Genomic DNA, 115343 nt, shown 5'->3' with positions numbered 1-115343 from the left:
AATTTTCAAAAGCGGGGTTTGATGCTTCTTACGGAGGAAGACTAGCTTCAATAACAGATATTAAAACATTAAAAATACCAGATTCAACTAATTACAATGGTAGTTTAGGGTTATTGTCTTCAAAATTAACAGGCAATATAAAGCTTAATGAAAATAATGGTTTATTACTTTCGGGAAGAAGAACTTATTTAGAAATTTTTAAACCTTTTTTTAGTAATAACAATACTATTTTAGGAAATGATAAAAATTATTTTTTATATGATTTTTTAGGAAAACATACGGCTAAACTTTCAGATAAAGACCATTTAGAGACTACTTTTTATACAACAAAAGATAATTTTAAAGATCAAACTAAAGGGAGAAACAGAAATTTAAACTGGGGTAATGTTTTATTTGGTAGCACTTATACACATAAGTTTTCTAGTGTTTTAAGTTCAAAAACAACTATATCAAACAGTTATTATAGTTTTATGTTTTCAGATGACGAGTTTCCTTTTAATTATAGTGCCAAAAGTACATTTAATGTATTAGGTGTAAATCATTATTTTTTATGGAAAAAACTAAATTACCTTTTTAAAATAGGAACTGCGTATAACAATACAAATATTTTACCAAAAAAAGTTAACGCTTTAGTTGATGAATTTCCTGTAAGTATTCAAAATCAAGAAACTTATAATTACGACACATTTAGTGTGTTTACAGATTTAGAAACACAGTTGTCAAAAAGAATAGAAGCAAAAATAGGTTTAAGGCTTTCTTCTTTTTTTGCTAAGCAAAATAGTTTAATAAGTGCATATCACTTTTATAGTGCAGAACCACGGGTTAGTATAAAATATCAATCTAAAAAAAATCAAGCTTTTAAGTTAAGTTACCAAAGGTTAAATCAATTTGTACATCAAGCTTCAATAAGTTCGTTTAGTTTACCTGCAGATTTTTTCATTATTAGTACTGATAAAATTAAACCTCAGTTGTCAAATCAATATAGTTTGGGGTATAGCTATGAAACTAACGGTTTACAACTAAATAGTGCGGTATATTATAAGCATGTTACAAATTATACAGAGTTTGAAAATGGTTCTGTTAACAATTTATTTTCAAATAATATATATGATGATGTTTTAGTAGGTAAATTTAAATCATGCGGTTTAGAGTTGAGTGTAAACCAAAAAGTAAACAAGTTAACTTTACAAGGGGCTTTGACGCTATCAAAAACAGTAGCTAAGTTTAATGAAATAAATGAAGGGAAGTATTTTGCAGCAACTTTTGATAGACCTATAAACATTAATAGTATTGCTCATTACAAATTAAATAACCGGATAGAGTTTGGTGCATTGTTTATATTTACTAGTGGGCAAAACTACACAAAACCTGCAGATATTAGGGTTGTAAACCAACGACCTATAATTAATTTTGAAGCTAAAAATGCCTCCAGATTTCCAAGTTATCATAGGTTGGATGTGTCCTGTACTTATTCTTTTAAGAAAAAAGGAAGATGGAATTCTAAAATAAATTTAACCCTTTATAATATTTACAATAATAATAATCCGTTTCAAATTTCTTATAGTACCGATGATGATGTTAAAGATGCTTTTATAGAAATTAAAGAGGAAAAAGATGGCTTATTTCCATTTTTGCCAACGGTTAATTGGTTGTTTTCATTTTAATTAATTTTATGAAAAAATTACTGCTTTTAAGTTTTGTGTTTTGTACAATGTCTTGCGTTACAGATACTGATATCTTACAAGATAAATTAACCATTGAAGGACAAATTAATGAAGGTGAATTTGCTAAGGTTTATTTAACTAATAGTCTACCTTTTAAAGGGATTATAGATTCTTTAGAGGTAGCAAAATCAATAGAATCAAAAGCAAAAGTAGAACTTTTTGATGGTGAAACATCAGAAATTTTAACTTTAAAGAGAGATAATAGTTATTTTCCGTTTTTATATTACCGAAGCAATCAAATTAAAGGTGAGTTAGGTAAAAATTACAAGTTAAAAGTAACCATTAGAGGAGATGAGTTTAATGCTCAAACAAGTTTGCCTGAGTTACCAAATGTTTTAAATATTGAATTTTTAGATGCTATAAGAGATGGTGAGTTAGTGTCTGGGTTTAAGGATTTAAGATTAGTGCTAAAGAACACCAACCCACAAATACCTAAGTACTTTAAGTTGCTAATAAAGAACGAAGAAGACACTATGTTTGAGTATGCCGATCCATTTATTTTTAATACCGAAAATATTTTTACAGATACATTTCCTATTATCATGCACCATAAGACTTATATGAATAACGAACGTGATGATATATTAAAATCAGGTGTTGTAACAGATTTAGAAGTGGTTGCTATAACAAAAGAACAGTATGATTTCTGGTTATCAGTTAAGGGTGATGTTACTATGCCCATTGAAAATGCTTCATTCTCTACAGTTGTTAAAAGCAATATTAGTAATGGGGCTTTTGGGTATTGGTCAGGTGAAAACAAAGCTGTTTTTAGGTTTCAAGTACCAGAGTAAAAAGAGATTATCTAAAAAGTAATTTTTAGGTGATTTTTTTCAGAATAGATTTTGTTTAGTTTTTGATTTAAGAAAAGGCTTGTTCTGTTTTCTTGAGGAATAAATATTGTGTAAATAGCTATAAATAAATGTCTTGAGTGAATTTGTAGATGATAACTAAAGGTGCCACCGTCTTTGTAGCTTGCTTCTAAAGCGTAATATCTAAAATGGTCAATAATTGTATTTACCATTTGAACAGGGTGATGCTTTAGGACTAAATCATCATAGCTTGGGGACAACAAACAAAACTGGTCTTAGTTATAGGGCTTGAAAACTACTTTTTTACGCATTCTTAAAGTTAAAAAAAATAGCTAAAAAAAATGTAAAAATAAAGGCTGCCTTTTCAGACAGCCTTTTTTATGTTTGTTTATTTCTATTAGATTTCTACGTCTTCAAAAAGTGTTTCGTAGGCTTCAAAAACGGCTTCAAACTTTTCTTCTAATTCAGTAAATGAACCCTCAAAATACGTTTCAAAATCACTTGAAGTGCCATCATCAAATAAGAATTTAACATTTATTATATCCTCAGTTACTTCATCCCATTCGTAAGACTCAGTGGTTTCGTTATAGATATAATCTGTATAGGTATCTTGGTCTTTATAAAAAAGGCTTTCAGCAATTAGTTTGTTGTTTATGCTTAATATAGCATTAACATTTTTGTTTAATAAATCAATTTGCTCATCAATAGTTAATTCTTCGTCTAAGTCAAAGTCATTGTCATTTGCGCTTACATTTAGTTTAGCATCAAGAAAGTTAAATGAAAAGTCAACACTGTCAAAAATATCAGTGACCTCACTATCAGTATTGTTAAAGTTTCCTTTTGCAGTATAGTTGTAACCAATGATAACCTCACTATCAATTTTGAAAGTAAATGATTGATCTATTTTAGCGTTGTTGCTATTGTTATAATTGGTTTCAAAAACAAAACCACCAATAGTAGTTTTGTTATTTATTTTAGTAGGTATTAAATTGTTATCTTGTAAAGTTGCAGTATAATCTTGAGAAAATACTGTAATGTCATCAATTTTTAAGTTAGCTTTAGCTAAAGTTGGTAGCTCTTCTCCTTCAACAGTTTTTGAAGCAAAATCAGTAAAGCTATAAATAGCATTTTTGTTTTCGTTGTATGATATTTTATAAATAATATCATCACTTTCACCAATTTTTTCAAAATCTTCAATATCTGCGTTCCATTCATAAACACCAGATTCAGCTTCAAAATCAAATATTAAATTATTTTTTGAGGCTAGCGCTAATGATTGTTTAGCATTAAATTCAATTAAACTATTTTTAGATTGAATGCTACTTGCATTTTCAATAGAGTTTAATGCTGTTGATTTAAAACCACTAAATTTAGTTGTGTTTGAAGAACTCAAATACTCAGCCAGTTCAATAATTTCATTTAAAGCATCGTCGTTTTTAAATTCTTCAATTTTGTTTAAAAGTTTAATACTGTTGTCTTCAAGTTGTTGTTTACCTTCTTCAACAGTTAAAGATCCGTCTAATTTGTTTGAATCTCCATCATCATTGTTGCTACAAGATGTGTTAAATAACATAGTAGAGATAAGGGCTAATGCAAAAATTTTTTTCATGTTTAATTTCTTGTTAAATTTTGCTCAAAAATATAGCTATTTACATTTTCTAACAAGAAAAAAATGATTTTTTTTGTGATTTAAATCTTACATTTTATCAATGCGTTTGTGGGTTAATAATGTGTTGTTTTTTTAAAAACAAGGGTAAGTGTGAAATATAATTTCTAGTATGTTGTGCATTAGAATCTTAATGAATGTGTTTGTAATCTTCAAGTTCTCTTAAATTATTTATCTGTTTTGTACATCCATTTTTAATAAGGTAAAGATTGTTGCACACGTCAATAACTTCAGAATATCTATGGTCAGTCAAAATGATGCACTTTTGGTTTTTTTCTAATTTAATTAAACTTTTAATTTTTTCAATATATAATGGAGCTACACCATTAAATGGTTCATCTAGTAAAATAATTTGCCTTGGTGTTTTTAGTGTTAAGTATATCTCAATAATTCTTTGTTCACCTCCAGAAAGTAACCCAAATTTCGTGTTTTTAAATATTGAAAGCGTTTCAAAATGTTCTATAAACACTTTCCAATCAACCTTATAAAGTTTAAAAGCTGTTTTTAGCTTAATATATTTGGGTATAAAATTATACTGTGGTAAATAAGAAACCAATTTGGTTTTGTATAGTGGTTTTAAAATAGGTGTAGAATTAATTCTAACAAGTTTATATTTTGGTTTTAAATTGCCAAAAATTATATTGAGTAAGCAACTTTTTCCGCAACCATTACTCCCTAAAATACCAGTAATTTCACCAGTTTCAGCTTTTAAATAAATACCATTTAATATTGGTTTCTTTTTAAAGTAAAGTTCAATACTATCAATTTCTAAAATCATATAAACTCTCTAAGAATTAAAAGAAAAGGAATGCTCAGAAATAAGTCTATAAGATACAGTATTGAAAATAGTTTAAAGGTAGAAATACCCAAGTTTTTGTAAAAAGTAAGTTTACGTTTTGCAGTTGTTTCATTAGTTATGTACCACAAAAAAAATACTAAAAAAACTTTAACTATTAGGATAATTACAGGCTCAATTTTAAAAAATAAAAGCGTAGTATTTATTCCTAAAGACCATAAAACTAGTGGTCTGTAAAAAAATAATATAGATAATAATTGCTGCATGGTAATCACAGAAACGTAAAATAGTTTAAAATATTCTGCTATATTAAGAATAGGCTTAATGAGAATAACCTAAAATTGATAAATTATCGTATTTTTGGAGACCAATTAAAAGAGGCAGATGTTAGAGAAATTACAAATAGTAAAACAGCGTTTTGATGAGGTGAGTGATTTAATCATTCAACCCGATATAATATCAGATCAGAAACGGTATGTTGAGCTAAACAGAGAATACAAAGATTTAAGAATTTTAATGGATAAGCGTGAAGCTTACATTGAATTAACTAATAATTTGGCTGAAGCCGAAGAAATTATTGCAGATGGTAGCGATCCTGAAATGGTAGAAATGGCCAAAATGCAATATGATGAAGCCAAAGAAGGTATTCCTAAATTAGAAGAAGAAATAAGAGTACTCTTAATACCAAAAGACCCTGAAGATGCCAAAAATGCGGTGGTAGAATTGCGTGCAGGAACAGGTGGAGATGAAGCTAGTATTTTTGCAGGCGACTTATATAGAATGTACACCAAATATTGCGAAAGCAAAGGTTGGAAAGTAAGTACGGTAGATTTTAGCGAAGGTACCAATGGTGGTTTTAAAGAAATTCAATTTGAAGTTACAGGTGAAGATGTTTATGGTACTTTAAAATTTGAAGCTGGCGTACACCGTGTACAACGTGTGCCACAAACAGAAACACAAGGGCGTGTACACACCAGTGCAGCTACGGTGATGGTATTTCCAGAGGCTGAAGAATTTGATGTAGAAATAGACCCAAAAGATGTTAGAATAGATTATTTCTGTTCTTCTGGTCCAGGAGGGCAATCTGTTAACACAACTTATTCTGCAGTGCGTTTAACGCATGAGCCAACGGGGTTAGTAGCACAATGTCAAGATCAAAAATCGCAACACAAAAACAAAGAAAAAGCCTTCAAGGTATTACGCTCGCGTTTATACGATTTAGAGTTAGCCAAAAAACAAGAAGAAGATGCAGCTAAACGTGGTAGTATGGTAAGTTCTGGTGATAGAAGTGCTAAAATTAGAACCTATAACTACCCACAAGGGCGTGTAACAGATCATAGAATTGGTTTAACCCTGTATGATTTGCAAAATATTGTAAATGGCGATATTCAAAAAATAATTGATGAACTTATGTTAGCTGAAAATACTGAAAAGCTTAAGGCTAACGACGAAACAATTTAATTTAAAAGGTGACAACAAGCCAACTCGTTTCAGAAATTAAAAAAAAGCAATCCTTTTTATGTATAGGGTTAGATGTAGATTTAGATAAAATTCCGCAACATCTTTTAAAAGAAGAAGATCCTATTTTTGCTTTCAATAAAGCTATAATTGATGCAACACATCACTTATGTGTGGCATATAAACCAAACACAGCATTTTATGAGGCTTATGGCTTAAAAGGCTGGAAGGCTTTAGAAAAAACCATTAATTATTTAAATGAAAAGCATCCTGAAATATTTACTATTGCAGATGCTAAACGAGGCGATATTGGTAACACAAGTACCATGTACGCTAAAGCTTTTTTTGAAGATTTAGCTTTTGATTCTGTTACCGTAGCACCCTATATGGGTAAAGATTCTGTAGAGCCCTTTTTAGCTTTTAAAACCAAACACACTATTTTGTTAGCGTTAACATCTAATCAAGGGGCATTTGATTTTCAAACAAAGGCTGTTAATGATAAAGAGTTATACAAACAGGTTTTAGAGACTTCTAAAACATGGAATAATTCTGAAAACTTAATGTATGTTGTTGGGGCTACCAAAGCTGAATATTTAGCTGATATTAGAAAAATAATACCCCATAGTTTTTTGTTAGTACCAGGTGTGGGTGCTCAAGGCGGAAACTTGCAAGATGTTTGTAAATATGGTATGAGTGATAATGTGGGCTTACTTATAAATTCATCAAGAGGTATTATTTACGCTTCAAATAATATCGATTTTGCTCAGGCTGCTGCTCTTAAAGCCGAAGAACTCCAACAGCAAATGAAAGTTGAATTGACGCATCATTTCTAGGGGTAACGGTGATGTAAGAATTTCTTTTTTAATAAATAGATTGCCACTATAAAACTTTAAATTTTCTTCGTAATGACACAATTAAAAGATCAAATTAATAGAGTCATTTCGTTTGAAAAAGCACCAAAACGAATTGTTTCATTAGTGCCAAGTCAAACAGAATTGTTGTGTGATTTGGGGTTAGAATCTTCAATAGTTGGGCTCACAAAATTTTGTGTACATCCCGTTAAAATTAAATCAAAAGCTACCGTTGTTGGTGGTACAAAACAACTAGATGTTGAAAAAATAAAAGCTTTAAACCCAGATGTTATTCTGTGTAATAAAGAAGAAAATACCAAAGAAATTGTTGAGGCTTGTGAGTCTGTTTGTATGGTGCATGTTTCTGATATTTTTACACTTAATGATAGTTTGCAACTTATAAAACAATACGGGTATTTATTTAATGTAGAAGAAAAAGCATTGCAAATTTGTAATGAGATAGAATGGCAATATAAAGATTTTGAGTGTTTTGTTCAGAATAAAAAACAGCTTAAAGTAGTCTATTTTATTTGGAAAAATCCTTGGATGGTGGCAGCCAACAATACATTTATAAATTATTTGCTAACGCTTAATAATTTTGATAATTATTACAAAAGCCAACATAGGTATCCTGAAATAAATTTAGAGGTTAAACCAGAAATAGATTTAGTAATGCTATCTAGTGAGCCTTACCCGTTTAAAGAAAAGCATAAAAAAGACTTAGAAGCATTTTACCCCAACGCAGAAATAGTTTTGGTTGATGGCGAAATGTTTTCTTGGTATGGTTCTAGATTAACAAAAGCATTTGCTTATTTTAAAGCGCTTCGTTTAAATCTTTGTTGAATTCTACCTTGCTAATATCATCAACAAAATTAGCAATAGTTCTTTCAATTTCTTTTAGACTAATAGCCTTGTTTAAATTTGGTTTAATCTTGCCAACTCTACAAAAATGGGTATTCATAACATTTCTTTTTTATACTATAAAGTACGAGAAAAGATGTGATTTGGATGTAAGAAAAAAGTTAAAAAATTGCTAACGTTAAGATACTAATTGAACAGAATCTCTAGATAAATAATTTAGTTTATTTATTTTATGAAGAAGTTTAATTGCTCTATACTCAGAAATATCACTTAAAGCAGAGTCTGTCTGCCTAAAATTATAGGCTTGCTCTATAAGTTCTTTGTAACGCCTTTTTAAAGCATTTTTTTGATGTTTTATGAGTATTGATTTTTCCATAAAAAACTTAATATCAAGAACTTAAATATACGTTTTTTATTTTGTTATTCAAATTTTTTTTCTGCTTAGTTTGTATGCTAGTAATTATTTTTATTATAAATGAAAAAGCCGAATAGTTTGAGTATTCGGCTTTATTTTTAATAGAATATATGTGTTGTATACTAGTCTTGTAGAGCAAATACTTTTTTAAGTAAATCTGTAGTTCTAGATGAAACTTTATTTCTAATTTCTTGTTCTTCTATAGCAATCATTGTATAAACACCTTTAAGTGCTTCTTTGGTAACATAATCTGTTAAGTCTGGGTTTACATCATTTGTAAGTGGTATACTATTGTACTTTGTTATTAAGTTATTCCAAATAGTGTCTGCACCAACTTTAGAAAATGAGTTTTTAATTACAGGATTAAATTTAGCATATAAAGCGGTTTCAGTTTTAGTTGTTAAATACTGTGTAGCTGCATCATCATTTCCTAATAAAATATTTTTAGCATCGGCAAATGTTATTTCTTTTACGGCATCAACAAAAATTGGGGTAGCTTCTTTAACAGCATCTTCGGCAGCTCTATTTAATACTTTTAACCCTTCGTCAGCTAATTTACTTAAGCCAATATCACGTAGCGTTTTATCAACCTTTTGAAGTTCTTCTGGTAATAAAATTTTCACCAATTCGTTTTTATAAAAACCATCTTCTTGGGTAAGTTTGGTTACTTGCTTTTCAATTCCTAAGTCTAGAGCTTGTCTTAATCCAGAAGCAATTTCAGTATTACCAATGGTATTGCTTTGAGGTAATTCGTTTATTACTTGTTGTAACTCTGCACATGCAGTAAGATTGAAAATTAACAATAAGGTTAAGAGTTTTCGGGTCATAATATTTTTTGGTTAAATATATAAATTAAAAAGTGATTTATAGATAAAAATAAAGATGTGTTAAGTTGTTATTTGACTGTGTTTTAGTAATTGTTTTTTATTTGTTTTTATGACACAAAATAACAATTAAAGTCACTTTATAATTAAATTACCTATGGTTTATTAATGTGAATAATTTTTTAGCATAATATTTGTTATACTTGTATTAAATGTAAAAAAGTGAAGTTTAAAATAGTTGTTTTAATATTATTTAGTATTAATGTTTCAATGGGGCAAGTGCATGTTTCAGAATTTATTCGAGATTCTAACATAGCAAAAAATGATTACAACAAGCTCTATTTTATAGATTTTTGGGCTACTTGGTGTGCGCCTTGTATTCATGTTTCAAAATATTTAGAAACACTTCAAAATCAATATTCTGAAGATTTTTATATAGTTTCTTTAAGTCAAGAAAACCCAGATTTAGTAAAACAATTTATAAAACGACATAAGGTGAATCTTGCTGTTGCTATAGATTTTGAAGGGGAAACATTTCAAAAAAATAAAATTAATAGTCTGCCCTATGGTATTTTATATAACGCTTCAGGAAAAAAACTATGGGAAGGTCATCCAGCAGAACTAAAAGATTATCATGTAGCTAAATTTTTAAAACAGAATACTAAAAAAGCTAGTGTTAGCAATATGTTTATTGTTAATAACGTGAATTATACTCAAACCAATAACGTTTATAAACCTATTAATGATTTTGAATATTTAGAATTAGAAAGTGTTGCTGTTGATGGTTTACAAATAAAATATAAACAAGATTATATAGAGCTATCAGGAAGTTTGAAAGATATCTTAGCCTATTCAAATAAAGTGAATAAGAATCAAATTAAGATAGGGTTTGATTTAAATAAGAAGTATAAAATGTACTTTAAGTATCATTCTAATGCTTTTAAAAATATGGAAAAAACCATTTTAAAAAGCTTGAATTTGACTAAAGAAGAAGCTATGGGAAATGGTTATGTTTTGGTGTTTAGTTTTAACAATGCAATGCTGTGGGATAAACATCAAATTAATTGGGGTATAAATAATGAAAAATATCTTATTGGAGATACTCAGATAAAAGCAGATAATGTTTCATTAGAAGACATGATGTATAAGCTATCTAGTATTTTAGAAACCCCTATTGTTTACAATAAAAGCGGTTTAAGCCAAGAGCTACATGATTGGCAAATACACTATAAATACTATGATTTAATGGTTTCAAACCTATATGATACTTATGGTATAAAAGTAGAAAAACAAATAAGTAGTTATCCAGAATACATAATAAAAAAGGCACTCTAAGACGCCTTTTAACACTTTACACACTTGGTGAGATACCCTACCTTGCCTACTATCAGATACTACCTATTTATTTAAAATTGATTGAATATTGGGTTTAAAATAATTAGGCCCTTTAAGTACTTTTCCATCTTCTCTATAAATAGGTTCACCATCTGCTCCTAACTTACTCATATTACTACGCTGAATTTCTTCAAACACTTCTTCTATTTTATATTGTAAACCATGTTCTATTATGGTACCACACAAAATATAAAGCATATCTCCTAAGGCATCGGCCACTTCTACTAAATCACCATTATTAGCAGCGTCTAAATACTCTTCATTTTCTTCTCTCATCAACTTATACCGTAACACATTTTTTTCTATACCTAAGTTTGCTTTAGGGGTTTCTCTGTGGCCTATTTTAAATGCTGTATGAAATGCCTTAACGGCGTTTATTTTGTCTTGCATAAATTGGTTTTCTTTAATCTAAATTTATTTAATTTGCATAAAAGTAGTTATATGTTCAGTAAAGGTCAAATCATTTTTGGAGTTTTATTTTTTATAGCCTTCGCCATTATTATTGGTTTTACTTACCGTAAGGATTTAAAACTTCATAAACGGTTTTATGCTGGTAGTATATGGGTGTTAATTGCCTTTATTGCTTTTATCCTTTTTATTGCTGCTATTAAATTCTTTTTTAAATAAATTACTTTAACTTACTAGGAAATATTTAGTTAAAACTGTTATATAAATAAATTGTGTTAATTAACGCAACCTTTTTTAACCCCAAGCATCTATTTAATAACTAAATAAAACTGAATATAATGAAGACACTATTAATTATATCTATTCTACTCGTAATTAATATTTTACTTTTAATTTTTAGTGTAAACAAAAAAACAGAACCTTGAAAACAAGATTCTGTTTTAACTTAAAAAAAGGTTTTTAGTGTTAATTTACCTCTGGTAAAAAATTATAGTTTTTACTGTAATACAGCATTTGTTCTGCAAATGTTTTTGGCTGTGTTACTTTAATAGTTGTAATCTCGCCAGCTTCATTAGTTTCTGGTACTAAAACAGGGTTAACAAAACCTGAGTATGGAGCTGACTTAAATTGCTTATTACGTTCTAAAACTTCGGCATGAATAGCTTGGTCTACTTTTACGCCGTAACCTTCTACCAAAGCTTCTACAGCTTCGTAATCACCTTCAGATTTTATACGCTGTGTTTCACGTAATAAATCGCCAAAAAGTTCACGTAGTTTTTCATAATTGGTTATGTTAAAATAGGTTTTACCATTGCGTGTTACTTTTTCAATAACGTTGTCTGCTTTTCCTTTTTCATAAACCCATGCACTTACCCACTGTCTGTTACGCATATGTGCTTCTTCAACATCATCGCCTAAATTTAAACGAATTAATTGCATCATTAAGCCATTTCTTATGTAACCATCGTAAGCTGCTTTTCCTACAGATTTCCAATCATCAACAAGTCCTAGCTCTTGTAATTTGCTATCATATAAATAATATAATGCTACTAAATCTGCTCTACCTTCCTCTAAAGTAGATCTATAATTTTTAAGTGTTTCATTTACAGTGCCAACACCTGGGTTTATTTTTCCTGAAGCATGACCTATTACTTCATGCAATGCTGTGTGAAGTTTATCAGCTAATTGCCCATACTTTTCTTCTAACTGCAATTCTTCTTCATCATGAACAAATTCTTTTAAACGTCCTGTACTTCCTGCGTTGTTATAAGCATGGACAATGTTTCCTAAAGAAACAGATTTACTACCTACATTTGCACGAATCCAGTTGGCATTAGGTAAATTAACACCTATTGGTGTACTTGGAGATGCATCTCCAGCTTCACCAGCAACATTAACAACTTTATAAGTTACCCCTACAACATTTTCTTTTTTATGTTTATCCATTATAGAAGAATTATCTTCAAACCATTGTGCGTTATCTGATAATACTTTCATTTTTTGAGACATATCAAAATCATTTATTTGCACTATAGTTTCATAAGAACCTCTGTAGCCTAGTGGGTCGTTATAAACTTCAATAAAACTGTTTATATAGTCAATATTGCCTTCTGTGGCTTTTGTCCAAGCTACATTATAGTCATCCCAAGTTTGTAAATCTCCAGTTTTATAATACTCAATTAATACCCCAAGCGCATTGGCTTGTGCTTCATTTTCGGCAACACCTTTGGCAAGTTCTAACCATTTAACTATCTCATCAATAGCACTTCCATAAAGCCCGCCAGATTTATAAACGCGTTCTTTTACCACACCATTTTCTTTTACTAACTGAGAGTTTAACCCAAAAGACAAGGGTTTATTTGGGTCTGGAGACACTTTAGTTTTATAAAAATTTTGAACATCTTTATTAGTAACATTAGGTCCGTAAAAATTAACAGCAGATTCTGCTATGTTATCAATGCCTTTTTTCTTGTTTACTTTTTTAGAATCGACATCATTAAAGATAACATCAAAAGGCTCACCTTCTAAAACCGTATTAGTTTGTGTTAATAATTCTTTTAAATAATCTGCAGAAAATTCTGGTTTAATCTTATCATTTGAATAATGATGATGAATGCCATTACTAAACCATACACGCTTTAAATATACCTCAAAAGCTTTCCAATCATCAGAAGTTTTATCGCCTTTGTAATTAGTATAAATATTTTCAAGTGCTTTTCTAATAGTTAAATTATGACGGTAGTTTTGATCCCAAATAATATCTCTACCAGATAATCCTGCTTGGGTTAAATAGTACACCAACTTTTGCTCCTTTAAAGTTAGTTTATCCCAACCCGGAATTTGATATCTTAAAATCTTTAAATCTGCAAACTGCTCAACATTATAATTGAACTTTTCAGTTTCCACAATTTCAGAGGTTTCATTGGTTTTTTCAGGTTTGCCATCAACACAACCAAATAAAACAACAGAAATTAACACTACACTTAGAAAAAATTTTAGTTTCATTTTGAAAGTTTAATTGTTTTGTAATTCTTTTAATAAACTGTCAAATACAAGATTTTGATTATTATTTAAAACGATAAATCTTAATTTAACACAAAATCCTAATTTGAAGATTAGCAAATGTAATAATTTATTAACCGAAATGAAAAATGATTATCTTTGATTCATCAAACTCACCAAAACCCTCTTACGAATGAAAGCCTTTAAATACATTTTATTCCTTTTGCTCATTATCATTATAGGTACAGCTATATATATTGCAGTACAGCCAAACTCTTTTGAAGTTAGCAGGACTAGAACTATTAAAGCTCCAGCGCCAGTTATTTACTCTAATGTAATAGACTTTAAAAATTGGGAAAAATGGTCTTCTTGGGTTGAAGAAAATCCTGAAATGAAACTTACCTATGGTGAAAAAACTAGAGGTGTAGGTGGTTCTTATTCTTGGGAAGACAAAGACGGAATTGGTACCATGACTACTATAGAAACCATACTCAACACTACTATTACACAAGAAATGCAATTTGCAGAGTTTCCAAAATCTGATGTTTCATGGGAATTTAAACGTACTGATGATGGGGCAACCGATGTAACTTGGAAAATTTCTGGAAAAGACCTCCCTTTTGGTTTTAAAGCTTTTGCTACTTTTACTGGTGGCATGGACAAACAAATAGGTCCACATTATGAGCGTAGTTTAGAAAAACTAGATAGTATAGTTCAATTACGTTTAAAAGCTTTTTCTATAAATATTGATGGTATAACAGAATATGGAGGTGGTTTTTATATGTACAAAACCACATCTGCAACTGGTACTAATATTAGCCAAATAATGGGGAAACAATATGGTGAAATTATGAGCTATATGTCAAAAAATAATATTGTTGCCAACGGTATGCCTTTCACTATTTATAATGAAATGAATACCGAAAACGGAAATATTATTATGAGTAACGCTATACCTATTATGAGCAAAGTTACTGTTGAAAATGGTAGTGAAATACTTTGTGGTTACATACCCAAAACAAAAGCTTTAAAAACTACTTTAAAAGGAAATTATACCAACCTACCAAAAGCATGGGAAGCAACTATGAAACATATCTCTGAAAATGGTTTAGAAATGTCTGACATTAAACCTTTTGAAATTTACACTAATGACCCTGGAAATTTCCCAAATCCAGCAGATTGGATTACAGAAATATACATTCCTCTTAAATAGTCTATGAAACATTTATTATTGGTTTTTGTTGGTGGTGGTTTTGGTAGTGTATTACGTTACATTATTGGCAAATATTTAAACAGCAGCCAAACAGGAATACCTTATGGTACTTTTGCTGCTAATATTTTGGGTAGTTTGCTTATTGGTATTATTTTGGGTTTAGCTGCTAAAAATAATTCATTAAACCAAAGTCAAACATTGTTATTGGCTACGGGGTTTTGTGGTGGTTTTACAACTTTTTCAACCTTTGCCTATGAAAACCATGTGTTTTTAAAATCTGGCGATTTTACAAGTTTTGCGCTTTATACAATTGTTAGCTTTGTAATAGGTTTTTTAGCAGTGTTTTTGGGAATGTTTTTGGTGAAGTAGAAAGGTAGTCTTATTCAAAAAAGCTATAACCCCTCCCTTTTAATGAGAATTATTAAAAAGCCATTTAATTAAAATTTATAAGTGCTTCTTAAAGGCCTTTACGCCAGCTTCAATTCTAACTCTTAAATAGTTTTCTCTAGGAACAACAGGGCAAGAATATTTAGTATTATAAGCACAATAAGGATTATAGGCTTCATTAAAGTCAATTATCATAGTATCACCCGTTGGTATTTTAGCATCAACATACCTACCTCCTCCGTAACTTTCCTCTCCATTTGTTTCATCTAAAAAAGGTAAAAACAAATAATCTTCGTAACCATCTTCTTCAATTAAACCTAGGTTTTGATAAACATTTAGCTTTAAATCTTTCCCTTTTAATGTAAAATAAAGTTCGCCATATTTCACATATGTAGATCTTCTATTGGTAGTAGTTTTCATTTTAAAAGGCTTTTCATTAGGCGTTCTTTTAAATTGAGCTGTTACTACATATGCAGAATCAAACTTAAAAAAATCTAAGCCTGTAAAATGCTTACGGTCTTTTTCTGTTAAAGGAGATTTTGTTGCATCTTTAAACTGTGCATTCATTTCTCTTTGAAATTCAGTTTCACCTTGTATTGGCTTTTTATCTTGAGCACAACAAACTGTATTAATTAACAGTAAAAACAGAAGTAAGTTTCTCATTAATTTATTTTTTTTTCATTTCAAAAATACAACTTACAAATATTTTATTTAGCTTTGGTGCTTCAAAAGAATTAAAAATGAGACGTATTGTCATGATTTGTAAGAAGCAGTGGATGACTTCCCTAACCGGAAGATCATGTTGGGCTTATTATATATTGTGGTGATATTGACATAAAATATTACAATATTAAAAAGTCCGACTACTCAGTCGGATTTTTTATTTTTAGTTGATAATCAACTATTTAATTAAATCTATTATTTATGACTTAGAAAATTAGAACTCATGAAAACACTAATGAACAATTACGTAAACACGTTTAAAGGACTCTCAACAGAAGTATGGTGGTTAGCACTTATTACATTAATTAATAGAGCAGGCACCATGGTTATTCCATTCTTATCATTATATCTAACCAAAAGTTTAAAATTTTCGGTTACAGATGTAGCGTGGATTATGAGTGCTTTTGGTTTAGGTTCGGTTGTGGGCTCATGGTTAGGCGGTAAGTTAACCGATAAAATTGGTTACTACAAAGTAATGTGCTACAGCTTAATTAGCACGGGTATTTTATTTGTTGCATTACAGTTTTTAAGCACCTTTTTAGCATTTTGCATTGGTATATTTTTAGTTATGTTGGTGGCAGATACTTTTAGACCTGCCATGTTTGTAGCATTAAGTGCTTATAGCAAACCAGAAAACAAAACTCGGTCTGTTACACTAATTAGGTTAGCAATAAATTTAGGGTTTTCAGCAGGTCCTGCCATTGGAGGTCTAATTATTACTAGCTTGAGTTATAAAGGATTGTTTTGGGTTGATGGCATTACATGTATAGCTGCAACTTTAGTATTAATAAATGTGCTTAATCCAAAATTAACTAAAACTTTAGATGAAGTAAAAACTAAAAACCCAAAGTCTGCATACAATGATAAAGCTTTTATTATTTTCCTAGTTGCTATGGCACTTTTTGGAGTGGTATTTTTACAATACTTCTCTACAATGCCTATTTATTACAAAGATGTACACGCTTTAAGCGAAATGGAAATTGGATTATTATTGGGTATGAATGGGTTTATCATTTTTGTATTTGAAATGCCACTAATAAAATGGTTAGAAAACACAGCTTTCAAAAAAACAAGTTTAATGCTTTTTGGAGCCATTTTAACAGGATTAAGTTTTATTATTCTTAACCTTACTAATTGGGTTGGTATATTAGTAATTGGTATGCTTTTAATGACTTTTGGTGAAATGATAGCCTTCCCTTTTTCAAATGCGTTTGCTTTAGATAGAGCAAAAAAAGGAAACCAAGGAGAATATATGGCTCTTTACGCTATAGCCTTCTCTATTGCTCATATTTTTGGACATAATTTAGGACTACAAATGATTGGAAAATTAGGGTTTGACAATACTTGGTTTATTATAACAGCCATAGCAGCATTATGCGTTTTCTTATTATTCTTTCTAAAACAATACTTAAATGCTAAAAAAAAGACACGCATAAAAGCAATTGAAACTGAAGTTGAAGAAGAAGAAATACTATGGATTTAAACCAAATCACAATACCATCAAAAGATGTTGTAAAAGCAACAGAATTTTACAAAACCTTGGGATTGCGTCTTATTGTTGATGCATGCCCAAGGTATGTAAGATTTGAATGCCCCAAAGGAAACAGCACCTTTTCTATTCATAAAGTTGAAAAATTGCCTAAAGGCGAAGGCATTAGCATTTATTTTGAAAACGAAAATTTAGATGAATTGGTTAAAAACCTTCAGCAAAAAGGTATTAATTTTGTACAATTACCCGAAACCAAATCATGGCTTTGGCGTGAAGCTCATTTAAACGATTTAGACGGCAACAAAATTATTTTATACCACGCTGGAGAAAACCGAAAAAATCCGCCGTGGCACATAAATTAATTCTAATCACATGACAAAAGAAGCATTGCAAACAGAAAAAGATATTATAATTATTGGAGGCGGCCCTATTGGTATTGCCTGCGCTTTAGAATGTAAAAAAAGAAACTGGAATTACGTGGTTATAGAAAAAGGTACTTTAACAAATTCACTGTTTAATTACCCTAAAAACATGACGTTTTTTTCAACATCTGAAAAATTAGAAATAGACAGTATTCCTTTTATTAGCAACAACCCAAAGCCTAATAGAGACGAAGCTTTAGAGTATTACAGGCGCGTTACAACATCAAATAACTTAAACATTAATTTATACGAAACTGTTGAAACCGTAACCAAAACAGCAAATGTATTTGAAGTAAAAACAACTAAGTGTAATTACACCGCTAAACATGTAATTATTAGCACTGGTTTTTATGACATCCCTAAATTACTTAATGTTCCAGGTGAAAATTTAGACAAAGTAACGCATTACTACAAAGAAGCTCACAACTACACCTTGCAAGATATTGTGGTAGTTGGCGCAAGCAATTCTGCTGTTGATGCTGCTTTAGAAATTTGGCGCAAAGGCGGACGTGTAACTATGGTTATTAGAGGAGAAAATATTGGTGAACGTGTTAAATATTGGGTGCGTCCAGATATAATTAATCGTATTGAAGAAGGTAGCATAAAAGCCTATTTTAATTCTGAAATTAAAGAAATAACACCAAATTCTGTAGTTGTAAAAACACCTAAAGGCTTGGTTACATTGCCTAATGATTATGTAATTGCTCTAACAGGATATCTTCCTAACTTTAAACTATTAAAAAACAGTGGCATTACACTTTCTAATGATGATAAAAGTATTCCAACATACAATAGTGAAACTATGGAGTCTAATATAAAAAACTTATATTTAGCCGGTGTAATTTGTGGCGGAAAAGAAACCCATAAATGGTTTATAGAAAACTCTAGAATTCATGCAAAACGTATTGCAAAACATATTGAAACCAAATTAAATTAAGCTCTTATTTAGCTTTTAAATAGGTTTTATCTCACTTTGCTTTATAACTCTAGAAAGAACAATTTGCGTTTTACTTTCTCCGTAAACAATAAGCTGATCTATAAATGTTTCAAGGTGTTTTTGGTTTTTTAAAACCACTTCCATAACAATATTTTCATCACCTGTTATACGGTAACAATTAACCACCTCATCAAAAGTTTTTACTTTTTCTAAAAACGGTTTTAATTTCCCCATAAAAGCACGTAATGTTATTATGGCTTTAAATTGATAACCTATTTCAAACGGAGAAATTAAAGCTTTATAACCTTCTATGATACCTAAATCTTCCATTTTTTTGATGCGCTCTGAAACGGCAGGAGAACTTATTCCTACCCGACGCCCAATTTCGGCATTAGAAAGTCTAGCATTATGTTGTAAACACTTCAAAATCTTCTTATTAAGCTCATCTGTTTTCATTTAAAGATAAATAGCTTTAAAAAATTAAATTTTAAAGTAAAAATACAAATTTACTTTAAATACTAAAGTTAGATATAATTTCTTGTGAGTAATTTTGATAAAATTGTAGTGAAAAAAGAAACATGTTACATAATACCCCACCAAACCTATCGGAATTACCTATTTATAAAAAGGCACTAGAAATTTTTGCGCTTTCTCAAAGTATTTCTACCTACCTTCAATATGATTTAGCATCTCTTAAAGAAGATGGCTCTGAAGACTCAAACATTTATTTTTCTGGTGATATTGTACAACAATCTGTAAACTTAGCTCCTGAAATTGCTAATGCTGAATTGCAGCGTCATTCTGAAAGAAAACATAAGCATATTGCTTCTTTAAGACGCTTAACAAACTTACTTTATAAAAATTCTTATCGTTTAGAAAAGTCTAACAGTAACGGCAAAGATTTTTTGCCTATTTTAAGGCGTGAATTGCGTAAATTTAAAAAGCTACAACGCAGTTGGATGTTGAGTCTTTAGTTATGATTGCAAATTTTACAATCTGCTTTTTCTTTTAGTTCTCCAACAAGAAAACCTTGGTCGTTTACTTTAAAATCACAACAATCTATAAAGCCTTGAGCAATTAATTTTCTGCCACGTTGTATTTGAGATTTAACCGTGGCGAGTGGCAACTGCAATTGCTCTGAAATTTGTGTTTGTTTAAGTCCTTTTATATCACTTAAAAACAACGGATCTCTATATTTTTTAGGTAAACTTTTAATAATACCACGTAAACAATCGGCTTTGGTGTGTTCTAATTTTTGGTCTTCAAAAACAAAATCTTCATCGGTAGTTTCATAAACTATTTTTTTACTTCTAAAATAATCTAAAACCGTGTATCTAGCTATAGAGAAAATCCAAGATTTTAACTTGTTTTCATTGTTTAAGGTATTGAGTTTTGTGTGTACTTTAATAAAGGTTTCTTGTAGTAAATCATCTGTAACTACTTCATCTTTAACCTTACTTAAAATAAAGTGTTTTATATCTTCGGCATAGGTATTCCAAACATCTTTAGTCTTCATAAATCACTATTGAGAAACTGCGCTAATTCTAGTATAAATTTACTAAAATTAGCGCAGCTTATTTCTATCTAAAAAATGATTAACAATTACAGTTAGAACAAGTACAGTTAGTACAGGTACAGTTTTTACAGTTTCCGCTTTTACAACCTTCACAGTTGCATGTACAATTATTATTTTTCATGATATCTATTTTTTTAAGTTCATATAATAGACGTACATGTTTATAAAAAGATGCAAAAAAAATTACATTTTTTTTAAATGAATTTATTGCAACTTAAAGACTTTATCAAATTGTCTGTTTTCGTCTCCGTAAAACGTTACGTTAAGTGTAATTTTCCATTGATCATCTGATAGTTTTTCACCAGAAATTATTCCTGTTGGAGCTACATTTTTATCAGGTGTATCTTGAAAAAAACAAAAACATGACTTTGAAAGTACAACTTTTGCTGTAGTTAATGCTTCATCTGTAATTTCAAAACTATTTAAGTTAGAATCTATTTCAAAATAGATAAATTCTGAATACTCATCATCTGCAATTTGCTCTTCATCTTTAGCCTTATAGTAATACTTAAAAACTATTTTATCGCCCTCTGAAACAACACCATATTTCATGTAAGAATTTTCAATAGTATTTATAGTTAATTCACTATCCGAAAAAAAATGGTACTCATATTTTTCGCCAGAAACACCATCATTACTACAAGAAAACATAATAATACAAACAAGTAACACACATAATTTATTAATCATAGCTATTTTTTATTCTGAAGATACCAAAAAACCGCTATGGTTGCGTTGTTTTATTGAGTTTTATCTTTTTTTAAAACAAGCAACTATTACGCCTTTTAATTATTAACTGAAAATACGCCTTATTTTTATCCCTAAACAAGTTCGGGATAAGTGATTCACACAGGTTTTCAACTATCAAAAAATGTGCAAATAGCTTACATATTACGTCTGTACTGTCCTCCAACTTCAAACAGAGCCTTTGTTATCTGTCCAAGCGAACATACTTTGCTTACCTCCATAAGCACTTCAAATATATTTTCATTGTTTATAGCTGCTTTTTTAAGTTTGTTTAATAGGTCATCTGTTTGATTATTTTTATGAAGATTTTTTAATGTTTTAATCTGAAGTTGTTTTTCTTCTTTGGTGGCTCTAATAACTTCTGTTGGTACAATTGTTGGAGAACCTTTACTACTTAAAAATGTATTTACCCCAATTATAGGAAATGTACCTTTGTGTTTCAAAGTTTCGTAGTATAAACTTTCTTCTTGAATTTTACTGCGCTGATACATAGTTTCCATAGCTCCTAAAACACCTCCACGTTCTGTAAGTCTATCAAATTCAAGTAATACGGCTTCCTCTACCAAATCTGTTAATTCTTCAATTATAAAAGCGCCTTGTGTTGGGTTTTCGTTTTTAGCTAAGCCCAACTCTTTATTAATTATAAGCTGAATAGCCATGGCACGACGCACCGATTCTTCGGTTGGTGTGGTTATGGCCTCATCATACGCGTTGGTATGAAGTGAGTTACAATTATCATAAATAGCATATAAAGCTTGCAATGTGGTTCTAATATCATTAAAATCTATTTCTTGAGCATGCAGACTTCTCCCTGATGTTTGAATATGATATTTTAGCTTTTGCGCCCGTTCATTAGCACCGTATTTATATTTCATGGCTTTAGACCAAATTCTTCTTGCCACACGACCAATAACAGCATATTCTGAATCTAAACCGTTTGAAAAGAAAAAGGATAAATTAGGTCCAAATTTATTAATGTCCATGCCTCGTGAAAGGTAATATTCTACATAGGTAAAGCCATTTGATAAAGTTAATGCCAATTGGGTGATTGGGTTGGCTCCAGCTTCGGCTATATGATAACCCGATATAGATACCGAATAAAAATTACGCACATTGTTTTGAATGAAATACTCTTGTACATCACCCATTAATCTTAGTGCAAATTCTGTTGAAAAAATACAGGTGTTTTGAGCTTGGTCTTCTTTTAAAATATCTGCTTGTACAGTGCCACGTACCTGTGCAATGGTAGCTTGCTTTATGTTTTCATAAACATCTTTTGGAAGTACTTGATTACCTGTAACTCCCAATAACATCAACCCTAAACCATCATTACCTTCAGGTAGTTCTCCGTTGTATTTTGGGCGCTCTTTATCCTTATAAATTTCAGCTATTTTGGCTTCTACTTCAGTCTCTAAATGATGGTTTTTTATATAAATCTCACACTGCTGATCTATGGCTGCATTCATAAAAAAGGCTAATAACATTGGAGCAGGTCCATTAATGGTCATACTTACCGATGTTTTGGCATCGGATAAATTGAAGCCAGAATACAATTTTTTAGCATCATCTAAACAACAAATGCTTACGCCAGCGTTACCAACTTTACCATAGATATCGGGTCTTTCATCGGGGTCATTTCCGTAAAGTGTAACACTATCAAAAGCTGTTGATAATCGTTTAGCTGGCATACCTTTACTTAGGTAATGAAATCTTCTGTTAGTGCGTTCTGGTCCACCTTCTCCAGCAAACATTCGTGCAGGATCTTCGCCTTCTCTTTTAAACGGATACAAGCCCGATGTAAAAGGAAACTCTCCCGGTACGTTTTCTTGTAAAATCCATTGTAATAAATCACCCCAAGCACTATATTTTGGCAATGCTATTTTTGGAATTTGAAGGTGCGATAAAGATTCTGTATGCGTTTCTATATTAATTTCTTTATCTCTAACTTTAAAGGAATAAAGTGACGCTTTATATTTTTTTATTTTTGAATTCCATTGAATAATATGCTCCCAATTTTGAGGAGATAAATTCATTTTAACACGGTCAAACTCCTTAAATAGTAAATTTAAAAGTGTTTGATTTTGTTTGTTGTTACCAACTTGTTTCAAAATTTCATCTACATTCAACCCTTTTTGGTTTAATAATAAAGCATCATTAGAAATATTTAACACCGAACAAATAGTTTGGTAAATACCGTATAATTTTTGAGCAATGCTTGCCTGTTCGCGTACTTTATTATCGTAATGACGATTATTTTCTGAAATTTCAGAAAGGTAACGTGTTCTTGACGGCGGAATGATAAAAATCTTTTCACTTAAATCTTGCGTTAACGTGAAAGACGACTTGAAATCTGCCTGAGTTTTTTCAGCTAAAGCACCCATAACCGCTTTGTATAATCGGTTCATTCCTGGGTCATTAAACTGTGATGCTATAGTACCGTAAACGGGCAATTCATCTTCTTTGGTGTCCCATAAATTATGGTTGCGCATGTATTGTTTTTTTACATCGCGTAAAGCATCTAAAGCACCACGTTTATCAAATTTATTTACAGCAACAATATTGGCAAAATCTAACATGTCAATTTTTTCAAGCTGTGTAGCAGCTCCAAACTCGGGCGTCATAACATAGATTGGCAAATCGCAATGCTCTACAATTTCAGAGCCCGATTGCCCAATACCAGAAGTTTCTAAAACAATTACATCAAAATTTGAAGCTTTTAAAACCTGTATAGCTTCATCAATATGTTTTGATAGTGATAAGTTAGATTGACGCGTTGCCAGACTACGCATGTAAACTCTAGAATTATTGATGGAGTTCATTCTAATTCTATCTCCTAAAAGAGCTCCACCTGTTTTTCGTTTTGAAGGATCTACAGAAATGATACCAATGGTTTTTTTAGGAAAATCTATTAAAAAACGTCTCACTAATTCATCAACTAATGATGATTTTCCGGCGCCGCCAGTTCCTGTTATTCCTAAAACAGGGGTGTTTAAATTTTCTTTATCTATAATTTGAAGCTGCTTTTTTGCAACATCAGGAAAATTTTCGATAGCCGAAATTAATCGGGCAATGGCACCATGATTTTGTTTTTTTAACAAGTCTACTTCATTAGTTAATGAATTTCCAATAGCAAAGTCTGATGCTTCAACCAAATCATTAATCATTCCTTGTAACCCCATTTCTCTGCCATCATCGGGCGAATAAATTCTGGTAATGCCGTAATTCATTAAATCTTTAATTTCATCAGGTAAAATAACACCACCGCCACCACCAAAAATTTTGATGTGGTTAGCGCCTTTTTCCTTCAGCAAATCATACATATATTTAAAATACTCATTATGCCCACCTTGATACGATGTTATGCAAATGGCATTTACATCTTCTTGAATTGCGGTATTAACCACCTCTTCAACACTTCTATCGTGTCCTAAATGAATAACCTCTACACCCGTAGCCTGAATTATTCTGCGCATAATATTTATAGAAGCATCATGACCATCAAATAAAGATGCAGCGGTTACAATTCTAATATTATGTTTAGGTTTAAAGGGTTTAATTTGTTTCATTTTTAAAAAGAATACATTTTTACATATGCAATTTACGAAATATTCAAAAAAAACCACGAATTACAGAATATTTTCAAAATTTAAACACAGACTTAGCAAAACTCCTTTTTTAGGCTAATTTTACAATCAGAAATAATGAATTCTATTATGAATAAGATTACTATTTTAATTAATTGTAACGATAAACCTAACATTATAGCCTCTGTAACAAACTTTATTGCCCAACAAAACGGGAATATTGTTTATATAGACCAACATGTTGATAGAGAACAAAATATCTTTTTTATGCGTTTGGAAAGTGAATTTACTTCAGAAATCTTTTCAACAGAAGTGTTTAAAGCAACATTTAAGGCAGTATTGGCAGATAAGTTTGAGATGAAATGGCGCATTTATTCATCTGAAGTAAAACCTAAAATGGCCTTGTTTATTTCAAAATACGACCATTGTTTATATGATCTTTTAGGACGTTACAACTCTGGAGAACTTAATTTAGAGATTCCATTCATAATAAGTAATCATAACGATTTAAAATATATAGCAGATAATTTCAATATTCCCTTCTACCATATACCCGTAACCAAAGACACTAAATCTAAGGCTGAAGACGAGCAGTTAAAATTGCTTGAAGAATATAGTATAGATTTTATTGTTTTAGCGCGTTACATGCAAATTGTGTCTCCTAAGCTTATTGATAAATTTCCAAATAAAATTATAAATATTCATCATTCTTTCTTACCTGCATTTGTGGGAGCTAAACCATACCATTCTGCATATAAACGGGGTGTAAAAATTATTGGCGCTACTAGCCATTATGTTACTGAAGAATTAGATGCTGGCCCTATTATTGAACAAGATGTTACCCGAGTAACACATGCTCATTCCATTCCTAACCTTATTGCAAAAGGTCGTGATTTAGAAAAAATAGTTTTAGCAAACGCTGTTAAATTACATGCCGAAAGAAAGGTAATGGTTTATAATAATAAGACAGTAATATTCTCTTAATTTTATAATTATAAATTATTATAATCAGCTATACCTTAAGTATTTATAAGGGGTGTCTCTTATTTTTAAGCAGTTTTTTATTTGTTTTCATATATATAAATGTGACTTATGTTTTTTTTCGGTGTCCAAAAGTCGTGGAAAATATAACCATTAACTAAATTTTAATTTTTTATGAAAACAAATTTATTTTTATGTCTAACTTTTTTATTAGGCATTGGGTACGCTCAGGCACAAAATTTACCTGAAAACCCAGAACCAGGAAAGTGTTACGTAAAATGTATCACTAAAGACGAATTTAAAGAAGTAACAGAAACTATTGAAGTATATCCTGCCTATACAAAATTAGAAGTAGTACCCGCAACTTACAAAACTGTTGAAGAACGTGTTTTAGTTAAAGAAGCTACTAAAAAACTAGTTTATGTACCTGCTGTTTATGAAACTGTAGAAGTACCTTACGTTAAAAAAGAAGGTAGAAATGATTTAACTGTAAATCCTGCAACTTTTGGTACTGACTCTAAAACTTTTGAAGTATACCCAAAAACTTCTGGTTGGGAATACAAAGAAACTGCTTGTGGGTCTCCAAACAAAGAAGATTGTGTTGTAGCTTGTTTTGTTGAGTACCCTGCTCAATACAAAGATGTAAGTTTTACAACCTTAGCAAAAGATGCTACAACTAATGATGTTCCTGTACCTGAAATTACTACTACATACAAAAAACAGGTAATTAAAACACCTGCACGTATGGAGGAAATAGAAATTCCTGCTAAATATGCTGTTATTAAAAGACAAGTTTTAGAGACTCCAGCTACAACTAAAAGCGTAACTGTACCTGCTAAAACAAAAACAATAACAAGAACTGTTTTAGCTAAAAAAGGAGGTATTACAACTTGGGAAGAGGTAGACTGTGGTTTATTAGATGCTAATGTTTTACCTATTTTTTATGAATTAGCTAGTGCACGTATTACACCAGCTTCTAAAAAAGTGATAGACGAAACATTATTACCTTTATTAAAAAGCAAACCTGTAAGTATAGAAATAATGTCTCATACTGATTCTAGAGGAAATGATGACTATAACATGTCTTTATCTCAACAACGTGCTAATTCTGTTGTAAATTATTTAGTTTCTAAAGGAATATCAAGAAGTAGATTATCTGCAAAAGGATATGGTGAAACAAGATTAGTAAACCGTTGTTCTAATGGTGTTGAATGTTCTGAAGCTGAACACCAAAAGAATAGACGTACTGAATTTAGAGTTTTAAGTAACTAATTATATAGATAAGTTTAGTTTGTTTTAAAAGGCACCTTAGGGTGCCTTTTTACATTCTTGGAGAGAACCATCAAAGCTAAACAACTTCTCTTTTATATGGTTATAATATGTTTTTACTCAACTTTAAAACGCCATCCAAAAGGATCTTCAGATTTGTTTGTTTGAATATCTGTTATTTGTTTTTTAAAGAAATCGGCATAAGACTCATCTAATTTAGGTAGATTATAATCTACATCCTTATAACCAAAGGCAGCAATAGGAGAAACAACAGCTGCTGTACCTGCACCAAACATTTCTTTTAATGTGCCATTTTTAGCGGCTTCAATTACTTCAGAAACCAGTAGGTTTCTCACTTCAACATTAATACCTTCAGCTTTAGCTAATTCTATAATACTTTTTCTAGTTATACCATCTAAAATTCTATCACTTGTTGGAGCTGTAATTAATGTGTCGTTTATTCTAACAAAAATATTCATGGCACCAGCTTCCTCAATGTACTCATGGGTATTATCATCAGTCCAAATAACTTGATGATACCCTTTTTCTTTTGCTAATTGGGTAGGGTAAAATTGTCCTGCATAATTACCACCAGCTTTTGCAAAGCCTACACCACCGTTGGCAGAACGAGAATACTTTTCTTCTATTAAAACTTTTACGTCTCCAGAAAAATAAGAACCAGAAGGCGCCGTACAAATTATAAATTTATACTCATCGGCAGGCGAAGCATGAAACCCATTTCCAGAAGCAAATATAAACGGACGAATATATAATGAACTACCGTCTTTTTTAGGAATCCAGTCTTTATCAAGCTCTAATAATGTTTTTAAACCCTCCATAAAATAAGTTTCGGGTAATTCTGGTATAGCTAATCGTTTAGATGAAATATTTAAACGTTTAAAATTATCTAAAGGACGAAACAACCAAACATTATCGTTTTCATCTTTATAAGCTTTCATACCTTCAAAAACAGATTGACCGTAATGAAAAATCTTTGCAGCAGGATCTAAAGTAATGGGTTGGTATGGTGTAATTTTTGGCTCCTGCCACTTACCATCTTTATAATCACACACTAACATGTGGTCTGAAAATACACTTCCAAATTTTAAATCATCAAAGTCTACTTCATTAATTTTAGAAGACTTTGTTTTTATAATCTCAATATTATTGATTATTGTACTCATAATCTAGTAGTTTTACTTAGCAAAGTTAAATAAAAAGGTTTTTAAAAAAGAGGTATATTTACATAAATAGTTTAAAATTGAAATTTTCAGAATATGAAACCAGTAATTATTGCACTTATTTTTGTTTTAATGTTTAATGCTTGTAAAAATAAAGCAGATGAAACCCCAAAAGAGCCTATTAAAATTGAGTATGCCTCTTTTGGTAAAGACATTGTTGCAGATGATGCTATAGCTTCATCTTCAATGTTGTCTCATTACAAAGAAATGAATGTAGGAGACAGTATAAATTCAAAAATGACTGCCAAAGTACTTAAAGTTTGTCAAGCCAAAGGATGTTGGATGACTTTAGATTTGGGGGAAGGTAATGAAGCTATGGTAAAATTTAAAGATTACGGTTTTTTTGTACCCAAAGATATAGCAGGAAAAGAAGTTATTGTAAACGGAAAAGCTTATGTAAAGGAGGTTCCTGTTGATGAATTACAGCATTATGCCGAAGACGCAGGAAAATCACCCGAAGAAATTGCAGCTATAACTGAACCCAAAAAGACCTTTTCTTTTGAAGCTGATGGTGTTTTGATTGCTCAATAAAAACAACCAATTGAAACGAGAAATCATCATTACAGCTGATGGTTCTGCAACTATTCATATACCAGAATGGAATGAGCAGTACCATTCAAAACACGGAGCCATTCAAGAGGCATACCATGTGTTTATAAAACATGGGTTACAGCATATATGTTCTAAACCTAATCAAGCTTTATCTATATTAGAGATAGGTTTTGGTACAGGGTTAAATGCTTTAATCACATTACTTGAGGCAGAAAAACTTCAAGTTAAAGTAAATTATGTTGGGGTAGAGGGGTATCCTATTAATTCACAAGAGGTTAAAAAATTAAATTATGCTTCCGAACTAAAATCTAATATTAATCTGTTTAATGAACTTCATAATATAGCTTGGGAAGAGGAGCACCAACTAACACCTTATTTTTCATTACTAAAACAGAATAAGTTTTTTAATGAAATAAAAGATAAGGATAGTTTTAATCTTATTTATTTTGATGCTTTTGGGGCACGTGTTCAACCTGAATTGTGGACAGAGTCAATCTTTAAAAAAATGTACGAAGCCTTAAAAAATGAAGGGGTTTTGGTAACCTATTCAGCAAAAGGAAGTGTACGTAGAGCTATGCAAGCAGTAGGATTTTTTGTAGAAAAATTGCCGGGGCCACCAGGTAAAAGAGAAATGCTTAGAGCCACAAAACTTTAATTGTTTTAGCAATTGTTAAAGCTAATATAAAGTTTAGTTAATAGGTGCTTGATTTTGTATCTTTAATATATGAGGATATTAATAACAGGAGCTACAGGACTTGTGGGGCAACAAATTGTAAAAAGTTGCCATAGAGACAATATTGCTGTAAATTATCTTACCACAAGTAAATTGAAAATTAAAAATGACGATAATTATAAAGGATTTTATTGGAATATTAAAACCCAAGAAATTGATAGTAATTGTTTTAAAAATGTAGATGCCATTATTCATTTAGCAGGTGCTACAGTTTCTAAACGATGGACACCAGAATATAAAGAGAAAATTATATCCAGTAGAGTAAAGGGAGCGCAGTTGCTTGTTAATGCTTTAAAAGGAGAGTCTCATAGCATTAAGCAAATAGTATCAGCAAGTGGTATTAGTATTTATCCAGATTCATTGGTTAATTATTATGACGAAAGTTTTAAAGAATTAAACAAGTCATTTTTAGGAGATGTGGTAAAAGCTTGGGAGCATTCTGTTGAAGCATTTAAAACCGTTAATATAGCTGTTTCTAAAATAAGAATTGGTTTGGTATTAGCTAAAAATGGAGGTGCATTACCGCAAATGCTTAAACCTATTAAATATGGTGTTGGTGCTGCTTTTGGTAATGGTAAACAATGGCAATCATGGATTCATATTCAAGATTTAGCAGATATGTTTTTATATGTTTTAAAAAACGGTTTAATTGGTGTGTATAATGGTGTTGCTCCCAATCCAGTTACTAATAAAGAGTTAACCAAAACCATTGCTAAGGTTGTAAAAAGACCTTTAATTTTACCAAATATTCCAAAGTTTTTGATGAAAATAATGATGGGAGAAATGCATGTTCTTTTGTTTGATAGCCAACGTGTTAGTTCAAATAAAATTGAAAAACAAGGGTTTTATTTTAAATACCATCATTTAAAACCTGCTTTAGAAGATATATTACTTATCTAATTGCTTAAGGCCATCATAAACCACAATACTTACAGCATTTGAAAGATTTAAACTTCTAACGTGTTTGTTGTAAATAGGAATTTTATAAAGTTGGTCTTGATGTTTTTCAATAATTGATTTTGATAAACCAACCGATTCTTTTCCAAAAATTAAAAATATATCATCTTCAAAAGGAATATCTCCATAAGTTTTACTGCCATGGCTAGAAAGAAAAGCCATTTTTTTGTTACTATTTTTTTTGAAAAAATCTTCTACATTATCATAATAAATAACGTTAAGGTGCTGCCAATAATCTAATCCTGCACGTTTTAATCTAGAATCATTAATCTCAAAACCAAAAGGTTTTACTAAGTGTAATTTAGAGCCCGATGCTAAAGCTAATCGTCCAATATTACCAGTGTTGTTAGGTATTTCAGGCTCTATTAAAACAATGTTTAAAGGCATTAATTTAGTATAGTATCAACAAATTTATCAATATGTTTTGTACCCTCATTAGCAATATATTTTACAAACGCACTACCAATAATAGCACCTTTAGCGTACTTAGTTGCAGCAGTAAAAGTATCGTTGTTACTAATACCAAAACCAACAATTTGAGGGTTTTTAAGGTTTAAATTGTTAATACGTTCAAAGTATTTTGTTTGTTCATCACCAAAACCAGACTTAGCACCAGTAGTACTAGCACTACTTACCATGTAAATAAAACCGTTTGAAACAGAATCTATAAACCTAATGCGCTCATCGCTGGTTTGAGGTGTAATTAAAAACACATTTATTAAACCATATTTTTCAAACGTAGCTTGGTATTCTTCATGATATACATCAACAGGTAAATCAGGAATAATCAACCCATCAATTCCAATTTCTGCACATTTTTCACAAAAAGCTTCCACACCGTATTGTAACATTGGGTTAAAGTACCCCATTATAATTAATGGAATATTTACAGATTGTCGTATATCTTTTAATTGGTTAAAAAGCACCTCGGTAGTCATCCCGTTTTTAAGTGCTTGGGTAGAACTTGCTTGTATAGTTGGGCCATCGGCAAGAGGGTCACTAAAAGGTAAACCAATTTCAATTAAATCTACACCACTTTTTTCTAAATCTTGAATAATATTTACCGTGTCATCTAAATTAGGATAACCAGCAGTAAAGTATATAGAAAGAATTTTTTTGTCCTCTTTTAATTTTTTATTTATTCTGTTCATTATTATAATTTTTGGCGTTACCCACAAGGGGTCGGGCTTTCACTACTCGCTCCTCCTTCGTCGGGAGCTCAAACATACCGTTCAATCCCTAACGCATTAGTAAGGTTATCAATTTATATTTTAAAATAATCAATATAATTCTGTAAATCTTTATCACCTCTACCCGATAAACTCATTACCACAACGTCATCTGGTTTAAACTGTTTTTGCTTAAAAATGGCAAGGGCATGAGAGCTTTCAATTGCCGGAATAATACCTTCTAATTCACATAACTCTAGACCTGCTTTCATAGCCTCATCATCAGTAATTGATAAAAATTCTGCTCTACCAGTTTTTGCTAAATGCGCATGCATGGGGCCAACACCAGGATAATCTAAACCAGCCGAAATAGAGTAAGGCTCCGTTATTTGTCCGTCTGCAGTTTGCATCAACAAGGTTTTACAACCGTGTATAATACCTTCTTTACCAAGAACCGATGTTGCAGCACTTTCACCAGAATCTACACCTAATCCGGCAGCTTCTACAGCAATAATTTTTACATCTTCTTCATGAAGATAATGGTAATATGTTCCAGCTGCGTTACTACCGCCACCAATACAAGCAGCTACGTAATCTGGGTTTTCTCTACCTTCATGCTCTTTAAGTTGCCATTTTATTTCTTCAGAAATTACAGATTGAAACCGTGTTACCATATCTGGGTATGGGTGCGGACCAATAGCAGAACCAATAATATAATGTGTGTTTACTGGGTTGTTAATCCAATCTCTAATAGCTTCATTAGTGGCATCTTTTAATGTACGGCTTCCTGATAATGCAGGAACAACTTTAGCTCCTAACATTTTTATTCTGGCCACGTTTGGTGCTTGTCTTGCAATATCAATTTCACCCATATACACAATACACTCTAATCCCATTAAAGCACAAACCGTTGCAGTGGCAACACCATGTTGTCCTGCTCCAGTTTCGGCAATAATTCTAGTTTTCCCAAGGCGTTTTGCCATTAAAATCTGGCCAATGGTATTGTTTATTTTATGCGCTCCGGTATGATTTAAATCTTCTCTTTTTAAGTAGATTTTTGTGTTGTATTTTTTAGATAGGCGTTTGGCAAAATATAAAGGCGATGGACGCCCAACATAGTCTTTTAACAGTTGGTTAAACTCCTTTTGAAAGTCTGGTTCTGCCATAACCTTCAAATAATTTTGACGTAACTCTTCTACATTAGGATATAACATTTCTGGTATAAATGCGCCACCAAAATTGCCATAATAACCTTTGTCGTCTACATTATAATTCATTGTTTTATTATCATTAAGTTTATTAATGAATTCTCTTAAGTTTGAAGTGCTTTTTAGCCCAGGTTCTAATTCAAATTTACTGTTTACATCAATGGCGTAACAATATTTAGAAACTTCACTTTCTTTAAATTTTTTAATATCGGTTACATTATTTAAACCAATGCCACCACTTAAAAAAAATGGTTTGGTAGAAGGGTAGTCTTTTAAAACATTCCAATTAAATTTGTAACCATTTCCACCTGGAAGTTTTCCTTTTGTATCAAATAAAAAGTAATCGCATACATTTTCATAGGGTTCTAAAACTTCAAAATTGAATTCATCTTTTATTGAGAATACTTTTATAATTTCAATAGGTTTAGATAACATGGTTGTAGAGCGCAATATACTGCAATAATAAGATGTTTCTTCACCGTGTAATTGTACGGCATCTAATTTAAACTCATTAACTTTTTCAATTACTTTAGTAACATCTTCATCTACAAAAACACCTACTTTTTTTATACTTTTTGGAATCTCTGGTATTTTGGTATTGAAGTGCCTAGGTGTTTCTTCATAAAAAATAAATCCAAGATAATCAGGTTGCAATGCAGCAACTTGTTCTATATTATCTTGATATTTCATTCCGCATATTTTTAATTTCATCCTTCTAATGCTTTTATAAATTGTGTTGCGCTGGCTCCAGGATTCTCAGTTTTCATAAAATTCTCACCAATTAAAAATCCTTGGTAACCATAGGGTTGAAGTTCTTTTATGGCTTCAATATTACTAATACCACTTTCTGAAACTTTTACAAAATCATTAGGTATTAAACTACTTAATGATTTGCTGGTCTCTAAACTAACGTTAAACGTTTTTAAATTTCTATTGTTAACGCCTAGCATGTCTAGACTTGGCATAATGGATTTATGTAACTCTTCTTCGTTATGAACTTCTAAAAGTACATTAAGATTTAGACTTTTTGCAAACTCTGAAAATTGTTTAATTTCCTTTTTAGTTAAAATAGCGGCAATGAGTAAAATAACATCGGCACCATAGGCTTTGGCTTCAAGTATTTGGTATTCGTCTATTATGAATTCTTTTCTTAAAAGCGGTAAATTACAACTTGCTCTAGCAGTTAATAAATCATCTAAAGAACCGCCAAAATATTTTCCATCTGTTAAAACAGACATGCCACAAACGCCAGCATTCTCATATCCTGAAGCTACATCTTGTACATTTAAATTGTTGTTAATAACAGATTTTGAAGGTGAACGACGCTTATGTTCTGCAATAATACCAGATTTACTAGCGCGTAAATTGTTTGCCAAAGAAACGGTTGCTCTTGAGAATAAAACCGACTGTTCTAGTTGAGAAGTTGGAATTAATGTTTTTCTTAGACTAACTTCTTTACGTTTATCTATTACAATTTTATCTAAAATGTTCATTTTCCTAATTCAATTAAAGCGTCTAAACTTTGTTTTGCTTTTCCTGAAAATAACGATTCTTTGGCTAGTTCAAAACCTTCCTTATGTGTTAAGTGTTTGGTAGTTGCAATAGCTAAACCTGCGTTTGCACAAACTACATTGTTTTGCGCTTGGGTTCCGTTGCCACTAATGATATCTACAAATATTTTAGCTGCATCTTCTACGGTATTGCCCCCAAAGATGTCTTCTTGATTTACAGCAGGTAGCCCTAAATCTTCTGGTGAAAATAATTTTTCAGAATAATTTGAAACAATTTTTGCTTTGCCTGTTAACGAAATTTCATCGTATCCGTCTAGTGCATAAATTATGTTATAATTTTTGTCTGTATTTTGATATAAGAAACTGTAAAGGCGTAATATTTCTAGGTTGAAAACCCCAAGTATTTGATTTTTGGGGAATGACGGATTTACCATTGGTCCTAACATATTAAAAAATGTTTTCACACCCAATTGTTTTCTAATTGGAGCCACATTTTTCATTGCAGGATGAAATAAGGGTGCATGTAAAATACAGATACCAGCTTTATCTAAACAACGTTTTAGAAAATCTTCATTGTTAGAGAATTTTACACCTAAAGACTCCATAACATTTGATGATCCTGATGTTGATGAAACACCATAATTACCATGTTTAGTAACGTGAACTCCTGCTCCTGCAGTAATAAAAGAAGATAGTGTAGAAATGTTAAAGGTATTTTTACCATCACCGCCTGTTCCAACAATATCAATGGTATTAAAATCTTTTAAATCTATAGGAATACATAGTTCTAAAAGTGCATCTCTAAAACCTTGTAATTCTTCTATGGTTATGCTGCGCATCATGTAAACCGATAAGAAACAGGCTATTTGGCTTGGGTTGTACATATCTTTAGATATGTTAACTATAACTTGTTTGGCCTCTTCTGATGAGATGGTTTCATGATTTATTAATCTATTTAAAATATCTTTCATTTTTAGTGGCTTTTGGCTGTTTGCTAATAGCTAAATGTAATGAGTACATTGCTAGTTGTTTACCCAATTTTCTAGTATTTGTTTTCCTTGAGGAGTTAAAACAGATTCTGGATGATATTGTACACCTTTTACATCATATTCTCTATGTCTTAAAGACATGACTTGTCCGTTAGCATCATAAGATGTTGCTTCTAAAGCTTCAGGTAAATTAGCGTTAACTACCCAGGAGTGGTATCTTCCAACTTCAATTTCTTTATTTAAACCTTTAAATATGGGTTCATCATTCACGCAAATTTCAACTTTAGTGGCTACACCGTGATAAACTTCATTTAAGTTTACAATAGTTCCTCCAAAAACTTCACCTATGGCTTGTTGGCCTAAGCATACGCCTAAAATACTTTTTGTTGAAGCATACTCTTTAATGATGGCTTTTAATAAACCAGCTTCATCTGGTATTCCTGGACCTGGTGATAGTAAAATTTTATCAAAAGGTTTTACGTCTTCTAATTCTAATTTATCATTTCTATAAACTGTAACATTGCAGTTTAAGTCTTCTAAATAATGAACTAGGTTATAGGTAAAACTATCGTAGTTATCTATTACTAATACTTTTTTCATTTTAAACTTTCTAACTTCTAACTTGCGTTAGGGATTGAACGATTGTTGGAGCTCCTTGTAGAGAGCGACTCGTGAAAGCCCGCCCCTTTGGGGAACGCCCAAATAATACTATATATCTTTAGCTAAGTGAATAGCTTTGTTTAACGCGCCTAATTTATTGAACACTTCTTGTTTTTCGCTCTCTGGATTTGATTTTGAAACTATGCCTGCGCCTGCTTGCCAGTTTAATTTATAATCTTTACTTAAAAATGTTCTAATCATGATGGCATGGTTAAAATTACCATCAAAATCCATAAATCCTATGGCGCCTCCATAAAACCCTCTACTTGTTTTTTCATATTTTTCAATAAGTTGCATAGCCATGTGTTTTGGCGCGCCGCTTAAGGTTCCTGCAGGAAATGTATCTGCAACTACTTGCATGGTAGAAGTGGTGTTATGTTTATGCCCTGTAACTTTGCTTACCAAATGAATGACGTGTGAAAAGAATTGAACTTCTCTGTAAGTTTCAACTTTTACATTGCTTCCGTGGCGGCTTAAATCGTTTCTAGCTAAATCTACTAGCATAACGTGTTCTGCATTTTCTTTGTCGTCTGTTTTTAATTTTTCGGCAAGAATTTCGTCTTGTTCGTCATCGCCAGTTCTTTTAAAAGTTCCTGCTATGGGGTGAATTTCTGCTAACCCATCGGTTACAATTAATTGGGCTTCTGGTGAGCTACCAAATATTTTAAAATCACCATAATCAAAATAAAATAAATAGGGTGAAGGGTTTATGCTTCTTAAAGCTCTGTATACATTAAAATCATCGCCTGTAAATTCTTGTGAAAAACTTCTAGATAATACTAATTGAAATACATCACCTCTGTGACAATGTTTTTTTGCATATTCTACATGTTGCAAAAATTCATCGTCGGTTAAATTAGATACTATATCGCCTTTTGGATTAAAGTTGAATGATGCAAAATTTTGAACGTTGATAAGTTTGTCTATAGCATCAATATTGTTTTCAACACCATCTGGACAATGTGCAAAAATATAGGCTTCGTTTTTAAAATGATTAATGGCTATAATATTTTGGTACACTGCATAATAAACATCTGGTATAGAAACAGAGTTTTCTTTTTTGCTAATTTCTATATCTTCAAAATATCTTACCGCATCATAAGCTGTGTATCCAAAAATGCCGTTGTTAATGAATTTAAAATCTTCTTTTGAAGCCACATTAAACCGTTTTGTGAAATTGTAAATTTCATCAACAACATTCACCTCATTTGTAATAGGTAAGTTTTTTGAAGTTCCATCAGGGAATGTTTCTATAACAACTTCGTTTTCAACCTTTATAGATGCAATAGGGTTAAAACAAATGTATGAGAAGTTTTTGTGGTTTCTGTGGTAATCGCCACTTTCTAACAAAATACTGTTGGGGTATTTGTCTCTAATTTTATAATAAACGGTAACAGGTGTTATAGTGTCTGTTAATATACGTTTATGATGTGTTGTTAAATTAAATGTTTTCATTTATTTGAAATTGATATCATATAAAAAAAGCCTGTCGTGAATGACAAGCCTTATTGATATTTTAATATTAAATATACTAGGTTTCTACTTCACGAACGTTGAGTTTCTGAAGCACCACCACCAAGTATTATTTAATTGTGTATTCATTTATTTTTTTTCTGTGAGTCAAATATAGAAATGAAAAAAGTATTTTACAAAAGAATAAACTTTTTTTTATTTAAAAGTTTGTTAAACTGCATATAATTTAAAGAGCCAATCTTTATTTTTACGTTTATGAAAACAAAACTATTATTTGTTGCTATTTTAATAATGGCAAGCTGTAACAATAACAATAAAGACAGTAAAACTAGTTTAACTGTAAAGGAAACTACAGAAAAAGAAGTTGTAAATAAAGGAGGAGACGATTTAGAAATTTATGATTTTAATGGTCTGCAACCGTTATTAAATAAAACAGATGATACAGTTTATGTAATAAACTTTTGGGCTACTTGGTGTGCGCCATGTGTAAAAGAGTTGCCTTATTTTGAAGACTTGTATGCAAATTATAAAGATGACAATGTAGAAGTTATATTGGTTAGTTTAGATTTTCCACATCAATTTGAAACTAAGTTAAAACCATTTATAAAAAAGAATAAGTTACAAGCCAAAGTAGTTGTTTTAGATGATGTAGATTCTAACAGCTGGATACCAAAAGTAAATAAAGATTGGTCTGGATCTATACCAGCAACTATTATTTACAAAAATGATAAGCGAAGTTTCTTTGAAAAATCGTTTACATACAATGAATTAGAAAATGAACTTAAAAAATTTTTAAACTAAAAAAAGATGAACAAAACACTTAAATTTTTCACTGTAGCCTTTGTAGCTTTAGTAGCAGTAGCTTTTACAGTACCTAATAACAATGTAGGTGATGGCTATAAAATTGGAGATATAGCCGAAGATTTTTCATTAAAAAACATTGATGGAAAAATGGTATCACTTTCAGATTACAAAGACGCTAAGGGCTTCATTATTACTTTTACTTGTAATACCTGCCCATATGCAGTTATGTACGAGGACCGTATTATTGAATTAGATAAAAAATATGCGCCAAAAGGATACCCGGTTATTGCAATTATGCCAAATAACACTTCTATTAAACCAGGTGATAATTTAGAAGCCATGAAAAAGCGAGCAGCAAGTAAAGGTTTTACATTTCCTTATTTAATAGATGCTAAACAAGAGGTTTTTCCAAAATTTGGAGCTACTAAAACACCACATATTTTTGTTTTAGATAAAAAAGAAAGTGGTTTAGTTGTTGAGTATATTGGAGCTATTGATGATAATTACAAAGATGCATCAGCAGTTAAAACTAAATATGTTGAAGATGCTGTAGATGCATTAATTAAAGGAGAAGAAGTTCCTCTAAAAGAAACCAGAGCTATTGGTTGTTCAATAAAGGTTTAAAATAAAATTCAATTCAATAAATATGAAATCTGAGGTACAATGCTTCAGATTTTTTTCGTCTATAATGATTAGAAGTACTAATTTTGCCAAATCAATAATAAAAAATAATAAATGGAAGATTTAACACAAGAAGAATGGGCAGAACAATTAGCAAATGATGATAATGCTGTTGTATTAGATGTAAGAACAAATGCCGAAGTAGCTGAAGGAATTATTCCTAATGCCATACATATAGATTTTTATTTAGGTGATGAGTTTGTAGATAAAGTTGACCAATTAGATAAAAGTAAAAACTACTATGTGTATTGTAGGTCGGGTAATAGAAGCGGACAAGCTTGTGCTATTATGGAAGAACTAGGTTTTGAGAATGCCTATAACCTTGAAGGTGGTATGTTAGAATGGGCAGGAGAAGTAGTTGATAAAGAATAAGAATGAAAAAATACATCATACTCAGTGGCGTTATTTTTTTTATGTCTTTCTTTAATTGTAAAGGTGGGACAAAAAATAGCGCCATTAATATTTCTCCCAATGATTTGTATACAGCACTTCAAACAGATAGTATTCAATTAATTGATGTTAGAACCCCTAAAGAATATCAGGCTGGTTTTATAAAAACGGCACAAAATATTGATTATAAATCATCAAATTTTAGCACTAATATAGAGGCTTTAAACAAACAAAAACCAGTATACATTTATTGTAGATCTGGTAAGAGAAGTGAAAAAAGTATTAAAATATTTCAGGAAGCTGGATTTGAAAAAATATATAACCTTGAAGGAGGAATACTTAATTGGAAACAAAAAGGATTAGACATCTTTAAGTGATAATATTATTAAGTAGATGTCTTGTAACTCATCTAGGTTTTAACTTTCATCTTTTTTTTAAGTACTTCATCTTTTTAATTTTAAAGTACTTACCTCTTTATTTATCTTTATATAAAGTTTAGCTTTTTCTTAAAATTTTAAGATTAAAGTAGGTTTAAATTTTGTTGAATTAATAGCACAAAAAAAGTTATGGATAACGGTTATATTATTTTGGGGATAATAGCCTTACTGTTTTTAAGTATGTATGGCTTTGCTTATTTTTCTGTTGCAATGGAAAAAATTAAGCAAAAGAAAGCTCAGAAAAAAGAGTTGGAGTTAGAAGAAATTAGAAGAAAACAGCGCGCTGAAAACCAAAAAATTAGAGAAGAAAAACTTCGAAAGTTTAATGAGCGAAAAGAAGAAATTCAAAGAGAACTAAGGCTTCTAGAAAAAATGAAGCTAAAACAAAAAGTTAGTTAACCAACTAATTTCTTGCTTAAAGAATATTGCCCATATAGTATTATATGGGTTTTTTGTATAAAAATATAATGATTTAAAACTCCTATTCTTTAGTATATTTTATAATTTTATTGCCCCAAAATTCTATTACATAAACTAACTAAAATACGTTTGAGATTTATCAAATGGGTTTTGTATTATGGTTAAAAATCTTTCTTTTTTTATAATTGTATTTGTTTTTTGCTCAAATCTATTTGCGCAAGAGGTAAGTATTTCTACACGCTTTTCTCAAGATGGAACTATATACAAAAACATCAATAAAAGTATAAATGAACTCATTCAGCCTCTAACAAGTTTTAAAGAAGGTCAGAAATGTATTGTTTTAGATTACCTTGGAAACGATAATTATAAGGTACAATTTAAAGATGATATTGGTCTTGTAACCATTGAAGACCTTGTTGTAAATGAAGAAATTGAAGACCTATATTTTGATTTTCAAGAAAAAGAAAGAGAGCGAAGAAAAAAAGAGGAGGAAGCAAGGAGGAAAAGAATTTATGAGATTGTAAATAAAGAAAAGATTGAAAAAGAAAAGGCAGAACAACGTCGTTTAGATTCCATAGCCAAAGCCGAAGAATCAGCCAGATTAGAAAAACAAAGGTTAGAGGCAGAAGCACGCAAACGAGCAGCCGCTATACGTGAGCAACGTCGTTTAGATTCCATAGCTAAAGCCGAAGAATCAGCCAGATTAGAAAAGCAAAGGTTAGAGGCAGAAGCTCGCAAACGAGCAGCCGCTTTACGTGAACAACGTCGTTTAGATTCTATAGCTAAAGCCGAAGAATCAGCCAGATTAGAAAAACAAAGGTTAGAAGCAGAAGCTCGCAAACGAGCAGCCGCTATACGTGAGCAACGTCGTTTAGATTCTATTGCCAAAGCCGAAGAATCAGCCAGATTAGAAAAGCAAAGGTTAGAGGCAGAAGCTCGCAAACGAGCAGCCGCTATACGTGAGCAACGTCGTTTAGATTCCATAGCTAAAGCCGAAGAATCAGCCAGATTAGAAAAACAAAGGTTAGAGGCAGAAGCACGCAAACGAGCAGCCGCTTTACGTGAACAACGTCGTTTAGATTCTATTGCCAAAGCCGAAGAAGCAGCTAGATTAGAAAAGCAAAGGTTAGAGGCAGAAGCTCGCAAACGAGCAGCCGCTATACGTGAGCAACGTCGTTTAGATTCCATAGCTAAAGCCGAAGAATCAGCCAGATTAGAAAAACAAAGGTTAGAAGAAGCTCGCAAACGAGCAGCTGCTTTACGCGAACAACGTCGTTTAGATTCTATAGCTAAAGCCGAAGAATCAGCCAGATTAGAAAAACAAAGGTTAGAAGAAGCTCGCAAACGAGCAGCTGCTTTACGCGAACAACGTCGTTTAGATTCCATTGCCAAAGCTAAAGAAGCAGAACAAAAGCGTATTGCGTTAGAAAAAAAGCAACCCAAAGAGAAAAAGAAGATTGATATTAAGGCTTTAGAAAGACAAAAATTTAGAAGAACTTGTCATTATGCAATGAATGAGTTTGATTATATATCTCAAGAAAAAATCATTTTAACTAAAAAGTATAACCTAAGTAAAAACTTATCAGTAGAGCTTTATAAAAAAGGAGGAAAGGTAGATGTTTTCTTTAACTCTAGTTTAAATTTAGGGTGTGTTAGTGGTTATTCAAGTAAAAAATCTTATGTTAAAGTACAATTAACAAACAATAAGGTTGTTACTTTTTACCATACTTATGGTACAAATTGTAGTGATTTTGAGTTTAAAGGAAGTTTGTCTAAAGAGCAAATGACAGTTTTAAAAAGTGCTCCTATTAAATCTGTTCTTTTAAAAGGTACGGAGGGCTCAAGTGAAATATCAAATATAGATTATAAAGAATTTTTTTTAGATAAATTAAAATGTGTAGAGTAAAAGATTTAAATAGAATTGTGTTTTAGATATTATTCTTTTCATAATCGGCAACAATTTCTTCAGAAGGCTCTACCCGATACAGAGATACGGCTACAGAAGCAGATATTCATGGGGCTTTATTTGGAATTTAGATTTTCAGTCGCCTTGGTATGTATGGAACGACGGCACTAACTGGAATCAGGTTTGGGCCGATAATGAGTTGAGTATATCGAAAAAGTTTGATTTGGCTATAGAAAACAACTCGGGCGGAGTAGGTATGTGGGGGTTAAATTATGATGGAGACCGTCCCGAATTATGGGAGTTGATAAACACAAAATTTGGGATAACAGCAGGGGTAGATGAGGTTGGTAACAACCTTGCTAAAATATTTACAAATCCAGCCAAAATGTAGTGACAATTTCAAGTTTAAATGATTCTAACCTAACTGTATGGTATTACAGGAAAATTAATAAAAGAAATACATTCTAGTAGTCAAAATATTAATGTAAATTACCTAGAAAAAGGTATATATTTTTTTAAAGTAGAAAATGCGCAAGGGCAAAAAGAATCATTCAAAATTTTAAAATCAAATTAAAGAAATTAACCGTTGTAATCAATGAAAAGCACTATAAAACAGTCTTTGAGCGAACTGGTCCATGTTTTAGAGGGGGAAGTTTTTCAAGACCATTTGCACAAAAGCATTTATGCAACCGATGCTTCTGTTTATAGAAAAATACCTTTGGGGGTAGCCTATCCTAAACACAGTCAAGATTTAAAAAAAATAATTCACTTTGCTTCAAAGAATAATATGACCCTTATTCCTAGAGCAGCAGGTACTTCTTTGGCAGGACAATGTGTAGGTGATGGCTTGGTGGTCGATATTTCAAAACACTTTAGAAGCATTTTAAATTTTAATGAAAAACATAAAACGGTTACGGTTCAACCGGGGGTAATCCGGGACGAATTAAATAATTATTTAAAACCTTATGGCCTTTTTTTTGCACCCAACACCTCTACAAGTAACAGGTGTACAATAGGAGGTATGGTAGGTAACAATTCTTCGGGAACAACATCGATTAAATACGGGGTTACCCGAGATAAGGTTATAGAGCTGAAAACGATTTTAAGTGATGGTTCGGAAGCTGTTTTTAAAGAATTGTCTGCAGACGATTTCCATAAAAAAAGAAAAGGAGGGTTTTTGGAAAATAAAATTTACAGCACGGTCTTTAAAGAACTGTCGGACAAAGACACCCAGCAGGAAATAAAAAAGGAATTTCCAAAAAAGAATATACACCGCAGGAACAATGGCTATCCTATTGATGAGTTATTGAAGTTTAAAGAATTTGGAGGTTCTAGAAGAACTATAAATTTAGCAAAGCTTTTAACAGGTAGTGAAGGTACACTGGCTTTTACAACCGAAATTACCTTGCAATTGGATGAGTTGCCCCCACAAAAAAATATCCTGGTGGCAGCCCATTTTAATAGCATAGAAGAAAGTATGAAAGCGGTGGTTGTGGCCATGCAACATAATTTGTACACCTGTGAGTTAATGGACAAAACTATTTTAGATTGTACCAAAAACAATAGGGAACAACTAAAAAACAGGTTTTTTGTCGAAGGCGACCCCAAGGCTATATTAATGCTTGAAATTTGTTCAGATAGCGAAGAAGAAGCCGAAGTATTGGCCAACCGGTTGATCTTAGATTTAGAAACTAATAAACTGGGCTATGCTTATCCTAAGCTAATAGGAAATCAAATAAACCAAGCAGCCGAACTAAGAAGAGCTGGTCTAGGCTTGTTGGGAAACATAGTGGGCGATAAGAAAGCGGTTGCCTGTATTGAAGATACAGCGGTCGATGTAAAGGATTTACCAGATTATATTGCCGAATTTTCCAAAATGATGGAAGATTTTGGCCAAGAAGCAGTGTACTATGCTCATGCCGGGGCGGGCGAACTGCACCTAAGGCCAATCCTAAATTTAAAAAAACAACAAGATGTTGCGTTGTTTAGGGAAATTACCACTAAAACAGCAGAACTTGTAAAAAAATACGGAGGCTCCTTTAGTGGAGAGCACGGAGATGGTATTGTTAGGGCCGAGTTTATTCCGTTAATGATCGGCGAAAAAAACTATGCGCTTATCAAACGAATTAAAAAAACATTCGATCCCAACAATATTTTTAACCAATGGAAAATTGTAAATGCCTTCCCTATGGATAAAAGTCTTAGGTATGAAGTGGATAGAAAAGAACCTGCCATTGAAACGTTCCAGGATTTTTCAGATAGTTTGGGAATTCTTAGGGCTACCGAAAAATGTAACGGTTCTGGTGATTGCAGAAAGCTTCCCAGTGCCGGAGGTACTATGTGCCCTAGCTATAGGGCAACGCTAAACGAAAAAGACACAACAAGGGCAAGAGCTAATGCTTTAAGGGAGTTCTTGACAAATTCAGAAAAGAAAAATAAATTCAATCATAAAGAATTATATGATGTTTTCGATTTGTGTTTAAGTTGTAAAGCTTGTGCTAGTGAATGTCCTAGTAATGTCGATGTTGCAACCCTAAAAGCAGAATTCTTGTACCAATATTACAAAGAAAACGGTATTCCTTTTAGAACAAGAATTTTTGCCAATAACGTTAAGCTAAACAAGTTGGGAAGTATGATGCCTTCTCTTTCTAATTGGGCGTTAAGTACTAAAATGGCTAAAAAGATCCTGGGAGTAGCCACAGAAAGAAGCATCCCTAGATTAGCTAATAAAACATTTTTTAATTGGTACGAAAAAAATAAAAACAGGTTGTCTTCTAAACCTAAATCTCAAGGGGAAATGTTTCTGTTTGTAGATGAGTTTACCAATTACTACGATGTGAATATAGGTATTGATTGTATAGAACTTTTAACAGATTTAGGGTATAAGGTCAATGTAACGCAGCACGAAGAAAGTGGAAGGGGCTTTATGTCAAAGGGAATCCTGGATAAAGCTAAAAAAGTAGCAGATTTTAACATAGGCTTTTTTAAAGGCAAAATTTCAGAAGAAAGCCCGTTGGTAGGTATAGAACCATCAGCTATTTTAACGTTTAGGGACGAATATCCTAGGTTGGCAGATAATAAAGAGGCGGCCAATACCATTGCAAAACACACATTTACCATAGAAGAGTTTATAAAACGGGAGTTTGATAAAAACCATATAACTCCCCAACGTTTTACAAACCGCTCTAAAACCTTAAAAATCCATGGGCATTGCCAGCAGAAATCATTGAGCAATATAAAATCAACCTTCAAGATGCTTACCATACCCGAAAATTATAAAGCAACCATCATTAATTCGGGGTGCTGCGGTATGGCAGGTTCTTTTGGTTATGAAAGAGAACATTACGAAATGAGTATGAAAGTAGGCGAAGATACTTTGTTTCCCAAAATAAGAAACACCAATGAGGAGGTTGTTATTGTGGCTGCAGGTACCAGTTGCAGGCACCAAATTAAAGATGGAACCAGCAAACAATCAAAACACCCTGTGAGTGTTTTGCGAGAAGCTTTATTGTAAAAAAATAAAAAGAAATCAGACTTTGGGTAGTATGCCAGTAGCAGATAATGAAGTATTAAGATTTGCTAGTACCAATGGGTCCAGACCAAGTATTGGAAAAACGTCAGGCCATATTCAAGCACCAATCGCAAAAGGATGGTGTTGTGTTTCAAGGAACCGATAGTAGAGAGTTTTGGCAACGCGCCGAAGACCGCAACAGTGAAACAGCCAATATATACCACCAATTAGGTTTAGCGCATTACGCTGCTATGGAGGCTTTTGTGAGATGGCATTATTAAAACCCTTTAGAATTTTGATTAATAGCTAATTATTATGTGTAAATGATTTAGGAAATAAAAAAAGAGGACAATTTTCAAAGATTTTCAAAATTGTCCTCTCAAGTGGAGTCGGAGAGAATCGAACTCTCGTCCAAACAAGTAACCAAAGGGCTTTCTACACGTTTAGTTTTTACTTAATTTTCGATAATAAGCCGGCTAAAAACTACCTACTTATTACTTAGCTTCTAAATCTCGAAAAGGTATCGAAGCTCTACCTAATCTTGGTTAATATTTACGATGCCTCTAAAAAGAACGCCATTAACCAAGGCTTTCTGGAGACATTTAGCTTGCACACCTTGTGTGCCGAGGCTAATCCTACTGTAATTCAGATTAAGCAGCTAAAGCGTAATTATTTTCGCCGTTTAAAGTTTGATTTAGCCTTTTAGGTGTTTCAAAATCATTACACCACGTGCTTACCGTTTAATTAATCTTGCTGTCAAAACCAGTCGACCCCATTAATACATAGTAAGATTTAAATGTTTTTTTGGCGTTACCCTATCGGGTCAGGCTTTCGGTAGTCGCTCTTTTCAAGGAGCTCCAACAAATACCTCAATCCTTAACGCAGAGGGCAAAGGTATTAAACTTTCAAATTTGTTCCTAATACAATTTTAATACAGCAAAAAATGTTCCAAAATAGTACTACAAATTAATAATAGTTTTTCTTATAGCTACCAAGTTAGTTAATAGTTTTTCCAAATTATCTAAGTGTAACATGTTAGCACCATCACTTTTGGCGTTAGCAGGATTAAAATGAGTTTCAATAAATAAACCATCAACATTATTAACAATACCCGCTCTTGCAATAGTTTCAATCATTTCTGGTCTTCCGCCAGTAACACCAGCACTTTGGTTTGGTTGTTGTAAAGAATGGGTAACGTCTAAAATTGTTGGAGCATATTGGCGCATGGTAGGAATACCTCTAAAATCTACAATCATGTCCTGGTAACCAAACATGGTACCTCTATCAGTTATCCACGCTTTATCACTACCAGAGTCTTTTACTTTTTGTACGGCGTGTTTCATGGCTTCCGGACTCATAAATTGTCCTTTTTTTAAATTCACTACTTTACCAGTTTTAGCAGCAGCAACTACCAAATCGGTTTGACGCACTAAAAATGCAGGGATTTGTAAAACATCAACATATTGAGCAGCTAAAGTAGCATCACTAACTTCATGAATATCAGTTACCGTAGGTACATCAAAAGTATTTGAAACTTTTTTAAGAATTTTTAAAGCTTTTTCATCGCCAATACCAGTAAAACTATCAATTCTGCTTCGGTTTGCTTTTTTAAAGCTACCTTTAAAAACATAAGGAATTTGTAATTTATTGGTAATAGTTACTACTTTTTCGGCAATTCTTAAAGCCATGTCTTCTCCTTCAATAGCACATGGGCCAGCTAATAAAAAGAAGTTGTTAGAATTAGTATGTTTAATCTTTGGGATATCTAAAAGATTCATTTGCTTAAAAAATTAAGCAACAAAGATAATCAATTTAAAAAGCGGTTTTTAAACTATTTCTTATAATCCAAGTAGCCATAAAAAAATTGGCTAAAACAAATAAGCCAGTATAAATTATTGCACTCAGCGTATTATGGTTATCAAATACAAAGCTAAAAACATCAGATAGATACACTAAAATTAAATATGAAGAAATACAAACAAATGTAATGCCTAGTATAAAGTTTAATTTATTATTGGGCTTAATAATTTGCCATAAAAAAGGAATGCCAAATAATAAAATGGGGAAAGCTGTTAAACCTTCGGTTTTGTTAATTTTAGTGAACCAATAAATTGTAATAGATATAAAATACAGATAGGGTACGTACTTTACGTATTTGTTAATTAGGGTCATAAAAATAAATTTTAGAAATTGAGAGTAAAATTGGTGGTTTAAATATAATAAACTTAACTTAAATACTTTAAGAAAAGTATTCAGCATTTTAAATTATAACATTTAATTAACTAAATGAGAAAATAAACGCTACCTTTGCACGCTTAATTTAAGGAGGCTCAGTATGAATACAATAAAAAACATTGCTATTATTGCACACGTAGACCACGGTAAAACTACTTTGGTTGATAAGATTATGTACCACTGTCAACTGTTTCGAGAAAATGAAAACACAGGCGATTTAATTCTTGATAATAACGATTTAGAACGCGAGCGTGGTATTACCATTACTTCAAAAAACGTTTCAGTAACCTATAAGGATACAAAAATTAATATAATTGATACACCTGGTCACGCCGATTTTGGAGGAGAAGTAGAACGTGTATTAAATATGGCAGACGGTGTTTTATTATTAGTTGATGCTTTTGAAGGCCCCATGCCACAAACCCGTTTTGTGTTACAAAAAGCTATTGATTTAGGATTAAAACCTTGTGTAGTTGTTAATAAAGTGGACAAGGAAAATTGTACGCCAGATGAAGTTCATGAGAAGGTGTTCGATTTAATGTTTGAATTAGGAGCAGAAGAATGGCAGCTAGATTTTCCAACCGTGTATGGTTCTGCCAAAAACAATTGGATGAGTGAAGATTGGCAAAAACCAACTGATAATATTGAGCCTTTATTAGAAATGGTTATAAAGCATATTCCTTCACCTAAAATTGAAGAAGGCACAACACAAATGCTTATCACATCATTAGATTTTTCATCATTTACAGGTAGAATTGCTATTGGTAGATTAACCAGAGGCGAGTTAAAAGTTGGTCAAAACATTTCTTTAGTAAAAAGAGATGGCAGTATTGTAAAATCTAAAATTAAGGAATTACACACTTTTGAAGGTTTAGGAAGAAAGAAAGTAGAAGCGGTGCAAGCTGGAGATATTTGTGCTATTGTTGGTCTTGAAGGATTTGAAATTGGTGATACTGTTGCCGATTGGGAAAACCCTGAAGGTTTAAAAACTATAGCCATAGATGAGCCTACCATGAGTATGTTGTTCACAATTAATGATTCTCCTTTCTTTGGAAAAGATGGAAAGTATGTAACATCGCGCCATATTAAAGAACGCTTAACTAAAGAGCTAGAAAAGAATTTAGCTTTACGAGTTGAAGAAACTGATAGTGCCGATAAGTTTATGGTATTTGGTAGAGGGGTATTACACTTATCTGTTTTAATAGAAACCATGCGTCGTGAAGGGTATGAATTACAGATTGGTCAGCCACAGGTTATTATTAAAGAAATAGACGGTGTAAAGTGCGAACCTGTTGAAGAAATGACCATTGATTTACCCGAAGAAGTATCAGGTAAAGCCATAGAAATGGTAACTATGCGAAAAGGAGAAATGTTGAGTATGGAGGCCAAAGGCGATAGAATGGTGTGCGAATTTGTTATTCCTTCACGTGGAATTATAGGGTTGCGTAATCAGTTATTAACGGCTACTGCAGGAGAAGCTATAATGGCGCATAGATTTAAAGAGTATCAACCTCTAAAAGGAGGTATTCCAGAACGTCAAAATGGTAGTTTAGTTTCTATGGAAAACGGAACAGCAATTCCTTATTCAATAGACAAGTTACAAGAAAGAGGTAAGTTTTTTATAGACCCAGGTGAAGATATTTATGAAGGACAGGTTATTGGAGAAAACTCTAGAGGAGATGATATGACGGTAAATGTTACTAAAACTAAAAAATTAAGTAATGTGCGTTCTGCTGGAGCCGATGATAAAGCAAAAATTGTTCCTGCTGTTAAGTTTTCATTAGAAGAAGCCTTAGAATACATTCAAAAAGATGAATACGTAGAGGTAACACCAAACCACTTACGATTAAGAAAAATATTTTTAAAAGAAGTTGAACGTAAACGAAATAAGTCTATCTAATGGAATTTTTAGGGGTTTCAATTGTTGAGTGGGTTGGGTATTTAGCTATGGCTACAGTGCTTTTATCATTCTTAATGAAATCTGTTATTAAGCTTAGAATGGTAAATTTATTAGGGTGTTTGTTCTTTGTTATTTATGGATTTATGCTTAGTCCAATTTCAAAACCTATAATAATAACTAATTCAGCAATTCTTATTATTAACTTATTTTACCTAGTGAAAAAAACAAAATAAAGGTAATCTAGTACACTTTATCTATTATAATAATTTAAAAGTATATTGATTTTGTATATTTGATTTTGTTCAAAATGAATTAGATAGACAAAGTTTTTAAATGAGAGAACTAAGTTGAGTGTATATTATTATAATAGGAAATTTGTATTAATTGAAAAAATTAATAGACTATATAAATAAGTTTGTACTAGTTAAAATAGCTTCTCTACAAACAGCATCTGTAATAACAAGAGTTATTGCAGGTTTGTTAACATCTAAAGCTATTGCTGTTTTTATAGGAGCAGAAGGGATGGCATTGATTGGAAATTTCCAAAACTTTGTAAGTTCATTTCAAACTATATCAATACTAGGGTTTTATAAAGGTGTTGTAAAATATATAGCCAAGTTTAAAGATGATGTTGCAGAGTTAAGTAAAACCATTTCTACGGTATTTTATACTGGTTTTATTGCAACTGTATTAGTGTCTGTAATTTGTTATTTCAATGCAGAATTAATTACAAGTATTATATTTCCTGAATACAACAACTACGCACTAGCCATTAAGGTTTTTGCTATAGTACTTCCTTTTTATGCTTTAAACATGTTTACCTTTTCTATAATGAATGGGTTTTCTAAGTATAAAATTTTAATTATAATAAATATTATTGGGCAGATTTTAAGCGTATCAGTAGCTCTATTATTAATTTATCAAGAGGCATTAAAAGGCGCTTTAATATCTGTAGCCATAGCAGAATCCTTAATATTCTTAATAACCTTGGTTGGTATTATAAACCGAAGAAGTTTAGTGCCTTTAATAAGTGTTAATAAATTTAGTTTTAGCTTTTTAAAGAAACTAAGACCGTATTCTATGATGGCACTTTTTTCGGCAGTTTTACTCCCGCTTGTAGCTATTGCTATTAGAAATTATATTATTGAAAATGTTGGCTATAAAGATGCTGGTTTTTGGGAAGCAATGACCAGAATATCTAAATATTATTTAATGTTCATTACATCATTAATGGCATTGTATATTCTACCCAGATTTACAGAAATAAATAATACTAAAGATTTTAGAAAAGAAGTTTTTGGATTTTACAAAACAGTAATGCCAATTTTAGCCTTTGGCTTATTAATAATATTTTTACTTAAACCATTAATTGTTTCGATAGTTTTTACAGAAGAGTTTAAACCTGTTGAAGATTTATTTTTATGGCAATTATTAGGAGATTTTGTTAAAGTACTTTCAATGGTTATTGCGTACCAATTCATTGCAAAAAAAATGTTTTGGCATTATATTTTAACAGAAACATTTTTAATAATTACGCTGTATTGCAGTAGTGTTTATTTTATTAACCATTTTGGGGTTAAAGGAGTAGTTATTGCACACTTTATAAGTTATTTAGTTTACTACGGCATTATTTTATCTATTTTTGGTAAATCGCTTTTTGGTTCTGTTAAAGAAAAAGCATAGCATAAAATTTTTACATGCAAGAATTTAGAATTGTTCAATATTCAAAAGAATATTTCCATGAATGGAATAACTTTATTCTAAACGCGAAAAATAGTACTTTCCTATTTAATAGAAATTTCATGGAATATCATCAAGATAGGTTTCAAGATTTTTCATTGTTGATTTTTAAAGAAAACAAGTTAAATGCTGTTTTACCTGCAAATAAAGTAGGTAGTACAGTTATATCTCATCAGGGCTTAAGTTATGGAGGCTTAGTATTTAATTCAGCATTAAAGTTTAACGTTGTAATAAAGATATTTACCCAAATATTATATTATTTAAAAACAGAGGGTATAGATAAATTTCAACTTAAAATATTACCTTCAATATATAGTAAATTACCAAATGATGAGTTACTATATTTAATGTTTTTAGTACAAGCAAAATTAATTAAAAGAGAAGCGCTTTCGGTGTTAAACTTAAAACAGAGAATTAAAATTTCAAACAATAGATTAGAAGGGTACAAGAGAGGAATTAAATATGGTTTAGAAATAAAAGAAGACGATAGTTTAGAGGCTTTTTGGAACACTATTTTAGTTCCAAATTTAAAAGAAAAACATAAGGCTAGTCCTGTTCATTCTTTAGAAGAAATAAATCAATTAAAAATTAAATTTCCAGATAATATAAAACAGTATAATGTATATTACAATGAAAAAATAGTAGCAGGAACTACGTTGTTTATAACTGAAAATACTGTGCGAACCCAATATATTTCTGGTAATTCTGAAAATAATAAATTAGGAAGTATAGACTTTATGTTTGTTAATATAATAGAAAAGTTTAAGAATAAATATTTTTTAGATTTAGGAGCATCAAATACCAATAATGGGAAACAAATAAATACTGGGTTACAATATTGGAAAGAAGGCTTAGGAGCCAGAACTGTTGCACAAGATTTTTATGAAATTGAGACCAAAAATCATAAATTACTAAAACAAGTTATGATATGATTAAGTTCTTAGATTTACATAAGATAAACAAACGGTTTGAAACCCAATTTCAAGATAAATTTCAACAATTCTTAAATTCAGGTAACTATGTTTTAGGTTCTGAAGTAGATTTATTTGAAAAAGAATTTGCAACTTATTGTGGAACAAAACATTGCATAGGGGTTAGTTCTGGTTTAGATGCACTACATTTAATTTTAGACGCATATAAAATATTAGGAAAGTTAACTGAAGGAGATGAGGTTATAGTACCTGCTAACACCTATATAGCTACAATTTTAGCAGTTTCTCATAAAGGGTTAAAACCAATTTTAGTGGAGCCTAATTTGCAAACTTATAACATAGATACATCAAAGATAGAAAGTGTTATTTCACATAAAACTAAAGCCATTTTAGGAGTTCATTTATATGGCTATTTATATAATGTAAAAGAATTAGAAAGAATTTCTAAAAAGCATAATCTATTATTAATAGAAGATGCAGCCCAATCTCATGGGGCAGTTAATTCAGACGGTAGAAAAGCTGGAAATGTTTCAATCGCAGCAGCTTTTAGTTTTTATCCTACAAAAAATCTAGGAGCCTTAGGAGAAGCAGGAGCCATTACAACAAATGATACTGAATTAGCCAAAGTTGTTTATAAATTAAGAAACTATGGACGCAAAACGTCTTATGAAAATGATTATAAAGGCTATAATTGCAGATTAGATGAAATTCAAGCAGCCTTTTTAAGAGTTAAGTTAAACTATCTTGATGACGACAATAAAAGAAGACAAGAAAATGCTAAATACTATTTAAGCAACATAAATTCAGAAAATATTGTTTTGCCGTATTTTAAAAATTTAAAAGAGCACGTGTTTCATTTATTTGTTGTTAGATCTAAAACCAGAGATGCTTTAAAGGATTACCTTTTTAAAAACGGCATTGAAACATTTATACATTATCCAATACCAACTCACAAACAAAACGCTTATAAAGAGTTTAATAAAGAAAACTATCCTATAACAGAGCAAATACATCAAGAAGTTTTAAGTTTACCAATAAATCAGCTATTAGAGGCTCAAGAAGTTGAAAAAATAGTTGAAGTTATTTCAAATTTTAAATAGTTTTTTGAACGAGAATAAAAACTCATATAAACAAATATTAAAAGCCACAACGTTATTTGGTGGAGTACAGGTTTATAATATTTTATTGTCTGTTATAAAAACTAAAGTAGTAGCTGTTTTAATAGGTGCAAATGGTTTGGGTATTTTAGGGCTATTTAACACCACTATTAGGTTAGTAGTTGATATAACTAAAGTTGGCTTAGATACTAGTGCTGTTAAAGAATTATCAGAGTTAAATTCTCAGAAGGGAATAAGTGAGGTTTCAGACTTTATATCGGTTTTAAATAAAGTTATTTGGGTTACGGGAATTTTAGGAGCAATTTTAGTAGTGTGTTTTTCAAAGCTACTAAGTATTTGGACTTTTGGGCATGATACATACACTATTCATTTTATTTGGCTAGGAATAGCTATTATATTCAGTCAACTTACAAATGGGAAAAAGGCTATATTACAAGGGACTCATCAGCTAAAAAAACTTGCAAAGGCAAATTTATTAGGTAGCTCTGTAGCGTTGATAATTTCCCTGCCTATTTATTATTATTTTAAGGTAGAGGGCATTGTACCTGCTATAATAGCCAGTTTTGTAATAACATATTTGGTGTTTTTAATGTATTCTAAAACAAATAAAACACAGGCAATTAAGCACAGTTTTTTTGAGGTTTACCAAAAAAGTAAAGCTATGTTTTCATTAGGTTTAACAATGAGTTTTACTTCTATTGTAGGGGCTTTAACTTTATGGTTAATTCAGATTTACATTAGAAATGAAGGTGGTGTTGAAGAGGTAGGGTTTTATAGTGCGGGCTTAGTAATTATAAATTCTTATGTAGGCATGGTTTTTAATGCTATGTCAACAGATTACTTTCCTAGGCTTTCTGCAATAAATAAAGATAATATTAAAGTTAAAGAAGTAGTAAATAAGCAAGCTAATATTGCTGTTTTAATAATAACTCCTATAATACTATTGTTTTTAACTTTTGATTTTTTAGTCATTAGAATATTATATACAAAGGAATTTCTAGTTATTTTAGGTTTAGTAACATTTGGGGTTTTAGGAACTTTATTTAAAGCTGTTTCTTTTTCTATTGGTTATGTAATTATAGCAAAAGGAGATTCAAAAATCTTTATAAAAACAAGTTTGTTTTTTAATACTTTATTATTTTTAATATGTGCGTTATCTTATAATTATGGGGGGCTTAAAGGTCTAGGAATTGGTTTATTATTGCATTATGTTATACACTTTACTGTTTTAAAAATATTAACCTATTATTTATATAACTTAACTTTAAATAAAGCATTTTATAAAACATTTTTATTTTGCGCTACGTTGTGTTTTTTAGGGTTTTTAGGAACGCTTATAGATTATAAATACATTCGGTTTTTAGTAATGGTTTTAATTGTTGCAATTTCAGTTATATTTACCATTAAGGAGTTTAATAAACAGATGAATTTAAAGGAAATATTACTTAAATTTTTAAAGATTAAAAAAAATAAATAGGCGATATGTTTGGGCTTGGAATAAAAAGAAAGGTTAAGTTTTTTATTAAAGTAAATTGGATAAAGACAGTGTATTTTAATTTTAAAATGTTTCCTTTTAAAATTGCAAAAAAACTTCCCGTGTTTTTTTATGGAAGCGTTAAATTTACAAGCCTTAGCGGAGAAATTGTTATTGATGCACCAATAAAAATAGGTATGATTGGTTTTGGGCAGCCATATGAAATGACTACTAGATCAAGAGGGATTTCTGAAATTAATTTATCAGGTGTATTGGTTTTAAAAGGTCATATTCAATTTGGAAACGATTTTTTTATATACATTAAGGAAAATGCTTATTGTGAAATTGGACATATGTCATCTATGGCAACATTAGCAAAACTTATATGTACATATAAGGTAGTTATTGGTAAGTGGGTAAGAATAGGTTCTGAATCTCAATTGATTGATACTAATTTTCACCAAATGAAAAACACCAAAACAGGTGAGTTATATCCAATGTGTAATCCTATTGAATTGGGTGATTATAATTATATAGGAAATAGAGTTTCTATAATGCCAAAAACAAAAACTAATAGTTACTGTACGGTAGCTTCTAATAGTATATTAAATAAAGACTATACAGATTTAGGAACAAATATTTTAATTGGAGGAATACCTTCTAAATTAATTAAAAACGATATTTCTAGAGATTGGGAAGGGGAACGAGCAAGGATTGAAGATTTCCTTATATTTAAAAAATAAAACGTTTAAAACAGGTGCTCTCTAAATAGAATCATACACTTTTTAATAAAGCCTTTAACCCTATGTATAAAAGTTTAAAGAGAAGCATAAATTCTCTGGCTTTTATAAATTTAAATATTTCAAAGTGCACTCTTTTAAGCATGATGCGGTATTCACTTTTTGAAGAATTGAGTTTAAGTATTTTTTCAAGAATTTTTAGAGTAGATGTATGCAATTTATGAGATAGATTACCCTTCTTTAAAAAATTAGCACTTAATGAATTTGATAATTCTCTTTTTTGAGCAAGCACTAATGGGATGTATTGAAAGCTATAATTCCTAGAAATTCGCACCCATAAATCTAAATCCTCATAAGCTAAACTTTCATCATAACCACCAACTTCATCAAAAACACTTTTTTTTATCATGGCAGCCACAGAACATATTTTTGTAGTTCTACCTATAACCATTTCATAAATATCTCCACTATTAGGTGTTTCGGTTTCATCATAATATATAGAAATATAGTTATTGTTTTCGTCTATTAAATCAATATTTCCATAAACAATAGCTAGGTCTTTATACTTACTTTCATTAAAAGCTCTAACTTGTTCTTCAACACAATTATTTAAAAGTATATCATCTGCAGCAAAATCTACAATGTATTCACCAGTGGCATATTTAATAGCATTATTAAATGTTTGTGTGTTACCAAGGTTTCTTTGATTTTTTAAAAAAAGAATGTTGCTATGTTTTTCTAGCCATTGGTTAATTTTTGTAACAGAATTATCAGTGCTGCAGTCATCAGTAATTATAATCTGGATGTTATTATAAGTTTGATTTATTATTGAATTTAAAGCTTCTAACACATAATCTTGGTGGTTGTAGCAAGTGCAAATAACAGATACTTGTGGGGTTAATGACATCAGTAAAAACTATGTTTTATATTTGTTACTAAAATAACCAAACCATAAGCATTGCAAAAGAAAAAACTAAAAATAGCAATTGTTGCTTATAATTTAGAAGTAGGAGGCTTAACAAAGGTAATAACTACTTTGTATAATTTACTTAATAGTATAGATGGGGTTAGTGTAGAATTACTGTTTTTAGATAATAATGAAGGTGTTGATTCTAATATTTCCTATAAAAGCTTTAATAGCACATCACAAAAAGGGCGTTTTTTTCAAAAATATCTTAAGTACATTCGTTTTAAAAAATATTTAAAAAGTACAGAATTCGATTTTATAATAGATCAGCGTTATAGAGTAAATGTGGTTTCAGAAATACTTATTACAAAGTATATTTATACAAAAGAAAAAGTTATATATAATATTCATAGTTCGCAATTAAAAACTTACTTGCCTTATTCTGTTAGGATAACAAAGTTTTTATACAAAGACGCTTATAAAATTGTTTGTTGTTCTAAAGCAATTAAAGATTTAGTAAAAAATAAATATGGATTATCTAATGTAACATGTATTTATAATTCTTTAGACTTAAATAGTTTTACAGAACAAAAAAACATTGCATTAGGTTATAAATATATAGTAGCTGTAGGCCGTATAGAACCAGTAAAACAGTTTGATAAACTAATAAAGGCATATGCAAATTCAATATTACCAAATAAAAATATCAAACTTGTTATAGTGGGTAACGGTTCACAGCTAGATACTTGTAAAAGAATTTCTAAAAAATTAAACTTAACCAAAAAAGTTGTTTTTACTGGTGTTGTTTCAAAACCTGCTCTTTATATGGTTAATGCTGAGTTTTTAATTTTATGTAGTAAATATGAAGGTTTTGGAATGGTGCTTTTAGAATCGTTGGCTTGTTCAACACCGGTAGTTAGTTTTGATGTAGTTGCAGGACCTAATGAAATTATCATTCCAAATGTTAATGGGGTTTTAGTTGAAAACCAAGATTTTGAATCTTTGACTAGAGTAATGAATAAAATGATAGAAGACGATGAATTTTTAAAAAACTGTAAAAAAGAAGCAAGAAATAGTATTATAAGGTTTTCAAACGATGAAATTAAAAAAACTTGGTTAGAATTATTAAAAATTACTGAATAATGATGATAGGTAAAAAAATACAAATACAAAAAATTGAAGACTACAGAGGGAACCTATCTGTTATAGAAAAAGAAATTTTACCATTTGAATTTAAGCGTGTTTATTATTTATACGATGTTCCTGCTGGGGCAGAACGTGGCGGGCATGCACATATTGAACAAAAAGAATTTTTGGTTGCTTTATCAGGAAGCTTTGAAGTTGTTTTAAACAATGCAAAAGCACAAGAAACAGTAGTTTTAAATAAACCGTTTGAAGGGTTGTTAATAGATAAAGGAATATGGAGAGAATTAAAAAACTTTTCTTCAGGTGCTGTTTGTTTGGTTATAGCATCAGATGTGTTTAAAGAAGAGGATTATATTAGAGATTTTAATGATTATAAAAATTACTTAAGAAGTTTTAATGATAAATTGTAAAATCAATGCCTTTTTTCCTTAAATAGTGTTTTACTTTTAGTAATGTTTGTAATAATTTAGGAGGAAGTTTTAATAAGATTTTTGATTTTAAATGAATATCAGATGTTATTTCTTTAAGTAATTCCTCAGATTTTGAAATACTACCAAATACTCTGTAATGTATAGCGTATTCTAAGCGGTAATGATCTAGAAATATTTTTAAACTTTTATTAGTTTTTTCTAGTGATTCAAATTTTTTAAAATCAATTAGTTTTTTTGATAGAATGTTTGTTTTAGAAAGCGATTCAAGAATTTCAAATCTATAAATAGAGGTGATTTCATTTGATATTGCCACATTGCAATGCGCAGCAATTCTAATCCATAAATCTAAATCTTGTCCGCTAGAAATATTAACATCAAACACCCCATATTTAGATAAAATATGTTTTGGAATAGCAAGGGCAGAAGTATGGGCTATTCTATTTTTTAAACTGGCTTTAAAAAAATCTGCAACAATGCCTTTGTAATTATCTTCAACACAGTTAGTTAAATCATTTTTAATAATTTTGTTTCTAGAAATTTTAGTTTTATACCTACTACAATAAAGACCACAATTTGGGAAATCGTTATAAAGATTTTTAAGAATTTTTAAATGATTGGGTAACCATAAATCATCAGCATCTAGAAAAGCTATTAAAGAGCCTTTAGCTAATGCAATGCCTTTGTTTCTAGCTGCAGAGGCACCAGCATTTTCTTGATTGTAAACACAAATTCTTTGATCTTTAAATCTGTTTGCTTTTAAAACACTCTCATCTGTAGATCCATCATTTACAATAATAACTTCAAAATCTTTAAAAGACTGATTTAAAACACTATTTACGGTGTCTTCAATAAAATTTTCTTTATTATACAAAGGAATTACTACAGAGAAAAACGGAGTCATTCATATAGGTTTTTAGCAAAAATACTATTTTTTAAAGGTATTCCTTATGCTTATTATTTTAAACCTTTAGATTTGCATAAATGTATAACAAAGCAATACAGATAGTTTCATTTAATAATCCTTATCCTCCAGATTTTGGTGGTGTTATTGATGTGTTTTATAAAATAAAGGCATTAAATGAGTTAGGAATAAAAGTCTATTTGCACTTTTATTATCATGACAGAAGTGATTTATTAGGTTTAGAACCTTATTGTGAAAAAATTTTTATTTACAAAAAGGATAATTCAATTTTAAAACATTTATCTTTTTTACCATTTTCAGTTTCATCTAGATATTCTCAAGATTTAATTGAGAATTTAGTGAGTATAAAGGCGCCAATACTATTTGAATCAATTAGAACTACTAGCATATTAAAAAAAGTAAAATTAAAACAGAAAATAGCAATTAGGTGTCATAATATAGAGCACAAATATAGTTGGGGTCTGTTTAGAAGTGAACAAAACATAATAAAAAAAATAGCTTTTTTAATAGAGAGTTTAAAGTTTAAACAATATGAGAACATTCTAAGTAAAGCAGATTATATATTCACAATATCTAACCATGAATATAAATATTTTGCCTCTCATTACAATAAAAAAAAGGTGATTAACCTTCCTGTTTTTCAGGAGAATGTTAATGTTTTAAGTAAAAATGGATATGGTGCATATGCTTTATATCATGGAGACTTAGCTGTCTCAGATAATATTAAGTCTGCTTTATTTATTATTGATGTATTTAAAGATTTAGATGAAAAATTGATTATAGCAAGTTCAAGAAAACCTTTTAAGGTTCTTAAAGAAATTAAAAAGTATGATAATATTTCATTTCAATTTATTTCAAAAAAAGAACAATTAGATACTTTAATTATAAACGCTCATATTAATACTTTATACTCCTTCCAGCAGTCAGGTACTAAGTTAAAAGTTTTTAACGCCTTGTTTAAAGGAAGGTACTGTATAATAAATGACAATATGGTTGATGATCCAAATATTCTAGATATTTGTGAGGTAATTAATAATAAAAAAGATTATCAAACAGCTGTAAAAATGTTGTTTAAACAAGAATTTATTTTAAATGAGAAAAGACGTCATGTTTTGAGTCAGTACAATACCAATATTATAGCCAATATTTTAATAAAAACTTTAATAAACTAATTCTTCCTTTGCACCACTTCATAAATTTTGTTGTCATCACATTTTAGTGTTTTACTTGGGTATTTTAAAAGTAAAGCATAATCATGTGTAGCCATTAAAATAGTATTGCCATTTTTGTTAATATCTTGCAGGACTTTCATTACTTCAACACTGGTTTGTGGGTCTAAATTACCAGTAGGCTCATCGGCTAAAATTAGTTCTGGGTTGTTAAGTAAGGCTCTTGCAATAGCAATACGTTGTTGTTCGCCACCAGAAAGCTCATGCGGAAATTTAAAGCCTTTTGTTTTCATATCTACCTTTGCTAAAACCTCTTCAACTCTGGCATTCATTTCGTCTTTATTTTTCCAACCAGTGGCTTTTAAAACAAATAATAAATTATCATTTATGGTTCTATCTGTAAGTAATTTAAAGTCTTGAAAAACAACACCAAGTTTTCGTCTTAAAAACGGAATGTCCTTTTCTTTTAAATGTTTTAAATTATATTCAACAATATGGCCATCGCCTTCTTTTAAAGGTAAATCACCATAAAGTGTTTTCATAAAACTACTTTTTCCTGTGCCTGTTTTACCAATTAAATATACAAACTCACCTTTGTTAATTTCAACATTAACGTTAGAGAGCACCAGACTGTCTCCTTGATAAATAGAAGCGTCTTTTAATTGTAAAATAGTATTTGACATAAAGATAAAGTTTGAAGATACAAGTTTAAAATTTAATGTTTAACATAACAAACACAAAAGCACATTTTTTGTTGTACTGAATAAAAATTATTATGCAGAAAACATCTTTTTTTTAATATTTAATAACTTGGTTTATAATTATGGCACGATTATTTCGTTATAGGCATTATAATAATTTATCTTTGGTTTTCAATTAAAAAAACGAATAGTCAATGACTAAAAAAAGTATTATTACCCTTTTAGTAGCTATCGGTTTTAGTCTTCACCTTTTAGCTCAACAATCAGCTGTATATACCAATAACAAAGTAGATTACCAAAAAGCACTTTCGTTATACAACAATCAGCAATATTTAGCAGCACAATCTTTGTTTGCAAGTGTGAAAAAAACAGCCAAAGAAGACATTTTACAATCAGACTGTGCTTATTACATTGCAAATTGTGCGGTTAGATTAAATCAACAAAATGCAGACCGACTTGTTGAGGATTTTGTAAAAGAATATCCTACTAGTACAAAACGCAATACTGCTTATGTAGATGTAGCCGATTATTATTTTGAAAACTCAAAATATGCCTATGCCAGAAAGTGGTATAACAAGGTAAATGAAGATGCTTTGGGTAAAACCGAAAAAGAAAAATTTTACTTTAATAATGGGTATTCTGCCTTTACAACCAAGCAATATAGTGATGCTAAAAAATATTTATCTAAGGTAGAAAGTTCTCAAGAATATGGTTCGCAAGCTAAATATTACATTGGTTATATGGCTTATGAAGGTGATGATTATGATGAAGCCAACGAGTATTTTGACCAAGTGAGTGACCAAGAACGTTACAAAGAAAAACTATCATATTACCAAGCCGATTTAAATTTTAAACTAGGCAATTTTGAAAAAGCTATAGAACTAGCAAAAGAAAGATTACCAAATAGTGATGAACAAGAAGTCTCTGAACTATCAAAAATAATAGGAGAAAGCTACTTTAATTTAGAAGAATATGAAGCAGCTATTCCGTATTTAAAGGCTTATAAAGGTAAAAAAGGAAAAAGAGAACGCACTGCAAAATGGAATAACACAGATTTTTACCAATTAGGGTACGCTTATTACAAGCAAGGTGATTATGAAAAAGCCATTTCTGAGTTTAATAAAATAATTGGCGGTAACAACGCTATTGCGCAAAATGCGTATTATCATTTGGGTGAAAGTTATATTCATTTGGGTAAAAAACAAGAAGCTTTGAATGCTTTTAGGTATGCCTCTCAAATGGATTTCGATTTAAAAATACAAGAAGACGCTTGGTTAAATTATGCTAAAATTAGTTATGAAATAGGAAACCCTTACCAATCGGCTCCACAAGTTTTGGCTGGTTATTTAGAAAAATATCCAGAAACAAGCTATAAAGAAGAAATTGAAACCTTGTTAATAGATTCTTATATAACTTCTAAAAATTACAAGGAAGCACTTAAGTTATTAGAAGGGAAAAAGAGTTTTGAAAGCAAGGTAGCATACCAAAAAGTAGCATTTTACAGAGGTGTAGAGTTATATAATGAAAATCAATATTTAGAAGCCAAAAAGTTATTTGAAGCCTCTTTAAAAGAACCTAGAGATGATAATTATACTGCTAGGGCTACATTTTGGAAAGCAGAGGCAGATTATAATTTAACCAATTTTGATGATGCGCTTATTGGGTTTAAACAGTTTGAACAAATGATTGTAAGTGCCCCAGAAACCGAGAATTTAGACTATAATTTGGCTTACACATATTTCAAATTAAAAAACTATGCTAAAGCTAGCGAGTATTTTAACAAATTCATTTCTAATAAAAAAGACGATAAGGTAAGACTAAACGATGCCTATTTACGTTTAGGCGATGTTAATTTTGTTACCAGTAATTACGGTAATGCAATAAAAGCTTATAATAACGCCATTAAGTTAAACGAAATAGAATCAGATTATCCAGCGTTTCAAAAAGCAATTAGTGTTGGGTACTTAGGGCAATCTTCAAAAAAAATTAAAGAATTAGAGCAATTTATTTCAGACTATCAATCGTCTAAACTTCGTGATGATGCCATGTACGAATTGGGTAATTCTTATGTAAAGGCAAACAACACTTCAAAAGCACTTCAAATTTACGACCGCTTAAATGCAGAGTACAAAATGAGTTCTTTTGTGCCAAAATCTTTACTTCGTCAGGGACTTGTGTATTATAATGCAAATGAAAATGAACAAGCTTTAACCAAGTTTAAAAAAGTGGCAAGTACTTATCCAGGAACTCCAGAGGCAGTTCAAGCAGTTTCAACAGCTAAATTAATTTATATAGATTTAGGTAGAGTAGATGATTATGCCAATTGGGTACGAACCTTAGATTATGTTGAAGTAACCGATTCTGAGTTAGATAATGCCTCATACACAGCTGCAGAAAAGCAGTATTTAGATGGTAATACAGACAGAGCTATTAAACAGTTTAATAGCTATATACATGAATTTCCTAACGGATTACACCTTTTACAAGCACACTTTTACCTAGGGCAATTGTATTACAAAAAAGGATTGGTTGCCAATGCTGCACCACATTATAAATACATAGTTGAGACTTCGCAAAGCGAATACACAGAAGAAGCTTTATCGCGTTTATCTCAATATTATTTAGAAGAAAAAAATTGGGAACAAGCCATTCCTATATTACAAAGGTTAGAAAATGAAGCCAATTATCCGCAAAATGTAGTGTTTGCACAGTCAAACCTAATGAAAGCAAACTACCAGTTAGAAAATTATGAAAAAGCAGTTTCATACGCCGAAAAAGTGTTGGCAAGCTCTAAAATTGATAATAAAATTAAGAGTGATGCTTACATTATTATAGCGCGTTCTGCTATTAAAACGGGTAATGAAGACAAAGCAAAATCTGCTTATGCTCAAGTTGAAAAAGTAGCAACTGGAGAAACCGCTGCCGAGGCCTTATATTACAATGCTTACTTTAAAAATAAAGAAGGTAACTATCAAGCATCAAACAATTCGGTTCAAAAATTAGCAAAAGATTTCTCTGGGTATAAATATTACAGTGCTAAAGGATTAGTAATTATGGCAAAGAATTTTTATGCTTTAGATGATGCTTTTCAAGCTACATACATTTTAGAAAGTGTTATAGAAAACTTTGAAGAGTTTGAAGATGTGGTGAATGAAGCCAAAGAGGAGTTAAGTAAAATTAAAACCGAAGAAGCTAAAACTAATTCATCAATACAGCCAGAGTAAAATCATCAATCGTAAATCAAAAATTGTAAATCAAAACATATGCGTAAGCACATAAAACATATATTAAGTGTCGTTATCATTTTAAACGTAACTGTTTCATTTTCTCAAGACAGAAATAAAGACACTATTAATACCGGTGTAATAGATGTTGTTAAACCTTATACGCCATCAATTTCAGATGCCTTTAAGGTAAAAGAAACGCCTACAATAGAAGATGAAACTACCCAAAACAAAAAGGAAGTTAAGTATAATATATTTTCGTTTCCAGTAGCATCAACATTTACACCTGCAAAAGGAAAAGCAGCTGGGATTGAAAAAAGAAAACCAATAAAACTTTATGATAATTATGCCACTCTTGGTGTGGGTACTTATACCACTATTTTGGGAGAAGTTTACTTGAACCATGCCATAAGCAGAACCGAAAGTATAGGCGGATACGTAAGTCATAATTCATCACAGGGTGGTATAGAAGATGTGTCTTTTGATGATAATTATTCCATTTCAAAAATCAATGTAAATTATGCTACAACCTTACGTGACTTATCATGGAATGTAGAAGCAGGTTATCAGCATCAAATGTATAACTGGTATGGAGTTTCAGAATCTTTTGTAGATACCGCTATTGCCGATAATATTGATGAAGAACACACCTTTAATAACGCGTATTTTGGTGGTAGTATAAATTTTGAAGATACTTATATTAACTCCGGAAACTTCTTTTTTAGACGTTTTGGAGACAATCAGGGCTCTGGTGAAAATAGGTTTTTAATTGATGCTAAAATTGATATTCCTATTGATAGAGAAGAGATTTCAACCACCTTTAAATTTGATTATTTAAAAGGTACGTTTGATAGAAGTTATGAGGTTGATGACGAGTTTAATTATGGCAATTTTATTGTTAGTGCAGCACCTTCTTATGAAATGAAACAAGACGATTTAACCGTAAATGTTGGTGTAACGGCTGCTTATTTAAGAGATTCAGAATCTAAAGAAAGCAAGTTTTTTATCTACCCCAATGTAACAGCAACTTACAGATTGGTAAACGATGTGTTAATTGCTTATGGAGGTGTTGAAGGCGGACTTAACCAGAACTCTTATTACGATTTTGCTTCAGAAAATCCGTTTGTATCACCAACGTTGTTTGTAATACCTACAGACCAACAATACAATGCTTATATAGGTTTAAAAGGCAAACTATCTAGTAATACAAGTTATAATGTAAGTGGTAGTTATATTGCCGATAGAAATAAAGCCTTATTTAAGAATAATGATATTACCTTAATGCCAGCGCAAGCCTACTCATACGGAAATTCTTTTGGAGTTGTTTATGATGATGTAGATACCTTTGGAGTGGCAGGTGAAATTAATGTTGATGTAAACCGAAACTTTAAATTAGGCATAAAAGCAGAATATTTTAGCTATAATACTGATACTGAAACCGAAGCTTGGAATTTACCAGATTTTAATGGCTCTTTATTTTTAGATTACCAAATAGACGAACATTGGTTTACAGGTGCCAATTTGTTTTATGTAGGCGAAAGAAAAGACCAGTATTTTTTAAACGATGGTATAACAGTAACCACACCTTTTACGGTTGTTTTAGATAGTTATTTTGATGCTAATGCTCATGTGGGTTATCATATTAACGACCAAATTTCGGTGTTTGCAAAGGTCAATAATATAGCTAATAATGCCTACCAGCGTTGGCAAAATTTTCCCGTACAGAGTATTCAGTTTTTAGCAGGTGCTACCTTTAAGTTTGATTTTTAAAAGTCTAAAATTAAATCTGTGATGGTTTTTTAAGTAATTAAATAATGGTTTGTGTATGAAAAGTAGCGTATAAATAAACCTATACTTTTCCGATTAAAATACCGTTATTAAACAAATACAACCTGGAAAACCAACACAAAATGCTTTTGTAGAACGTTTCAATGGAAGCTACAGAAGAGGTGTTTTAAACAAATATATTTTTGAGAGCCTAGAACAAGTTAGAGAGCAAACAAAAATTTGGATGGATGATTACAATCATTTTAGACCTCATGATGGACTGGAAAATTATCGCCAATAAATTATGCAGAAATTAATTCTAATCCATTTAGATCCATTCCAATTAAATATAATAAATTTAATAATATTAGAAATTTAAACAGTTCTAATTAAGGGAAGCCTACACAGAAAACGCCTTTAAAAGACGGTTTCTAATTATAATTTTAGGATACATTATGGGCTTGTGCAACGGTTACTGGTGTTGTGCGTTCGTTTTTATTATTTTAGTTTTTTATCAATATCCAATTCTTCCCAGAAATAGCCAAGAGTATTTTCAAATCGGTAAACTATCTTGTCAAAAGGTGATTCGTCTATGCCGTCATATTTACAAAATAAATGATAATCATTATAATAGGCATCTCCATCTTTCCAATCAATAATATTCTTGAAAGGGAGTTCTCCTAAAATTCTGATTTTAACTCGTTGAAACCCTTTGTCCAATTCTTTGTTTTTTTCACCATACTCTAGAACATACCATTCCATATTTTTATTGACTGCTGCCTCTGTACCAGAGAGTGCATCAAGCCAAATGAGTATACCTTTTTCATAAAAGTCATACATAAATGTTCTTGACCATTCGGAGTTTTCATCAACATTTGGATAGGACTCGTCCGAAATAGAACGTAATATAAAACGCGAATCTTTAAACTTATGAATTGGTAATTTTGCTAATTCTTCTCCGTCAATTTTCTCCCAAAAATTTTCTACGAGTAACTCCTTTTCTAATTCTTTTTCGATTTTTCTTCTCCTTAAAAACTCTCTTTGCGATACTTTTTTATTTTGAGAATTTTTTGCAGTCTTATTTGTGTTTCTCGGAAGTCCAGTATTATTTACTAAAATGTCCCGAATTTTTAGCAATTCGGTTTGCTGACATTTATCTTCAATTAATCCGCAAAATTCAGTGATATTGAAATCATAGTATTCAAAGTCCTGTGTACTTTTATTTTTTTTTGGTTTCGATTTTGTTGTAAATAATATTATCAATGTATTGAAACCATTTGGGTAATACTTGCTTTCAAATTGTTGGATAGTATTATCTTTTTTACTTTGTCTTTTATTTGATGTGATTTGGATGCAGATTTTGTTTTTATCATCAAATAAATCGTATGTGTCTTGATTGATTTTTGTCGCTTTTGTGAATACCCAATTATCTTTTTTATAGATTATATTAAATAATTCTTTAAAATAAGTTTCGGCGTATCTACTTATATCCGTATCTCCAGATTGATTAAAACATTCTAATTTATATGAAATTTCAAAGAGTTTGTTTTTAATCTGTTGTTGTAAGTGCTGAAAATCAATTAAGCTCATTTATTATAATGTTTTTTGGGTAAATGATGTCTTGTCCTGAAATATGGCTACAGGTTAAAATTTGTTTTAAGCTGATAATTGATATACCATATTCGGTGTTTTGCAGTCTAAAGATAAGTGTAATCTTACTTCGTTGTATAAATTAATTGCATTTTTTGCAGCTCTCTTAGCATGAGCCACATTATCAAAGGTTTGGTCTAGATAAAATTCATCTTTTAAGATACCGTTTACACGTTCTGCCATGGCATTTTCATAACAATGATTTTCTTCTGTCATACTAATATCTATCTTTTTTCTCTTAAGTATTTGCGTGTAAACATTGCTACAATACTGTATTCCTCTATCTGAATGATGAATAAGTTGTTTAATGTCTTTAGCTTGATAAATAGCTTTATTTAACGCTCTTACACAACCTTTTAATTCCAAGCTGTCACTCAGGTCATAACCTACAATTTTCCTGGAATGCATATCTGTTATTAAAGCTAGGTAACAAAAGCCTTTTACGGTTCTAATATAAGTTATGTCACTAACCCAAACTTGGTTTGGTCTGGTAACTTCTATGTTCTTTATCAGGTTGTTATATTTATAAAAGCGATGATAAGAATTGGTTGTTCTGGCACTAGTTTTCTTTCTAAGAGTAAGCATATTGTGTTTTCTAAGGACGTTAAATAAGGTGTCTCTCCCGACTTTAAGATTGGCTTTAGTAAACTCATCATCTAAAGATTTTATGAGTTTCCGTACACCTTCTCTAGGAAGGGATTTACGTTTTTTACTGACTATGTCAATAATCTGTTGTTCTAGTTTTAAACGCTTATCAGCTCTAGATTTGTATTTATAATACGCATCACGTTTAAGACCAAAACAATGGCTTATAGTTGTTAAAGAGGCAAATCCCTTAGATTTTTCTTTAGCTTTGATTAAGGCTTTATGCTTAACTTTTTTTTTAGTTCAGCCACAGATTTATAGCCTAGATCCTCAGCCGCTACTTCTAGGTAAGAATCTAATACCATAGCATCGAGATCCTTTTTAAGCAACAGTTTTTTAAGCTGTTCTATTTCTTTTTGGAGTGCTTTAATTCGTGATATTTAGCTTCGCTGAACCACTTCGTTAGGTTTCGTCTTTAGTTTCCACTTTTACTCTGGTGTTCATTAAATCTTTACGATTATACTTTTTAATCCACTCATTGACTGTTGTGGGAGCAATAGAGTAGAGTTTACAAAGTTCGCTCTTTGTGTGTTTCCCTTTACTAAGTTCATCTAGAATTTTCAGTTTAAAAGGTTCTGAATACCGTCTGATTACTTTGTCGTTTTTGTACATAATGTTTAAAATTATGTAGCCTTTATTCAGGACGGGTCACGGTGTTGACTTTAGTTGTTTTAGAATTCAACTGTTATTATTCATTCGTTTTTTTAAAATGTTTTGAATTCAAAATGTCTTTAATTGACATCTTTTGAGAGTAACTCATTTCATATTCAATATTGTTTTCAGTTCCTTCAATTTTTATTTCAACAGTTTTAGACTCATTGATTTTTTTCGCTTCATCAAAAGATATTTCTATAAAATTGGATTCTTTTATAAAGTCGCTACTCAACACTTTTCTGTTAATTTCAGATAATTCTTTTTTTATAACTTCATCATTGTCTAATAGGAAGTAAATTGTTTTTAAAAAATACCAGTTGTCATTATAAAAATCCAAAATTCCATAAATTTTTGATTCAGTAGGTTCAAATCTAAAATCAAGGTCTATATTTTTTTGATAACTTAATCCTAAATAAGAATATCGGTCAGAAATATATGTCGTTTGTTTTTTGAATTTATCTTCATTTTTATAAAATGGGTCTTTATTAATTTTAAATGAAATAATAGTTAATGTTGGGTCATCTTTAAAATTGTATTTAACAAGATATTGGATGTCTTTTAATTGATTAACGAAACAGTTTTCAAATGAAATATTCCAATTTAAATCAGAAGTTTTAATGGTGTTTTTATCAGTTAGTAAGAATTTTTCAATTACCTCAATATTTTTATATTTTTTCAAATGAAGTTTCATATAATAAATTTGGTCATTTTCAGCAGTAGAATATTCAACACTTTTAAAGTATTTTGATTTAACTTTAATTGGGTCTAGAATTTTCATTACATCTACTTTGTCTCCAATCCAATATGGTAAATTTTCAAAAACATTTTTTTGTCCAAAACTCAAGTTTGAAATAGTCAATAAAAGTAAAAATATTGTGTTTTTCATTTCGGAATTTTATTTGTAGTTCTGTTTTTCGCAATTAAAGGCAACGGCAGTCTGTCTCAAAACTACCAATTAAAGTTTAAAAATAGATTAAAAAGTGAATATTGTCAAAGAATTATCGTACAGTTTTAATTTGTGCTTAAAAGATGTCAATTGACCTCCTCCCATTAAACAGTTCTAGTTAAGGGAAGCCTACACCTTTTACAACCTTATAAACATGCTTTTAAAGCCTTTTAAAACACCAGAATTTTAAGTGTATGAAAACAGAAACCGCCTTTAAAAGTATAATTTTAGGATTCATTATGGGCTTGTGCAACGGTTACCGGTGTTGTGTGCAGTTATATTAGACTATTCTTTTTAAATGCAAGAAGATAATAAAGTCAATACAAAACTAACAAATCCTTATTATATTAATAAGTTAGTTCGTGTCAACTAAAAAATGTGTTCAAATCTAGATAAGGCCAATAAAGCGAATAATAGTGCTGATATTGCATAATGTCTTTTCTTTATTGACTTACAATTGTCTTCTTTTTTGTAGGAAATAGTCTTGTAAAGGAGAAACAAGTTATATAACGTACCTATACAAAATAGGCTAAATATAAATACATTCCACATAATTTATGGTTTTAATTAATAATTAATAAATTGATTAACGTAAAGGTAAATCAAATCCTAATCCTTGAGGCATTATATCACTCTCTATTGTTGATTGGTCTATACTCGTTCCTAATATTATGTCATTTTCGTGCCAAATATTGCATTCAGGATTTGCAACATCACCAAAATTGACAAGATATGAAGCATAGCCTTTAGTTGATGTAATATGAAAATCATTGTCCGAAATATAGTTAATATCTCCTTTGTATATGTAAACAGAAAGAAATGAGTTACCTTTTACTCTAAATCTAACTAAATCATCACATGAAATATCTTTTTGAAAAGGCACAGTAGTACTTATTTCTTCCGAGTTAAACGCTCCCATACAATCAGCAAAATCAACAATAGCAATAGCTGCGCCTACCCATCCAAGGTATCTTGATGCAACTTTTCCAAATAGTTTTAAAGCACCTTTCTTACCTAGTTTTTTTAAGCCGCCTTTGAATCCTTTTATAACTGCATTTACACCCAATGCTTCAAGTACGCAAGACCCTATCATGCTTTGGGCATATACGTTTTGACTTCCTATTAAAATGCTAGCTATATCGTAATCAATATTAGGGTCTAAATCTTCAATGACGTAACCTTCCTTAGCTAGTACTTCAGCCTCAAAGATTGCAAACGATACAATAGCGATGTTTGGAGAATCTAGACTGCCAAAATTTAGCATTAGTTTTTGATTAGAAAAGCCGTAAGATGTTAATAAATCTAATCCACTTTGAATTAATGGAGTTATTGTCACTTGTAATTCTGCATCAATTTGTTGATTGTTTTCAAGAGATAGATCTTTTGAACTTATGCTTTTACTCTTTTTTGATGCATTTAATTTTTCGTTAATGTTTTTAGCTACATTTTTTGCTGTATAGTAAAAGTCGTTTAACTCTTTTAAATTTGTTAATTCTCCATTTTCATAAAAATCATTATCGTTATTACATGATTGTATTGTAAATGATAGCCCTAAAAAGATAAGCTTGATAGTAAAAATAGCAAATACTCCTTTTATAAACTTGTTAAGTCCGTTTTTCATAATTTATTGTTTTTAAGTTTAATTTCTTACTCTTTCGATTTTCAGATACTCGGTTTTCTTATTCTTTAATTTCGGGTTCAACTTTCACATTCCGATTTTGGATGGTCAGTCCGTTTTTGACCGTTATGCTCGTTTTAATTGCACACAATGTGCCTGTTGCACAAGTCTTACTAAATATACAGAAATTTCGTATGTTTAATAATGCAAGGCACAAAAATATTTCAAGAAAAGCTGTTTTCACAGTTTCAGTTAAGCGACCGCGTACCGGAAGAGAATTTCTACCGACGATTAAAAGAGGTTCTAGACCTAGAATTTCTATATAAGCTCATGCGCACATATTATGGGGATAGCGGACAAAAAAGCATTGATTACCATTGGAATCTGCAGGCCAATAAATGCATGCAGCTTTCTGCCATAGCCTACAATCTTAAAAAATATATGAAATTCATAGAAAAACGTACTAAAAGCGGAGCAGGGGCACAGGCGTTTTATTTTAGTCTCAAAAATACCTTTTGCAACCTTATAAACATGCTTTTAAAGCCTTTTAAAACACCAGAATTTTAAGTGTATAAAAACAGAAACCGCCTTTAAAAGACGGTTTCTAATTATAATTTTAGGATACATTATGGGCTTGCGCAACGGTTACCGTTGTTGTGTGCTGGCATTTTTTCATTCAGTTTTTGGGGAAGCTTACATTGTACATCAATAAGTTTTAAGCGTGCATTATTTCGTAGCATTAATAAACTAGAACCTTCAAAATAATGTTCGTAACCAAAAGTGGGGTCAACTTCATAAAGTTGACTATCATCTACTTGCCAACCAGCGGCAATTCTTAAAGGTTGAAGGTTCATTTTTATTCTTAAGTTATATTAAATTGATAAGTATGTTTTATATGGATTTCAATTAATGGTTTTGCGTATGAGACGTATTTTTTAGTTATATAGCATTTAAAAGACAAATAAGCCATAGATGGTGTATTTACTTCACTATGGCTTATAAAAATCTTTAAGTTTGTCTTTTTGTTATTTTTCAATTAAATGTGTCCAATAAGCACCACTAATATCTGTAATTTTAAGAACATATTTACCACTAGCTAAGTTTGATAGTTTTTCTTTTTTTAAATTTAATTTAGCCTTAGCTCCCAATGGCACAATTAAACTATGTTTTCCAGGTTTAACATTAGCAATATAATAATTTTCAATATTTTCATTATTCAACTCAGCCAGATCTTTTTGTGAATATTTAACAATTGTTTTGTTGTTTTCATCAATTAATTCAATTGCTATTACCCAAGAACCATAAACATCAACACCTTCTGTTCTAAATATATTAAATGATAGTGTGGAGTTTTCAATTTTACCTTCTGTAATTTCTAAATTTGGTTTAACAGATTTATTGTGAAGTGTACCCCATAAGCCACCATGAAATACTTGGTTGGTAAATAAGGTCATTCCTAAAATAAATAGAGATCCTATTAGTACTACTTTAGGAAAAACACTTTCTTTAATAGGTATTATACCAGAACCAAGCCAAGTAAACCATTTCTTTTTGGTAATAGAAAAATCATTTATCATCAAATAATTATCTAAAGAATATTGTCCACTCCCAGTTAAGAATAAAACAAAGCCAGTGGCTATTCCTAAGACTCCTATTTGCCACTCATCAAGACAAGTTGTTCCTATCCAGCCTGAACCAAGGAGTATACCCATTGCTAAACCAAAAACACCAATACTCATTAGTCTAGTAAAGAGACCAAAAATGATAAATAGACCTACAATACCCTCTATTACTGTAAAAACAACCATATTTATCCAGAGCATATCTGGATTTTCTACTAGATATTGGATTATGGGCTTTATACCTAAGGCATTAGGTAAAAAATGATTGAATTTTTCTCCAATATAACCTGCTATTTCAGGGTCTAATTTATTGGCCAAAATTGTTCTTCTCCAAAAGGCTGAAAAATAAGTCCAACCAATAACAAGCCTAATTGCCAAGACTAATAATCCTGCATCATTCTTTATGTTTTTCATTTTTTTTAAGTTTATATAGTTAAAGAAATAAACCCTTTTTTAGTAAGTTGAAATCCATCTAGAATTCCATTTTTTGTTACTTCTATGGTATTAGGTAAGTCATTCGGGTCTATACCAAACTTTTTTAACGATAACCCACAGACAAAAACTTTTAAGTTTTGTTTTTTAGCCTGTTTTGTGAGTGAAATGAATTCTTTGTTTTTTGAAATATTTTGAACTGTTTTGCCACAAAAAATAACATAGAACTCTCCATATTTGTTACCATCTTGTTCAGCTAGTTCGGTAGCTGTTAGTATTACTGGTTTTAGTTGTTGAATGTTTTTTGAAAGCACTAAATAATTATTCTTTTCGTAATTGACTGTTTGCGCTTGAGAAATTCCTATTGTAAATAAGAATAGCTGTATTGTGATTATTGATATATTTCTCATTTTTTGTTAAATTTTATATTTGAATTTATACTAAAGAAAAGGAGACCTCCTAGAATAGCAATGTTCTTAAACAATGGTCCCAAAGTTGCCCATTGACCAACTTGTATGGTTAAAGTAATAGGTACTAATACAGCAATTAAAATTATAGCCGAAATTTTTGTTTTAAAGCCTATTAATAATGAAATTCCAGCAATTAACATAGTAATACCTGATAGTATAACTGCAATTTTAGGTGTACCCAATATATTGGCTATAAAGCCAAAATTAGCAGCTTCTATTCTTTTTACTGTTTGCTCTAGTTTAAAAAAATGGCTCATACTAGCCACAATAAAAATTAAACTTAGCATTATGCGAAGTATAACTACAGAAAGATAGCTAACTTCAAGTTTTTTTTCTTGAGTTTTCATTTTATAAGTAATTGATTATTAGAATATAACTAGGGAATAGTTTTTAAGAAGTAATCAACTACGAATAAATCTGAATGTTTTGATATAAAATGTAAAGAGGTACAGAAGGAATCAGCTTTGATTTGCTAATTAGAAGAGTATTATTAGCTTTTGATTGAATTGGAAAATAAAAAGTAAATAACTCCTCATTAATAAAGAAATCAAGTGCTTTTGTAAATGATGTTGAAGATGAATTATTAATTTCGGTAGCATCAAAAACCAAACAGTTTGTTGTTGAAACTGTGGTTTGACTTTTATTCAAAACTTTAGTTTGAGGGTAACCTAATTCAGCTTGAATAAAATTTCTAACCTTACAAGGCGAAAGTAAAAGCAATAATACCAGCCCAAACAAAGATAGAATTGAATGATATTTTTTTATGTTCAGCTTTCCTCTCATTTATGCAAATATAATGATAAACGTTTTTGTTTTTAAGTTATTGTTTTCATAATATAAGGTTAAATTTAGGGGGTTACACTGTTTTAATGTCTTACAACTTTAAATAAAGTTGGCAGACAATTTTACAAAGTCAAGTTTAGTAAGTTGAAGAAATAAATGAAAATAAAACTTTATAATGTTAAGCGGGCTAAATAATCAAAATGATCTCCTTCCTGTATCAATTCACACTGTAAACTAACAGTTTCACAGGCTAATTTTAAAGTGTTAAAATCAAGGTAAAGCCATTTCAAGGGCACTTCTTTTTCACCTTTATAGCTAATAAAATAATCTAATTCGCCATAATAATTAGCATTGGTATCAATCCAAAAACCACCATCTTCATCTTCATACATGTATTTTATATCAGAAGAATCAATGAGTATTTGTCCCTTAGGTTTTAATAGGTTTTTTAAGTGTTTTAAATATTTAGCAACTTTATTTAATTCTTGAAAAATACCTGTGCCATTCATAAGCAAAAGAATAGTGTCAAAGGTTTCGGTTTCATTTAAAATATCTAAAACTTCGGCATTAAAAACACCACGTAGTTTGGCAACTTCAATAGCGCCTTTAGAGATGTCAATAGCTTTTACTGTAAGTCCGTTTTTTTGTAAATACAAACTGTGGCTTCCAGAACCGCAGCCAACATCAAGTACATTTCCTTTAGCCAATTGTAACGCCTTTTGTTCTAATTTAGGCATTTCAGAAAAACCTCTAAATAAATAGGGGAGCGGAAGCTCATCATCTTCAGAAATATTGGTTGAGGTAATGATGTCTTCAGTATAATTATTCTTGTAATAATCTATGAGTGCCTTACCAAAAATGTCTTTCATTTAAATTACTTTTGTACTATGCAAGACATTATAGATAATCTTCCAAAGCAGGCCAAAGATAAGCATAACGAGAATAAAAAATTCTTTCAGAAATTAAAAAAGAAACCTCCAAAGAATTTAGATTATATAATGCAGGAGTTACACGAGGAAGAATTTGAAAGAACCGATTGTTTAAAATGTGCTAACTGTTGTAAAACAACGGGGCCGTTATTTACAGATAAAGATATTGAGCGTATTGCTAAGTTTTTCAGGTTAAAACCCAAACAATTTATTGAACAGTATTTAAGGATAGATGAAGACAACGATTATGTTTTGCAAACAGTACCGTGTACTTTTTTAGGAGCTGATAATTATTGCTCTATTTATGATGTAAGACCTAAAGCATGTAGAGAATTTCCGCATACCGATAGAAAAAAGTTTCAGCAAATTTCTAACCTAACACTTAAAAATGTGGCTATTTGTCCGGCAGCTTTTAATATTGTTGAAGCCATGAAACAACGTTTAAAATAAACTATGCGTGCATAGTTTATGGTTTTATTGTATATTTAGAAAAACTAAATAAGTCATGGAGGCGCTCTTAAATTACTTTGAAACCATACCATCGCTACACCGTGCAATAATTATAGTTGGAGGTTTAACCTTTTTCTGGTTATTAGAAGGTATCATGCCATTATTTGGCAAACCTTATAAAAAATGGCAGCACGCCATACCAAATATTTTCTTTACACTTACTACTGTATTGGTAAATTTACCGTTGGCCTTTTTACTGTTAAAATCATCAGATTGGGTGGTGAGTAATAGTTTTGGAATCTTGTATTGGTTACCAGAAATGCCACTTTGGTTATTTGCTGTAGTGGGCTTATTATTAATGGATCTTGTAGGTGCCTATTTACCTCATTTAATAGAGCATAAAGTAAAACCATTGTGGATGGTGCATTTGGTACATCATACAGATCATAATGTAGATGCCACCACAGCAAATCGGCATCACCCGCTAGAAAGTGTCATTAGGTATGTATTTACTTTGTTAGGGGTTTTTGTTATTGGCGCACCCATAGCATTGGTAATGTTGTACCAATCTTTATCGGTTGTAGCAACACAATTTAACCATGCCAATATAAAGTTGCCAAAACGTTTTGATACTGTTTTAAGCTACGTTATAGTGTCTCCAGATATGCATAAAGTGCATCATCATTACCGCTTGCCGTATACAGATTCTAACTACGGAAATATTTTCTCTGTTTGGGACAGACTCTTTGGTACTTTCATGAAATTAGATGCCAATAAAATTGTTTATGGCGTTGATGTATTTCCTAATGAAAAGAAAAATACCCATATAGGAGAGCTGTTAAAACAACCTTTTCAGAAATATGATAAGCCAACTATAAATCCAGATTTATAAATTAGTTTTTTTACGGGCGTTACCTAAAGGTCGGGCTTTCGGCAGTCGCTCTCTATGAGGAGCTCCAACAAATACCTCAATCCCTAACGCAAAGTAATTACAGATAAATTAAATACTGTTTTCTAATTGTTTTAAAATGTTCCAAACCTTCAGTCCAAGTAGCTTTAATGTCATTAGCATTTAAACCAGCCTCAATTTGTTTTTGCAACTTTTCAGTACCAGCAAGTTTAATAAAAAAAGCATTGAAAAATTTAGTTTTATCAGTAGTGTTTTGGTACGCTTTTATTAACCATTCAAGGTTAAGATAATTTAAATTAGCTTTGTTGTTTAGCTTTTCGCCATAGCAAATTTTACCTTGATGTTTTGGGTATTTAGCACCTTCATTGGGTTGAGGCGTAAACTGAAAATTAAAAACTTCGGCATTTAAAAACGGACTGCCATAAATTTGAAATTGTAAGTTGGTGCCCCTACCAGCACTTACGTTTGTGCCTTCAAAAAAACATAAACTAGGGTATAGGTTTATAGCAATATCATTAGGTAAATTAGGACTTGGTTTTATGGGTAAACTATATTTAGTTTGGTGTGTGTAATTTTTAATAGGAATCACTTTTAGCTCACATTGTACACCGTTTGCTAACCATTTTTCGCCATTAATCATTTTAGCATATTCACCAATAGTCATACCATGTACTACGGGTATGGGGTGCATGCCCACAAAACTTTTGTGTTTGGGTTCTAAAATAGGACCGTCAATATAATGTCCGTTTGGGTTTGGTCTATCTAAAATTAGTACAGGAATACCAGCTTCAGCACAAGCTTCCATAACGTAATGTAATGTAGAAATATAGGTGTAAAAACGTGCTCCTACATCTTGAATATCAAACACAACAATATCTATATTTTTAAGTTGCTCTGGCTTAGGTTTTTTGTTGTTTCCATAAAGCGATATAATAGGAATCCCCGTTTTGGTATCAACACCATCTTTAACCACTTCTCCTGCATCGGCCTTTCCTCTAAAGCCGTGTTCTGGAGCAAAAACTTGTTTAATATCAATATTTAAAGAACGTAATGAGTCAACAATGTGCGTGCTTTCATAAATAATTTTTTCAAATTTAGTTTCATTAGTTTCGGGGTCAACTAAAAACAAAGAATCTTTTTCTTTAAAAATAACACTAGTTTGATTTGCCACAATACCAACTCGTTTTCCTTTTAAAAGAGGTAAATACACGTTGGTTTGGTTAGCACCAACAATAACACTTTTGTCACCCTGAACTTGTTTAGGGGCATCCTCATCTTTTTTCACTTTAGAAGCACAAGAAATTAGTACTAAAACAAATAATAAAACTGTATTTTTGAAAACATTAAATCGCATTATAAAATTGAATTTCGAGTTTTTTATAGCTAAACGCATAATTAGTAGTAAGTCGTATAAAAGTAGTATTTCGGCGCCAATAATAAAAATTGGTATAGCTGCAATTGCTATTGGGTTGATTGTGATGATGATAGCTATTGCAACGGGTATTGGTTTACAACAAAAAATACGCGATAAAGTAGTGGCATTTAATGGGCATGTACTAATTACTAATTACGATAGTAATAATACAGAAGAAAGTATTACACCTATATCAATTAATCAAGAGTTTTATCCGGAGTTTAAAACTGTAGCGGGGATTTCGCATATTCAAGCTGTAGCTTCAAAATTTGGTATAATTAGAACCGATAATGATTTTGAAGGTGCCTATTTAAAAGGCGTAGGGGCAGATTATAATTGGAAGTATTTCAAAGAATTTTTAATAGAAGGAGAACTGCCCGATTATTCAAATAAACGTAACGAGGATGTTTTAATATCGCAATATTTAGCCAATAGGTTAGAATTAAAGTTGAATGAAACGTTTCAAATGGTGTTTCCAAAAGAAGACCCAGAAAAACTACCAAACATTATTACATATACCATTGTTGGTATTTATAATTCTGGATTTCAAGATTTTGATGCTAACTTTATTATTGGCGATATTAGGCATATACAGCGTATTAATAAATGGGAAAATGACCAAATTGGAAATTTTGAGGTTTTTATTGATAATTATAATGAGTTAGATACAAAAGGTGAAGAAATTTATAAAAGCATTCCATCGGTTTTAAACACCCAAACTATAACCAATAAATACAGTTCTATTTTTGAATGGATTAAAATTTTTGATACTAATATTTATGGTATTATTGGTATTATGATTTTGGTAGCGGGTATAAATATGATTACTGCATTATTGGTTTTAATTTTAGAACGTACCCAAATGATTGGTATTTTAAAAGCCTTAGGAAGTAGTAATTGGAGTATTAGAAAACTATTTCTTTACAACGCTTCTTATCTAATAATTCTTGGTTTATTTTGGGGCAATATTTTAGGGCTAGGGCTGCTTTTTGCACAAAAATATTTAAAACTATTTCCGTTAGATCCTAGTGTGTATTACGTTACAGAAGCTCCTGTTTATATTAGTTTTGGTTATGTATTTGCCTTAAATATTGGTACACTTTTACTGTGCTTATTAATGCTTTTAATACCTTCTTATATTATTACAAAAATATCACCTGTAAAGGCTATTAGGTTTGATTAGCTAAAGTTTAGTATCACTGAATTAATAACTTTAGGAAAGTACGGTTTTGGAAGTTTTGTTTGGTGGTTATGTATAAGATATAGTGTGGTTTTGTGCGCGAGGATTTTTCGCAGGAAAAACAGAAGTATTAAAAGAGCACTGACTCTTGATTAAGCATAGAATTAAACATTATTTTTGTGTGACTTGTAGTATACAGTATTTTTTAAGTTTCTTTATTTTGTTTTGTACAAATCCAACCTTCAATGTACGAAAATAGAATTTTTGTTATTTCAATCATTCCATTTATGGCTTCAATTCTCAAATTGTCGTTTATAGTGATGTCTTTTTTGCTTATACTTAATTCAATAATATTTTCTTTACCGTCAATTAGTTTTGTTGCTGCAAAAAAATGCTTATCACTTAAATGTATGAAACCTGATGTTTCCTTATAAACATTTTCTATCCAAGGAAACTCTTCATTCATTTTATTTCTTAAATACCAATCTCTTAGATAGTTTCCCTCTCTATCTTTAATTTTGTCCATTTGCTTTCCTTTAATAATTTCGGTCGCAAATGTGTGAGGGTTTTCAACTAACCAAGCAGCAGAAAAACGAAGTATATTGTCTAAATGACACCTAACAAGATGACAAGCAGCAATATAGTTTTCGTTTCTAATTAAAGCAGTAAAGCCAAAAATTAGTTTTAAACTTCGATCCAGAACTGAGTTAGCTAAAAGGTCAATAGGAAACGTTTCTCCCTTGTGCATTTCCTTTCCTAGTGAGATAATTTCTGATTCCAGTTTTTCTAGTTCTTTTATTTTTTTATCGACCTCTTGGTTCATCTCCAATATTGTGTACAACGGATTGTTATGAAATCGTTTCAATAGTTCATATCCAAACCCAAACGAAGTTAGTTGAAAATTATTACAAAATCAAGTTTGTTAACTGTTTTCAATATCGCTAATATGATGTTCTAAAGCTTTTACCGAAATTTGAATTTCTACAATTAAAAGCGCTAAAGAGGCTATTAATAAAAGTAATGCAACACCAAATACCCAAACTGCAATAATTTGTTGATCTATGTAAATTAAAAACATGGTTAGCACACATAGTAACAAACTGCTAATGCCTAAGATTTGCATAGCGCGCGTTAAATAAAGTCTTTTTTTTATATTTTCTATTTGAGCAATTAATACACTTTTTTTATTTTTCACGTATTTATCGTGTAAATTTCTAATAGTTGCTGCATATGCTAAAAACCTATTGGTGTAAGCTAACATTATTAATGATATTGCAGAAAATAATAAAGCGGGTGTTGTTAATGTTAATGCTTCCATGATAAAGATTAAATCTGTGTACAAATTTAGAGAACTTTTCATATTTTAGAGAGGTGCAAGAAGATTTTTTACATTATATCTGGAAATACAAAAAGTTTCAATTTCATAATTTAAAAACAACCAACGGAGAATCTGTTGTAATTAGTTCTGTAGGGCAACACAACTTAAATTCTGGACCAGATTTTTTTAATGCTCAAATTAAAATTGATGGGCAACTTTGGGCTGGTAATGTTGAGATTCATATTAAATCATCTGATTGGTTTTTACATAATCATGAAAATGATAAAGCCTATGATAATGTAATTTTACACGTAGTTTGGGAAGATGATACCCAGATTTTTAGAAAAAACAATTCTGTAATTCCCACTTTAGTGTTGAAAAATTTAGTTGAAGCTAATATTTTAAATAACTACCAGAGTTTGTTTTCTAAACAAAATAAGTGGATTAATTGTGAGCAAGATTTTGCCCAAACTGATGATTTTGTTCTAAACAATTGGCTAGAACGTTTGTACTTTGAACGTTTAGAAACAAAAGCAAAAACCATAGAACAACTGTTGAAGGATTCTAAAAACAATTGGGAGTCTGTTTTGTTTAAAATGATAACCAAAAACTTTGGATTGAAAGTTAATGGCGAATCGTTTTTAAGTATAGCACAATCGGTAGATTTTTCGGTTATAAGAAAAGTACAATCCAATCAACTAGCTTTAGAGGCACTTTTATTTGGGCAAGCTAGTTTATTAAATGATGATATTGAAGATGCGTATTTTATAAACTTAAAACGCGAGTATCAGTTTTTAAATCAAAAATTTGGTTTAAGCAACCAATCAGTCTTACCATTACAGTTTTTTAGGTTGCGGCCTTTAAACTTTCCTACTATTAGGTTATCGCAATTAGCCAGTTTGTATCATGAACATCAAAATTTGTTTTCAAAAATTAATGAAACTAATAAAGTAGAAGACTTTTATAAATTGTTTAAAGTATCGGCTTCAGATTATTGGAAAAACCACTATACTTTTCAAAAGGAATCAAAACAAGCATCAAAAACATTGTCAAAATCGTTTACAGATTTATTATTGATTAATACCATTTTGCCAATAAAATTTTGTTATTCTAAACAAAAAGGAACGCCTATAGATGGTGTTATTTTAGAAATAGCCAATAACATAGCTTCAGAAAATAATAGTATAATTTCAGCCTTTAATAAATTAAAAAAAGTATCAAAATCTGCATTACAATCACAGGCTTTAATTCAGCTAAAAAAAACGTACTGTGATAAAAATAAATGCTTACAATGTGCCGTAGGTAATTCAATTTTAAATAAATAAACTTTTAAACTTGTAAACTAAAGTTTAAATTGCAGCATGAATGTTTATAAACCTTTATTATTTTTTCAAAAACATGGCTATTATGTATGCCAGCGTATAGCAGATAGGTTAGGTATTAGGGCAAAAGTTGTACGTACATCATTTATGTATTTAACATTTGTTACACTTGGCTTTGGGTTTGCTTTGTATTTATTTTTAGCATTTTGGATGCGTATTAAAGATTTAGTTTACACCAAGCGTTCGTCTGTTTTCGATTTGTAAATGTATGAGTAACCCTTTAATTAGACTTTTTAGATCTAAAATTTATACGTCCATAATTTTACTAGTTTTTTTAATGCTAGTTGGTATTGTGGGGTTTATGACAATTTCAAATTACTCTTGGGTAGATTCTTTGTACATGACTGTTATTACCATGACTACCGTAGGTTTTGGAGAGGTAGAACCACTAGATGAACAGGGTAAAATATTCACAATATTTTTAATTTTAGCTAGTATAGTTATTGTAGGTTATGCGCTTTCTATTATAACAGAGTACATTTTAAGCAGAAATCATTTTGAAGAAATAAAATACAAAAAGATGCAAAAACAAATAGATGGTTTTAGTAACCATGTTGTAATTTGTGGTTACGGAAGAAACGGAAAACAAGCAGCTAGAAAGCTTATGGCCCATAATAAATCGTTTGTCATTATTGAAAAAAATAAAGAAGTTGAAGAACGTTTGCGCTTAGATGGAGTTCCTTACGTTATAGGAAATGCTAATGAAGACGAAACATTAATGTTAGCTGGTGTTGATAGAGCCTCTAGTTTTATATCGGCGCTTCCTAATGATGCCGATAATTTATTTGTAGTACTATCTGCTAGACAAATGAATGAAAATATTAATATAATTAGCAGAGCGTCTCAAGAATCATCTTATAATAAATTAAAATTTGCAGGAGCTAATAATGTTATTTTACCAGATATGATTGGTGGAGATCATATGGCATCTTTAGTTGTGGTTCCTGGTTTAATGGAGTTTATTGATAATTTGTCAATTGTAGGAAAATCTAATATTAACATTGAAGAAGTTGCTGTTGAAAAGCTACATCATTCAAATGAAATACAAACCATAAAAGATTTAGATTTAAGAAAAAAAACAGGCTGTAATATTATAGGTTACAAAGACGCAAAAGGAGATTATGTTGTTAATCCTGAAGCAGATACTGTATTAGAACCAAATTCTAAAATTATAGTTTTGGGGCGTCCAGAACAAATAGAAGAGTTAAATTCTGTTTTCAATATTGAAAATGAAACCCATTGATTAACAGTTATAATTTTAAAAAATCAATTATTTTTAGCATCTTGCTAGCTTAAATGGTCGTTTTTTCTAAAGAAATTAATTAACTCAATATATATTATGAAGAAATATCTTCTATCTCTTTCTACAATTATTTTTCCATTATTAACATTTGCTCAAGAATCAACCTCTGAAAAAATCGATAGGGTTTTTAAAGAGTATACAGGGTGGTTTGTTGAAGCTGTCTTTTATGAAATTCCATTTTCTGATGAATATAAAATTCCATGGGTATTAATTGTACTTATTGGTGGCGCTGTGTTTTTTACCATATATTTTCGGTTTATAAATGTTACAGGTTTTAGAACCGCTTTAAGAGTAGTACAGGGTAAATACGAAGATATTGAAAAACACGGAGCAGATACTTTATATGGAGATCCAACAGATAATGTTGATCACAATGTTTTTGAAACCTTAAGAGATGATAGTGCTCATGGTGAAGTATCGCATTTTCAAGCTTTAACAGCTGCTTTGTCTGCAACTGTGGGGCTTGGTAATATTGCTGGAGTAGCCGTTGCGCTTTCTATTGGTGGACCCGGTGCTACCTTTTGGATGATATTAGCAGGACTTTTAGGTATGGCATCTAAGTTTGCAGAATGTACTTTAGGTGTAAAATATAGAGATGTTGGTCATGACGGAACGGTTTACGGTGGGCCAATGTACTATTTAACAAAAGGTTTTGGAGAAAAAGGTTTAAAACCTCTAGGTAAAATACTAGCAGTACTATTTGCCATTTTTGTTATAGGAGGGTCCTTTGGTGGTGGAAATATGTTCCAAGCAAACCAAGCAGCAGCACAATTTGTTAAATTATTCAATTTTGAAAGTGATAATGCTGGTATGTATTTCGGTATAGTTATGGCTGTTATTGTTGCCATTGTTATTATTGGTGGTATTAAACGAATAGCCTCTGTAACTGAGAAAATTGTACCATTTATGGCTGGTATTTATGTTTTAGCAGCTATAATAATTTTAGCAGCCAATTGGAGTCTTATTGATGATGCTTTTATGTTAATTTTTGAAGGGGCATTTTCTGGACTAGGAATAGCAGGCGGATTAGTAGGTGTGATGATTCAAGGAGTTAGACGAGGTGCTTTTTCTAACGAGGCAGGTGTTGGTAGTGCAGCTATTGCACATTCTGCCGTACGTACAAAGTATCCAGCAAGTGAAGGTATTGTGGCACTTTTAGAACCTTTTGTTGATACCGTAGTTATCTGTACCATGACAGCCTTGGTTATAGTAATTACTAATTTTGATGGTAGCTTTATGGAATATGGAGTGCCTATTAAAGAGGGGGTAGAACTTACAGCCACCGCTTTTGATAGTGTAATTCCGCATTTTTCAATTATATTAACAATAGCTGTTATATTGTTTGCTTTTTCTACCATGATCTCATGGTCTTATTACGGTATGCAAGGTTGGGTGTTTTTATTTGGAAAAGGAAAAGTAAGTGATTTGATATATAAAATATTATTCTTATTTTTTGTTGTGGTAGGTTCGTCTATTAGTCTTGGTGCAGTAATAGATTTTTCAGACGCTATGATTTTTGCCATGGTAGTTCCAAACATAATTGGAGTTGTTGTATTATCTCCAATTATTAGTAGAGAACTTAAAAAATACTTAAAAGCTATTAACGTTAAGCATGATGCTATGGATGAAGGAGCAGAAGACTTAACAAAACATATGTAAAACAAAATTTATAAAAATATGAAATCTCATTTCACGTTTACTAAAGAACAGCGGAATGGGATTTTTTTATTAATATTACTCATAATCCTTTTTCAGTGTGCTTATTTTTTTATCGATTTTTCTTCAAAAGATATTGTTGTAAACCAAAAAGCACTCACTAAGTTTACAAACGAAATAGATTCTTTAAAACAGATTGAAATAGAATCTAGAAAACCAAAAATATTTCCTTTCAATCCAAATTATATTACAGATTATAAAGGGGCTACATTAGGAATGAGTAATGAAGAAATTGATAGGTTGTTAGCTTTTAGAAAACAAGGTAAATGGATTAATTCTACCCAACAGTTTCAGCAAGTAACTAAAGTTTCAGATTCTCTTTTAAAAACCATTTCACCATATTTTAAGTTTCCAGAATGGGTAACAAATCCATCACCTAAATCAAAAACAAACTACAAGTATAGTAATACTCCAAAAACCTTCAGTCAAAAAAAAGATTTAAACAAAGCTACTGCTAAGCAATTACAACGCATAAATGGTATAGGAGAAGTACTTTCAGAAAGAATTGTAAAATTTAGAAATAAGTTTGTAGGTGGTTTTATTGCAGATGTTCAATTATTAGATGTTTATGGTTTAACACCCGAAGTTATTGAGCGTATTACCAATGAGTTTACTGTAAAAACACCAAGGCAAATAGAAAAAATAAACTTAAATACGGCAACCGTAGAGCAGTTGGTAACCATTCAGCATATAGATTATGAAGTAGCTCATAATATAGTGGAGCAGCGCATATTAAGAGAAGGATACAAGTCTTTAGATGAATTATTAAAAGTAAAAGACTTCCCAGTAAATAAAATAGAGATAATTAAATTATATTTGTCGCTCTATTAAAAAAGTGTGCAGATGAACAGTATGTACTTCACCGAAGAACATAACCTTTTTAGAAAAAGCCTTCAAGATTTTTTAAAAAAAGAAGTGGTTCCAAATATAGAACAATGGGAGCAAACAGGTAATATAGATAAATCTATTTGGAAAAAATTTGGAGACATGGGTTTCTTAGGAATTAGTTATCCAGAGGCTTATGGCGGCTTAAATTTAGACATGTTCTATATGGTAATTCTTTTAGAAGAGCTTCAAAAAGTTAACTCAGGAGGGTTTGCAGCAGCATTATGGGCTCATGTTTATTTAGCTATGACCCATCTTAATACTGAAGGAACTGATGCTATAAAACAAAAATATTTGACTCCAAGTATATCTGGAGAAAAATTAGGTTGTCTTTGTATTACAGAACCATTTGGTGGTAGTGATGTGGCAGGAATAAGATCTACAGCAGTTAAAGAAGGAGATTATTATATCTTAAACGGGTCTAAAACATTTATTACTAATGGTGTATATAGCGATTATTTAGTGGTTGCTGCAAAAACAAAACCAGAATTAGGTAATAAAGGCATTAGCATATTTGTTGTAGATAGAGAAACACCTGGGATATCTGCTACTAAACTAGATAAGTTAGGTTGGAGAGCATCCGATACTGGAGAAATAGCCTTTGATAATGTGAAAATACCAGCCAGTAATTTATTAGGAGAAGAAAATAAAGGCTTTGGCTATATTCTTCAGCATTTTTCTTTAGAAAGATTAGTAATGGGGGTAAACGCTCACGCCAGAGCAGAATATGCTTTAGACTATGCAAAGCAATACATGGCAGAACGTTTAGCGTTTGGTAAAACCATAGATAAGTTTCAAGCTCTTCGTCATAAATTATCAGATTTATATGCAGATATGGAAGTTTGCAAAGAGTTCAATTATTCAGTTGCCTATAAACTTAATAAAGGAATGTATGTTGTAAAAGAAGCTACCATATCTAAATTAAAATCTACACAAATGGCAGATGATGTTATTTATAATTGCTTGCAATTTTTAGGAGGCTATGGATATATGGAAGAGTATCCAATGGCAAGACTTTTAAGAGATAGTAGGTTGGGACCAATAGGGGGCGGTACTTCAGAAATTTTAAGAGAAATTTTATCAAAAATAATAATCGATAAAAAAAGTTATAAACCAGTAACATAATTTTTTTTAATTAAAAATTCTGAATTAGAAATAATTTTTATATTTGCACTCCAAAATTTTAAAAGAAGGGAGGTTAAGACACTATGTTAATAATACCAATTAAAGAAGGAGAAAATATAGATAGAGCGTTAAAACGTTACAAAAGAAAATTTGATAAAACAGGTAGAAAGCGAGCGCTACAAACACGTAAGCAATTTACTAAACCTTCGGTAGCACGTAGAGCGCAAATACAGAAAGCGCAATACATTCAAAAATTAAGAGATGCAGAAGATATTTAGTCTTTCGTGTTCATATAAAATTTAATCCCGCTTTTTGCGGGATTTTTTTTTGCTTCAAAATAAAGTGCTATCTTTAACAAAAGCCCATTTCAGTACAATGCCATTATCTCCTTTTACAGATTATTTATTGCTAGAAAAAAAGTATTCAAAGTTAACAGTAAAAGCTTATCAAAATGATTTAAATAGCTTTTTACAATTTGTAAATTCAGAATATCAAACTAACAATATTAATAATGTAAACTATTCACAAATTAGAAGTTGGATAGTATCAATGGTAGAAAACGGAGTATCTAACCGAAGTATTAACAGAAAAGTTTCTGCACTAAACACCTACTATAAATTCCTCTTAAAAGTGGGAGACATTAAAATAAATCCACTAGCAAAACACAAAGCTTTAAAAACAAGTAAAAAAGTGCAAGTGCCCTTTTCAGAAAAAGAAATAATAGCGGTTATAGATGATTTTAATGAAAATGATTTTGAAGGCATAAGAGATAAATTAATAGTAGAACTATTTTATTCAACAGGTATTCGTAGAATAGAATTAGTTAACCTAAAACTGTCTAGTATAGATTTTGATAATAAAACGTTAAAAGTACTAGGTAAAAGAAATAAAGAACGCATGGTGCCGTTATTATATTCAGTACAGCAAACAATGCGTAAGTATATAGAAATAAGGCAAAAATTAGAAAATATAAAAGATACCAATAGTTTGTTTTTAACAAAAAAAGGGGTTAAAATTTACGAAACACTTGTTTACAGAATAATAAATAACTATTTTAGTAAGGCATCTTCAAAAGTAAAAAGAAGTCCTCACATACTAAGACATTCTTTTGCAACACATTTACTAAACCAAGGTGCCGATATTAATGCTGTAAAAGAACTTTTAGGACATTCTAGTTTGGCTGCCACACAAATTTATACTCACAACAGTATAGCTGAATTAAAAAAAGTGCACATTAAAGCACATCCAAGAAGCAGAAAATAACAGCATGAAATTATTGTCTAACCATAAAAAGAAAAGTATGAAAGTAAACACGCAGTCCGTTAATTTCAGCGCAGACAAAAAATTATTAGATTTTATCCAAAAAAGAATGGATAAGCTTGATTTGTTTTATGACAAAGTAATTAAATCAGATGTTTATTTAAAATTAGAAAATACTAGTGACAAAGAAAACAAAGTTTTTGAAGCAAGAGTAAGCGTTCCCGGAGATATTTTTGTAGTAAAAAAACAATGTAAATCGTTTGAAGAAGGTGTAGATATGGCAGTTTCATCATTAGAAAGACAGCTAAAAAAACGAAAAGAGAAATTAAGAGCACATTTATAAATAAAATTTCTTAAAAAATGTTTTGAATAAAAAAATAAATCAATACATTTGCAGTCCGTTAGAAATAGCGGACTTTTTTTATGCAAAAAAACGTATAAAAACGCCGATGTAGCTCAGCTGGCTAGAGCAGCTGATTTGTAATCAGCAGGTCGTGGGTTCGAGTCCCTCCATCGGCTCAAATAAAAGAAGATAAGTTCTTTAAAATACTGGATATTAAATTGGGAAGATACTCAAGCGGCCAACGAGGACAGACTGTAAATCTGTTGGTTTTTACCTTCGCAGGTTCGAATCCTGCTCTTCCCACAAGTAATTTTAAATTAAGGAGTTGTCAAAAGTTCACTTTTGTAAAGCTGCATTTTAAAATTATTTGAGTAGGATTTCTAATCTAGGTTCGTTGAGCGTAGTGAGGTAATTCTAATTAAAACCAAGCAACTAAAATAGTTTGCGAAAATGCGGGAGTAGCTCAGTTGGTAGAGCGTCAGCCTTCCAAGCTGAATGTCGCCGGTTCGAACCCGGTCTCCCGCTCTAAATTCCTGCGAAGGCAGGAATCTCATTTAAATTAAATGAGGATGTAAACACTTTACGCCGGCGTAGCTCAGGGGTAGAGCGTTTCCTTGGTAAGGAAGAGGCCACGGGTTCAAATCCCGTCGTTGGCTCAATTTTGAAAAGAATTTAGAATATACACTAATATTATTATATAACTAAGATTAAATTATTTTAACATGGCAAAAGGAACTTTTGATCGTTCAAAACCACATTTAAATATAGGTACTATTGGACACGTAGATCACGGTAAAACAACTTTAACAGCTGCTATTACAAAAGTATTAGCAGATGCAGGTTTATCTGAAGCTAAAGACTTCGATCAGATTGATAATGCTCCAGAAGAAAAAGAAAGAGGTATTACAATTAATACATCTCACGTAGAGTATCAAACAGCTAACCGTCACTATGCACACGTTGACTGTCCAGGTCACGCCGATTATGTAAAAAACATGGTAACTGGTGCTGCTCAAATGGATGGTGCTATCTTAGTTGTTGCTGCAACTGATGGTCCAATGCCACAAACTCGTGAGCATATCTTATTAGGTCGTCAAGTAGGTATTCCTCGTATCGTTGTTTTCTTAAACAAAGTTGATATGGTTGATGATGAAGAGCTTTTAGAGCTTGTTGATATGGAAGTTAGAGATTTATTAAACTTCTATGAGTACGATGGAGATAATGGTCCTGTAATTTCTGGTTCTGCTTTAGGTGCACTTAACGGTGAGCAAAAATGGGTAGATACGGTTTTAGAATTGATGGAGGCTTGTGATAACTGGATTGAAGAGCCAACAAGAGAAATTGATAAAGATTTCTTAATGCCAATAGAAGATGTATTCTCTATTACAGGTCGTGGTACTGTAGCAACTGGTAGAATTGAAACTGGTATTGCTAATACTGGAGATCCTGTTGAAATTATTGGTATGGGAGCTGAAAAATTAACTTCTACTATTACAGGAATTGAAATGTTCCGTCAAATATTAGATAGAGGTGAAGCTGGTGATAACGCTGGTATCTTATTAAGAGGTATTGAGAAAACTCAAATCTCAAGAGGTATGGTAATTTGTAAACCAGGTTCTGTAACTCCACATGCTAAATTTAAAGCAGAGGTTTATATCTTGAAAAAAGAAGAAGGTGGACGTCATACTCCATTCCATAACAACTACCGTCCTCAATTCTACGTACGTACAACTGATGTAACAGGTAATATTTCTTTACCTGATGGAGTTGAGATGGTTATGCCTGGTGATAACTTAACTATTACTGTTGAGTTAATTCAGCCAATTGCAATGAATATTGGTTTACGTTTTGCTATCCGTGAAGGTGGTAGAACTGTAGGTGCTGGTCAGGTAACTGAAATTTTAGACTAATACAGTTAAATATAGTGTAAGCCTAAGGTATTCCGTTTTTGTCGGAATACCTTGACTTATGTTTACGGGTTTAGCTCAGTTGGTAGAGCACTGGTCTCCAAAACCAGGTGTCGTGAGTTCGAGTCTCGCAACCCGTGCAAATAAAATTATAAATGGCAGGATTTGTAAATTATATTAAAGAATCATTTAATGAACTTAAGACTAATGTAAGTTGGCCAACTTGGGCAGAAGCTCAAAGTTTAACCGTGCTAGTAGCTGTATTTACAATTGTTTTCTCTTTAGCAATATGGGGAGTAGATACAGTGTTTAGTAAAGTTATTGGTTTTTACTTTGATTTAATTAAGTAGTTAATAAAAAATTATGTCTGAAGTTAGCGAAAAAAAGTGGTATGTAGTTAGGGCTGTAAGTGGTCAAGAAAACAAAATTAAAACTTACATTGAGAATGAAATAGCTCGTTTAGGTTTACAAGATTATGTTGATCAAGTATTAGTGCCTACCGAAAAAGTAATTCAGATAAGAAACGGGAAAAAAATAAGTAAAGAAAAAGTTTATTTCCCTGGATATATTATGATTCAAGCCAATTTATCGGGAGAGGTTCCTCATATTATCAGATCTGTTACTAATGTAATTGGATTTTTAGGAGAAACCAAAGGAGGAGATCCAGTGCCGTTAAGACAATCTGAAGTAAATAGAATGTTAGGTAAAGTAGATGAACTATCGGTAGAAGAAACTACTAATGTAGCCATTCCATTTACAAAAGGTGAAACTGTTAAAGTTATTGATGGTCCGTTTAATGGATTTGATGGTACCATTGAAAAAATTAATGAAGAAAAGCGTAAGCTTGAAGTAATGGTAAAGATTTTTGGAAGAAAAACACCATTAGAACTAAGCTATATGCAAGTAGAAAAAGTATAATAATTGTTACACTATATAATAGATGCATTCTTAAGCTTCCAACTTATAAGAACTGTATCAAACTAAATTATTAAAAATGGCAAAAGAGTTAAGTAAAGTAGTTAAGCTACAAGTTAGGGGAGGTGCTGCGAATCCATCGCCACCGGTTGGACCCGCTCTAGGTGCTGCTGGAGTTAATATCATGGAGTTCTGTAAGCAATTTAATGCTAGAACTCAAGATAAAGCAGGTAAAGTATTACCAGTTGTAATTTCGGTTTATAAAGACAAGTCTTTCGACTTTGTAATTAAAACCCCTCCAGCTGCAGTACAATTATTAGAAGCGGCCAAGGTGAAGAAGGGTTCTGGAGAACCAAACAGAAAAAAAGTAGCTAAAGTTTCTTGGGATCAGGTTAAAACTATTGCAGAAGACAAAATGGTTGATTTAAATGCATTTACTGTTGAGTCTGCTATGAAAATGGTTGCTGGTACAGCAAGAAGTATGGGAATCACTGTAACAGGGGAATTCCCTAATTAATCTTTAAAACATTAGAAATGGCAAGATTAACAAAGAAGCAAAAAGAAGCTGTAGCGAAAATTGAAAAAGGAAGACTTTATTCTGTAGATGAAGCTTCAGCATTAATTAAAGAGATTACCAATACTAAGTTTGATGCATCAGTTGATTTAGCAGTACGTTTAGGTGTAGATCCTAGAAAAGCTAATCAAATGGTGAGAGGCGTGGTTTCATTACCTCATGGTACTGGTAAAGATGTGAAAGTATTAGCATTAGTAACACCAGATAAAGAAGCAGAAGCTAAAGAAGCAGGTGCTGATTATGTAGGTTTACAAGAATACCTTGATAAAATTAAAGGTGGTTGGACAGACGTTGATGTTATTATTACTATGCCAAGCGTTATGGGTAAATTAGGGCCTTTAGGTCGTGTATTAGGTCCTCGTGGTTTAATGCCTAACCCAAAAACTGGTACAGTAACTATGGATGTTGCTAAAGCAGTAAGAGAAGTAAAAGCTGGTAAAATTGACTTTAAAGTTGATAAAACTGGTATTGTTCATGCTGCAATTGGTAAAGCATCATTTAGTCCTGATAAAATTGCTGGTAATGCAAATGAATTATTACAAACATTAATAAAACTTAAGCCAACTGCGGCAAAAGGAACATACGTAAAAAGCATTTACATGTCATCTACTATGAGTCCTAGTGTTGCTATTGACCCTAAGATTGGTTAATTAACCTTAGTTAAAAACTTTTATTATGACAAGAGAAGAAAAATCACAAGTAATTGAGGAATTAACTGGCGAATTAGCTAATAGTACAAATATCTATTTAACAGATATTTCAGGGTTAAACGCAGGAACAACCTCAGATTTACGTCGTGCTTGCTTTAAAGCAAACGTAAAAATGGCCGTAGTTAAAAATACATTACTAGAAAAAGCCATGGAAGCTTCAGATAAAGATTTTGGAGACCTTCCTACGGTTTTAAAAGGAAATACATCTGTGATGTATTGCGAAACTGGTAATGCACCAGCTAAGTTAATTAAAAACTTCCGTAAAAAATCAGATAAGCCTTTATTAAAAGGAGCATTTATTGAGGAAGCTATTTATATTGGCGATGAACAGTTAGACGTATTAGTAGATATCAAGTCTAGAGAAGAGTTGATTGGTGAAATTGTAACATTATTACAATCGCCAGCTAAAAACGTTGTATCTGCACTTCAATCAGGAGGCGGAAAACTGGCTGGTATTATTAAAACTCTTTCTGAAAAAGAAGGGTAGTATTAAAAAGTACGCACTTATTACAATTATATTATTATTAAAAATTTATTAAAACGATAGAAAAATGGCAGATTTAAAAGATTTCGCAGAACAATTAGTTAACTTAACAGTAAAAGAAGTTAATGAGTTAGCTACTATATTAAAAGATGAGTACGGTATTGAGCCTGCTGCTGCAGCTGTAGCTGTTGCTGCTGGTGGAGGTGCTGCTGGTGGAGGAGAAGCTGCAGAAGAAAAAACTGAGTTTGATGTAATCCTTAAAGCACCAGGTGGATCTAAATTAGCTGTAGTAAAATTAGTTAAAGAATTAACTGGTTTAGGCTTAAAAGAAGCTAAAGGATTAGTTGATGAGGCACCAAGTGCTATTAAAGAAGGTGTTTCTAAAGACGAAGCAGAAGGCTTAAAAGCTTCATTAGAAGAGGCTGGAGCTGAGGTTGAGCTTAAGTAAGTTAAGTAACCTAAAAACATAAAGGTTTAGGTCTGGAGGATGATTCTCTAAGACCTAAACCATTTTGCGTATATAAAGAGTACATACGCTATCACTATTTTTTTTAATCAAAATTCCGTTCATTGATGTTGTCAACACAAGCTGAAAGATTAAATTTCTCGTCTATTGTAAATAGAACAGAATATCCAGATTTCTTGGATATTCAAATTAAATCCTTCCAGGATTTTTTCCAATTAGAAACAAAGTCAGAAGAACGAGGTGACGAAGGTCTTTATAATACCTTCATGGAAAATTTTCCAATCACAGACTCTCGTAATCAATTTGTTTTAGAATTCTTAGATTACTTCATAGATCCACCTAGATATACTATTGAAGAGTGTATTGAAAGAGGACTAACTTACAGTGTTCCCCTAAAGGCAAGACTAAAATTATACTGTACAGACCCTGAACATGAAGATTTTGAAACTATAGTTCAAGATGTTTATTTAGGAACCATTCCTTACATGACACCTAGCGGTACATTTGTAATCAATGGAGCAGAACGTGTTGTAGTATCTCAATTACATCGTTCACCAGGGGTGTTCTTTGGGCAGTCATTCCACGCCAATGGAACAAAATTATATTCAGCAAGGGTAATTCCTTTCAAAGGTTCTTGGATTGAATTTGCTACAGACATCAATCAGGTAATGTATGCTTACATTGATAGAAAGAAAAAGTTACCTGTAACAACATTATTCAGAGCTATTGGCTTTGAACGCGATAAAGATATTTTAGAAATTTTTGATTTAGCTGAAGAAGTTAAAGTATCAAAAACGGGATTAAAAAAGTATTTAGGCAGAAAGTTAGCCGCACGTGTACTTAACACTTGGCATGAAGATTTTGTTGATGAAGATACAGGTGAAGTAGTATCTATTGAGCGTAATGAAATTGTGCTTGATCGTGATACTGTGCTTGAAAAAGAGCATATTGAAGAAATTTTAGGTGCAGAGGTTAAAACCATTCTTTTACATAAAGAAACACCTGAACAAGGTGATTATGCTATTATTCATAATACACTTCAAAAAGATCCAACAAACTCTGAAAAAGAAGCTGTTGAGCATATTTACCGTCAATTACGTAATGCAGAACCGCCAGATGAGGAAACTGCTCGTGGAATAATTGATAAATTATTCTTCTCAGATCAACGTTATTCTTTAGGTGAAGTTGGTCGTTACAGAATGAACAAAAAATTAGGTCTTGATATTGGAATGGACAAGCAAGTGCTTACCAAAGAAGATATCATAACTATTATAAAATATTTAATTGAGTTAATCAACTCTAAAGCAGAGATAGATGATATTGATCACTTATCTAACCGTCGTGTACGTACGGTAGGTGAACAATTATCTTCTCAGTTTGGTGTAGGTTTAGCTCGTATGGCACGTACTATTCGTGAGCGTATGAATGTTCGTGATAACGAGGTGTTTACGCCAATAGATTTAATTAATGCAAAGACTTTATCGTCTGTAATTAATTCATTCTTTGGTACCAACCAATTATCTCAGTTTATGGATCAAACAAATCCATTAGCAGAGATTACTCATAAGCGTCGTTTATCAGCTTTAGGACCAGGAGGTTTATCTCGTGAGAGAGCTGGTTTCGAGGTTCGTGACGTTCACTATACACATTACGGTCGTTTATGTCCTATTGAAACACCAGAGGGACCAAATATTGGTTTAATATCATCTTTATCGGTATTTGCAAAGGTGAATTCTATGGGATTCATTGAAACACCATATAGAAAAGTAACTGATGGTGTAGTAGATATTAAAAATGAACCAACTTATTTAAGTGCAGAGGAAGAAGAAGAAAAACTAATTGCGCAAGCAACTGTTAAAGTTGATGATGATGGTAAGATTTTACACGATAAAGTTATTGCCAGAATGGAAGGTGATTTCCCTGTAATAGATCCAAAAGAATTACATTATACAGATGTTGCACCGAACCAAATTTCGTCAATATCAGCGTCATTAATTCCTTTCTTAGAGCATGATGATGCAAACCGTGCATTGATGGGGTCTAACATGATGCGTCAAGCTGTACCTTTATTAAGAGTAGATGCTCCTATTGTTGGTACTGGTTTAGAGCGTCAAGTAGCTAAAGATTCTAGAGTATTAATAAATGCAGAAGGATCAGGTGAGGTACTTTATGTTGATGCAACTAAAATTAAAATTAGATACGACCGTACAGAAGATGAAGCTAAAGTGAGTTTTGATTCTGATGTTAAAACGTATCCTTTAGTAAAATTCAGAAAAACGAACCAAGGTACTTCTATCAACCTTAAACCAATTGTTGTTAAAGGTGATAGAGTAACTAAAGGTCAGGTACTTTGTGAAGGTTATGCTACCCAAAAAGGAGAATTAGCCCTTGGTAGAAACATGAAAGTAGCCTTTATGCCTTGGAAAGGGTATAACTTTGAGGATGCCATTGTGATTTCTGAAAAAGTAGTACGTGAAGATATCTTTACATCTATCCATATAGATGAGTATTCTTTAGAAGTTAGAGATACAAAATTAGGAAATGAAGAGTTAACTAATGATATTCCTAACGTTTCAGAAGAAGCTACAAAAGATCTTGATGAAAACGGAATGATTCGTGTTGGTGCAGAAGTTAAACCAGGTGATATCTTAATTGGTAAAATTACACCAAAAGGAGAATCTGATCCAACACCAGAAGAAAAATTATTACGTGCTATCTTTGGTGATAAAGCTGGTGATGTAAAAGACGCATCATTAAAAGCTTCACCATCATTAAATGGCGTTGTAATTGATAAAAAATTATTTTCTAGAGCTGTAAAAGATAAACGTAAAAGAGCACAAGATAAAGATGATATTTTAGCTTTAGAAGCTGAATATGATAGAAAATTTGAAGAATTAAAAGCTGTTTTAGTTGATAAATTATTTGCTATTGTAAACGGTAAAACTGCTCAAGGTATTTATAATGATTTAGGTGAAGAAGTATTGCCAAAAGGTAAAAAGTTCACTTTAAAAATGTTAAATGCTGTTGATGATTATGCACATTTAGTGTCAGGTAAATGGACAACAGATGAGCATACCAATCAATTAGTAGCAGATTTAATTCACAACTACAAAATTAAGGAGAACGATTTACAAGGAGCTTTAAGACGTGAAAAGTTTACTATTTCTGTAGGTGATGAATTACCAGCAGGTATCATCAAACTTGCTAAAGTTTATATTGCTAAAAAACGTAAACTTAAAGTAGGTGATAAAATGGCAGGACGTCACGGTAACAAAGGTATCGTAGCACGTATTGTTCGTCAAGAAGATATGCCATTCTTAGAAGATGGAACACCAGTTGATATAGTATTAAATCCACTGGGGGTACCATCACGTATGAATATTGGTCAGATTTATGAAACTGTTCTTGGTTGGGCTGGTCAAAAATTAGGTCGCAAATTTGCAACTCCTATTTTTGATGGTGCTACTTTAGATCAAATTAATGAATTGACTGATGAAGCTGGAATACCACGTTTCGGTCATACATACTTATATGATGGTGGAACAGGAGAGCGTTTCGATCAGCCTGCTACAGTTGGTGTAATTTACATGCTTAAATTAGGCCACATGGTAGATGATAAAATGCATGCACGTTCTATAGGACCTTACTCATTAATTACTCAACAACCATTAGGTGGTAAAGCACAATTTGGTGGTCAGCGTTTTGGTGAGATGGAAGTTTGGGCACTTGAGGCATACGGTGCATCAAGTACCTTACGAGAAATATTAACTGTAAAATCTGATGATGTTATTGGTAGAGCTAAAACATACGAAAGTATTGTTAAAGGTGAACCAATGCCAGATCCTGGATTACCTGAATCATTCAATGTATTAATGCATGAATTAAAAGGTTTAGGATTAGACATTAGATTAGAGGAGTAATAAAAAATAATAGTTACAGTTGGCAGTCAGCAGTAGGCACTGCGCACTGAATACTGAATACTGAATACTATAAAGAAATGGCAAGAAAACAAGATAAAAATACAGTTAAGAGATTTAATAAAATCTCTATTGGTTTAGCATCACCAGAATCTATTTTAGCAGAATCTAGAGGTGAGGTTTTAAAACCAGAAACTATTAATTACCGTACGCACAAACCAGAACGCGATGGTTTGTTTTGTGAGCGTATTTTTGGTCCTGTAAAGGATTATGAATGTGCTTGTGGTAAGTATAAGCGTATTCGTTATAAAGGTATTGTTTGTGACCGTTGTGGTGTTGAAGTTACAGAGAAAAAAGTACGTAGAGATAGAGTAGGGCACATTAACCTTGTTGTGCCTGTGGCACATATTTGGTATTTCCGTTCTTTACCAAATAAAATTGGTTATTTATTAGGATTACCATCTAAGAAATTAGATATGATTATTTACTACGAACGTTACGTAGTAATTCAACCAGGTAATGCTAAAAATGAAGAAGGAGAGCCATTACAAAAAATGGATTTCTTAACAGAGGAAGAATACTTAAATATTCTTGAAACCCTTCCTCAAGAAAACCAATATTTAGATGATTCAGACCCAGAAAAGTTTATTGCTAAAATGGGAGCTGAATGTTTAATTGAGCTTTTAGCTAGAATAGATTTAGAATCATTATCATACGAGTTACGTCATAAAGCAAATACTGAAACGTCTAAACAACGTAAAACAGAAGCTTTAAAACGTTTACAGGTTGTTGAAGCTTTGCGCGAATCTAACCAAAACAGGGAAAATAAACCAGAGTGGATGATTATGAAGGTTATTCCTGTTATTCCACCTGAATTACGTCCGTTAGTACCTTTAGATGGTGGTCGTTTTGCAACATCAGATTTAAATGACCTATACCGTCGTGTTATTATCCGTAACAATCGTCTTAAAAGATTAGTTGAGATAAAAGCACCTGAGGTAATTTTACGTAATGAAAAACGTATGTTACAAGAATCTGTAGATTCATTATTTGATAACACACGTAAATCTTCAGCAGTAAAAACAGATTCTAATAGACCATTAAAATCATTATCAGATTCATTAAAAGGTAAGCAAGGGCGTTTCCGTCAAAACTTACTTGGTAAACGTGTTGATTATTCTGCACGTTCTGTAATTGTTGTTGGTCCAGAATTAAAATTATATGAATGCGGATTGCCAAAAAATATGGCAGCAGAACTTTACAAACCTTTTGTAATTAGAAAACTAATTGAAAGAGGTATTGTAAAAACTGTAAAATCTGCAAAGAAAATTATAGATAAAAGAGAGCCAGTAGTTTGGGATATCTTAGAGAATGTTCTTAAAGGACATCCTGTATTACTAAACCGTGCGCCTACACTTCACAGACTTGGTATTCAAGCTTTCCAACCTAAATTAATAGAAGGAAAAGCTATCCAGTTACATCCATTAGTGTGTACAGCATTTAATGCCGATTTTGATGGAGACCAAATGGCGGTTCACTTACCATTAGGACCAGAAGCTATTTTAGAATGTCAATTATTAATGTTGGCATCTCATAATATCTTAAACCCTGCAAATGGTTCGCCTGTAGCGGTACCGTCTCAAGATATGGTTCTTGGTTTATATTACATGACCAAAGAACGTAAATCTACACCAGAAATGCCTATTAAAGGTGAAGGCTTAACTTTCTATTCTCCAGAAGAGGTAGAAATTGCATTCAACGAAAAACGTGTAGATTTAAATGCATCAATAAAAGTGCGTACCATTGATATTAATGAAGAAGGTAAGCTAGACAGAATGCTTATTGAAACTACTGTTGGACGTGTATTATTTAACCAACATGTTCCAGAAGCAGCTGGATTTATCAATAAGGTATTAACAAAAAAATCGTTAAGAGATATTATTGGTGATATTTTAAAAGCAACATCAGTTCCAGAAACCGCAGATTTCTTAGATGCTATCAGAACTTTAGGATTTAACTTCGCATTTAAAGGTGGTTTATCATTCAGTTTAGGTGATATTATTATACCACAAGAAAAGCAGTCTATGATTGATGCTGCTAACAAACAAGTTGATGGTATTATGGGTAACTATAATATGGGACTTATTACCAATAACGAACGTTATAACCAAGTTATTGATATTTGGACTTCTACGAATGCTGAATTGACAGAATTGTCTATGAAACGTATTCGCGAAGACCAACAAGGTTTCAACTCGGTGTTTATGATGCTTGATTCTGGTGCTCGTGGATCTAAAGAACAGATTCGTCAGTTAACTGGTATGCGTGGATTAATGGCAAAACCAAAAAAATCTAACGCAGGTGGAGGTGAAATTATTGAAAATCCAATTCTTTCTAACTTTAAAGAAGGTCTTTCAATTCTAGAATACTTTATTTCAACTCACGGTGCTCGTAAGGGACTTGCAGATACGGCTCTTAAAACGGCCGATGCTGGTTACTTAACACGTCGTTTGGTAGATGTTTCTCAAGATGTTATTGTTAACACAGAAGATTGTGGAACCTTAAGAGGTGTTGAAGTTGAACCTTTAAAGAAAAATGACGAAGTTGTTGAAACTTTAGAAGAAAGAATTGTAGGACGTGTATCATTAAACGATGTTTATGATCCAGTTACTGATGAATTATTAGTTGCTGCTGGTCAATTAATTGATGATGACATAGCTAAAAATATAGAAAATTCACCAATTGAAAGTTTAGAAGTACGTTCGCCATTAACTTGTGAAGCTACAAAAGGTATTTGTGCTAAATGTTACGGACGTAACTTAGCTACAGGTAAAATGGTACAACGTGGTGAAGCAGTAGGTGTTGTTGCAGCACAATCTATTGGAGAACCTGGTACGCAGCTTACCTTACGTACATTCCACGTAGGAGGTATTGCGGGTAACATTTCAGAAGATAATAAACTTGCTGTTAAGTTTGATGGTAAAGCCGAAATTGAAGATTTAAAAACCGTTAAAGGTAAAGATAACGAAGGCAATGAAATTGATATTGTTATTTCTCGTACATCTGAAATCAAATTAATTGATGAAAAGACAGGAATTGTTTTAAGTACAAATAATATTCCTTACGGTTCTTATTTATTAATTAAGAACGGACAAAAACTATCTAAGGGCGATGTAGTTTGTACTTGGGATCCTTATAACGGTGTAATTATTTCAGAATTTTCTGGAAAAATTAAATACGAAAACATTGAACAAGGTGTTACTTATCAGGTAGAAATTGATGAGCAAACAGGTTTCCAAGAAAAAGTAATTTCAGAATCTAGAAATAAGAAATTAATTCCAACCATCCATATTCAGGATGATAAAGGAGAAACCATTCGTTCATACAACTTACCAGTAGGAGCTCACATAATGATTGATGATGGTGAGGAAATTAATGTAGGTAAGGTGTTAGTTAAAATACCTCGTAAATCTGCTAAAGCAGGTGATATTACAGGTGGTTTACCACGTGTAACCGAGTTGTTTGAAGCACGTAACCCATCTAATCCAGCTGTGGTAAGTGAAATTGACGGTGTTGTTTCTTTTGGAAAAATTAAGCGTGGTAACCGTGAGATTATTGTTGAGTCTAAAACTGGTGATGTTAAGAAATATCTAGTTAAACTTTCAAATCAAATTCTTGTTCAAGAAAACGATTTTGTAAAAGCAGGTATGCCTTTATCTGATGGTTCTGTAACACCAAATGATATTTTAAATATCAAAGGACCTTCAGCTGTACAACAATACTTAGTAAATGAGGTACAAGAAGTATATCGTTTACAAGGTGTGAAAATTAATGATAAACACTTTGAAGTAGTTGTAAGACAGATGATGCGTAAAGTTAGAATTATAGATTCTGGTGATACTATTTTCTTAGAAAATCAATTAATTCACAAAGCAGATTTCATAAAAGAAAATGATGATATTTTTGGAATGAAAGTTGTTGAAGACGCTGGCGATTCTACAAACCTTAAAGCTGGTCAAATTGTATCGCCACGAGAATTAAGAGATGAGAACTCTATTTTACGTAGAGAAGATAAGAAACTTGTTGAGGCTAGAGATGCTAAACCAGCAACTGCAACTCCAATATTACAAGGTATTACAAGAGCATCACTTCAAACTAAATCATTTATCTCTGCGGCATCGTTCCAAGAAACCACTAAGGTTCTTAACGAAGCAGCTGTAGCAGGTAAAGTAGATTCTTTAGAAGGACTTAAAGAAAACGTAATTGTTGGTCATAGAATTCCAGCAGGTACAGGTATGAGAAATTATTCTGATATCATTGTAGGTTCTAAAGAAGAATTTGATGAAATGATGCAAGTAAAGCAAGAGTTAAATTATAATTAATAATTTTCCTGCGAAGGCAGGAGTTTATAAAATAAAAAGCCTTCATGTTTAATTACTTGAAGGCTTTTTTAATTAAAAATATAATAATTATGGCAGACGAAAATAATAAACCCAAACAAGGGCAAATTAACATTGAATTAGATGAAAAAGTAGCTGAAGGAACTTACTCTAACCTAGCTATTATAAACCATTCGGTTTCAGAATTTGTTGTAGATTTTGTAAATATTATGCCCGGTGTTCCTAAGAATAAAGTAAAATCTAGAATTATATTAACACCACAGCATGCAAAAAGATTGCTAAAAGCTTTAGCAGATAACATTAATAGGTTTGAAAGTGCCCATGGTGAAATTAAAGATTATGAGCAACCACCAATGCCTCTTAATTTTGGGCCAACTGGTGAAGCTTAAAAATAAAAAGGTTGAATTTATTAAGTTCAACCTTTTTTTATGAGACTTGTAGCTCTTCTTTATTTTTGAAATATTTTAAAGCACCAGACGGACATCGTTTTATTTGTTCAATAATTCGTTTAGTTTCGGTGTTTTCTAAATTCACCCAAGGAATAATGGAATTACTAAATACTTCTGATAGTTCTTTGGAACATTTTCCAGACAATGTGCAAATACAAGGATCGTAAGTAACCGTAATATCTTTATTACTGAATTCTTTAGAATTTATTTCCATGGTATATCAATTTGGGGTTGACTAACAAGTTCAATTTATAAATTGAAATTTTTCTTGGTTTAAAAAATCGTTCAATCACAAAAAAAAGATGTTTAAAGAACAAAATTCGAAAAAATACAAGGTTAACTTTATTCAAATTCTGAGGTAAAATGAAACTTAATACTTGGGTATTTTTGCTGTGTCATTTGTAAAGAAAACAAGGAGTCTGCTAAAAATACTAATTGTCCTTTTTTGTCTTTAGCAAGAAACCGTTGTTTTACTTGGCTAAATTCTTTATACTCGTCGTTTTTATCATCTTCAGGGTCTACCCAACAAGCCTTAGCAACATTTAAGTTTTCATAAGTACATTTGGCACCATATTCATGCTCAAGTCTATATTGAATAACCTCATACTGTAGTGCTCCTACGGTTCCAATAACTTTTCTTCCGTTTAATTCTAGAGTAAATAATTGCGCAACACCCTCATCCATTAGCTGGTCAATACCTTTAGCTAATTGTTTTGATTTTAAGGGGTCTGCATTATTAATATATCTAAAATGTTCTGGAGAAAAATTTGGAATTCCTTTATATTGTAATATTTCACCTTCTGTTAATGTGTCTCCAATTTTAAAACTACCAGTATCTTGTAAACCTACTATATCACCTGGATACGAGATATCTACTATTTCTTTTTTTTCTGCAAAAAATGCATTTGGACTAGAAAACTTTAGCTTTTTATTATGTCTAACATGCAAATAAGGTGTATTACGTTTAAATTCACCTGAAACAATTTTTACAAACGCTAGCCTATTTCTATGGTTAGGATCCATATTAGCATGAATTTTAAACACAAAACCGGTAAATTTTTCTTCCTCGGGTTTAACTAAACGTATATCACTTTGTTTAGGTCTTGGTTTAGGAGCAATTTCAACAAAACAATCTAATAACTCTCTAACACCAAAATTGTTTAATGCCGAACCAAAAAATACAGGTTGCAAATCGCCATTTCTGTAAGCGTCTTTATCAAAACTAGGATAAATGCCTTCTACTAATTCTATTTCTTCTCTTAAAGTATTGGCAGGGTCTTCACCAACTAAGGTGTCTAATTCAGGTGAAGCTAAATCTGATATTTCAATAGTTTCTTCAATATCTTTTCTACTATCGCCACTAAATAAATTGACGTTTTTTTCCCAAATATTATAAATACCTTTAAATTCATAACCCATGCCAATAGGGAAACTTAAAGGAGTAACTTTTAATCCAAGTTTTTGTTCAACTTCATCTAACAAATCAAAAGCGTCTTTACCTTCTCTATCTAATTTATTTATAAAAACAATCATGGGTATGTTGCGCATTCTACAAACTTCAACTAATTTTTCAGTTTGTTCCTCTACACCTTTGGCAACATCAATAACCACAATAACACTATCAACAGCGGTTAATGTTCTAAAAGTGTCTTCGGCAAAGTCTTTATGCCCGGGCGTATCAAGGATATTGATTTTAATATTATTGTATTCAAATGCTAATACCGATGTTGCTACCGAAATACCACGCTGGCGTTCAATTTCCATAAAGTCGCTAGTAGCACCTTTTTTAATTTTATTACTTTTTACAGCACCAGCCTCTTGAATGGCTCCACCAAAAAGTAACAATTTTTCTGTTAAGGTGGTTTTACCAGCATCTGGGTGAGATATGATACCGAAAGTACGTCTGCGTTCAATTTCTTTTAAAAAACTCATGTTGATATTCTTGAATGGCTGCAAAGATACTATTATTTGACATAATTAATGTGAATGAAAGTGGATCCTTTTACAACTTATAACTTTCATTATTTTTTATATAGTTAAATGTTAACATATTTTTATCACGTATTTGAATATTATTTTAGAAGGTGAAAAACTTAAATTTTTCAAAATGTTAAAGTTTTTCTATAGGTAAATTGTAATTATCTGTGAATCAATTGTTCTTTTATTTGTAATAAAAAAAAATGCTTTTTGTCGGTTTTTTTGTTTGTTTTGTCGATTTTTTGTTTTTATGTTTGATTAATTTTAATTCTAACTTAATTATAAAATGAAACAAATTTTACCCAAAATTTTTAAAGTAATTTGCATTACTGTAGTACTAAGTTTTTTTCAACAACTCAATGCTCAGGGCATTGGACCAGGAGGTGTTTCTTCAGGTTTGTCTATGTGGTTAAAAGCTGATGCTGGTTTTTCTGAAAATAGTAGTACAGACGTGGAATGGCAAGATCAATCAACCAATAACTTTATTTTAAATTCTAACTTAGTTTCAGGAAGTGATGGAATTTCTGCTCCAAATTTTAATTCAAATAGCATCAACTATAACGCTGGTATTACTTTTGATGGCGTAGATACAGGAATGTCAACTGCAATAAATACAGTTAATTTTAATTTTTCTAACTGGACTGTATTTTCAGTACAAGCTATTAAGAACAACACCATCTCTAATTGTATTTGGCATTATAACAACGATGGAAAAAATGATTTAGCACTTTTTATAGATCCACATGGAGACGGATTTAATTTTGCTGTTAATAATGTTTCAGATGGAATTATAACATCACCAACTATAGATGATGGTAAACCGTATTTGGTTGTACACACTTCAAATAATTCAGCTACTTCAACTTTTGTTAATTCCGATTTAGTTAATACAGGCTCTGTAACAGTACCCTTGCCTGGAAATGGAGCTTTTATGGTGGGGTTAGATGCAGATGGGTCAGAGGCTAATGATGGTGATAATCATTTAGATGGTGATATTGGAGAAATTATCATTTATAACTATAATCTATCTAATGTAGAAAGGCAGAAAGTTAATACCTATTTAGCTCTGAAATATGGAATTTCACTAGACCAAACAACAGCTACAAATTATGTGAGTTCAAATGGAACTACCATCTGGAATGCAACAACAAATGTAAGCTATAATACTGATATTTTTGGTATTGGTGAAGATACTAACTCAGGTTTAGACCAAAAAGTTTCGCGCTCCGTGAACAATGTAAATAGCCCTATTTTAGCAACTACGCAACACTTTACAGAAGCAAATAGTGATGCCTTAAGAAGTACAAGTTTAGGAGATGGAAATTTTATAATGATGGGACATAATAATGGAAGTTTAGCGTTTGAATCAAGTTACAATGGAGGCTCAAACAATCTATTGTCTCGCGTTTGGAAGGTTGATGAGACAGGAACAGTAGGTAATGTTTATTTTGCTATTCCTAAAGCATACTATAATTTTCCTTCAAGTGTAATACCTGTAGTAGTGATGTCTGATGATACTACTTTTAGTAATACTGATACAGTTGTTAATTTGATTGATGATGGAAGTTTTTATTGGGCAGAAATAAACCCTTCAGATGGACAGTATTTATCAATAGCATTTACAGAACCAAGTTTTACAGTAAGCAAATCGGCATTAACCATAGATGAGAATGGAGATACTGATACTTTTACCGTAGTTTTAGATGTGCAGCCAAGAAGCAATGTTGTTATTGAAGTAGCAAGTGACGATACAGATGAAGCAATGGTAGATACGGCAACATTAACCTTCACAACTTCTAATTGGAACCAAGCACAAACAGTAACAGTAACAGGCGTAAATGACGCAGTTAAAACTGAAGATTCAGCAACAATAACAGTATCAGTTAAGGATGCAGATTCAGATGATGTATTTGATGTTTTGGAAAATCAAACAGTTATAATAACTCTAACCAATGATGATGCTAGTTTTTCATTGCCATCAATATCCAATGAGTTAATTTCAGAAAACACCGCATATCAAAGTATCACACCTTCATTGTCTGGAGATGCTCCTATTGGTAATGTTGTTTATACATTAAGTGGTGACGATGCTACTAAATTTACCGTAAATTCTGAAACAGGCGTGGTTAATATGGTAGCTAGAGACTTTGAAAATCCAGAAGATAACGATGCAGATAATAAATATAATGTAACATTGATTGCTACAGATACAAAAGGAAATTCAAGTAATACTAGTTGGTTTGTAGCTATTATAGATGATGATGGAATTGAAGTTCTAACGCAAATAGGCTTAGAAGCAGATAGCCCAGATACTGTAAACTCTGTAGTTACAGTAGAGCAATTAAATACAATTAAAAATTTAACAGGTGTAATTGAAGCTAATGAAACAGCTTACCAAGATTATATAGATGCAAATCCAGAAAGTTTTTCTTCACCAGCTCTCCTCTCAGAAGTGCAAAGTATGGTTAATAATGTAAATGCTACTTTGGGCGTAACTAAAAATCAAACAGAATCATTTGTTATTTATCCCAATCCTGTTAGTAGTATTTTGAATTTAGAGTTCAATAATACAGATGTAGGATTGGTAGCTATTGAAGTTTATAACACAGTTGGACAAAAAGTAATGACAAAAACACAAGACAAAGGTCAATCAATAGATATAAACGTAACATCGTTAAAATCGGGTGTTTATTTTATCAAGGTTTCAACTAATAAAACAGAATTTACAAAAAGAATAGTAAAAGAGTAAAACAAAAACATTATTGAAATTATAAAAAGGTATTCATTAATTTGAATGCCTTTTTTTGTGAGAATATTTAATATTAATTTATGATTGGTGTTATTAATAAATTAAGGATAACCAATTAAATTAATAAACCAAAATTAGATAAAAAGGATAGATATTCTTGAATGGCTGCAAAGATACTTTATAATTTAATATTTCATCATCCTCAAATTTAGTTTTTCTCATAAACATTATATATATTAACTATTACTTGGTATTTTTGTTTATCACTAAGTGATATTAAATTGTTATGAAAGAAGAAAAAGTAATTCTTGTAAACGAAAATGATGAACAAATTGGGCTTATGCCCAAGATGCAAGCTCATGAAAAAGCGGTTTTACACCGTGCTTTTTCAGTTTTTATTTTTAATGATAAAAACGAATTGATGTTGCAGCAACGTGCATTTAATAAATACCACTCTCCTGGACTTTGGACAAACACTTGTTGCAGTCATCAAAGAGATGGAGAAACCAATATTGAAGCAGGAAAGCGTAGGTTACAAGAAGAAATGGGTTTTGTAACAGAGTTAGAAGAATCTATTTCTTTCATATACAAAGCACCATTTGATAATGGTTTAACAGAGCATGAATATGACCATGTTTTGTTGGGGAAATATCAAGGCGAACCATTAATAAATAAAGAAGAAGTAGCCAGTTGGAAATGGATGCCATTAAAGGCAGTAAAAGAAGATATTAGCTTGCATCCTAAGTTGTATACTGAGTGGTTTAAGGTAATATTTGATAAATTCTATGACCATATAAACGTAGTTGAAAATGAAAGTAACAGTTAGTAGAAAAGGGCATTTTAATGCAGCTCATAGATTATACCGAAAAGATTGGAGTGATGAAAAAAACCATGAGGTTTTTGATAAATGTAGCAATCCTAATTTTCATGGACATAACTATGAAATAATTGTAAGTGTTACAGGAGAAGTTGATAAAGAAACAGGCTATGTAATAGATATAAAAACTTTAAAAGACATTATAAAAGAAGAAGTAGAAGATGCCTTTGATCATAAAAACCTAAACCTTGAAGTAAAGGAGTTTAAAAATTTAAACCCTACGGCAGAAAATATTTCTATAGTTATTTATAATAAAATTAAACCAAGAATTAAGTCTGGTTTAGATTTAGAGATAACACTATATGAAACCCCAAGAAATTTTGTTAGCTATTCTGGCAAATAATTCTTTCTATTTATTTACCTATATTTATTAAAATTTAAAAAACTAAAAAAATGGCAAGTGTAAGAGACCTTAAAAAAGATATCAATTATGTACTAGGAGATATAATTGAAGCAGTGTATGTTTGGGAATATGAAAACACCGATAAAGACACCAAAAAAAGTGAAGCAATTATTGATGAAGCTATTGAAACATTTGATGAATTGATAGCCAAAGTAAACACAAGAAATATTGATGATGCAAAAGCCCACTATAAAGCAATAAATAATGAGTTAGAAACCAAAGGAAGAGCATTAATTGAAAAAATTAATAAACTAGGATAAATTTTTTTAAAGTTGTTCTTGTAAATTATATAATTGCTATTATATTTGCACCCGTTAAAACGCCGATATAGCTCAGCTGGCTAGAGCAGCTGATTTGTAATCAGCAGGTCGTGGGTTCGAGTCCCTCTATCGGCTCTTAAAACAGAAAAGCCTTTCAAAAATGAAAGGCTTTTCTGTTTTAAATAATTTTAAGCTATTCTTTCGCTTTTATTTGTTTTATAAATTTATCTAACTCTTTACCGTATTTAGATGCTTTTACTTTTGGAGTAAGCGATTTGTTTATAGTGTCTAGGAAATTTAGTTTTGCATTATATATTTCAGTTAAAGCTAAGTAAGGAGCTACCTCACTATCTTTATTATTTAAAGCAAAATTTACAGTATATAAATATTTACGTTTAATAGAGTTATCGTAATCTTTTTTTATTTTATTCACTTTGGCTGTATCACCTTTTATTTGGGCTTCAAATTTTTCTTTTATTAAATCTAAATTGTTGTTATTTAATCTAGACATAATAGTTAAATATTCTTCTAAAACTTTTTGTTGTTCACTGCCAGTAATTTTAGCATCAAAAGCAAAATTTTTAAGTGTTGTATTTATTTCAGTTATACCCTTATCTGCAAAAAAGGTAATTCTATCTTCTTCTTTACTATTTTTATCTAAATACAAGTAAAAAACTTCGGGAGATTCAATGTCACTATATAATTCAAACTGAGGGTTACCATTAACAACAACAGAGTCTACAGTAACTAAATTAGTATCTACCACTTTTTTTAAGTAAACAATACCTTTTTTTAGACCTTTAACATGTGTTTTAACAATTAAGTCGTGTTTTTCCTTTCCGCAAGAAACAATTAAAAGTGAAAGGATAAAGAATGCAATGTTTTTCATTTTAGGTTTTAGTTTGAGCGCAAATATCTTATAATTATTAATTATATACTAGCCACTGGCAGCAATTTTCATTAACTCAGCACAAAGCATTGCTCCGTAAGTACCAACAACATAACCGAAAACAGCTAAAAGAACACCAACAGTAGCTAAAGAAGGATGGAAAGCAGCAGCTACCACAGGAGCAGAGGCAGCACCTCCTATATTAGCTTTACTACCTACAGCTAAAAAGAAATAAGGGGCTTTAATAAGTTTTGCTACCAAAAATAATAGGCCAACGTGTATTGCCATCCACACTAAGCCAACAAAAATTAAACCTGGGTTTTCAACAATTTTGGTGAGATCCATTTTCATGCCTATACTTGCCACAAGTATATAAATAAATACACTACCAATTTTACTAGCTCCAGCACCTTCATATTGTCTAAGTTTTGTAAATGAAAGTAGAATTCCAAGTGCCGTTGCTATTGTTATCATCCAGAAAAATTGAGAACCAAATGAGGACATGGCAGAGGATTTATCTCTAACCGATTCAAAATTAGAAGATAAAAATTCTGAAATATTATTAGCACCAAAATGGGCAATACCAACAACGGTAAATGCTATGCCTAAAATAACCATAAAATCGCTTAATGATGGATTTCTTGATATTTTATCGGCATAAGAAGATACTTTTATTTTAAGCGCTTCTATGGCGGAATTATCGGCCTTTAACCACTTATCAATTTTCTCTGATTTTCCTATTCCTAGTAATAAAATAGCCATCCAAATATTGGCAACAACAATATCTACAATGACCATGCCTGCGTAATTATCTGTATTAAACTTATAAATTTCTAGCATTGCCGCTTGATTAGCGCCTCCTCCAATCCAACTACCAGCTAGGGTAGCCAAACCACGCCATACGGCATCAGGACCTGCGCCACCAACTGTTTCGGGAGAAATCATAGAAATTATTAGAATTGCAATAGGACCACCTATAATAACACCCACAGTACCTGTTAAAAACATTATTAAAGCTTTAGAACCAAGATTATAAATAGCTTTTAAATCTATACTTAGTGTCATTAAAACTAGGGCTGCAGGCAATAAAAACCTACTAGCTACATAGTATGCTTGAGATTTGTGTTTTATTATACTACCAGTATCACCTACAGATGTCCACTCAGGAGCAATAATACCAAAAGTGGTTAATGCTCCAGGTAGCATATAAGCCATTAATAATGCGGGTATATACTTGTAGAATTTTTTCCAAAAAGAATTTTTACTAGACGATGTATAAAAAACAAAGCCTAAAGTTAGCATTAATAGCCCAAAAACAATAGTATCATCAGTAAATAAAGGTTGGTTATTCATTTAGTAGAAATTTTAAAAATATAATGCAATATAAATAAAATAAATGAAGGGTTGTTTATAGTTTGGCATGATGATTGTGTTATAAATAACAACATTCAGTTACAAATAGTTTATTGAGTGGTTACTTTAAACTAGTAATTGTAATTCATATTTTTGGTTGGTTAGTTAGTAAAAAAAGCATCTTAAAAAGATGCTTTTTTTTATTTGTTTAAAATAAATTTAATGTATTTCATCGATGAAATGCATGTTTTAAACTTGTTTTGTTAAAATTTTACGTATTTCATCGATTATAAATGTTTTTTGTCGTGTAAATTGAAATATAATTTTACATTTGGAGAGTACTAAATAACATACTTTTAGTTCAATGGATTAATTAATTAATATTTGCATTATGTTGTTGATATAGAGACCCTAAATCTACTTCGTAATAACAAAGCAAATTAAGAAGAGACCGAGTTTGAGGGAACTCGGTTTTTTTGTGCTCTATATTTTCTTCTAATTATTTTGGATCAAGTCTAAAATCTGGGTTTTTACCATTTTAAGAATATAATTTAATCAAGCGATATAAGAAGTATTCCGTATTCCTGACTCCCCTAAATTGAGATCTAAAAGCCTTTACTTTGGCATTAAAGGATTCAGCTGAAGCATTAGTACTTCTGTTTATAAAATAGTTGAGTACAGAGCGGTAATTTAAAGTAATACTATTGGCTACCGTTTGGAAGCTCTTAAATCCTGACTCCTCTACATCTTTGTACCAGTGGGCTAGTTTGGTGTAAGCTACTTTAATATCTATGGCTTGGTTAAAAATATTCCTCAAGCCTTGAACAAGTCCATAAGCTTTCTTTAATTCTGGGTATTCATTAAACAATATCTGTCCCCTCTCTTTCTGATTTGGAGTCCATTTATCTGGGGATTTATACAGTAGATATCTACTCCTGGCCAGGAGTTGTTTTGAGCTATCACCATTAGAAAAAGTTACAGGTTTAAATTCTTTGTCGGCAGCTCTAGATAGCTTTATCTGTTCATTTTCTTGATCCAAAGCTTCCCATCGGTATTTGATACGAAGATCTTGGAGCGCCTCTATTGCCAGCTTCTGTACATGGAACCTGTCTGTTACTTGGATGGCTTTCGGGAAACATTTAGTGGAGATCGTTTTCATAGAGTTAGCCATGTCTAAGGTGATCTCTTTCACTTTAGCACGCTTCTTTGCTGGGATCTTCAAGAGTTGTTCGATAATAGGCTCCACTTTAGTTCCGTGGAATATCCCAACTAAAGCCCCTTTCTTTCCTTTGGCCTTCTTATTGGTAATGATGGTATAGAGCTCTCCCTTGGACAGCGCTGTCTCATCAATGGATAAATAAGAACCTAAGTTTTCAGGGAAAACAAGCCACTGTTTAGCATGACTCTTATGCTCCCATTGCTTAAAATCACTTAAGTGATCCTTATAATGTCTTTGAAGCCTTTTTCCGGACATACCATACTGGTGCCCAAGTTGTTGGCTGCTCAGAGCAGTATTATCAGTCGATTTCTTTTAAAAAAGCAGCAAACTCTTTTGATATTCGAGTTCCCTGTGCAATAAATTCATCCCATTCACGACTTACTTTAATCCTCTTTTTATCAAGTAGAACGTCCCAACGCCTTCGTTTAAGATTTAATGATAGTAGATTGTCTCGAACGGGATAATCCTCGATTATTCGAGGCTCCATGAAGCCACTGGCTTTATACTTGCAATCCTTGTACTTAGATGGTATTTGTTTTTTCTCCTCCAAATATATCGTTAGACGGTTCTCATATAAAACATGCTTTATAGGCTTCTTATCGAATCCAACAATATCAAAATACTCTAATATTCCTTCTGGTAATATTAAACTTAACAAGGATAACTCAGTGTCTTTATTCATCAATATAATTTAAAGTACAAAGAAAATTATTTTTCTCTTTAGACCCAACTTTTGAGATTGATCCATTATTTTTTCTAAATTTATGTTTATGAAATCATTTATTAAACTGATTATATTTTTAGGTTTTTTAAACACTTTTGGTCAATTACCTAAAGGGTTTGTATATGTTAATGAAATAATACCAGATTTAGAAGTAGAATTACGTTATTATACCGATAATAATTTTGTAGGAACCCGTATTGATGGTTACAACGCAAATAAATTAATTTTAACAGAAGAAACAGCTTTAGCTCTAAAATTGGTGCATGAAGATTTGCAGAACAAAAACTTGTGCTTAAAAGTATATGATGGGTATAGGCCACAAACTGCAGTTAATTATTTTATTAAATGGGCTAAAAAGTTAGATGATACTATTAATAAGTCTACATTTTATCCAAATGTTAAAAAAATAGATTTATTTAAAGAAGGATACATTGCCGCAAGATCTGGACATAGCAAAGGAAGCACTGTAGATTTAACCATTATAGATGCTAATACAGGAGATCCAATTGATATGGGTAGTGTTTATGACTTTTTTGGTAAACAGTCTTGGGTAAATTATGCAGCAATTACAGATGAGCAAAAAGCCAATAGGCAGCTTTTGCAACGTGTTATGAAAAAATATGGTTTTAAGAATTACTTTAAAGAGTGGTGGCATTTTACGCTAAAAAATGAACCATTTCCTAATACTTATTTTGATTTTCCTATAGAATAAAACCTGCCTTTCAAAAAAAAGAAAAACAGGTTTTAACTTTTTATTATAAATTAAATCTTTTAATCATTAAACATAAGATGTTTCTTTGTTTTTAGCCATTTCTTTACGCATTTGTTTAATAGTTAAAGTACTACCGTCATGACTCCAACCAGGGGGACCAAAAGCATACATGAATTTATGATAAAGATTTGGACTCTTTTTCATGTCATTCCAAATATCTTTGTACTCGTGTGTTAAAATTATTAGCGGGTTATAAGAATTTGGTGGTTTAGTAACGCCAAATTCTATATCAATATTTTCATCTAGTTCTTTCCATGTTCCAAATATTTTATCAAAAATGTTTAAAAATCCACCGTGATTTTTATCCATATATTCTATGTTTTTAGCATGATGTACTTGGTGCATGGTATGGGTATTCAATATTTTTTCAATAAAACCCATTTTGGGAATATACACAGAGTGAAGCTGAAATTGCCAAAGCGCTTCAATACCTAAGCAAACAACAACCATTTCTGGCGGAAAGCCTATAGCAGGCAACCACATATAAAATAATGGTTTATATAAAATGGTAAACCAACCGTTACGTACTGCGGTTCCTAAGTTATAATTATCTGATGAGTGGTGCACTATATGAGCAGCCCATAAAAATCTAATCATATGATTTTGGCGGTGAAACCAATAATAGGTAAAATCATCTAAAAACTGGCAAGCTATCCAAACATACCATGCATAACCAAAAGATTCATAACCTAGAATATTTGTTCTAATACCATTAACCATTGGGTTGCATAATTCATACAAATAATTAAAAATAATTATAGCAGAAATAGTTTTTATAAGTGGCGCTAAAACCACCGAGCCTATACCCATAAACAGGCTAGAACCTAGGTCTTTCCAATCATAGAGGTCTTTTTTTTTATGTGTTTTGCTGTATGTAAGTTCAACTAGTATAAGTCCTAAAAAACAGGGTATACCGTAAACTAACGGATTGGTGAAATTCATTTATAAATAGGAGTAATAAGTGTTAGTAAAGACATTTTATGATAATTAATCGTGGTTTGTAATATATAACAGATTTTTTAATGAAATAGTGTAAACCTCTTATTTCTTTTAAAATTTTATAGAAAAGTTTTTAATTTATCTCTTTTCTTTTGAGGTAAGGCTTCATTATTTACAATTAATTTAATAAGGTTTTTGTCTTTTTCTTTGGCATATATTAGTTGGAATAGTTGAGCCGT

The 115343-nt window shown here is 31.3% G+C and carries 114 protein-coding genes, 6 tRNA genes, 1 other RNA gene and 3 pseudogenes (2 of these 124 only partly in view); 74 read left to right on the top strand and 50 right to left on the bottom strand.

The window, feature by feature from the left end; translation table 11 throughout:
• Positions 1 to 1664, top strand: partial view of a TonB-dependent receptor domain-containing protein gene (locus tag BWZ22_RS02380; protein WP_232225258.1) — the 3' portion only. It extends 583 nt beyond the left edge of the window; only the last 1664 of its 2247 coding nucleotides appear in the window; the start codon falls outside the window, past its left edge; its stop codon occupies positions 1662 to 1664.
• 8 nt (positions 1665 to 1672) lie between these two features.
• Positions 1673 to 2515, top strand: coding sequence for a DUF4249 family protein (locus BWZ22_RS02375; RefSeq protein WP_157607888.1), 843 nt, complete (start codon positions 1673 to 1675; stop codon positions 2513 to 2515).
• An 11-nt stretch (positions 2516 to 2526) separates the two neighbouring features.
• On the opposite strand, the gene BWZ22_RS02370 is transcribed toward BWZ22_RS02375, so the two are convergent.
• The 3 genes from BWZ22_RS02370 to BWZ22_RS02360 all read right to left on the bottom strand — a co-directional run bounded on the left by BWZ22_RS02370 (position 2527) and on the right by BWZ22_RS02360 (position 4977).
• A complete protein-coding gene (locus tag BWZ22_RS02370; RefSeq protein WP_157607886.1) occupies positions 2527 to 2745 on the bottom strand; it encodes a hypothetical protein in 219 nt (72 codons plus the stop codon).
• Positions 2746 to 2930: 185 nt separating this feature from the next.
• Positions 2931 to 4142 (bottom strand): hypothetical protein, encoded by a 1212-nt coding sequence (locus BWZ22_RS02365; RefSeq protein WP_076697754.1) that lies wholly within the window; start codon positions 4140 to 4142, stop codon positions 2931 to 2933.
• A gap of 187 nt (positions 4143 to 4329) precedes the next feature.
• Positions 4330 to 4977, bottom strand: a complete 648-nt coding sequence (locus BWZ22_RS02360; protein ID WP_076697753.1) for an ATP-binding cassette domain-containing protein — start codon at positions 4975 to 4977, stop codon at positions 4330 to 4332.
• Positions 4978 to 5379: 402 nt separating this feature from the next.
• On the opposite strand from BWZ22_RS02360, the gene prfA reads away from it, so the two are divergent.
• From prfA to BWZ22_RS02340, 3 genes are all read left to right on the top strand, one after another.
• Complete coding sequence (gene prfA, locus BWZ22_RS02350) at positions 5380 to 6456, top strand: peptide chain release factor 1 (protein ID WP_076697750.1); 1077 nt, start codon at positions 5380 to 5382, stop codon at positions 6454 to 6456.
• A gap of 8 nt (positions 6457 to 6464) precedes the next feature.
• Positions 6465 to 7286: an orotidine-5'-phosphate decarboxylase gene (gene pyrF / locus BWZ22_RS02345; protein ID WP_076697749.1), complete on the top strand. Its 822-nt coding sequence runs from the start codon at positions 6465 to 6467 to the stop codon at positions 7284 to 7286.
• Positions 7287 to 7358: 72 nt separating this feature from the next.
• Positions 7359 to 8147, top strand: a complete 789-nt coding sequence (locus BWZ22_RS02340) for an ABC transporter substrate-binding protein (RefSeq protein WP_076697748.1) — start codon at positions 7359 to 7361, stop codon at positions 8145 to 8147.
• Here BWZ22_RS02340 and BWZ22_RS16570 read toward each other — a convergent pair.
• From BWZ22_RS16570 to BWZ22_RS02330, 3 genes are all read right to left on the bottom strand, one after another.
• Positions 8119 to 8265 (bottom strand): hypothetical protein, encoded by a 147-nt coding sequence (locus BWZ22_RS16570; protein ID WP_157607884.1) that lies wholly within the window; start codon positions 8263 to 8265, stop codon positions 8119 to 8121. The genes BWZ22_RS02340 and BWZ22_RS16570 overlap by 29 nt on opposite strands.
• A gap of 78 nt (positions 8266 to 8343) precedes the next feature.
• Positions 8344 to 8541, bottom strand: a complete 198-nt coding sequence (locus BWZ22_RS02335) for a Lacal_2735 family protein (protein ID WP_076697747.1) — start codon at positions 8539 to 8541, stop codon at positions 8344 to 8346.
• Positions 8542 to 8702: 161 nt separating this feature from the next.
• Positions 8703 to 9407: a DUF4197 domain-containing protein gene (locus BWZ22_RS02330; RefSeq protein ID WP_076697745.1), complete on the bottom strand. Its 705-nt coding sequence runs from the start codon at positions 9405 to 9407 to the stop codon at positions 8703 to 8705.
• 219 nt (positions 9408 to 9626) lie between these two features.
• Between BWZ22_RS02330 and BWZ22_RS02325 the strand changes: the two genes are divergently transcribed.
• The gene (locus BWZ22_RS02325) at positions 9627 to 10739 is read left to right on the top strand and encodes a TlpA disulfide reductase family protein (RefSeq protein WP_076697744.1); all 1113 of its coding nucleotides are present in this window, start codon (positions 9627 to 9629) and stop codon (positions 10737 to 10739) included.
• Between the two features lie 63 nt (positions 10740 to 10802).
• Here the strand turns inward: BWZ22_RS02325 and BWZ22_RS02320 are convergent, their stop codons facing one another.
• On the bottom strand, positions 10803 to 11189 hold the full coding sequence (locus BWZ22_RS02320; protein ID WP_076697743.1) for a nucleoside triphosphate pyrophosphohydrolase family protein: 387 nt from the start codon (positions 11187 to 11189) through the stop codon (positions 10803 to 10805).
• Positions 11190 to 11240: 51 nt separating this feature from the next.
• Here BWZ22_RS02320 and BWZ22_RS02315 point away from each other — a divergent pair, with 51 nt between their 5' ends.
• Positions 11241 to 11426 carry a hypothetical protein gene (locus BWZ22_RS02315; RefSeq protein ID WP_076697742.1) on the top strand — a complete coding sequence of 62 codons (186 nt, stop codon included), beginning with the start codon at positions 11241 to 11243 and terminating at the stop codon, positions 11424 to 11426.
• A gap of 246 nt (positions 11427 to 11672) precedes the next feature.
• Here the strand turns inward: BWZ22_RS02315 and BWZ22_RS02310 are convergent, their stop codons facing one another.
• Entirely contained in the window at positions 11673 to 13712 is a 2040-nt protein-coding gene (locus BWZ22_RS02310; protein WP_076697741.1) for a dihydrofolate reductase, read from the bottom strand.
• Positions 13713 to 13902: 190 nt separating this feature from the next.
• Between BWZ22_RS02310 and BWZ22_RS02305 the strand changes: the two genes are divergently transcribed.
• Both BWZ22_RS02305 and crcB read left to right on the top strand, forming a co-directional pair.
• Positions 13903 to 14922 (top strand): GyrI-like domain-containing protein, encoded by a 1020-nt coding sequence (locus BWZ22_RS02305; protein WP_076697740.1) that lies wholly within the window; start codon positions 13903 to 13905, stop codon positions 14920 to 14922.
• A 3-nt stretch (positions 14923 to 14925) separates the two neighbouring features.
• Positions 14926 to 15291, top strand: a complete 366-nt coding sequence (gene crcB, locus BWZ22_RS02300; RefSeq protein WP_076697739.1) for a fluoride efflux transporter CrcB — start codon at positions 14926 to 14928, stop codon at positions 15289 to 15291.
• Between the two features lie 75 nt (positions 15292 to 15366).
• On the opposite strand, the gene BWZ22_RS02295 is transcribed toward crcB, so the two are convergent.
• On the bottom strand, positions 15367 to 15972 hold the full coding sequence (locus BWZ22_RS02295; RefSeq protein WP_076697738.1) for a DUF1684 domain-containing protein: 606 nt from the start codon (positions 15970 to 15972) through the stop codon (positions 15367 to 15369).
• Positions 15973 to 16255: 283 nt separating this feature from the next.
• On the opposite strand from BWZ22_RS02295, the gene BWZ22_RS02290 reads away from it, so the two are divergent.
• Genes BWZ22_RS02290 through BWZ22_RS02280 form a run of 3 tightly spaced genes read left to right on the top strand, consistent with a single transcriptional unit; the run spans position 16256 to position 18880 of the window.
• Positions 16256 to 17515 carry an MFS transporter gene (locus tag BWZ22_RS02290; protein WP_076697737.1) on the top strand — a complete coding sequence of 420 codons (1260 nt, stop codon included), beginning with the start codon at positions 16256 to 16258 and terminating at the stop codon, positions 17513 to 17515.
• On the top strand, positions 17506 to 17883 hold the full coding sequence (locus BWZ22_RS02285) for a VOC family protein (protein ID WP_076697735.1): 378 nt from the start codon (positions 17506 to 17508) through the stop codon (positions 17881 to 17883). The genes BWZ22_RS02290 and BWZ22_RS02285 overlap by 10 nt, the downstream gene beginning before the upstream one ends.
• 10 nt (positions 17884 to 17893) lie before the next feature.
• The gene (locus tag BWZ22_RS02280) at positions 17894 to 18880 is read left to right on the top strand and encodes a YpdA family putative bacillithiol disulfide reductase (protein WP_076697734.1); all 987 of its coding nucleotides are present in this window, start codon (positions 17894 to 17896) and stop codon (positions 18878 to 18880) included.
• Between the two features lie 15 nt (positions 18881 to 18895).
• Here BWZ22_RS02280 and BWZ22_RS02275 read toward each other — a convergent pair whose 3' ends face one another.
• A complete protein-coding gene (locus BWZ22_RS02275) occupies positions 18896 to 19336 on the bottom strand; it encodes an Lrp/AsnC family transcriptional regulator (RefSeq protein WP_076697733.1) in 441 nt (146 codons plus the stop codon).
• A gap of 122 nt (positions 19337 to 19458) precedes the next feature.
• Here BWZ22_RS02275 and BWZ22_RS02270 point away from each other — a divergent pair, with 122 nt between their 5' ends.
• Entirely contained in the window at positions 19459 to 19854 is a 396-nt protein-coding gene (locus BWZ22_RS02270) for a hypothetical protein (RefSeq protein ID WP_076697732.1), read from the top strand.
• Here the strand turns inward: BWZ22_RS02270 and BWZ22_RS02265 are convergent.
• The 3 genes from BWZ22_RS02265 to BWZ22_RS02255 form a co-directional block, all read right to left on the bottom strand.
• Complete coding sequence (locus BWZ22_RS02265) at positions 19851 to 20396, bottom strand: sigma-70 family RNA polymerase sigma factor (protein WP_076697731.1); 546 nt, start codon at positions 20394 to 20396, stop codon at positions 19851 to 19853. The two genes, BWZ22_RS02270 and BWZ22_RS02265, sit on opposite strands and share 4 nt — an antisense overlap.
• A 264-nt stretch (positions 20397 to 20660) precedes the next feature.
• On the bottom strand, positions 20661 to 21146 hold the full coding sequence (locus BWZ22_RS02260; RefSeq protein WP_076697730.1) for a hypothetical protein: 486 nt from the start codon (positions 21144 to 21146) through the stop codon (positions 20661 to 20663).
• A 194-nt stretch (positions 21147 to 21340) separates the two neighbouring features.
• A complete protein-coding gene (locus BWZ22_RS02255; protein ID WP_076697729.1) occupies positions 21341 to 24769 on the bottom strand; it encodes a methylmalonyl-CoA mutase family protein in 3429 nt (1142 codons plus the stop codon).
• Positions 24770 to 24916: 147 nt separating this feature from the next.
• Between BWZ22_RS02255 and purU the strand changes: the two genes are divergently transcribed.
• Together purU and BWZ22_RS02245 are read left to right on the top strand one after the other, a co-directional pair.
• Complete coding sequence (gene purU / locus BWZ22_RS02250; protein WP_076702236.1) at positions 24917 to 25771, top strand: formyltetrahydrofolate deformylase; 855 nt, start codon at positions 24917 to 24919, stop codon at positions 25769 to 25771.
• A gap of 171 nt (positions 25772 to 25942) precedes the next feature.
• Entirely contained in the window at positions 25943 to 27040 is a 1098-nt protein-coding gene (locus BWZ22_RS02245; protein ID WP_076697727.1) for an OmpA family protein, read from the top strand.
• A gap of 113 nt (positions 27041 to 27153) precedes the next feature.
• Here BWZ22_RS02245 and BWZ22_RS02240 read toward each other — a convergent pair whose 3' ends face one another.
• Positions 27154 to 28221, bottom strand: coding sequence for a branched-chain amino acid aminotransferase (locus BWZ22_RS02240; protein ID WP_076697726.1), 1068 nt, complete (start codon positions 28219 to 28221; stop codon positions 27154 to 27156).
• Between the two features lie 93 nt (positions 28222 to 28314).
• Between BWZ22_RS02240 and BWZ22_RS02235 the strand changes: the two genes are divergently transcribed.
• The 3 genes from BWZ22_RS02235 to BWZ22_RS02225 all read left to right on the top strand — a co-directional run bounded on the left by BWZ22_RS02235 (position 28315) and on the right by BWZ22_RS02225 (position 30463).
• Positions 28315 to 28809 (top strand): DUF4920 domain-containing protein, encoded by a 495-nt coding sequence (locus BWZ22_RS02235; protein WP_076697725.1) that lies wholly within the window; start codon positions 28315 to 28317, stop codon positions 28807 to 28809.
• A 10-nt stretch (positions 28810 to 28819) separates the two neighbouring features.
• Positions 28820 to 29485, top strand: coding sequence for a tRNA (5-methylaminomethyl-2-thiouridine)(34)-methyltransferase MnmD (gene mnmD, locus BWZ22_RS02230; protein ID WP_076702233.1), 666 nt, complete (start codon positions 28820 to 28822; stop codon positions 29483 to 29485).
• A gap of 69 nt (positions 29486 to 29554) precedes the next feature.
• Complete coding sequence (locus tag BWZ22_RS02225) at positions 29555 to 30463, top strand: TIGR01777 family oxidoreductase (protein WP_076697724.1); 909 nt, start codon at positions 29555 to 29557, stop codon at positions 30461 to 30463.
• On the opposite strand, the gene BWZ22_RS02220 is transcribed toward BWZ22_RS02225, so the two are convergent.
• The 8 genes and pseudogenes from BWZ22_RS02220 to BWZ22_RS02190 all read right to left on the bottom strand — a co-directional run bounded on the left by BWZ22_RS02220 (position 30452) and on the right by BWZ22_RS02190 (position 37512).
• Positions 30452 to 30907, bottom strand: coding sequence for a tRNA (cytidine(34)-2'-O)-methyltransferase (locus tag BWZ22_RS02220; protein WP_076697723.1), 456 nt, complete (start codon positions 30905 to 30907; stop codon positions 30452 to 30454). The genes BWZ22_RS02225 and BWZ22_RS02220 overlap by 12 nt on opposite strands.
• Positions 30907 to 31671 carry a tryptophan synthase subunit alpha gene (gene trpA / locus BWZ22_RS02215; RefSeq protein WP_076697715.1) on the bottom strand — a complete coding sequence of 255 codons (765 nt, stop codon included), beginning with the start codon at positions 31669 to 31671 and terminating at the stop codon, positions 30907 to 30909. The genes BWZ22_RS02220 and trpA overlap by 1 nt, the downstream gene beginning before the upstream one ends.
• 113 nt (positions 31672 to 31784) lie before the next feature.
• Positions 31785 to 32966, bottom strand: coding sequence for a tryptophan synthase subunit beta (gene trpB, locus BWZ22_RS02210; RefSeq protein ID WP_371326819.1), 1182 nt, complete (start codon positions 32964 to 32966; stop codon positions 31785 to 31787).
• 81 nt (positions 32967 to 33047) lie between these two features.
• A pseudogene (locus tag BWZ22_RS17045) lies at positions 33048 to 33587 on the bottom strand (phosphoribosylanthranilate isomerase); the annotation flags it as partial.
• 17 nt (positions 33588 to 33604) lie between these two features.
• Complete coding sequence (gene trpC / locus BWZ22_RS02205) at positions 33605 to 34390, bottom strand: indole-3-glycerol phosphate synthase TrpC (protein WP_076697713.1); 786 nt, start codon at positions 34388 to 34390, stop codon at positions 33605 to 33607.
• On the bottom strand, positions 34387 to 35379 hold the full coding sequence (gene trpD, locus BWZ22_RS02200; RefSeq protein WP_076697712.1) for an anthranilate phosphoribosyltransferase: 993 nt from the start codon (positions 35377 to 35379) through the stop codon (positions 34387 to 34389). The genes trpC and trpD overlap by 4 nt, the downstream gene beginning before the upstream one ends.
• A 51-nt stretch (positions 35380 to 35430) precedes the next feature.
• The gene (locus BWZ22_RS02195; RefSeq protein ID WP_076697710.1) at positions 35431 to 35997 is read right to left on the bottom strand and encodes an aminodeoxychorismate/anthranilate synthase component II; all 567 of its coding nucleotides are present in this window, start codon (positions 35995 to 35997) and stop codon (positions 35431 to 35433) included.
• A gap of 108 nt (positions 35998 to 36105) precedes the next feature.
• The gene (locus BWZ22_RS02190; RefSeq protein ID WP_076697709.1) at positions 36106 to 37512 is read right to left on the bottom strand and encodes an anthranilate synthase component I family protein; all 1407 of its coding nucleotides are present in this window, start codon (positions 37510 to 37512) and stop codon (positions 36106 to 36108) included.
• Between the two features lie 273 nt (positions 37513 to 37785).
• Between BWZ22_RS02190 and BWZ22_RS02185 the strand changes: the two genes are divergently transcribed.
• The 10 genes and pseudogenes from BWZ22_RS02185 to BWZ22_RS02145 all read left to right on the top strand — a co-directional run.
• Positions 37786 to 38331 (top strand): redoxin domain-containing protein, encoded by a 546-nt coding sequence (locus tag BWZ22_RS02185; RefSeq protein WP_076697708.1) that lies wholly within the window; start codon positions 37786 to 37788, stop codon positions 38329 to 38331.
• Positions 38332 to 38337: 6 nt separating this feature from the next.
• A complete protein-coding gene (locus BWZ22_RS02180; RefSeq protein ID WP_076697707.1) occupies positions 38338 to 38958 on the top strand; it encodes a thioredoxin family protein in 621 nt (206 codons plus the stop codon).
• Between the two features lie 111 nt (positions 38959 to 39069).
• A complete protein-coding gene (locus BWZ22_RS02175; protein WP_076697706.1) occupies positions 39070 to 39387 on the top strand; it encodes a rhodanese-like domain-containing protein in 318 nt (105 codons plus the stop codon).
• A 2-nt stretch (positions 39388 to 39389) separates the two neighbouring features.
• A complete protein-coding gene (locus BWZ22_RS02170; protein WP_076697705.1) occupies positions 39390 to 39782 on the top strand; it encodes a rhodanese-like domain-containing protein in 393 nt (130 codons plus the stop codon).
• 189 nt (positions 39783 to 39971) lie between these two features.
• A complete protein-coding gene (locus BWZ22_RS02165) occupies positions 39972 to 40241 on the top strand; it encodes a hypothetical protein (RefSeq protein ID WP_076697704.1) in 270 nt (89 codons plus the stop codon).
• 178 nt (positions 40242 to 40419) lie between these two features.
• On the top strand, positions 40420 to 42168 hold the full coding sequence (locus tag BWZ22_RS02160) for a hypothetical protein (RefSeq protein WP_076697703.1): 1749 nt from the start codon (positions 40420 to 40422) through the stop codon (positions 42166 to 42168).
• Between the two features lie 223 nt (positions 42169 to 42391).
• The gene (locus tag BWZ22_RS16565) at positions 42392 to 42559 is read left to right on the top strand and encodes a hypothetical protein (protein WP_157607882.1); all 168 of its coding nucleotides are present in this window, start codon (positions 42392 to 42394) and stop codon (positions 42557 to 42559) included.
• 33 nt (positions 42560 to 42592) lie between these two features.
• Positions 42593 to 42742 (top strand): T9SS type A sorting domain-containing protein, encoded by a 150-nt coding sequence (locus tag BWZ22_RS17040; protein WP_083692423.1) that lies wholly within the window; start codon positions 42593 to 42595, stop codon positions 42740 to 42742.
• 21 nt (positions 42743 to 42763) lie between these two features.
• Positions 42764 to 45682 carry an FAD-binding and (Fe-S)-binding domain-containing protein gene (locus BWZ22_RS02150; protein WP_076697701.1) on the top strand — a complete coding sequence of 973 codons (2919 nt, stop codon included), beginning with the start codon at positions 42764 to 42766 and terminating at the stop codon, positions 45680 to 45682.
• Between the two features lie 59 nt (positions 45683 to 45741).
• A pseudogene (locus tag BWZ22_RS02145) lies at positions 45742 to 45960 on the top strand (glucosamine-6-phosphate deaminase); the annotation flags it as partial.
• A 100-nt stretch (positions 45961 to 46060) separates the two neighbouring features.
• On the opposite strand, the gene ssrA reads toward BWZ22_RS02145, so the two are convergent.
• The 3 genes from ssrA to BWZ22_RS02130 form a co-directional block, all read right to left on the bottom strand.
• Positions 46061 to 46453: a transfer-messenger RNA gene (ssrA, locus tag BWZ22_RS02140) on the bottom strand.
• A gap of 185 nt (positions 46454 to 46638) precedes the next feature.
• Positions 46639 to 47457, bottom strand: a complete 819-nt coding sequence (kdsA, locus tag BWZ22_RS02135) for a 3-deoxy-8-phosphooctulonate synthase (RefSeq protein ID WP_076697700.1) — start codon at positions 47455 to 47457, stop codon at positions 46639 to 46641.
• A 34-nt stretch (positions 47458 to 47491) separates the two neighbouring features.
• Positions 47492 to 47851 carry a hypothetical protein gene (locus tag BWZ22_RS02130; protein ID WP_076697699.1) on the bottom strand — a complete coding sequence of 120 codons (360 nt, stop codon included), beginning with the start codon at positions 47849 to 47851 and terminating at the stop codon, positions 47492 to 47494.
• Between the two features lie 163 nt (positions 47852 to 48014).
• Here BWZ22_RS02130 and typA point away from each other — a divergent pair, with 163 nt between their 5' ends.
• The 6 genes from typA (at position 48015) to BWZ22_RS02095 (ending at position 55821) form a co-directional block, all read left to right on the top strand.
• The gene (gene typA, locus BWZ22_RS02125) at positions 48015 to 49814 is read left to right on the top strand and encodes a translational GTPase TypA (protein ID WP_076697698.1); all 1800 of its coding nucleotides are present in this window, start codon (positions 48015 to 48017) and stop codon (positions 49812 to 49814) included.
• Positions 49815 to 50198: 384 nt separating this feature from the next.
• On the top strand, positions 50199 to 51497 hold the full coding sequence (locus BWZ22_RS02115) for an O-antigen translocase (RefSeq protein ID WP_076697696.1): 1299 nt from the start codon (positions 50199 to 50201) through the stop codon (positions 51495 to 51497).
• Positions 51498 to 51511: 14 nt separating this feature from the next.
• A complete protein-coding gene (locus BWZ22_RS02110) occupies positions 51512 to 52486 on the top strand; it encodes a GNAT family N-acetyltransferase (protein WP_076697695.1) in 975 nt (324 codons plus the stop codon).
• Positions 52483 to 53586, top strand: a complete 1104-nt coding sequence (locus BWZ22_RS02105) for a DegT/DnrJ/EryC1/StrS aminotransferase family protein (protein WP_076697694.1) — start codon at positions 52483 to 52485, stop codon at positions 53584 to 53586. The genes BWZ22_RS02110 and BWZ22_RS02105 overlap by 4 nt, the downstream gene beginning before the upstream one ends.
• Positions 53587 to 53590: 4 nt before the next feature.
• On the top strand, positions 53591 to 55081 hold the full coding sequence (locus BWZ22_RS02100) for an oligosaccharide flippase family protein (protein ID WP_198027640.1): 1491 nt from the start codon (positions 53591 to 53593) through the stop codon (positions 55079 to 55081).
• Between the two features lie 86 nt (positions 55082 to 55167).
• Positions 55168 to 55821 carry a transferase gene (locus BWZ22_RS02095; protein WP_076702230.1) on the top strand — a complete coding sequence of 218 codons (654 nt, stop codon included), beginning with the start codon at positions 55168 to 55170 and terminating at the stop codon, positions 55819 to 55821.
• Positions 55822 to 55852: 31 nt separating this feature from the next.
• Here BWZ22_RS02095 and BWZ22_RS02090 read toward each other — a convergent pair whose 3' ends face one another.
• Positions 55853 to 56725 (bottom strand): glycosyltransferase, encoded by an 873-nt coding sequence (locus BWZ22_RS02090; RefSeq protein ID WP_076697692.1) that lies wholly within the window; start codon positions 56723 to 56725, stop codon positions 55853 to 55855.
• A 51-nt stretch (positions 56726 to 56776) separates the two neighbouring features.
• Between BWZ22_RS02090 and BWZ22_RS02085 the strand changes: the two genes are divergently transcribed.
• Complete coding sequence (locus BWZ22_RS02085) at positions 56777 to 57868, top strand: glycosyltransferase (protein WP_076697691.1); 1092 nt, start codon at positions 56777 to 56779, stop codon at positions 57866 to 57868.
• Positions 57868 to 58281, top strand: coding sequence for an FdtA/QdtA family cupin domain-containing protein (locus BWZ22_RS02080; RefSeq protein WP_371326812.1), 414 nt, complete (start codon positions 57868 to 57870; stop codon positions 58279 to 58281). The genes BWZ22_RS02085 and BWZ22_RS02080 overlap by 1 nt, the downstream gene beginning before the upstream one ends.
• Here BWZ22_RS02080 and BWZ22_RS02075 read toward each other — a convergent pair.
• Complete coding sequence (locus BWZ22_RS02075) at positions 58265 to 59203, bottom strand: glycosyltransferase family 2 protein (RefSeq protein WP_076697688.1); 939 nt, start codon at positions 59201 to 59203, stop codon at positions 58265 to 58267. The genes BWZ22_RS02080 and BWZ22_RS02075 overlap by 17 nt on opposite strands.
• Positions 59204 to 59283: 80 nt before the next feature.
• Here BWZ22_RS02075 and BWZ22_RS02070 point away from each other — a divergent pair, with 80 nt between their 5' ends.
• Positions 59284 to 60396: a hypothetical protein gene (locus tag BWZ22_RS02070; RefSeq protein WP_076697687.1), complete on the top strand. Its 1113-nt coding sequence runs from the start codon at positions 59284 to 59286 to the stop codon at positions 60394 to 60396.
• Here BWZ22_RS02070 and BWZ22_RS02065 read toward each other — a convergent pair.
• Complete coding sequence (locus BWZ22_RS02065) at positions 60393 to 61076, bottom strand: cell division ATP-binding protein FtsE (protein WP_076697686.1); 684 nt, start codon at positions 61074 to 61076, stop codon at positions 60393 to 60395. The genes BWZ22_RS02070 and BWZ22_RS02065 overlap by 4 nt on opposite strands.
• A 212-nt stretch (positions 61077 to 61288) precedes the next feature.
• Between BWZ22_RS02065 and BWZ22_RS02060 the strand changes: the two genes are divergently transcribed.
• The 3 genes and pseudogenes from BWZ22_RS02060 to BWZ22_RS16840 all read left to right on the top strand — a co-directional run.
• On the top strand, positions 61289 to 64318 hold the full coding sequence (locus BWZ22_RS02060; RefSeq protein WP_076697685.1) for a tetratricopeptide repeat protein: 3030 nt from the start codon (positions 61289 to 61291) through the stop codon (positions 64316 to 64318).
• 39 nt (positions 64319 to 64357) lie between these two features.
• Positions 64358 to 66088 (top strand): TonB-dependent receptor, encoded by a 1731-nt coding sequence (locus BWZ22_RS02055; protein WP_076697684.1) that lies wholly within the window; start codon positions 64358 to 64360, stop codon positions 66086 to 66088.
• A 115-nt stretch (positions 66089 to 66203) separates the two neighbouring features.
• Positions 66204 to 66386 (top strand): annotated as a pseudogene (locus BWZ22_RS16840) (transposase); the annotation flags it as partial.
• Positions 66387 to 66583: 197 nt separating this feature from the next.
• Here BWZ22_RS16840 and BWZ22_RS02045 read toward each other — a convergent pair.
• The 5 genes from BWZ22_RS02045 to BWZ22_RS02025 form a co-directional block, all read right to left on the bottom strand.
• Positions 66584 to 67675 carry an SMEK domain-containing protein gene (locus BWZ22_RS02045; protein ID WP_076697683.1) on the bottom strand — a complete coding sequence of 364 codons (1092 nt, stop codon included), beginning with the start codon at positions 67673 to 67675 and terminating at the stop codon, positions 66584 to 66586.
• Between the two features lie 66 nt (positions 67676 to 67741).
• Positions 67742 to 68548: an IS3 family transposase gene (locus BWZ22_RS02040; protein ID WP_232225257.1), complete on the bottom strand. Its 807-nt coding sequence runs from the start codon at positions 68546 to 68548 to the stop codon at positions 67742 to 67744.
• A gap of 234 nt (positions 68549 to 68782) precedes the next feature.
• Positions 68783 to 68992, bottom strand: coding sequence for a transposase (locus BWZ22_RS16835; protein ID WP_232225210.1), 210 nt, complete (start codon positions 68990 to 68992; stop codon positions 68783 to 68785).
• Between the two features lie 76 nt (positions 68993 to 69068).
• A complete protein-coding gene (locus BWZ22_RS02030; protein ID WP_157607880.1) occupies positions 69069 to 69920 on the bottom strand; it encodes a hypothetical protein in 852 nt (283 codons plus the stop codon).
• 646 nt (positions 69921 to 70566) lie between these two features.
• Complete coding sequence (locus BWZ22_RS02025; protein WP_076697679.1) at positions 70567 to 71601, bottom strand: hypothetical protein; 1035 nt, start codon at positions 71599 to 71601, stop codon at positions 70567 to 70569.
• 201 nt (positions 71602 to 71802) lie between these two features.
• On the opposite strand from BWZ22_RS02025, the gene BWZ22_RS16830 reads away from it, so the two are divergent.
• Positions 71803 to 72165 (top strand): hypothetical protein, encoded by a 363-nt coding sequence (locus BWZ22_RS16830; RefSeq protein WP_076697678.1) that lies wholly within the window; start codon positions 71803 to 71805, stop codon positions 72163 to 72165.
• A 59-nt stretch (positions 72166 to 72224) separates the two neighbouring features.
• Here BWZ22_RS16830 and BWZ22_RS02015 read toward each other — a convergent pair whose 3' ends face one another.
• The 6 genes from BWZ22_RS02015 to BWZ22_RS01990 form a co-directional block, all read right to left on the bottom strand.
• Positions 72225 to 72452 carry a hypothetical protein gene (locus BWZ22_RS02015; protein WP_076697677.1) on the bottom strand — a complete coding sequence of 76 codons (228 nt, stop codon included), beginning with the start codon at positions 72450 to 72452 and terminating at the stop codon, positions 72225 to 72227.
• A gap of 171 nt (positions 72453 to 72623) precedes the next feature.
• Positions 72624 to 73634, bottom strand: a complete 1011-nt coding sequence (locus BWZ22_RS02010; RefSeq protein ID WP_076697676.1) for a TQO small subunit DoxD — start codon at positions 73632 to 73634, stop codon at positions 72624 to 72626.
• Between the two features lie 11 nt (positions 73635 to 73645).
• Positions 73646 to 74062: a DsrE family protein gene (locus BWZ22_RS02005; RefSeq protein ID WP_076697675.1), complete on the bottom strand. Its 417-nt coding sequence runs from the start codon at positions 74060 to 74062 to the stop codon at positions 73646 to 73648.
• On the bottom strand, positions 74059 to 74469 hold the full coding sequence (locus BWZ22_RS02000; protein WP_076697674.1) for a DoxX family protein: 411 nt from the start codon (positions 74467 to 74469) through the stop codon (positions 74059 to 74061). The genes BWZ22_RS02005 and BWZ22_RS02000 overlap by 4 nt, the downstream gene beginning before the upstream one ends.
• A gap of 58 nt (positions 74470 to 74527) precedes the next feature.
• The gene (locus BWZ22_RS16555; protein WP_157607878.1) at positions 74528 to 74770 is read right to left on the bottom strand and encodes a hypothetical protein; all 243 of its coding nucleotides are present in this window, start codon (positions 74768 to 74770) and stop codon (positions 74528 to 74530) included.
• A 305-nt stretch (positions 74771 to 75075) separates the two neighbouring features.
• Entirely contained in the window at positions 75076 to 75774 is a 699-nt protein-coding gene (locus tag BWZ22_RS01990; RefSeq protein WP_076697671.1) for a bifunctional 2-polyprenyl-6-hydroxyphenol methylase/3-demethylubiquinol 3-O-methyltransferase UbiG, read from the bottom strand.
• An 18-nt stretch (positions 75775 to 75792) separates the two neighbouring features.
• On the opposite strand from BWZ22_RS01990, the gene BWZ22_RS01985 reads away from it, so the two are divergent.
• Positions 75793 to 76284: a YkgJ family cysteine cluster protein gene (locus BWZ22_RS01985; protein WP_076697670.1), complete on the top strand. Its 492-nt coding sequence runs from the start codon at positions 75793 to 75795 to the stop codon at positions 76282 to 76284.
• A 55-nt stretch (positions 76285 to 76339) separates the two neighbouring features.
• Positions 76340 to 77176: a sterol desaturase family protein gene (locus BWZ22_RS01980; RefSeq protein ID WP_076697669.1), complete on the top strand. Its 837-nt coding sequence runs from the start codon at positions 76340 to 76342 to the stop codon at positions 77174 to 77176.
• 97 nt (positions 77177 to 77273) lie between these two features.
• On the opposite strand, the gene BWZ22_RS01975 is transcribed toward BWZ22_RS01980, so the two are convergent.
• Positions 77274 to 78548, bottom strand: a complete 1275-nt coding sequence (locus tag BWZ22_RS01975; protein ID WP_076702227.1) for an exo-beta-N-acetylmuramidase NamZ domain-containing protein — start codon at positions 78546 to 78548, stop codon at positions 77274 to 77276.
• A 7-nt stretch (positions 78549 to 78555) separates the two neighbouring features.
• Here BWZ22_RS01975 and BWZ22_RS01970 point away from each other — a divergent pair, with 7 nt between their 5' ends.
• Positions 78556 to 79791 carry an ABC transporter permease gene (locus BWZ22_RS01970; RefSeq protein ID WP_076697668.1) on the top strand — a complete coding sequence of 412 codons (1236 nt, stop codon included), beginning with the start codon at positions 78556 to 78558 and terminating at the stop codon, positions 79789 to 79791.
• Positions 79792 to 79993: 202 nt separating this feature from the next.
• Here the strand turns inward: BWZ22_RS01970 and BWZ22_RS01965 are convergent, their stop codons facing one another.
• Entirely contained in the window at positions 79994 to 80611 is a 618-nt protein-coding gene (locus BWZ22_RS01965) for a hypothetical protein (protein ID WP_076697667.1), read from the bottom strand.
• Positions 80612 to 80710: 99 nt separating this feature from the next.
• Positions 80711 to 81106 (bottom strand): DUF2721 domain-containing protein, encoded by a 396-nt coding sequence (locus tag BWZ22_RS01960; RefSeq protein WP_076697666.1) that lies wholly within the window; start codon positions 81104 to 81106, stop codon positions 80711 to 80713.
• 53 nt (positions 81107 to 81159) lie between these two features.
• Between BWZ22_RS01960 and BWZ22_RS01955 the strand changes: the two genes are divergently transcribed.
• The 24 genes from BWZ22_RS01955 to BWZ22_RS01840 all read left to right on the top strand — a co-directional run bounded on the left by BWZ22_RS01955 (position 81160) and on the right by BWZ22_RS01840 (position 102882).
• Positions 81160 to 82431: a DUF2851 family protein gene (locus BWZ22_RS01955; protein ID WP_076697665.1), complete on the top strand. Its 1272-nt coding sequence runs from the start codon at positions 81160 to 81162 to the stop codon at positions 82429 to 82431.
• Between the two features lie 36 nt (positions 82432 to 82467).
• Positions 82468 to 82692: a PspC domain-containing protein gene (locus tag BWZ22_RS01950; protein WP_076697664.1), complete on the top strand. Its 225-nt coding sequence runs from the start codon at positions 82468 to 82470 to the stop codon at positions 82690 to 82692.
• A gap of 4 nt (positions 82693 to 82696) precedes the next feature.
• Entirely contained in the window at positions 82697 to 83731 is a 1035-nt protein-coding gene (locus BWZ22_RS01945; RefSeq protein ID WP_076697663.1) for a TrkA family potassium uptake protein, read from the top strand.
• A 96-nt stretch (positions 83732 to 83827) separates the two neighbouring features.
• Positions 83828 to 85450, top strand: a complete 1623-nt coding sequence (locus tag BWZ22_RS01940) for a sodium:alanine symporter family protein (RefSeq protein ID WP_076697662.1) — start codon at positions 83828 to 83830, stop codon at positions 85448 to 85450.
• A gap of 18 nt (positions 85451 to 85468) precedes the next feature.
• Entirely contained in the window at positions 85469 to 86338 is an 870-nt protein-coding gene (locus tag BWZ22_RS01935; protein WP_076697661.1) for a helix-hairpin-helix domain-containing protein, read from the top strand.
• A 12-nt stretch (positions 86339 to 86350) separates the two neighbouring features.
• Positions 86351 to 87517 carry an acyl-CoA dehydrogenase family protein gene (locus tag BWZ22_RS01930; protein ID WP_076697659.1) on the top strand — a complete coding sequence of 389 codons (1167 nt, stop codon included), beginning with the start codon at positions 86351 to 86353 and terminating at the stop codon, positions 87515 to 87517.
• Between the two features lie 83 nt (positions 87518 to 87600).
• Positions 87601 to 87795, top strand: a complete 195-nt coding sequence (gene rpsU / locus BWZ22_RS01925; protein WP_076697658.1) for a 30S ribosomal protein S21 — start codon at positions 87601 to 87603, stop codon at positions 87793 to 87795.
• Between the two features lie 97 nt (positions 87796 to 87892).
• Complete coding sequence (locus BWZ22_RS01920) at positions 87893 to 88780, top strand: tyrosine-type recombinase/integrase (RefSeq protein ID WP_076702226.1); 888 nt, start codon at positions 87893 to 87895, stop codon at positions 88778 to 88780.
• A 37-nt stretch (positions 88781 to 88817) separates the two neighbouring features.
• On the top strand, positions 88818 to 89120 hold the full coding sequence (gene hpf, locus BWZ22_RS01915) for a ribosome hibernation-promoting factor, HPF/YfiA family (RefSeq protein WP_076702223.1): 303 nt from the start codon (positions 88818 to 88820) through the stop codon (positions 89118 to 89120).
• A 102-nt stretch (positions 89121 to 89222) separates the two neighbouring features.
• A tRNA-Thr gene (locus BWZ22_RS01910) sits at positions 89223 to 89296 on the top strand.
• A 44-nt stretch (positions 89297 to 89340) separates the two neighbouring features.
• Positions 89341 to 89423 (top strand) — tRNA-Tyr (locus BWZ22_RS01905).
• Between the two features lie 149 nt (positions 89424 to 89572).
• Positions 89573 to 89645 (top strand) — tRNA-Gly (locus tag BWZ22_RS01900).
• Positions 89646 to 89704: 59 nt separating this feature from the next.
• Positions 89705 to 89776 (top strand) — tRNA-Thr (locus BWZ22_RS01895).
• 66 nt (positions 89777 to 89842) lie between these two features.
• Positions 89843 to 91030: an elongation factor Tu gene (gene tuf, locus BWZ22_RS01890; protein ID WP_076697657.1), complete on the top strand. Its 1188-nt coding sequence runs from the start codon at positions 89843 to 89845 to the stop codon at positions 91028 to 91030.
• Between the two features lie 64 nt (positions 91031 to 91094).
• Positions 91095 to 91167, top strand: a tRNA-Trp gene (locus BWZ22_RS01885).
• A 15-nt stretch (positions 91168 to 91182) separates the two neighbouring features.
• Positions 91183 to 91377, top strand: coding sequence for a preprotein translocase subunit SecE (gene secE / locus BWZ22_RS01880; protein ID WP_076697656.1), 195 nt, complete (start codon positions 91183 to 91185; stop codon positions 91375 to 91377).
• A gap of 13 nt (positions 91378 to 91390) precedes the next feature.
• The gene (gene nusG / locus BWZ22_RS01875; RefSeq protein ID WP_076697655.1) at positions 91391 to 91945 is read left to right on the top strand and encodes a transcription termination/antitermination protein NusG; all 555 of its coding nucleotides are present in this window, start codon (positions 91391 to 91393) and stop codon (positions 91943 to 91945) included.
• Positions 91946 to 92021: 76 nt separating this feature from the next.
• Positions 92022 to 92459 carry a 50S ribosomal protein L11 gene (rplK, locus tag BWZ22_RS01870; protein ID WP_076697654.1) on the top strand — a complete coding sequence of 146 codons (438 nt, stop codon included), beginning with the start codon at positions 92022 to 92024 and terminating at the stop codon, positions 92457 to 92459.
• 17 nt (positions 92460 to 92476) lie between these two features.
• Positions 92477 to 93166 (top strand): 50S ribosomal protein L1, encoded by a 690-nt coding sequence (rplA, locus tag BWZ22_RS01865; RefSeq protein WP_076697653.1) that lies wholly within the window; start codon positions 92477 to 92479, stop codon positions 93164 to 93166.
• A gap of 25 nt (positions 93167 to 93191) precedes the next feature.
• The gene (gene rplJ, locus BWZ22_RS01860; protein ID WP_076697652.1) at positions 93192 to 93713 is read left to right on the top strand and encodes a 50S ribosomal protein L10; all 522 of its coding nucleotides are present in this window, start codon (positions 93192 to 93194) and stop codon (positions 93711 to 93713) included.
• A 64-nt stretch (positions 93714 to 93777) separates the two neighbouring features.
• Positions 93778 to 94158 (top strand): 50S ribosomal protein L7/L12, encoded by a 381-nt coding sequence (gene rplL / locus BWZ22_RS01855; protein WP_076697650.1) that lies wholly within the window; start codon positions 93778 to 93780, stop codon positions 94156 to 94158.
• A 125-nt stretch (positions 94159 to 94283) separates the two neighbouring features.
• The gene (gene rpoB, locus BWZ22_RS01850; protein ID WP_076697649.1) at positions 94284 to 98096 is read left to right on the top strand and encodes a DNA-directed RNA polymerase subunit beta; all 3813 of its coding nucleotides are present in this window, start codon (positions 94284 to 94286) and stop codon (positions 98094 to 98096) included.
• Positions 98097 to 98173: 77 nt separating this feature from the next.
• Positions 98174 to 102475 carry a DNA-directed RNA polymerase subunit beta' gene (gene rpoC / locus BWZ22_RS01845; RefSeq protein WP_076697648.1) on the top strand — a complete coding sequence of 1434 codons (4302 nt, stop codon included), beginning with the start codon at positions 98174 to 98176 and terminating at the stop codon, positions 102473 to 102475.
• A gap of 89 nt (positions 102476 to 102564) precedes the next feature.
• A complete protein-coding gene (locus BWZ22_RS01840; protein ID WP_076702220.1) occupies positions 102565 to 102882 on the top strand; it encodes a DUF3467 domain-containing protein in 318 nt (105 codons plus the stop codon).
• Between the two features lie 37 nt (positions 102883 to 102919).
• Here the strand turns inward: BWZ22_RS01840 and BWZ22_RS01835 are convergent, their stop codons facing one another.
• Together BWZ22_RS01835 and BWZ22_RS01830 are read right to left on the bottom strand one after the other, a co-directional pair.
• Positions 102920 to 103156 (bottom strand): (4Fe-4S)-binding protein, encoded by a 237-nt coding sequence (locus BWZ22_RS01835; RefSeq protein WP_076697647.1) that lies wholly within the window; start codon positions 103154 to 103156, stop codon positions 102920 to 102922.
• A gap of 128 nt (positions 103157 to 103284) precedes the next feature.
• Complete coding sequence (locus BWZ22_RS01830; protein ID WP_076697646.1) at positions 103285 to 104874, bottom strand: peptide chain release factor 3; 1590 nt, start codon at positions 104872 to 104874, stop codon at positions 103285 to 103287.
• A gap of 331 nt (positions 104875 to 105205) precedes the next feature.
• On the opposite strand from BWZ22_RS01830, the gene BWZ22_RS01825 reads away from it, so the two are divergent.
• From BWZ22_RS01825 to BWZ22_RS01805, 5 genes are all read left to right on the top strand, one after another.
• Positions 105206 to 107668, top strand: coding sequence for a T9SS type A sorting domain-containing protein (locus BWZ22_RS01825; RefSeq protein ID WP_076697645.1), 2463 nt, complete (start codon positions 105206 to 105208; stop codon positions 107666 to 107668).
• A gap of 286 nt (positions 107669 to 107954) precedes the next feature.
• A complete protein-coding gene (gene idi, locus BWZ22_RS01820; protein WP_076697643.1) occupies positions 107955 to 108494 on the top strand; it encodes an isopentenyl-diphosphate Delta-isomerase in 540 nt (179 codons plus the stop codon).
• On the top strand, positions 108478 to 108888 hold the full coding sequence (locus tag BWZ22_RS01815; protein WP_076697642.1) for a 6-carboxytetrahydropterin synthase: 411 nt from the start codon (positions 108478 to 108480) through the stop codon (positions 108886 to 108888). Before idi ends, BWZ22_RS01815 begins: the two co-directional genes overlap by 17 nt.
• A 50-nt stretch (positions 108889 to 108938) precedes the next feature.
• Positions 108939 to 109208, top strand: coding sequence for a hypothetical protein (locus BWZ22_RS01810; RefSeq protein WP_076697640.1), 270 nt, complete (start codon positions 108939 to 108941; stop codon positions 109206 to 109208).
• Between the two features lie 61 nt (positions 109209 to 109269).
• Positions 109270 to 109343 (top strand) — tRNA-Thr (locus BWZ22_RS01805).
• 58 nt (positions 109344 to 109401) lie between these two features.
• On the opposite strand, the gene BWZ22_RS01800 is transcribed toward BWZ22_RS01805, so the two are convergent.
• The 4 genes from BWZ22_RS01800 to BWZ22_RS01785 all read right to left on the bottom strand — a co-directional run bounded on the left by BWZ22_RS01800 (position 109402) and on the right by BWZ22_RS01785 (position 113351).
• The gene (locus BWZ22_RS01800) at positions 109402 to 110097 is read right to left on the bottom strand and encodes a DUF4369 domain-containing protein (protein ID WP_076697638.1); all 696 of its coding nucleotides are present in this window, start codon (positions 110095 to 110097) and stop codon (positions 109402 to 109404) included.
• A gap of 48 nt (positions 110098 to 110145) precedes the next feature.
• A complete protein-coding gene (locus tag BWZ22_RS01795) occupies positions 110146 to 111450 on the bottom strand; it encodes a DUF819 domain-containing protein (protein ID WP_076697636.1) in 1305 nt (434 codons plus the stop codon).
• 538 nt (positions 111451 to 111988) lie between these two features.
• A complete protein-coding gene (locus tag BWZ22_RS01790) occupies positions 111989 to 112924 on the bottom strand; it encodes a transposase (protein ID WP_076697213.1) in 936 nt (311 codons plus the stop codon).
• 43 nt (positions 112925 to 112967) lie between these two features.
• Complete coding sequence (locus tag BWZ22_RS01785) at positions 112968 to 113351, bottom strand: hypothetical protein (protein WP_076697215.1); 384 nt, start codon at positions 113349 to 113351, stop codon at positions 112968 to 112970.
• 88 nt (positions 113352 to 113439) lie between these two features.
• Here BWZ22_RS01785 and BWZ22_RS01780 point away from each other — a divergent pair, with 88 nt between their 5' ends.
• Positions 113440 to 114105, top strand: coding sequence for a M15 family metallopeptidase (locus BWZ22_RS01780; RefSeq protein WP_076702218.1), 666 nt, complete (start codon positions 113440 to 113442; stop codon positions 114103 to 114105).
• Between the two features lie 66 nt (positions 114106 to 114171).
• Here BWZ22_RS01780 and BWZ22_RS01775 read toward each other — a convergent pair whose 3' ends face one another.
• Both BWZ22_RS01775 and BWZ22_RS01770 read right to left on the bottom strand, forming a co-directional pair.
• Positions 114172 to 115107, bottom strand: coding sequence for a sterol desaturase family protein (locus BWZ22_RS01775; protein WP_076697634.1), 936 nt, complete (start codon positions 115105 to 115107; stop codon positions 114172 to 114174).
• Between the two features lie 116 nt (positions 115108 to 115223).
• Positions 115224 to 115343, bottom strand: the end of a protein-coding gene (locus tag BWZ22_RS01770) for an MOSC domain-containing protein (RefSeq protein WP_076697632.1). It continues 513 nt past the right edge of the window; the window shows 120 of its 633 coding nt (coding positions 514–633); its start codon lies off the right edge, out of view — the gene reads right to left on this strand; it ends in the stop codon at positions 115224 to 115226.

It is taken from the genome of Seonamhaeicola sp. S2-3 (assembly GCF_001971785.1).
GTDB lineage: Bacteria > Bacteroidota > Bacteroidia > Flavobacteriales > Flavobacteriaceae > Seonamhaeicola.
This window is presented reverse-complemented; position numbering and strand designations above follow the sequence as displayed.

What these genes read in the sequence shown, in the direction of transcription:
- BWZ22_RS02375 (WP_157607888.1), top strand. Translation starts at nt 1,673, where the DNA reads ATGAAAAAATTACTGCTTTTAAGTTTTGTGTTTTGTACAATGTCTTGC.
- BWZ22_RS02370 (WP_157607886.1), bottom strand. Translation starts at nt 2,745, where the DNA reads ATGGTAAATACAATTATTGACCATTTTAGATATTACGCTTTAGAAGCA.
- BWZ22_RS02365 (WP_076697754.1), bottom strand. Translation starts at nt 4,142, where the DNA reads ATGAAAAAAATTTTTGCATTAGCCCTTATCTCTACTATGTTATTTAAC.
- BWZ22_RS02360 (WP_076697753.1), bottom strand. Translation starts at nt 4,977, where the DNA reads ATGATTTTAGAAATTGATAGTATTGAACTTTACTTTAAAAAGAAACCA.
- prfA (WP_076697750.1), top strand. Translation starts at nt 5,380, where the DNA reads ATGTTAGAGAAATTACAAATAGTAAAACAGCGTTTTGATGAGGTGAGT.
- BWZ22_RS02340 (WP_076697748.1), top strand. Translation starts at nt 7,359, where the DNA reads ATGACACAATTAAAAGATCAAATTAATAGAGTCATTTCGTTTGAAAAA.
- BWZ22_RS16570 (WP_157607884.1), bottom strand. Translation starts at nt 8,265, where the DNA reads ATGAATACCCATTTTTGTAGAGTTGGCAAGATTAAACCAAATTTAAAC.
- BWZ22_RS02335 (WP_076697747.1), bottom strand. Translation starts at nt 8,541, where the DNA reads ATGGAAAAATCAATACTCATAAAACATCAAAAAAATGCTTTAAAAAGG.
- BWZ22_RS02330 (WP_076697745.1), bottom strand. Translation starts at nt 9,407, where the DNA reads ATGACCCGAAAACTCTTAACCTTATTGTTAATTTTCAATCTTACTGCA.
- BWZ22_RS02320 (WP_076697743.1), bottom strand. Translation starts at nt 11,189, where the DNA reads ATGCAAGACAAAATAAACGCCGTTAAGGCATTTCATACAGCATTTAAA.
- BWZ22_RS02315 (WP_076697742.1), top strand. Translation starts at nt 11,241, where the DNA reads ATGTTCAGTAAAGGTCAAATCATTTTTGGAGTTTTATTTTTTATAGCC.
- BWZ22_RS02310 (WP_076697741.1), bottom strand. Translation starts at nt 13,712, where the DNA reads ATGAAACTAAAATTTTTTCTAAGTGTAGTGTTAATTTCTGTTGTTTTA.
- BWZ22_RS02305 (WP_076697740.1), top strand. Translation starts at nt 13,903, where the DNA reads ATGAAAGCCTTTAAATACATTTTATTCCTTTTGCTCATTATCATTATA.
- crcB (WP_076697739.1), top strand. Translation starts at nt 14,926, where the DNA reads ATGAAACATTTATTATTGGTTTTTGTTGGTGGTGGTTTTGGTAGTGTA.
- BWZ22_RS02295 (WP_076697738.1), bottom strand. Translation starts at nt 15,972, where the DNA reads ATGAGAAACTTACTTCTGTTTTTACTGTTAATTAATACAGTTTGTTGT.
- BWZ22_RS02290 (WP_076697737.1), top strand. Translation starts at nt 16,256, where the DNA reads ATGAAAACACTAATGAACAATTACGTAAACACGTTTAAAGGACTCTCA.
- BWZ22_RS02285 (WP_076697735.1), top strand. Translation starts at nt 17,506, where the DNA reads ATGGATTTAAACCAAATCACAATACCATCAAAAGATGTTGTAAAAGCA.
- BWZ22_RS02280 (WP_076697734.1), top strand. Translation starts at nt 17,894, where the DNA reads ATGACAAAAGAAGCATTGCAAACAGAAAAAGATATTATAATTATTGGA.
- BWZ22_RS02275 (WP_076697733.1), bottom strand. Translation starts at nt 19,336, where the DNA reads ATGAAAACAGATGAGCTTAATAAGAAGATTTTGAAGTGTTTACAACAT.
- BWZ22_RS02270 (WP_076697732.1), top strand. Translation starts at nt 19,459, where the DNA reads ATGTTACATAATACCCCACCAAACCTATCGGAATTACCTATTTATAAA.
- BWZ22_RS02265 (WP_076697731.1), bottom strand. Translation starts at nt 20,396, where the DNA reads ATGAAGACTAAAGATGTTTGGAATACCTATGCCGAAGATATAAAACAC.
- BWZ22_RS02260 (WP_076697730.1), bottom strand. Translation starts at nt 21,146, where the DNA reads ATGATTAATAAATTATGTGTGTTACTTGTTTGTATTATTATGTTTTCT.
- BWZ22_RS02255 (WP_076697729.1), bottom strand. Translation starts at nt 24,769, where the DNA reads ATGAAACAAATTAAACCCTTTAAACCTAAACATAATATTAGAATTGTA.
- purU (WP_076702236.1), top strand. Translation starts at nt 24,917, where the DNA reads ATGAATAAGATTACTATTTTAATTAATTGTAACGATAAACCTAACATT.
- BWZ22_RS02245 (WP_076697727.1), top strand. Translation starts at nt 25,943, where the DNA reads ATGAAAACAAATTTATTTTTATGTCTAACTTTTTTATTAGGCATTGGG.
- BWZ22_RS02240 (WP_076697726.1), bottom strand. Translation starts at nt 28,221, where the DNA reads ATGAGTACAATAATCAATAATATTGAGATTATAAAAACAAAGTCTTCT.
- BWZ22_RS02235 (WP_076697725.1), top strand. Translation starts at nt 28,315, where the DNA reads ATGAAACCAGTAATTATTGCACTTATTTTTGTTTTAATGTTTAATGCT.
- BWZ22_RS02225 (WP_076697724.1), top strand. Translation starts at nt 29,555, where the DNA reads ATGAGGATATTAATAACAGGAGCTACAGGACTTGTGGGGCAACAAATT.
- BWZ22_RS02220 (WP_076697723.1), bottom strand. Translation starts at nt 30,907, where the DNA reads ATGCCTTTAAACATTGTTTTAATAGAGCCTGAAATACCTAACAACACT.
- trpA (WP_076697715.1), bottom strand. Translation starts at nt 31,671, where the DNA reads ATGAACAGAATAAATAAAAAATTAAAAGAGGACAAAAAAATTCTTTCT.
- trpB (WP_371326819.1), bottom strand. Translation starts at nt 32,966, where the DNA reads ATGAATTATAATGTAGACGACAAAGGTTATTATGGCAATTTTGGTGGC.
- trpC (WP_076697713.1), bottom strand. Translation starts at nt 34,390, where the DNA reads ATGAACATTTTAGATAAAATTGTAATAGATAAACGTAAAGAAGTTAGT.
- trpD (WP_076697712.1), bottom strand. Translation starts at nt 35,379, where the DNA reads ATGAAAGATATTTTAAATAGATTAATAAATCATGAAACCATCTCATCA.
- BWZ22_RS02195 (WP_076697710.1), bottom strand. Translation starts at nt 35,997, where the DNA reads ATGAAAAAAGTATTAGTAATAGATAACTACGATAGTTTTACCTATAAC.
- BWZ22_RS02190 (WP_076697709.1), bottom strand. Translation starts at nt 37,512, where the DNA reads ATGAAAACATTTAATTTAACAACACATCATAAACGTATATTAACAGAC.
- BWZ22_RS02185 (WP_076697708.1), top strand. Translation starts at nt 37,786, where the DNA reads ATGAAAACAAAACTATTATTTGTTGCTATTTTAATAATGGCAAGCTGT.
- BWZ22_RS02180 (WP_076697707.1), top strand. Translation starts at nt 38,338, where the DNA reads ATGAACAAAACACTTAAATTTTTCACTGTAGCCTTTGTAGCTTTAGTA.
- BWZ22_RS02175 (WP_076697706.1), top strand. Translation starts at nt 39,070, where the DNA reads ATGGAAGATTTAACACAAGAAGAATGGGCAGAACAATTAGCAAATGAT.
- BWZ22_RS02170 (WP_076697705.1), top strand. Translation starts at nt 39,390, where the DNA reads ATGAAAAAATACATCATACTCAGTGGCGTTATTTTTTTTATGTCTTTC.
- BWZ22_RS02165 (WP_076697704.1), top strand. Translation starts at nt 39,972, where the DNA reads ATGGATAACGGTTATATTATTTTGGGGATAATAGCCTTACTGTTTTTA.
- BWZ22_RS02160 (WP_076697703.1), top strand. Translation starts at nt 40,420, where the DNA reads ATGGTTAAAAATCTTTCTTTTTTTATAATTGTATTTGTTTTTTGCTCA.
- BWZ22_RS02150 (WP_076697701.1), top strand. Translation starts at nt 42,764, where the DNA reads ATGAAAAGCACTATAAAACAGTCTTTGAGCGAACTGGTCCATGTTTTA.
- kdsA (WP_076697700.1), bottom strand. Translation starts at nt 47,457, where the DNA reads ATGAATCTTTTAGATATCCCAAAGATTAAACATACTAATTCTAACAAC.
- BWZ22_RS02130 (WP_076697699.1), bottom strand. Translation starts at nt 47,851, where the DNA reads ATGACCCTAATTAACAAATACGTAAAGTACGTACCCTATCTGTATTTT.
- typA (WP_076697698.1), top strand. Translation starts at nt 48,015, where the DNA reads ATGAATACAATAAAAAACATTGCTATTATTGCACACGTAGACCACGGT.
- BWZ22_RS02110 (WP_076697695.1), top strand. Translation starts at nt 51,512, where the DNA reads ATGCAAGAATTTAGAATTGTTCAATATTCAAAAGAATATTTCCATGAA.
- BWZ22_RS02105 (WP_076697694.1), top strand. Translation starts at nt 52,483, where the DNA reads ATGATTAAGTTCTTAGATTTACATAAGATAAACAAACGGTTTGAAACC.
- BWZ22_RS02095 (WP_076702230.1), top strand. Translation starts at nt 55,168, where the DNA reads ATGTTTCCTTTTAAAATTGCAAAAAAACTTCCCGTGTTTTTTTATGGA.
- BWZ22_RS02090 (WP_076697692.1), bottom strand. Translation starts at nt 56,725, where the DNA reads ATGTCATTAACCCCACAAGTATCTGTTATTTGCACTTGCTACAACCAC.
- BWZ22_RS02080 (WP_371326812.1), top strand. Translation starts at nt 57,868, where the DNA reads ATGATGATAGGTAAAAAAATACAAATACAAAAAATTGAAGACTACAGA.
- BWZ22_RS02075 (WP_076697688.1), bottom strand. Translation starts at nt 59,203, where the DNA reads ATGACTCCGTTTTTCTCTGTAGTAATTCCTTTGTATAATAAAGAAAAT.
- BWZ22_RS02070 (WP_076697687.1), top strand. Translation starts at nt 59,284, where the DNA reads ATGTATAACAAAGCAATACAGATAGTTTCATTTAATAATCCTTATCCT.
- BWZ22_RS02065 (WP_076697686.1), bottom strand. Translation starts at nt 61,076, where the DNA reads ATGTCAAATACTATTTTACAATTAAAAGACGCTTCTATTTATCAAGGA.
- BWZ22_RS02060 (WP_076697685.1), top strand. Translation starts at nt 61,289, where the DNA reads ATGACTAAAAAAAGTATTATTACCCTTTTAGTAGCTATCGGTTTTAGT.
- BWZ22_RS02055 (WP_076697684.1), top strand. Translation starts at nt 64,358, where the DNA reads ATGCGTAAGCACATAAAACATATATTAAGTGTCGTTATCATTTTAAAC.
- BWZ22_RS02045 (WP_076697683.1), bottom strand. Translation starts at nt 67,675, where the DNA reads ATGAGCTTAATTGATTTTCAGCACTTACAACAACAGATTAAAAACAAA.
- BWZ22_RS16835 (WP_232225210.1), bottom strand. Translation starts at nt 68,992, where the DNA reads ATGTACAAAAACGACAAAGTAATCAGACGGTATTCAGAACCTTTTAAA.
- BWZ22_RS02030 (WP_157607880.1), bottom strand. Translation starts at nt 69,920, where the DNA reads ATGAAAAACACAATATTTTTACTTTTATTGACTATTTCAAACTTGAGT.
- BWZ22_RS02025 (WP_076697679.1), bottom strand. Translation starts at nt 71,601, where the DNA reads ATGAAAAACGGACTTAACAAGTTTATAAAAGGAGTATTTGCTATTTTT.
- BWZ22_RS16830 (WP_076697678.1), top strand. Translation starts at nt 71,803, where the DNA reads ATGCAAGGCACAAAAATATTTCAAGAAAAGCTGTTTTCACAGTTTCAG.
- BWZ22_RS02015 (WP_076697677.1), bottom strand. Translation starts at nt 72,452, where the DNA reads ATGAACCTTCAACCTTTAAGAATTGCCGCTGGTTGGCAAGTAGATGAT.
- BWZ22_RS02010 (WP_076697676.1), bottom strand. Translation starts at nt 73,634, where the DNA reads ATGAAAAACATAAAGAATGATGCAGGATTATTAGTCTTGGCAATTAGG.
- BWZ22_RS02005 (WP_076697675.1), bottom strand. Translation starts at nt 74,062, where the DNA reads ATGAGAAATATATCAATAATCACAATACAGCTATTCTTATTTACAATA.
- BWZ22_RS02000 (WP_076697674.1), bottom strand. Translation starts at nt 74,469, where the DNA reads ATGAAAACTCAAGAAAAAAAACTTGAAGTTAGCTATCTTTCTGTAGTT.
- BWZ22_RS01990 (WP_076697671.1), bottom strand. Translation starts at nt 75,774, where the DNA reads ATGAAAGACATTTTTGGTAAGGCACTCATAGATTATTACAAGAATAAT.
- BWZ22_RS01985 (WP_076697670.1), top strand. Translation starts at nt 75,793, where the DNA reads ATGCAAGACATTATAGATAATCTTCCAAAGCAGGCCAAAGATAAGCAT.
- BWZ22_RS01980 (WP_076697669.1), top strand. Translation starts at nt 76,340, where the DNA reads ATGGAGGCGCTCTTAAATTACTTTGAAACCATACCATCGCTACACCGT.
- BWZ22_RS01975 (WP_076702227.1), bottom strand. Translation starts at nt 78,548, where the DNA reads ATGCGATTTAATGTTTTCAAAAATACAGTTTTATTATTTGTTTTAGTA.
- BWZ22_RS01965 (WP_076697667.1), bottom strand. Translation starts at nt 80,611, where the DNA reads ATGAACCAAGAGGTCGATAAAAAAATAAAAGAACTAGAAAAACTGGAA.
- BWZ22_RS01960 (WP_076697666.1), bottom strand. Translation starts at nt 81,106, where the DNA reads ATGGAAGCATTAACATTAACAACACCCGCTTTATTATTTTCTGCAATA.
- BWZ22_RS01950 (WP_076697664.1), top strand. Translation starts at nt 82,468, where the DNA reads ATGAATGTTTATAAACCTTTATTATTTTTTCAAAAACATGGCTATTAT.
- BWZ22_RS01945 (WP_076697663.1), top strand. Translation starts at nt 82,697, where the DNA reads ATGAGTAACCCTTTAATTAGACTTTTTAGATCTAAAATTTATACGTCC.
- BWZ22_RS01940 (WP_076697662.1), top strand. Translation starts at nt 83,828, where the DNA reads ATGAAGAAATATCTTCTATCTCTTTCTACAATTATTTTTCCATTATTA.
- BWZ22_RS01935 (WP_076697661.1), top strand. Translation starts at nt 85,469, where the DNA reads ATGAAATCTCATTTCACGTTTACTAAAGAACAGCGGAATGGGATTTTT.
- BWZ22_RS01930 (WP_076697659.1), top strand. Translation starts at nt 86,351, where the DNA reads ATGAACAGTATGTACTTCACCGAAGAACATAACCTTTTTAGAAAAAGC.
- rpsU (WP_076697658.1), top strand. Translation starts at nt 87,601, where the DNA reads ATGTTAATAATACCAATTAAAGAAGGAGAAAATATAGATAGAGCGTTA.
- BWZ22_RS01920 (WP_076702226.1), top strand. Translation starts at nt 87,893, where the DNA reads ATGCCATTATCTCCTTTTACAGATTATTTATTGCTAGAAAAAAAGTAT.
- hpf (WP_076702223.1), top strand. Translation starts at nt 88,818, where the DNA reads ATGAAAGTAAACACGCAGTCCGTTAATTTCAGCGCAGACAAAAAATTA.
- tuf (WP_076697657.1), top strand. Translation starts at nt 89,843, where the DNA reads ATGGCAAAAGGAACTTTTGATCGTTCAAAACCACATTTAAATATAGGT.
- secE (WP_076697656.1), top strand. Translation starts at nt 91,183, where the DNA reads ATGGCAGGATTTGTAAATTATATTAAAGAATCATTTAATGAACTTAAG.
- nusG (WP_076697655.1), top strand. Translation starts at nt 91,391, where the DNA reads ATGTCTGAAGTTAGCGAAAAAAAGTGGTATGTAGTTAGGGCTGTAAGT.
- rplK (WP_076697654.1), top strand. Translation starts at nt 92,022, where the DNA reads ATGGCAAAAGAGTTAAGTAAAGTAGTTAAGCTACAAGTTAGGGGAGGT.
- rplA (WP_076697653.1), top strand. Translation starts at nt 92,477, where the DNA reads ATGGCAAGATTAACAAAGAAGCAAAAAGAAGCTGTAGCGAAAATTGAA.
- rplJ (WP_076697652.1), top strand. Translation starts at nt 93,192, where the DNA reads ATGACAAGAGAAGAAAAATCACAAGTAATTGAGGAATTAACTGGCGAA.
- rplL (WP_076697650.1), top strand. Translation starts at nt 93,778, where the DNA reads ATGGCAGATTTAAAAGATTTCGCAGAACAATTAGTTAACTTAACAGTA.
- rpoB (WP_076697649.1), top strand. Translation starts at nt 94,284, where the DNA reads ATGTTGTCAACACAAGCTGAAAGATTAAATTTCTCGTCTATTGTAAAT.
- rpoC (WP_076697648.1), top strand. Translation starts at nt 98,174, where the DNA reads ATGGCAAGAAAACAAGATAAAAATACAGTTAAGAGATTTAATAAAATC.
- BWZ22_RS01840 (WP_076702220.1), top strand. Translation starts at nt 102,565, where the DNA reads ATGGCAGACGAAAATAATAAACCCAAACAAGGGCAAATTAACATTGAA.
- BWZ22_RS01835 (WP_076697647.1), bottom strand. Translation starts at nt 103,156, where the DNA reads ATGGAAATAAATTCTAAAGAATTCAGTAATAAAGATATTACGGTTACT.
- BWZ22_RS01830 (WP_076697646.1), bottom strand. Translation starts at nt 104,874, where the DNA reads ATGAGTTTTTTAAAAGAAATTGAACGCAGACGTACTTTCGGTATCATA.
- BWZ22_RS01825 (WP_076697645.1), top strand. Translation starts at nt 105,206, where the DNA reads ATGAAACAAATTTTACCCAAAATTTTTAAAGTAATTTGCATTACTGTA.
- idi (WP_076697643.1), top strand. Translation starts at nt 107,955, where the DNA reads ATGAAAGAAGAAAAAGTAATTCTTGTAAACGAAAATGATGAACAAATT.
- BWZ22_RS01815 (WP_076697642.1), top strand. Translation starts at nt 108,478, where the DNA reads ATGAAAGTAACAGTTAGTAGAAAAGGGCATTTTAATGCAGCTCATAGA.
- BWZ22_RS01810 (WP_076697640.1), top strand. Translation starts at nt 108,939, where the DNA reads ATGGCAAGTGTAAGAGACCTTAAAAAAGATATCAATTATGTACTAGGA.
- BWZ22_RS01800 (WP_076697638.1), bottom strand. Translation starts at nt 110,097, where the DNA reads ATGAAAAACATTGCATTCTTTATCCTTTCACTTTTAATTGTTTCTTGC.
- BWZ22_RS01795 (WP_076697636.1), bottom strand. Translation starts at nt 111,450, where the DNA reads ATGAATAACCAACCTTTATTTACTGATGATACTATTGTTTTTGGGCTA.
- BWZ22_RS01790 (WP_076697213.1), bottom strand. Translation starts at nt 112,924, where the DNA reads ATGTCCGGAAAAAGGCTTCAAAGACATTATAAGGATCACTTAAGTGAT.
- BWZ22_RS01785 (WP_076697215.1), bottom strand. Translation starts at nt 113,351, where the DNA reads ATGAATAAAGACACTGAGTTATCCTTGTTAAGTTTAATATTACCAGAA.
- BWZ22_RS01780 (WP_076702218.1), top strand. Translation starts at nt 113,440, where the DNA reads ATGAAATCATTTATTAAACTGATTATATTTTTAGGTTTTTTAAACACT.
- BWZ22_RS01775 (WP_076697634.1), bottom strand. Translation starts at nt 115,107, where the DNA reads ATGAATTTCACCAATCCGTTAGTTTACGGTATACCCTGTTTTTTAGGA.